The 115343-nt window shown below is 66.7% G+C and carries 112 protein-coding genes, 3 tRNA genes and 1 pseudogene (2 of these 116 cut by a window edge); 50 read left to right on the forward strand and 66 right to left on the reverse strand.

Features of this window, described 5'->3' with window-relative positions; genetic code table 11:
* The 4 genes from G1H11_RS08725 to G1H11_RS08740 all read right to left on the reverse strand — a co-directional run.
* On the reverse strand, positions 1-203 hold the 5' portion of the coding sequence (locus G1H11_RS08725) for a DUF3618 domain-containing protein (protein WP_163818124.1). It extends 22 nt beyond the left edge of the window; the window shows 203 of its 225 coding nt (coding positions 1-203); the start codon lies at positions 201-203; the stop codon falls past the left edge of the window.
* Complete coding sequence (locus G1H11_RS08730; protein WP_163818126.1) at positions 193-600, reverse strand: phage holin family protein; 408 nt, start codon at positions 598-600, stop codon at positions 193-195. Before G1H11_RS08730 ends, G1H11_RS08725 begins: the two co-directional genes overlap by 11 nt.
* A gap of 166 nt (positions 601-766) precedes the next feature.
* The gene (locus G1H11_RS08735) at positions 767-1408 is read right to left on the reverse strand and encodes a hypothetical protein (protein WP_163818128.1); all 642 of its coding nucleotides are present in this window, start codon (positions 1406-1408) and stop codon (positions 767-769) included.
* A 234-nt stretch (positions 1409-1642) separates the two neighbouring features.
* The gene (locus G1H11_RS08740; protein ID WP_163818130.1) at positions 1643-3739 is read right to left on the reverse strand and encodes a S9 family peptidase; all 2097 of its coding nucleotides are present in this window, start codon (positions 3737-3739) and stop codon (positions 1643-1645) included.
* Between the two features lie 107 nt (positions 3740-3846).
* Here G1H11_RS08740 and G1H11_RS08745 point away from each other — a divergent pair, with 107 nt between their 5' ends.
* From G1H11_RS08745 to G1H11_RS08755, 3 genes are read left to right on the forward strand one after another with little or no spacing between them, the layout of a single operon-like run.
* Positions 3847-4200 (forward strand): GntR family transcriptional regulator, encoded by a 354-nt coding sequence (locus G1H11_RS08745; protein WP_163818132.1) that lies wholly within the window; start codon positions 3847-3849, stop codon positions 4198-4200.
* Positions 4197-5201, forward strand: a complete 1005-nt coding sequence (locus tag G1H11_RS08750) for a DUF1648 domain-containing protein (protein ID WP_163818133.1) — start codon at positions 4197-4199, stop codon at positions 5199-5201. The genes G1H11_RS08745 and G1H11_RS08750 overlap by 4 nt, the downstream gene beginning before the upstream one ends.
* A 57-nt stretch (positions 5202-5258) precedes the next feature.
* Positions 5259-5933 carry a GNAT family N-acetyltransferase gene (locus G1H11_RS08755; protein ID WP_216843584.1) on the forward strand — a complete coding sequence of 225 codons (675 nt, stop codon included), beginning with the start codon at positions 5259-5261 and terminating at the stop codon, positions 5931-5933.
* Between the two features lie 165 nt (positions 5934-6098).
* On the opposite strand, the gene G1H11_RS08760 is transcribed toward G1H11_RS08755, so the two are convergent.
* From G1H11_RS08760 to fbaA, 3 genes are all read right to left on the reverse strand, one after another.
* Positions 6099-7385 carry an adenylosuccinate synthase gene (locus G1H11_RS08760; protein WP_163818135.1) on the reverse strand — a complete coding sequence of 429 codons (1287 nt, stop codon included), beginning with the start codon at positions 7383-7385 and terminating at the stop codon, positions 6099-6101.
* Between the two features lie 105 nt (positions 7386-7490).
* On the reverse strand, positions 7491-7904 hold the full coding sequence (locus G1H11_RS08765) for a DUF3151 family protein (RefSeq protein WP_163818435.1): 414 nt from the start codon (positions 7902-7904) through the stop codon (positions 7491-7493).
* The gene (gene fbaA, locus G1H11_RS08770; protein WP_163818137.1) at positions 7901-8923 is read right to left on the reverse strand and encodes a class II fructose-bisphosphate aldolase; all 1023 of its coding nucleotides are present in this window, start codon (positions 8921-8923) and stop codon (positions 7901-7903) included. The genes G1H11_RS08765 and fbaA overlap by 4 nt, the downstream gene beginning before the upstream one ends.
* Positions 8924-9177: 254 nt before the next feature.
* On the opposite strand from fbaA, the gene G1H11_RS08775 reads away from it, so the two are divergent.
* Complete coding sequence (locus G1H11_RS08775; RefSeq protein WP_163818139.1) at positions 9178-9447, forward strand: HPr family phosphocarrier protein; 270 nt, start codon at positions 9178-9180, stop codon at positions 9445-9447.
* A gap of 17 nt (positions 9448-9464) precedes the next feature.
* On the forward strand, positions 9465-10091 hold the full coding sequence (locus tag G1H11_RS08780; RefSeq protein WP_163818141.1) for a nitroreductase family protein: 627 nt from the start codon (positions 9465-9467) through the stop codon (positions 10089-10091).
* 209 nt (positions 10092-10300) lie between these two features.
* Here G1H11_RS08780 and G1H11_RS08785 read toward each other — a convergent pair whose 3' ends face one another.
* Positions 10301-11086 (reverse strand): tyrosine-protein phosphatase, encoded by a 786-nt coding sequence (locus G1H11_RS08785; protein WP_163818143.1) that lies wholly within the window; start codon positions 11084-11086, stop codon positions 10301-10303.
* A 124-nt stretch (positions 11087-11210) separates the two neighbouring features.
* Between G1H11_RS08785 and purD the strand changes: the two genes are divergently transcribed.
* The 5 genes from purD (at position 11211) to G1H11_RS08810 (ending at position 14895) form a co-directional block, all read left to right on the forward strand.
* The gene (gene purD / locus G1H11_RS08790; protein WP_163818145.1) at positions 11211-12485 is read left to right on the forward strand and encodes a phosphoribosylamine--glycine ligase; all 1275 of its coding nucleotides are present in this window, start codon (positions 11211-11213) and stop codon (positions 12483-12485) included.
* Positions 12486-12494: 9 nt separating this feature from the next.
* The gene (gene folP / locus G1H11_RS08795) at positions 12495-13364 is read left to right on the forward strand and encodes a dihydropteroate synthase (RefSeq protein WP_216843586.1); all 870 of its coding nucleotides are present in this window, start codon (positions 12495-12497) and stop codon (positions 13362-13364) included.
* A gap of 98 nt (positions 13365-13462) precedes the next feature.
* Positions 13463-13825 carry a dihydroneopterin aldolase gene (gene folB / locus G1H11_RS08800; protein ID WP_216843587.1) on the forward strand — a complete coding sequence of 121 codons (363 nt, stop codon included), beginning with the start codon at positions 13463-13465 and terminating at the stop codon, positions 13823-13825.
* Entirely contained in the window at positions 13822-14388 is a 567-nt protein-coding gene (folK, locus tag G1H11_RS08805) for a 2-amino-4-hydroxy-6-hydroxymethyldihydropteridine diphosphokinase (RefSeq protein WP_163818148.1), read from the forward strand. Before folB ends, folK begins: the two co-directional genes overlap by 4 nt.
* Before the next feature lie 33 nt (positions 14389-14421).
* The gene (locus G1H11_RS08810; protein ID WP_163818150.1) at positions 14422-14895 is read left to right on the forward strand and encodes a DUF3180 family protein; all 474 of its coding nucleotides are present in this window, start codon (positions 14422-14424) and stop codon (positions 14893-14895) included.
* Between the two features lie 93 nt (positions 14896-14988).
* Here G1H11_RS08810 and G1H11_RS08815 read toward each other — a convergent pair whose 3' ends face one another.
* Positions 14989-15645: a DUF1707 domain-containing protein gene (locus G1H11_RS08815; protein WP_163818152.1), complete on the reverse strand. Its 657-nt coding sequence runs from the start codon at positions 15643-15645 to the stop codon at positions 14989-14991.
* A 41-nt stretch (positions 15646-15686) separates the two neighbouring features.
* The gene (locus tag G1H11_RS08820; RefSeq protein WP_163818154.1) at positions 15687-16127 is read right to left on the reverse strand and encodes a (deoxy)nucleoside triphosphate pyrophosphohydrolase; all 441 of its coding nucleotides are present in this window, start codon (positions 16125-16127) and stop codon (positions 15687-15689) included.
* Between the two features lie 215 nt (positions 16128-16342).
* On the opposite strand from G1H11_RS08820, the gene G1H11_RS08825 reads away from it, so the two are divergent.
* The 4 genes from G1H11_RS08825 (at position 16343) to soxR (ending at position 19928) form a co-directional block, all read left to right on the forward strand.
* Positions 16343-17272 carry a CAP domain-containing protein gene (locus G1H11_RS08825; RefSeq protein ID WP_163818156.1) on the forward strand — a complete coding sequence of 310 codons (930 nt, stop codon included), beginning with the start codon at positions 16343-16345 and terminating at the stop codon, positions 17270-17272.
* Between the two features lie 34 nt (positions 17273-17306).
* Positions 17307-17900 carry a TetR/AcrR family transcriptional regulator gene (locus tag G1H11_RS08830; protein ID WP_163818158.1) on the forward strand — a complete coding sequence of 198 codons (594 nt, stop codon included), beginning with the start codon at positions 17307-17309 and terminating at the stop codon, positions 17898-17900.
* Positions 17901-18079: 179 nt separating this feature from the next.
* Positions 18080-19336: a DUF2786 domain-containing protein gene (locus tag G1H11_RS08835; RefSeq protein ID WP_163818160.1), complete on the forward strand. Its 1257-nt coding sequence runs from the start codon at positions 18080-18082 to the stop codon at positions 19334-19336.
* Positions 19337-19457: 121 nt separating this feature from the next.
* Complete coding sequence (soxR, locus tag G1H11_RS26435) at positions 19458-19928, forward strand: redox-sensitive transcriptional activator SoxR (protein ID WP_425501197.1); 471 nt, start codon at positions 19458-19460, stop codon at positions 19926-19928.
* Between the two features lie 8 nt (positions 19929-19936).
* Here the strand turns inward: soxR and G1H11_RS08845 are convergent, their stop codons facing one another.
* From G1H11_RS08845 to G1H11_RS08875, 7 genes are all read right to left on the reverse strand, one after another.
* Positions 19937-22051, reverse strand: a complete 2115-nt coding sequence (locus G1H11_RS08845) for a glucosidase family protein (protein WP_163818164.1) — start codon at positions 22049-22051, stop codon at positions 19937-19939.
* Positions 22052-22077: 26 nt separating this feature from the next.
* A complete protein-coding gene (locus G1H11_RS08850) occupies positions 22078-23310 on the reverse strand; it encodes an enolase C-terminal domain-like protein (RefSeq protein WP_163818166.1) in 1233 nt (410 codons plus the stop codon).
* Between the two features lie 32 nt (positions 23311-23342).
* Positions 23343-24146, reverse strand: a complete 804-nt coding sequence (locus G1H11_RS08855) for an SDR family NAD(P)-dependent oxidoreductase (RefSeq protein ID WP_163818168.1) — start codon at positions 24144-24146, stop codon at positions 23343-23345.
* A gap of 50 nt (positions 24147-24196) precedes the next feature.
* Positions 24197-25012, reverse strand: a complete 816-nt coding sequence (locus G1H11_RS08860) for a carbohydrate ABC transporter permease (RefSeq protein WP_163818170.1) — start codon at positions 25010-25012, stop codon at positions 24197-24199.
* Between the two features lie 14 nt (positions 25013-25026).
* Positions 25027-25860 (reverse strand): ABC transporter permease subunit, encoded by an 834-nt coding sequence (locus tag G1H11_RS25680; RefSeq protein ID WP_163818437.1) that lies wholly within the window; start codon positions 25858-25860, stop codon positions 25027-25029.
* Between the two features lie 92 nt (positions 25861-25952).
* Complete coding sequence (locus tag G1H11_RS08870) at positions 25953-27260, reverse strand: ABC transporter substrate-binding protein (protein WP_216843589.1); 1308 nt, start codon at positions 27258-27260, stop codon at positions 25953-25955.
* A 106-nt stretch (positions 27261-27366) separates the two neighbouring features.
* A complete protein-coding gene (locus tag G1H11_RS08875; RefSeq protein WP_163818172.1) occupies positions 27367-28086 on the reverse strand; it encodes a FadR/GntR family transcriptional regulator in 720 nt (239 codons plus the stop codon).
* Positions 28087-28449: 363 nt separating this feature from the next.
* Here G1H11_RS08875 and G1H11_RS08880 point away from each other — a divergent pair, with 363 nt between their 5' ends.
* Together G1H11_RS08880 and G1H11_RS08885 are read left to right on the forward strand one after the other, a co-directional pair.
* Positions 28450-29439: an ATP-binding cassette domain-containing protein gene (locus G1H11_RS08880; RefSeq protein WP_163818174.1), complete on the forward strand. Its 990-nt coding sequence runs from the start codon at positions 28450-28452 to the stop codon at positions 29437-29439.
* The gene (locus G1H11_RS08885; protein ID WP_163818176.1) at positions 29436-30287 is read left to right on the forward strand and encodes an ABC transporter permease; all 852 of its coding nucleotides are present in this window, start codon (positions 29436-29438) and stop codon (positions 30285-30287) included. Before G1H11_RS08880 ends, G1H11_RS08885 begins: the two co-directional genes overlap by 4 nt.
* A gap of 137 nt (positions 30288-30424) precedes the next feature.
* Here G1H11_RS08885 and G1H11_RS08890 read toward each other — a convergent pair whose 3' ends face one another.
* From G1H11_RS08890 to G1H11_RS08905, 4 genes are all read right to left on the reverse strand, one after another.
* Positions 30425-31207: an ABC transporter permease gene (locus tag G1H11_RS08890; RefSeq protein ID WP_163818178.1), complete on the reverse strand. Its 783-nt coding sequence runs from the start codon at positions 31205-31207 to the stop codon at positions 30425-30427.
* Entirely contained in the window at positions 31207-32151 is a 945-nt protein-coding gene (locus G1H11_RS08895; RefSeq protein ID WP_163818179.1) for an ABC transporter ATP-binding protein, read from the reverse strand. The genes G1H11_RS08890 and G1H11_RS08895 overlap by 1 nt, the downstream gene beginning before the upstream one ends.
* 66 nt (positions 32152-32217) lie before the next feature.
* Positions 32218-32892 (reverse strand): response regulator, encoded by a 675-nt coding sequence (locus tag G1H11_RS08900; RefSeq protein WP_163818182.1) that lies wholly within the window; start codon positions 32890-32892, stop codon positions 32218-32220.
* On the reverse strand, positions 32889-34046 hold the full coding sequence (locus tag G1H11_RS08905; protein ID WP_163818184.1) for a histidine kinase: 1158 nt from the start codon (positions 34044-34046) through the stop codon (positions 32889-32891). Before G1H11_RS08905 ends, G1H11_RS08900 begins: the two co-directional genes overlap by 4 nt.
* Before the next feature lie 100 nt (positions 34047-34146).
* Between G1H11_RS08905 and G1H11_RS08910 the strand changes: the two genes are divergently transcribed.
* On the forward strand, positions 34147-34620 hold the full coding sequence (locus G1H11_RS08910; protein ID WP_163818185.1) for a DUF1579 family protein: 474 nt from the start codon (positions 34147-34149) through the stop codon (positions 34618-34620).
* Positions 34621-34682: 62 nt separating this feature from the next.
* On the opposite strand, the gene G1H11_RS08915 is transcribed toward G1H11_RS08910, so the two are convergent.
* A tRNA-Leu gene (locus tag G1H11_RS08915) sits at positions 34683-34766 on the reverse strand.
* Between the two features lie 259 nt (positions 34767-35025).
* On the opposite strand from G1H11_RS08915, the gene G1H11_RS08920 reads away from it, so the two are divergent.
* The 6 genes from G1H11_RS08920 to pknB all read left to right on the forward strand — a co-directional run bounded on the left by G1H11_RS08920 (position 35026) and on the right by pknB (position 42497).
* Positions 35026-35733: an FHA domain-containing protein gene (locus G1H11_RS08920; RefSeq protein WP_163818187.1), complete on the forward strand. Its 708-nt coding sequence runs from the start codon at positions 35026-35028 to the stop codon at positions 35731-35733.
* Between the two features lie 3 nt (positions 35734-35736).
* Positions 35737-36204, forward strand: coding sequence for an FHA domain-containing protein FhaB/FipA (locus G1H11_RS08925; protein WP_163818189.1), 468 nt, complete (start codon positions 35737-35739; stop codon positions 36202-36204).
* A 6-nt stretch (positions 36205-36210) separates the two neighbouring features.
* Complete coding sequence (locus tag G1H11_RS08930) at positions 36211-37683, forward strand: protein phosphatase 2C domain-containing protein (protein ID WP_163818191.1); 1473 nt, start codon at positions 36211-36213, stop codon at positions 37681-37683.
* A complete protein-coding gene (locus G1H11_RS08935; RefSeq protein ID WP_163818193.1) occupies positions 37683-39071 on the forward strand; it encodes an FtsW/RodA/SpoVE family cell cycle protein in 1389 nt (462 codons plus the stop codon). Before G1H11_RS08930 ends, G1H11_RS08935 begins: the two co-directional genes overlap by 1 nt.
* On the forward strand, positions 39068-40531 hold the full coding sequence (locus G1H11_RS08940; protein WP_163818195.1) for a peptidoglycan D,D-transpeptidase FtsI family protein: 1464 nt from the start codon (positions 39068-39070) through the stop codon (positions 40529-40531). The genes G1H11_RS08935 and G1H11_RS08940 overlap by 4 nt, the downstream gene beginning before the upstream one ends.
* 109 nt (positions 40532-40640) lie before the next feature.
* Positions 40641-42497 (forward strand): Stk1 family PASTA domain-containing Ser/Thr kinase, encoded by a 1857-nt coding sequence (gene pknB, locus G1H11_RS08945; protein ID WP_163818197.1) that lies wholly within the window; start codon positions 40641-40643, stop codon positions 42495-42497.
* 84 nt (positions 42498-42581) lie between these two features.
* Here the strand turns inward: pknB and G1H11_RS08950 are convergent, their stop codons facing one another.
* Both G1H11_RS08950 and G1H11_RS08955 read right to left on the reverse strand, forming a co-directional pair.
* Positions 42582-43199 carry an aminodeoxychorismate/anthranilate synthase component II gene (locus G1H11_RS08950; RefSeq protein WP_163818199.1) on the reverse strand — a complete coding sequence of 206 codons (618 nt, stop codon included), beginning with the start codon at positions 43197-43199 and terminating at the stop codon, positions 42582-42584.
* Positions 43196-43921, reverse strand: coding sequence for a DUF881 domain-containing protein (locus G1H11_RS08955; RefSeq protein ID WP_163818201.1), 726 nt, complete (start codon positions 43919-43921; stop codon positions 43196-43198). Before G1H11_RS08955 ends, G1H11_RS08950 begins: the two co-directional genes overlap by 4 nt.
* A gap of 113 nt (positions 43922-44034) precedes the next feature.
* On the opposite strand from G1H11_RS08955, the gene G1H11_RS08960 reads away from it, so the two are divergent.
* Positions 44035-44289, forward strand: coding sequence for a cell division protein CrgA (locus G1H11_RS08960; RefSeq protein WP_163818203.1), 255 nt, complete (start codon positions 44035-44037; stop codon positions 44287-44289).
* A 341-nt stretch (positions 44290-44630) separates the two neighbouring features.
* On the opposite strand, the gene G1H11_RS26440 is transcribed toward G1H11_RS08960, so the two are convergent.
* A complete protein-coding gene (locus tag G1H11_RS26440) occupies positions 44631-45539 on the reverse strand; it encodes a rhomboid family intramembrane serine protease (protein ID WP_163818205.1) in 909 nt (302 codons plus the stop codon).
* A 12-nt stretch (positions 45540-45551) separates the two neighbouring features.
* Positions 45552-46076 (reverse strand): peptidylprolyl isomerase, encoded by a 525-nt coding sequence (locus G1H11_RS08970; RefSeq protein WP_163818207.1) that lies wholly within the window; start codon positions 46074-46076, stop codon positions 45552-45554.
* A 242-nt stretch (positions 46077-46318) separates the two neighbouring features.
* On the opposite strand from G1H11_RS08970, the gene G1H11_RS08975 reads away from it, so the two are divergent.
* A complete protein-coding gene (locus tag G1H11_RS08975; RefSeq protein WP_163818209.1) occupies positions 46319-47131 on the forward strand; it encodes a hypothetical protein in 813 nt (270 codons plus the stop codon).
* Between the two features lie 92 nt (positions 47132-47223).
* Here G1H11_RS08975 and G1H11_RS08980 read toward each other — a convergent pair whose 3' ends face one another.
* The 8 genes from G1H11_RS08980 to G1H11_RS09010 all read right to left on the reverse strand — a co-directional run bounded on the left by G1H11_RS08980 (position 47224) and on the right by G1H11_RS09010 (position 53918).
* On the reverse strand, positions 47224-48324 hold the full coding sequence (locus tag G1H11_RS08980; protein WP_163818211.1) for an ATP-binding protein: 1101 nt from the start codon (positions 48322-48324) through the stop codon (positions 47224-47226).
* 252 nt (positions 48325-48576) lie between these two features.
* Complete coding sequence (locus tag G1H11_RS08985; protein ID WP_163818213.1) at positions 48577-50958, reverse strand: ATP-binding cassette domain-containing protein; 2382 nt, start codon at positions 50956-50958, stop codon at positions 48577-48579.
* Between the two features lie 88 nt (positions 50959-51046).
* Positions 51047-51457 (reverse strand): VOC family protein, encoded by a 411-nt coding sequence (locus tag G1H11_RS08990; protein WP_163818215.1) that lies wholly within the window; start codon positions 51455-51457, stop codon positions 51047-51049.
* A 5-nt stretch (positions 51458-51462) separates the two neighbouring features.
* Positions 51463-51912 carry a helix-turn-helix domain-containing protein gene (locus G1H11_RS08995; protein WP_163818217.1) on the reverse strand — a complete coding sequence of 150 codons (450 nt, stop codon included), beginning with the start codon at positions 51910-51912 and terminating at the stop codon, positions 51463-51465.
* 392 nt (positions 51913-52304) lie between these two features.
* Positions 52305-52377 (reverse strand) — tRNA-Ala (locus G1H11_RS09000).
* A 187-nt stretch (positions 52378-52564) separates the two neighbouring features.
* A complete protein-coding gene (locus G1H11_RS26985) occupies positions 52565-53314 on the reverse strand; it encodes a TipAS antibiotic-recognition domain-containing protein (protein ID WP_163818219.1) in 750 nt (249 codons plus the stop codon).
* A gap of 103 nt (positions 53315-53417) precedes the next feature.
* Positions 53418-53558 carry a DLW-39 family protein gene (locus G1H11_RS25690; protein WP_174257505.1) on the reverse strand — a complete coding sequence of 47 codons (141 nt, stop codon included), beginning with the start codon at positions 53556-53558 and terminating at the stop codon, positions 53418-53420.
* 117 nt (positions 53559-53675) lie between these two features.
* Positions 53676-53918 (reverse strand): helix-turn-helix domain-containing protein, encoded by a 243-nt coding sequence (locus G1H11_RS09010; protein WP_163818221.1) that lies wholly within the window; start codon positions 53916-53918, stop codon positions 53676-53678.
* Between the two features lie 84 nt (positions 53919-54002).
* Here G1H11_RS09010 and G1H11_RS09015 point away from each other — a divergent pair, with 84 nt between their 5' ends.
* On the forward strand, positions 54003-54311 hold the full coding sequence (locus tag G1H11_RS09015; protein ID WP_163818223.1) for a thiamine-binding protein: 309 nt from the start codon (positions 54003-54005) through the stop codon (positions 54309-54311).
* A gap of 6 nt (positions 54312-54317) precedes the next feature.
* Here the strand turns inward: G1H11_RS09015 and G1H11_RS09020 are convergent, their stop codons facing one another.
* Complete coding sequence (locus tag G1H11_RS09020; RefSeq protein WP_216843592.1) at positions 54318-54815, reverse strand: YbaK/EbsC family protein; 498 nt, start codon at positions 54813-54815, stop codon at positions 54318-54320.
* Positions 54816-54866: 51 nt separating this feature from the next.
* On the opposite strand from G1H11_RS09020, the gene G1H11_RS09025 reads away from it, so the two are divergent.
* Complete coding sequence (locus tag G1H11_RS09025; RefSeq protein ID WP_163818225.1) at positions 54867-55709, forward strand: phosphoribosylaminoimidazolesuccinocarboxamide synthase; 843 nt, start codon at positions 54867-54869, stop codon at positions 55707-55709.
* 105 nt (positions 55710-55814) lie between these two features.
* Here the strand turns inward: G1H11_RS09025 and G1H11_RS09030 are convergent, their stop codons facing one another.
* From G1H11_RS09030 to G1H11_RS26455, 3 genes are all read right to left on the reverse strand, one after another.
* Positions 55815-56210 carry a DUF3592 domain-containing protein gene (locus G1H11_RS09030; RefSeq protein WP_163818226.1) on the reverse strand — a complete coding sequence of 132 codons (396 nt, stop codon included), beginning with the start codon at positions 56208-56210 and terminating at the stop codon, positions 55815-55817.
* Between the two features lie 116 nt (positions 56211-56326).
* Positions 56327-56400, reverse strand: a tRNA-Ile gene (locus G1H11_RS09035).
* 102 nt (positions 56401-56502) lie between these two features.
* Complete coding sequence (locus G1H11_RS26455) at positions 56503-56970, reverse strand: DUF3566 domain-containing protein (protein ID WP_163818228.1); 468 nt, start codon at positions 56968-56970, stop codon at positions 56503-56505.
* Between the two features lie 236 nt (positions 56971-57206).
* On the opposite strand from G1H11_RS26455, the gene G1H11_RS26460 reads away from it, so the two are divergent.
* Complete coding sequence (locus G1H11_RS26460) at positions 57207-57341, forward strand: hypothetical protein (protein ID WP_281352303.1); 135 nt, start codon at positions 57207-57209, stop codon at positions 57339-57341.
* 28 nt (positions 57342-57369) lie between these two features.
* A pseudogene (locus G1H11_RS27415) lies at positions 57370-57573 on the forward strand (pentapeptide repeat-containing protein); the annotation flags it as partial.
* On the opposite strand, the gene gyrA reads toward G1H11_RS27415, so the two are convergent.
* From gyrA to dnaA, 7 genes are all read right to left on the reverse strand, one after another.
* Positions 57489-60122 (reverse strand): DNA gyrase subunit A, encoded by a 2634-nt coding sequence (gene gyrA, locus G1H11_RS09045; RefSeq protein ID WP_343074835.1) that lies wholly within the window; start codon positions 60120-60122, stop codon positions 57489-57491. The pseudogene G1H11_RS27415 and the gene gyrA sit on opposite strands and share 85 nt — an antisense overlap.
* Before the next feature lie 45 nt (positions 60123-60167).
* Positions 60168-62171, reverse strand: coding sequence for a DNA topoisomerase (ATP-hydrolyzing) subunit B (gyrB, locus tag G1H11_RS09050; RefSeq protein WP_163818230.1), 2004 nt, complete (start codon positions 62169-62171; stop codon positions 60168-60170).
* Between the two features lie 266 nt (positions 62172-62437).
* Entirely contained in the window at positions 62438-63055 is a 618-nt protein-coding gene (locus tag G1H11_RS09055) for a DciA family protein (RefSeq protein ID WP_163818232.1), read from the reverse strand.
* Positions 63052-64230: a DNA replication/repair protein RecF gene (recF, locus tag G1H11_RS09060; RefSeq protein ID WP_163818234.1), complete on the reverse strand. Its 1179-nt coding sequence runs from the start codon at positions 64228-64230 to the stop codon at positions 63052-63054. The genes G1H11_RS09055 and recF overlap by 4 nt, the downstream gene beginning before the upstream one ends.
* Before the next feature lie 6 nt (positions 64231-64236).
* Positions 64237-65160 carry a phosphogluconate dehydrogenase (NAD(+)-dependent, decarboxylating) gene (gnd, locus tag G1H11_RS09065; RefSeq protein ID WP_163818236.1) on the reverse strand — a complete coding sequence of 308 codons (924 nt, stop codon included), beginning with the start codon at positions 65158-65160 and terminating at the stop codon, positions 64237-64239.
* 116 nt (positions 65161-65276) lie between these two features.
* Positions 65277-66410 (reverse strand): DNA polymerase III subunit beta, encoded by a 1134-nt coding sequence (gene dnaN / locus G1H11_RS09070; RefSeq protein WP_163818237.1) that lies wholly within the window; start codon positions 66408-66410, stop codon positions 65277-65279.
* 419 nt (positions 66411-66829) lie between these two features.
* The gene (gene dnaA, locus G1H11_RS09075; RefSeq protein WP_163818238.1) at positions 66830-68368 is read right to left on the reverse strand and encodes a chromosomal replication initiator protein DnaA; all 1539 of its coding nucleotides are present in this window, start codon (positions 68366-68368) and stop codon (positions 66830-66832) included.
* 468 nt (positions 68369-68836) lie between these two features.
* Here dnaA and rpmH point away from each other — a divergent pair, with 468 nt between their 5' ends.
* The 8 genes from rpmH (at position 68837) to G1H11_RS09115 (ending at position 74233) form a co-directional block, all read left to right on the forward strand.
* Positions 68837-68971, forward strand: coding sequence for a 50S ribosomal protein L34 (gene rpmH / locus G1H11_RS09080; RefSeq protein WP_343074836.1), 135 nt, complete (start codon positions 68837-68839; stop codon positions 68969-68971).
* A gap of 28 nt (positions 68972-68999) precedes the next feature.
* Positions 69000-69353 carry a ribonuclease P protein component gene (gene rnpA / locus G1H11_RS09085; protein WP_163818240.1) on the forward strand — a complete coding sequence of 118 codons (354 nt, stop codon included), beginning with the start codon at positions 69000-69002 and terminating at the stop codon, positions 69351-69353.
* Positions 69353-69715, forward strand: coding sequence for a membrane protein insertion efficiency factor YidD (gene yidD, locus G1H11_RS09090; RefSeq protein ID WP_163818241.1), 363 nt, complete (start codon positions 69353-69355; stop codon positions 69713-69715). The genes rnpA and yidD overlap by 1 nt, the downstream gene beginning before the upstream one ends.
* A gap of 14 nt (positions 69716-69729) precedes the next feature.
* Positions 69730-70677, forward strand: a complete 948-nt coding sequence (yidC, locus tag G1H11_RS09095) for a membrane protein insertase YidC (RefSeq protein WP_216843594.1) — start codon at positions 69730-69732, stop codon at positions 70675-70677.
* A gap of 61 nt (positions 70678-70738) precedes the next feature.
* Positions 70739-71242 (forward strand): R3H domain-containing nucleic acid-binding protein, encoded by a 504-nt coding sequence (locus tag G1H11_RS09100; protein WP_163818442.1) that lies wholly within the window; start codon positions 70739-70741, stop codon positions 71240-71242.
* Positions 71239-71949, forward strand: a complete 711-nt coding sequence (gene rsmG / locus G1H11_RS09105; RefSeq protein ID WP_163818242.1) for a 16S rRNA (guanine(527)-N(7))-methyltransferase RsmG — start codon at positions 71239-71241, stop codon at positions 71947-71949. The genes G1H11_RS09100 and rsmG overlap by 4 nt, the downstream gene beginning before the upstream one ends.
* A 323-nt stretch (positions 71950-72272) precedes the next feature.
* Positions 72273-73220 (forward strand): AAA family ATPase, encoded by a 948-nt coding sequence (locus tag G1H11_RS09110; RefSeq protein ID WP_163818443.1) that lies wholly within the window; start codon positions 72273-72275, stop codon positions 73218-73220.
* Positions 73217-74233: a ParB/RepB/Spo0J family partition protein gene (locus G1H11_RS09115; RefSeq protein ID WP_163818243.1), complete on the forward strand. Its 1017-nt coding sequence runs from the start codon at positions 73217-73219 to the stop codon at positions 74231-74233. The genes G1H11_RS09110 and G1H11_RS09115 overlap by 4 nt, the downstream gene beginning before the upstream one ends.
* A 120-nt stretch (positions 74234-74353) precedes the next feature.
* On the opposite strand, the gene G1H11_RS09120 is transcribed toward G1H11_RS09115, so the two are convergent.
* From G1H11_RS09120 to G1H11_RS09160, 9 genes are all read right to left on the reverse strand, one after another.
* Positions 74354-75316, reverse strand: coding sequence for a D-alanine--D-alanine ligase family protein (locus G1H11_RS09120; protein ID WP_163818244.1), 963 nt, complete (start codon positions 75314-75316; stop codon positions 74354-74356).
* 69 nt (positions 75317-75385) lie between these two features.
* Entirely contained in the window at positions 75386-76723 is a 1338-nt protein-coding gene (locus G1H11_RS09125) for an aminotransferase class I/II-fold pyridoxal phosphate-dependent enzyme (RefSeq protein WP_163818245.1), read from the reverse strand.
* A 100-nt stretch (positions 76724-76823) separates the two neighbouring features.
* Positions 76824-77960, reverse strand: a complete 1137-nt coding sequence (locus tag G1H11_RS09130; RefSeq protein ID WP_163818246.1) for an N-acetylmuramoyl-L-alanine amidase — start codon at positions 77958-77960, stop codon at positions 76824-76826.
* 4 nt (positions 77961-77964) lie between these two features.
* The gene (gene trxA / locus G1H11_RS09135) at positions 77965-78288 is read right to left on the reverse strand and encodes a thioredoxin (protein ID WP_163818247.1); all 324 of its coding nucleotides are present in this window, start codon (positions 78286-78288) and stop codon (positions 77965-77967) included.
* A gap of 61 nt (positions 78289-78349) precedes the next feature.
* Complete coding sequence (gene trxB, locus G1H11_RS09140; RefSeq protein WP_163818248.1) at positions 78350-79327, reverse strand: thioredoxin-disulfide reductase; 978 nt, start codon at positions 79325-79327, stop codon at positions 78350-78352.
* Between the two features lie 122 nt (positions 79328-79449).
* A complete protein-coding gene (locus G1H11_RS09145) occupies positions 79450-80307 on the reverse strand; it encodes an anti-sigma factor (protein WP_163818249.1) in 858 nt (285 codons plus the stop codon).
* Positions 80304-80963, reverse strand: coding sequence for an RNA polymerase sigma factor SigM (gene sigM, locus G1H11_RS09150; protein ID WP_163818250.1), 660 nt, complete (start codon positions 80961-80963; stop codon positions 80304-80306). The genes G1H11_RS09145 and sigM overlap by 4 nt, the downstream gene beginning before the upstream one ends.
* The gene (murJ, locus tag G1H11_RS09155) at positions 80964-84557 is read right to left on the reverse strand and encodes a murein biosynthesis integral membrane protein MurJ (protein ID WP_163818251.1); all 3594 of its coding nucleotides are present in this window, start codon (positions 84555-84557) and stop codon (positions 80964-80966) included.
* A complete protein-coding gene (locus G1H11_RS09160; RefSeq protein WP_163818252.1) occupies positions 84554-86701 on the reverse strand; it encodes a DUF6049 family protein in 2148 nt (715 codons plus the stop codon). Before G1H11_RS09160 ends, murJ begins: the two co-directional genes overlap by 4 nt.
* A 140-nt stretch (positions 86702-86841) precedes the next feature.
* Between G1H11_RS09160 and G1H11_RS09165 the strand changes: the two genes are divergently transcribed.
* Entirely contained in the window at positions 86842-88299 is a 1458-nt protein-coding gene (locus G1H11_RS09165) for a CCA tRNA nucleotidyltransferase (protein ID WP_163818253.1), read from the forward strand.
* Positions 88300-88362: 63 nt separating this feature from the next.
* Here G1H11_RS09165 and G1H11_RS09170 read toward each other — a convergent pair whose 3' ends face one another.
* The 7 genes from G1H11_RS09170 to G1H11_RS09200 form a co-directional block, all read right to left on the reverse strand.
* On the reverse strand, positions 88363-89256 hold the full coding sequence (locus G1H11_RS09170; protein ID WP_163818254.1) for a hypothetical protein: 894 nt from the start codon (positions 89254-89256) through the stop codon (positions 88363-88365).
* Positions 89257-89335: 79 nt separating this feature from the next.
* Positions 89336-89935 carry a GTP-binding protein gene (locus G1H11_RS09175; RefSeq protein WP_163818255.1) on the reverse strand — a complete coding sequence of 200 codons (600 nt, stop codon included), beginning with the start codon at positions 89933-89935 and terminating at the stop codon, positions 89336-89338.
* On the reverse strand, positions 89916-90215 hold the full coding sequence (locus tag G1H11_RS09180; RefSeq protein WP_343074837.1) for a DUF742 domain-containing protein: 300 nt from the start codon (positions 90213-90215) through the stop codon (positions 89916-89918). The genes G1H11_RS09175 and G1H11_RS09180 overlap by 20 nt, the downstream gene beginning before the upstream one ends.
* A gap of 130 nt (positions 90216-90345) precedes the next feature.
* Positions 90346-90741, reverse strand: coding sequence for a roadblock/LC7 domain-containing protein (locus G1H11_RS09185; RefSeq protein WP_163818257.1), 396 nt, complete (start codon positions 90739-90741; stop codon positions 90346-90348).
* Positions 90738-93527, reverse strand: a complete 2790-nt coding sequence (locus G1H11_RS09190) for a sensor histidine kinase (RefSeq protein ID WP_163818258.1) — start codon at positions 93525-93527, stop codon at positions 90738-90740. The genes G1H11_RS09185 and G1H11_RS09190 overlap by 4 nt, the downstream gene beginning before the upstream one ends.
* A 440-nt stretch (positions 93528-93967) precedes the next feature.
* On the reverse strand, positions 93968-95047 hold the full coding sequence (locus G1H11_RS09195) for an inositol-3-phosphate synthase (RefSeq protein ID WP_163818259.1): 1080 nt from the start codon (positions 95045-95047) through the stop codon (positions 93968-93970).
* A complete protein-coding gene (locus G1H11_RS09200; RefSeq protein ID WP_163818260.1) occupies positions 95047-95691 on the reverse strand; it encodes a helix-turn-helix transcriptional regulator in 645 nt (214 codons plus the stop codon). Before G1H11_RS09200 ends, G1H11_RS09195 begins: the two co-directional genes overlap by 1 nt.
* A gap of 252 nt (positions 95692-95943) precedes the next feature.
* Here G1H11_RS09200 and G1H11_RS25700 point away from each other — a divergent pair, with 252 nt between their 5' ends.
* The 4 genes from G1H11_RS25700 (at position 95944) to G1H11_RS09220 (ending at position 101608) form a co-directional block, all read left to right on the forward strand.
* Positions 95944-98274: a transglycosylase domain-containing protein gene (locus G1H11_RS25700; RefSeq protein ID WP_163818261.1), complete on the forward strand. Its 2331-nt coding sequence runs from the start codon at positions 95944-95946 to the stop codon at positions 98272-98274.
* A 57-nt stretch (positions 98275-98331) separates the two neighbouring features.
* Positions 98332-99723 (forward strand): glycosyltransferase 87 family protein, encoded by a 1392-nt coding sequence (locus G1H11_RS09210; RefSeq protein WP_163818262.1) that lies wholly within the window; start codon positions 98332-98334, stop codon positions 99721-99723.
* Positions 99724-99812: 89 nt separating this feature from the next.
* On the forward strand, positions 99813-100910 hold the full coding sequence (locus G1H11_RS09215; RefSeq protein ID WP_163818263.1) for a mannosyltransferase family protein: 1098 nt from the start codon (positions 99813-99815) through the stop codon (positions 100908-100910).
* 206 nt (positions 100911-101116) lie between these two features.
* Positions 101117-101608: a YflT domain-containing protein gene (locus G1H11_RS09220; RefSeq protein ID WP_163818264.1), complete on the forward strand. Its 492-nt coding sequence runs from the start codon at positions 101117-101119 to the stop codon at positions 101606-101608.
* Positions 101609-101654: 46 nt separating this feature from the next.
* Here the strand turns inward: G1H11_RS09220 and G1H11_RS09225 are convergent, their stop codons facing one another.
* Genes G1H11_RS09225 through G1H11_RS09235 form a run of 3 tightly spaced genes read right to left on the reverse strand, consistent with a single transcriptional unit; the run spans position 101655 to position 104644 of the window.
* The gene (locus G1H11_RS09225) at positions 101655-102692 is read right to left on the reverse strand and encodes an alanine racemase (RefSeq protein WP_163818265.1); all 1038 of its coding nucleotides are present in this window, start codon (positions 102690-102692) and stop codon (positions 101655-101657) included.
* A gap of 6 nt (positions 102693-102698) precedes the next feature.
* Entirely contained in the window at positions 102699-103838 is a 1140-nt protein-coding gene (locus tag G1H11_RS09230; protein ID WP_163818266.1) for a peptidoglycan bridge formation glycyltransferase FemA/FemB family protein, read from the reverse strand.
* 11 nt (positions 103839-103849) lie between these two features.
* Positions 103850-104644, reverse strand: a complete 795-nt coding sequence (locus tag G1H11_RS09235; RefSeq protein ID WP_163818267.1) for a deoxyribonuclease IV — start codon at positions 104642-104644, stop codon at positions 103850-103852.
* Between the two features lie 203 nt (positions 104645-104847).
* On the opposite strand from G1H11_RS09235, the gene rpsF reads away from it, so the two are divergent.
* The 7 genes from rpsF to G1H11_RS09270 all read left to right on the forward strand — a co-directional run bounded on the left by rpsF (position 104848) and on the right by G1H11_RS09270 (position 109841).
* Positions 104848-105138 (forward strand): 30S ribosomal protein S6, encoded by a 291-nt coding sequence (rpsF, locus tag G1H11_RS09240; protein ID WP_163818268.1) that lies wholly within the window; start codon positions 104848-104850, stop codon positions 105136-105138.
* A gap of 44 nt (positions 105139-105182) precedes the next feature.
* On the forward strand, positions 105183-105707 hold the full coding sequence (locus G1H11_RS09245) for a single-stranded DNA-binding protein (RefSeq protein WP_163818269.1): 525 nt from the start codon (positions 105183-105185) through the stop codon (positions 105705-105707).
* An 84-nt stretch (positions 105708-105791) separates the two neighbouring features.
* Positions 105792-106031: a 30S ribosomal protein S18 gene (rpsR, locus tag G1H11_RS09250; RefSeq protein ID WP_163818270.1), complete on the forward strand. Its 240-nt coding sequence runs from the start codon at positions 105792-105794 to the stop codon at positions 106029-106031.
* 19 nt (positions 106032-106050) lie between these two features.
* Positions 106051-106497: a 50S ribosomal protein L9 gene (gene rplI / locus G1H11_RS09255; RefSeq protein WP_163818271.1), complete on the forward strand. Its 447-nt coding sequence runs from the start codon at positions 106051-106053 to the stop codon at positions 106495-106497.
* A gap of 36 nt (positions 106498-106533) precedes the next feature.
* The gene (locus G1H11_RS09260; protein WP_216843595.1) at positions 106534-107856 is read left to right on the forward strand and encodes a sensor histidine kinase; all 1323 of its coding nucleotides are present in this window, start codon (positions 106534-106536) and stop codon (positions 107854-107856) included.
* Positions 107856-108530: a response regulator gene (locus G1H11_RS09265; RefSeq protein ID WP_163818272.1), complete on the forward strand. Its 675-nt coding sequence runs from the start codon at positions 107856-107858 to the stop codon at positions 108528-108530. The genes G1H11_RS09260 and G1H11_RS09265 overlap by 1 nt, the downstream gene beginning before the upstream one ends.
* A 165-nt stretch (positions 108531-108695) precedes the next feature.
* Positions 108696-109841, forward strand: a complete 1146-nt coding sequence (locus G1H11_RS09270; protein ID WP_163818273.1) for a hypothetical protein — start codon at positions 108696-108698, stop codon at positions 109839-109841.
* Here G1H11_RS09270 and G1H11_RS09275 read toward each other — a convergent pair.
* Positions 109819-111807, reverse strand: a complete 1989-nt coding sequence (locus G1H11_RS09275; protein WP_216843596.1) for an ABC1 kinase family protein — start codon at positions 111805-111807, stop codon at positions 109819-109821. The genes G1H11_RS09270 and G1H11_RS09275 overlap by 23 nt on opposite strands.
* A gap of 141 nt (positions 111808-111948) precedes the next feature.
* Positions 111949-113292, reverse strand: a complete 1344-nt coding sequence (locus tag G1H11_RS09280) for an MATE family efflux transporter (RefSeq protein ID WP_163818274.1) — start codon at positions 113290-113292, stop codon at positions 111949-111951.
* Between the two features lie 420 nt (positions 113293-113712).
* Between G1H11_RS09280 and G1H11_RS09285 the strand changes: the two genes are divergently transcribed.
* Positions 113713-115343, forward strand: the 5' portion of a protein-coding gene (locus G1H11_RS09285) for a replicative DNA helicase (RefSeq protein WP_343074838.1). It continues 1012 nt past the right edge of the window; only the first 1631 of its 2643 coding nucleotides appear in the window; the start codon lies at positions 113713-113715; the stop codon falls past the right edge of the window.

A 115343-nucleotide genomic window follows, 5' to 3' on the forward strand; every position in this document is an offset into this window, starting at 1 on the left:
ACGATGGTTGCCGTGATCGCCACCGCCACCGCGACCAAGGCGCCGGCCATGTACGTGAGTGGACGTGCCTTGGAAGCCAGCCGATGAGTCAGCTCTTCCACGGTCTGGCCCAGCTCTTGCCGGGTGTACTCGAGATCCTTCTCGATTTCACCGACCTTGGCGTTGTTCTGCGGCTCCGGCCGCACGGCTGTCTCATTCGGCATGATTGACCCGCCCCGTCAGTTCATCGACATCGCGCTTGACATTCTCGATTGTCCGCTCTGGCGGCGGCTTGGCCTTGTCGACCTCGCTCTTACCCGTCCAGGCCGCGATCCCGGCCAGCAGAAGCAGCACCGCGGCGACGATCAGCGCGGCTGCCCATGCGGGCACCACCAGATCGAGAGCCAAGACGGCGGCCGCTATCAGCGTGGCCAGTGCGAAGAAGCCGAGAAGCCCCGCAGTGCTGAACAACCCAGCCCCGACCCCCGCGTGCTTGCCCTTCTCTTTCAGCTCTGCAATGCCGAGCCGAACCTCGTCCCGCACCAACCGGGAAGTCTGTTCAGACATCCGGCTGATCAGCTCCTGAGTGGAGGGCTCGTCTCGCCGTGTACCGTCGGTCATCCGTGACTCACCCGTCTCTCATCTCGGATATCGACGCTGTGTCCAATACCCGAGATGCACGGCTGTAATCACCGGGATTTACCGGCAGCTATGTCGTTTCGTCATGACGCCGCCCACAGGCCGCGAAGGCACTGTGGGCGGGTGAGTTGAGCAGCGTGACAGCCAGCTAGCTCGCAGGCGTACCTGGCGGACGCTCCTCGTCGGTTCCGGAGGCGTCGACGTCCTCGGCGGGCGGAGCAGGGGGAGCCGTCTCAGCCGCGGGCGGCGCGACGTCGGCACGCGGCTCACTCACCGGCGCTGCCGCGGGCTCGGGGGTGTCCGCCTTGTTGCCCTGGACCTGGCTCTGCGCCTCCTTCAGCGCGGCCGGCCCGCCTGCGGCCTGGAATGCAAGATAGGCCGCATATCCGAGCGCGAGCGAGAAGACCAGGATCAGGTACGCACCGAATCCAGGGCCCGCACTCACACCGAAGCCGCTGGGAATGCCGCCTCCGTAGGTCAACGCCCGGATGAACTGGATGACGCCGAATAGGGCGATGAGACCGGCCAGAGCCGCGGTGATCAGATCCTGGTTGAACTTGACTTGTGCGGCCTGTCCCAGGACCCGGAGAACCTCCCACGCGATCAGCAGGATGACCAGCAGCCCGGCCAGCGTCCCCAACCCGTTCCAGCCGCTCTCGCTCCCGCTGGGACCGCCGGTGATCGACACCCGCCACCATGGGAGGAACAACGAGATGAACAGCAGCGCTCCGCCGAAGAGTGCTATCTGCCGGTACAACGGCAGAGACTTCACATCGAATGTGCCGGACAACAGCATCTCCCAGGACGTAGTCAGCCAGCCGGTCAGCGGGCGTAGTACATCATTCCGGAAAATCAGACATTGGCAAGGGGGACAGGCCAGTTCCGTCCGAAAATTTGCTCCCCTGTCATTTCGCCTGGTAGCGCGGGCAGAGCTCGTCCGGCTGGCGACGGGCGAGCTCGACGGTCACCTACGCCGTGCCAACCTGAGAATTGTCACTCGCTCGCTGGTGGAGCAGACTCCAGATCACGTGACCGCGTCGATGATGAAGGCAAGCGTGAAGGCCTCGTCCCGCCACGCGTCGTACCGGCCCGACGGCCCCCGGTGTCCAGCGCCCATCTCGGTCTTGAGCACGATCGGCCGGTGGCTCGTCGCGGTGACTCGTAGCCGCGCTACCCACTTCGCGGGCTCGTGATATCCCACGCGCGGGTCGTTGAGGCCCGCCGTGGCGAGGATCGCGGGGTACTCCCCGGCCTCGACGTTCTCGTACGGAGAGTAGGACTTCATGTACGCGTAGACCTCGGCGGACTCAACGGGGTTGCCCCATTCCTCCCACTCGATCACGGTGAGCGGCAGGGACGGATCGAGGATGGTGTTCAGCGCATCCACGAATGGCACCTCGGCCACCAGCGCACCGAATGCTTCCGGCGCAAGATTGGCTACTGCGCCGATCAGGAGGCCACCGGCGCTGCCTCCCCGGGCCACCAGTCGCTCATGCGATGTCCAGCCTGCTTTCACCACGTGCCGGGCGCACGCAACGAAATCCGTGAACGTGTTCCGTTTGGCCAGCATCTTGCCGTCGTCATACCAGGCCCGTCCCATTTCCCCGCCCCCGCGTACATGGGCGATCGCGAATACGAAACCACGGTCGAGCAGGGACAATCGCGGGATGGAGAACCACGGGTCCATTGAGGCCTCGTAGGAGCCGTACCCGTACAGCAAAAGGGGGGCGGTCCCGTCGGCAGGGGTGTCGCGGCGCCTGACCAGGGAGATGGGCACCCGAGTGCCGTCCTCCGCCGTGGCCCACTCCCGGACCGTCTCGTAACGCCCGGGATCGAAGTCACCGAGCACCACCTGCCGTTTGCGCAGGCGGAGTGCGCGGCTGGAGATGTCGTAGTCGTAAATGGAACTCGGTGTACCGAGCGAGGTGTATCCGAGCCGGAAGGTGCCGGTGGAGAACTCCGGATTGCTCCCAGGGGCGACGGTGCGGACCTCCTCGGTGAAGACGATGTCGTGTCCGGACTGCGGCTCGCCCTCGCGCAGCGGCACGACGTGTAGGCCGGTGCTGCCGGACCGACGCACCGGCACCACCAAGTGCTCGGCGAATGCGCTCACGCCGACGATGCGGGTGCCCGGCTCGTGCGGCAGCACCGGCGTCCAATGTTCCCGGGAGGGTGCGTCGACGGGCGTCTTCGCCAGCTCGAAATCAGCCGCGCCGTCGTTGTGGACGACGTAGAAGTACTGACCGGAGTGGTCGATCGAGTACTCGACTCCCTGCCGCCGCGGTTCCAGCACGCGGAACTCGCCCATCGGGTCGTCCGCGGGCAGCACTCGCACCTCACTGGTCATGGTGCTGTCCAGGCCGATGACCAGGAACGCCTCGCTGCGGGTCAGGTCGACGCCGGCGAAGAAGCGCTCGTCGTCCTCCTGGTGCACGATGTGGTCGTCGGCGGCGTCACTGCCGAGGCGGTGCCGCCACACGCGATACGGCCGCATCGCGTCGTCGACCGTCGTATAGAACAGGGTGCTGCCGTCTGCCGACCATGCCGTGCTGTAGTAGGTGTTCGGGATCTCGTCGGCCAGGATGTGTTCCCGCTCCAGGTCCTTCACTCTGAGCGTGTACTTCTCGCCGCCGTCGTAGTCCGTGGAGAAGATCAGCAGGCGGCCGTCCGGGCTGACGTTCAGGGCACCGAGGGCGAAGTACGGGGACTCGCCGGCCAGCTCGTTCTCGTCGATCAGCACCTGCTCGTCGGCGGGCGACCCGATGGGCGCGGTGGGGTCAGCCGGCAGCTCGGGTTCGGTGCGCGACCTGCAGTGGATCGGATACTGCTGCCCTTCGACGGTGCGGGTGTAGTACCACCACCGACCCCTGCGCACTGGAACCGACCGGTCCGTTTCCAGCGTGCGCGCCTTGATCTCCTCGAAGAGCTCGTCCTGCAACGCCTTGGTGTGCGCGGTGACGAGTTCGGTGTACGCATTCTCCGCCTCGAGATAGGCGATGGTGTCGGGGTCGTCCCGATCGATCAGCCAGGCGTACTCGTCGACGACGACGTCGCCGTGGACGTCGCGCGTGTGGGGGACCCGCTTCGCCACCGGCGCCTTCGGAAGCTCGACATCAGCCATGCAAGTGACGCTATCCCAGGGCCCCCTTGGCCCGATCGGGGGATCCGCCGGCCATGGCGCGCGGCCTGAATTTGTTCTATTAGAACTAGAACAATAGACTTTGAGGCATGCTCATCCGACTCGACGCGAACTCTCCGGAGCCGCTGTTCGCGCAGCTTGCCGCGTCTGTGCGTGGCGCCGTCGCGCGCGGAGAACTGCATGCCGGCGAGCGTCTGCCCGGAGCACGTGACCTCGCCGAATCCCTGGGAGTCAACGTGCACACCGTCCTCCGCGGCTACCAGCAGTTGCGGGACGAAGGGCTGGTGGAGCTGCGGCGCGGACGAGGTGCGGTGGTCACCGGGCAAGCCGAAGAAGGGCTTGCGCATCTCCTTGATCTCGTCGGCCAGCTCGTCACGCAGGCTCGCCGCATTGGTTTCACAACGGACGAGCTTGTCACCTTGATCAGAACGGAGTATCGATGAACCAGCCCACAGTAGGCGCCACGTCGTCCCCACGCCCCATCGTCCGGATTGTGCTTGCCGCCGCCGCGCTGCCCATGCTTATCGCACTGGCCGGTGCGTTGCTCGTGTGGAGCTGGCGCGACGAGCTGCCGTCGCCGATGGCAACACACTGGGGGATCGACGGCGAGGCCGACGGGTTTACCAGCGTGGCCACCACGATGGTGCTCATCTTGGCTTTCGGCGCGGGCTTCGCCGTGCTGGGGCTGGTCCTCTCCCTACTCGACCGGACCGACACCATGCTCGCCCGAGTCGGAGCAGGCACCGCTGCGGGAACCACAGGCTTCGTCACCGGGCTCATGGTGCTCGTCGCGGCCGACCAACGCGGTCTTGCCGACGCCGCCGGCGCGACCGCCGACTGGTCCGTCGTCGCCGGCGGATTGGGTCTCGGGGCCGCTGCCGCTGTCATCGCGGTGATCCTCATCCCACGCTGGACGGCAGAAGGTCCCAACATCCCGCACGACGCGCCCCGCGTCCCGGTCGCTGACGGCGAAACGGTCGTGTGGACTCGATCGGTGGCCACCGGCAGCCACGTCGTCGCCCTGCTCGTCGTCATCGTCGGGGTCACCGCGATAATCACGCTCGTCAGCGGCCAGTGGCTGGTGCTCATCTCGACGCTGCTCGTCATCGGTCTCCTCGCGATGATGTTGTCGATCCGGGTCACGGTCGACCAGCGTGGCCTGACCATCACCGGTGTACTCGGATGGCCGAAGTTCCACACGTCGCTGGACGAGATCAGCCACGCCAGTACCACCCACGTGAAGCCGATCCGGCACTTCGGCGGCTACGGGTTCCGAGTCGCCGTCTTCGGCCCGTACAAGGGAGCCAGCGGCTTCGTGATGCGTGGTGGCAACGCCATCCTGCTGGAGCGGACCAGCGGCCGCCGGACGGTCGTCGTCGTCGACGATGCGGTGACCGCAGCCGGATTGCTCAACACGCTGGTCGAGCGCACCAGGAGTACGTAGTCCTCGCGGCGATCGTCACACCTGTCTGACACGCTTGAGCGCGATACCTTGTTTGCGGTGCCGATCGCCGTTGCCGCATCACCTGTGCGCCCGACGATCGCCGCAGCGGGACACGGGAACGGGACGGAGCTGAGCAAGACGATGGACGTGCGGCCATACCGGCGCGGCGACGACGATGACGCTATGTACGAAATCTGCCTCAAGACCGGTCCGGGCGGCGAAGATGCCTTCACCGACCGCAGGCTGCTCGGCGAGCTGTTCGTCGGGCCGTACATCCGGTTCGATCCCGAGTTCGCCTTCGTCGTCGAGGACGATGACGGTGTCTCCGGCTATATCATCGCCGCCCTGAACACGCGATTGTTCGAGCAGCGCTGCGAGGAGGAGTGGTGGCCGCCGCTGCGCCAGCGCTATCCCCTCCACAGCTTCCCGGAGGAGTCGAACGAGACTCGGTTCGTGCGGATGATCCACCAGCCACCGGTGGCCGCCGACGAGATCGTCGTCGAGTACCCGTCACACCTGCATATCGACCTGTTGCCGCGGACGCAGGGGAAGGGCTACGGCGGGGTGTTGATGAACCTGCTGCTGGATGCGCTGCGCGACGCCGGCTCGCCGGGCGTTCACCTCGGTGTGGGTGCCGGAAACACCAACGCGATCGGCTTCTATCACCACGTCGGCTTCACCACGTTGAGCACGTCGGCGACTGGTCGGGCCATGGGCATGAAGATCAGATGACGTCAATGCGTGTTCGTGATGGGTTCGGCCACCTGATCATCTTCTGTCCACATGCTGGAGACGATCAGGTGGCACAACACCGGCTGCACCCGCGTGTGCGTCACCTGATCGCTGGCCGGCGCACCGTTCGGATGACAACGCGACGATCAGGTGACCAACAGCGGGTCAGTTGATCAGGTCGCGGATGGCGATGATCGACTCACGTCCAGGGCCGACGCCCACGGCCGAGATCGGAGCCCCACACATCTCTTCCACTGCTTGCACGTAACGCCGGGCCGCGTCAGGCAGGTCCGACATCTTCCGGGCTCCCGAGATGTCCCCGTCCCAGCCTTCGAAATACTCGTAGATGGGCGTGGCGTGGTGGAAGTCGGTCTGCGTCATGGGCATCTCGTCGTGCCGCACGCCGTCGACGTCGTAGCCCACACATACGGGAACCGGATCCCAGCCGCTCAACACGTCCAGCTTGGTGAGGACGAAATCGGTGGTGCCGTTGATACGGACCGCGTACCGTCCGATCACCGTGTCCAGCCACCCACAGCGCCGTGGCCGGCCGGTAGTGACACCGAACTCGCCACCTTCCTTGCGCAACCGGACGCCATCCTCGTTGGTCAGCTCGGTGGGGAACGGTCCTTCACCCACTCGAGTGGTGTATGCCTTCATCACGGTGATGACCCGGTCGATCCGGCCCGGTGGTATGCCGGAGCCGGTGCATGCGCCGCCGGCGGTCGGATTGGACGACGTCACGAAGGGATACGTCCCGTGGTCGACATCGAGCAAGGTGGCCTGGCCGCCTTCGAGAACGACGTTCTTGCCCTCGTCCAGCGCCTTGGCCAGCATGAGGCTGGAGTCGGCCACCATGGGGCGCAACCGATCGGTGTAGCTCATCAACTCGTCGACGATCTCATCGACGGTGACGGCACGCCGGTTGTAAACCTTCACGAGCAACTGGTTCTTCTGGACCAGCGCGCCCTCGACTTTCTGCCGGAGGATCTTCTCGTCGAACAGATCCTGCACCCTGAGTCCGACCCGCGACATCTTGTCCGCATAAGTCGGCCCGACCCCGCGGCCCGTGGTGCCGATCCGGCGGCTGCCCAGGAATCGCTCGACCACCTTGTCCAGGGTACGGTTGTACGGCGGGAGAAGGTGCGCGTTGGCGCTGACCACGAGACGTGACGTGTCGACGCCGCGGGCCTCGAGCGCGTCGATCTCCTCGAACAGGACGCCGAGGTCGACGACCACGCCGTTGCCGATCACCGGGACGACGCCGGGCGTGAGGATTCCCGAGGGCAAGAGGTGCAGGGCATACGTCTCACCGTCGATGACGACGGTGTGCCCGGCGTTGTTGCCGCCGTTGAACTTCACCACGTAGTCGACCGAACTGCCGATCAGGTCGGTCGCCTTCCCCTTGCCTTCGTCGCCCCATTGGGCTCCGACGAGCACTATCGCGGGCATGGCGGGGTGTTCCCCCTTCTTACATGAACAATGACGGACAGGAGGCTACCGGAAAGTCCGCGCCGTGGCGTTCCGGCCGGCGCCTCCCGCGCGCGCAAAGCGCGCTTAGGACAGTTCTTCGGCAGCGGTCTCGCTGGAGTCGCGGAGGAACTGCGCACACCGCTGGGCCTCGTCGCTTTCGCCGATGGCCTCGGCCGCTCGCCCGAGCGCGTGTAGCGCTCGGAGGAATCCCTGGTTGGGTTGGTGTTCCCAGGGAATCGGGCCGTGCCCCTTCCATCCCGCACGGCGCAGCTGATCCAGCCCGCGGTGGTATCCGGTCCGCGCGAACGCGTAGGACGTGACGGGATCGCCCGCCTCGAAGGCCCGATCGGCGAGCAACGCCCACGCCAGCGACGACGCCGGGTTCGACGCGGCCACCGTGGCCGCGTCGACACCCGACTCCAGCGCCTCTCGAGGAGCCGGCTCGTCCGGAAGCAACGTCTCCGGTGGCCCGCCCAACAGGTTCTCGCCGGCCATCAGCGCATCCTCTGCCCAGCCGAGCGCAGCTGCTGGCACGCCTCGACGACGCGCTCGGCCAGTCCGGCCTCGGCCGCCTTGCCCCACGTCCGGGGGTCGTACATCTTCTTGTTGCCGACCTCGTCGTCGATCTTCAGTACACCGTCGTAATTCTTGAACATGTGCTCGACCACGGGGCGAGTGAAGGCGTACTGGGTGTCGGTGTCGATGTTCATCTTGATGACGCCGTAGTCGACGGCCGCGCTGATCTCTTCGGCCGTAGAACCGGATCCGCCGTGGAACACCAGGTTGAACGGCTTCTCCTTGCCGTACTTCTCGCCCACGGTCTGCTGGATGTCGCGCAGGATCTCCGGACGCAGCTTGACGTTGCCCGGCTTGTACACGCCGTGCACGTTGCCGAACGTCAGCGCCGTGAGGTAGGTGCCCTTCTCGCCGGTGCCGAGGGCCGCCGCGGTGGCCAGTCCGTCTTCGACCGTCGTGTACAGCTTGTCATTGATCTCGTGGGCGACGCCGTCCTCCTCGCCGCCGACGACGCCGACCTCGATCTCGAGGATCGTCTTTGCCTCGGCGGAGAGGGCGAGCAGCTCTTCGGCCAGCTTCAGGTTCTCGTCCAGCGGCACCGCGGAGCCGTCCCACATGTGCGAGCCGAACAGCGGCTCGCCGCCGGCCTTGACCCGCTCCGTGGAGGCGGCCAGAAGCGGCTTGACCCACTTCTCGACGGCGTCCACCGGCGCGTGATCGGTGTGCAGCGCGATCTGAATGTCGTAGCTCTTCGCGACCTCGTGGGCGAACGCGGCGAAGGCGATGGCCCCGCGGACGCGGTCCTTGACCGTGGGGCCCGACAGATATTCGGCACCGCCGGTGGAGACCTGGATGATGCCGTCGCTCTCCGCCTCCGCGAATCCGCGCAGAGCTGCGTTGAGCGTCTGGGAGGAGGTCACGTTGATGGCCGGATAGGCGAAGGCCCCGGACTTGGCGCGGCTGATCATCTCCGCGTAGATCTCTGGCGTGGCGATAGGCATAGGTACTCCGTTTCAATGTGGGGCAGCGACCTGAGTCTCATGGGACGACACTTCGCCGTGCTTGTGGTCCCACTGCGACGGGGGACACACTCCACCTAGCAGTATCGCCTGTTACCCCCATGTTTCGGCAAGCCGGGGGCCACGTCGCAATCATGGCCCACGCTCCCCGGCTGATGAATCGATCCGCCGGAGGGCCGCGGCGCGGAGCCGGGTAGGCTGGTAACCAGATTCCCAGGCCGCCGCAGGGAGGCAATGTGCCCGAGCGCAAAGCAGTCGTAGCCAGCAAGTCGGGCTTGCACGCCCGGCCGGCGGCCGTGTTCGTCAAGGCCGCCGCCGAGCAACCCACCAAGGTCACCATTCGCAAGCCCGACGGCCAACCGGTCGACGCCTCCAGCATCCTGTCCATCATGACGCTCGGCGTCGAGCAGGGCGACGAGGTCATCCTGGCGGCAGAAGGCAAGGATGCGAGCGCAGCCCTGGACGCTCTCGGAAGTCTGCTCGAGAAGGATCTCGACGCCGAGTAACGGCGGACGGGACCAGCATGGAGTTCGCTGACGTCGTCCGCCGCCGGCGGATGGTGCGGAACTACACGACCGAGCCGGTGGACCCGGGTGTCGTCGACCAGATCCTTCAGCACGCCTTGCATGCTCCGAGCGCGGGTTTCAGCCAAGGCTGGGCCTTCCTCCGCCTGGACACCCCCGAGCAGATCCACGTCTTCTGGGACGCCGCCACGCCGCCGGGTGCCGGCGTCGACAGCTGGTCCGAAGGCCTGCGGCGAGCACCGGTCGTCATCGTGCCCATGTCCTGCAAGCGCGCATACCTGGACCGGTACGCGGCTCCGGACAAGGGCTGGACGGATCGCGACGAATCCAGGTGGCCGGTGCCGTACTGGGACATCGACACCGGCATGGCCGCCCTGCTCATGCTGCTGACCGTCGTCGACGAGGGCCTCGGCGCCTGCTTCTTCGGTGTCCCTCCGGAACGAATCCCGGCGTTCCGCGATGCTTTCGGCGTCCCTGAGGACTACACCCCCATCGGCGCCATCACCATCGGCCACCGAGCGCCAGACCGCCGTTCCCCGTCACTCAAGCGAGGCCGACGCGGTCTGGACGACGTCGTCCACCACGGCCACTGGAACAGCTTGCCGAACCTACGAGAAGCACGCTGAGGTTGAGTCTGGCAATTGCCTCTCGGGCACTTTGGAGCCCGCCGTGGCATGCTTCACCGCCACGGTGCGCGACGCCCGAGGGGCAATTGCCAGACTCAACCTCAGCCCACCCACTGCCACGGCGGGCTCCAAAGTGCCCGAGAAACAGTCACCTACCTCACGCACTCGGGTTGGCTAGTCTTCCCGGCGCCGCTCAGCTCAGCCCGGGCTCAGGTCAGCAGGCGGGCTCGCAGCGCGTCGGTGTCCTCCGCCGTCCAGCCGTGGCCCTCCAACCAGTCCATCAGCCCGCCGAACTCCTTCTCCGCCAGGTCGAGGAAACTGTCCATGGCCTCGGGAAGCGCGAAATGGCTGGTCATGGGCCGGGAATCGAGGTCGTCGGCGTATGTGGGGGTGCTTCTCAGCCGCTCGATGATCTTCTCGATCCGGGTGTTGGTCAATGCGTAGTCCTCGACGATGGCGTCGCGCGGCACGCCGACAGCGGTCAGGGTGAGCGCTACCAATACGCCGGTCCGATCCTTGCCGGCTGCGCAGTGAGCCAGCGCCGCGCCGTCGCTGGAGGCCATGACGCGCAGCGCACCCAGGACCGACTCCGGCCGCTCCTTCAGGGTCAGCAGGTAGAACTCGCCCGGTGGAAGCCAGGCCGACCGCTGGTCTCCGTCCTGCTGGGCCCAGGGCAGGACCACTTCGCTGTCGACTCCGGCGTCGTTGCCCGCTTCGGCGAGCATCGAGAAATGATGAATGGTGACATCCGGGATCCGGGTCAGCGGGCCCGGACCTTCCAGCATGATCTCCGCGCCGCTGCGGAGATCGACGACGTCGCGCAAGCCCAGCGTCCCGACCAGGTGGGAGATGTCGTCGTCGGTGAGATCCTGCAGGTTGTCCGCACGGAGTATCCGGCCGAAAGCGGTGGTCGCGCCGTCATGGGTGGGCAGGCCGCCCAGGTCACGGACATTGACGGCGCCTACCAGGTCGATCCATCTGACATCACTGTTCATCATGGACGAGCCTATGTCTTCTGTCCGCCGGAAACACGCCGGCAAGCGCCTGCCGGATCGCAACGCCACCCCAAGTGACGGCCGGGGACCTCGCGTTCGGGCTGAAACGCTAGGCTCGGCCGACGTGAGAGTACTCGTCATCGGCTCCGGCGGTCGGGAGCACGCGCTTGTTCGGGCGCTCCTTCGCGACCCGGAGGTGTCCGAGGTCCACGCCGCACCGGGAAACGCCGGCATCGCCGCAGAAGCGACCATCCATCAGGTGGACCCGCTGCAAGGCGAGGCCGTCGCCGACCTGGCGAGCAGGATCGCCGCTGATCTTGTGATCATCGGCCCGGAAGCACCACTGGTGAGCGGCGTCGCCGATGCGGTCAGAGCCCGCGGAGTGCCATGCTTCGGGCCCTCCGAGCAAGCTTCCCGCCTCGAGGGTTCCAAGGCGTTCGCCAAGGAGATCATGGCGGCCGCGGGTGTGCCCACCGCCATGGCCGTGGTGTGTGAGACCCCCGAGCAGGTCGAGAACGCACTGGACCGGTTCGGTGCCCCCTACGTCGTCAAGGACGACGGGCTCGCCGCGGGCAAGGGCGTGGTGGTCACCGAGGATCGCGACGCGGCGCTCGCCCACGCCAAGGACTGCGGCAAGGTGGTCATCGAGGAGTACCTCGACGGCCCCGAGGTCTCCCTGTTCTGTGTCACCGACGGGGTGACGGTCGTGCCGTTCCCACCGGCCCAGGACTTCAAGCGCGCCCACGACAACGACGCCGGCCCGAATACCGGCGGCATGGGTGCCTACTCTCCGTTGCCGTGGGTTCATGAGAACTTCGTCGACGACGTGCTGAACCGGGTGGTCGTGCCGACAATCACCGAGATGCAGCGCCGGGGCACCCCATTCGTCGGAGCGCTCTACACCGGCCTCGCGGTCAGCTCGCGAGGCATCCGCGTCGTCGAGTTCAACGCCCGGTTCGGCGATCCGGACATCCAGCCCGTCTTCGCCCGGCTGCGATCCGGCCTGGGCGGCCTCTTGCTCGCAGCCGCCACGGGGCGGCTTTCCGAACACCCGGCGCCGTGGTGGGACGACGGCGCGGCCGTGAGCGTCGTGGTCGCGGCAGCGGGCTACCCGGAGTCGCCCCGGAAGGGTGACCCGATCCGCGGGCTGGCCGATGCCGAGGCGCTGCCCGATGTCGATGTCCTGCATGCCGGCACCCGGCTCGACTCGTCGGGCCAGGTCGTCTCGAGCGGCGGTCGCGTGGTGTCCGTCACCGCTACCGGAACGGACCTCGCGCAGGCCAGGGCGAGGGCATACGAAGGTGTGGGGATGATCGAGCTGGACGGCGCACATCATCGCACCGACATCGCGCTGGCCGCGGCACGCGGCGAGATCGTCGTGCCGCGGACCACCCCTTAGCCTGGTGCGGTGAGCACCACACCCGGCCGGCCGGCCGCCTATGTCGCTGGGCTTCCAGCTCCGCAACGCTGCCTGATCATGGGCGTGGTCAACGTCACACCCGATTCGTTCTCCGACGGCGGCTTGTGGTTCGACTCGGAAGCCGCGGTCAATCATGGATTGCGCCTCGCCGCGCAGGGCGCGGACATCGTCGACGTCGGTGGTGAGTCGACCCGGCCCGGCGCCGAACGGCCACCCGTGGACGAGGAACTGCGCCGGGTGGTGCCCGTCATCCAGGAGCTGACCGGGGCCGGCGTCACCGTCTCGGTGGACACCATGCGCGCTGAGGTGGCCGAACAGGCGTTGAACGCGGGCGCGCACCTGGTGAACGACGTCTCGGGCGGCTTGGCCGATCCTGAGCTGCTACGGGTCGTCGCCGACGCGGGCGTGCCGATCATTCTCATGCACTGGCGCGCTCATGCGCGGCACATGCAGGAGCACACCGAATACGCCGACGTCGTCGCTGACGTGATCGCTGAGCTGCTGCCCCGGGTCGACGCCGCCGTCGCGGCCGGAGTTGCGCCGGAACGAATCGTCATCGATCCCGGCCTGGGGTTCGCCAAGACCTGGCAGCACAATTGGACGATCTTGGCCCGACTGGCGGAGATCGTCGGCACTGGGCACCCGGTCCTGGTGGCGGCCTCGCGCAAGACCTTCCTCGGTGAGCTTCTGGCTGATCCGGTTTCCGGGGAACGGCGCGCACCGGCCGGACGCGACGCGGCCACGGCCGCGCTCTCCACGACCATCGCGTTGGATCGCGCCTGGTGCGTGCGAGTGCACGACGTGCCGGCGAGCCTGGACGCGGTCCGCGTGGCCGCGCGGTTGGGAATGGAACGATGACCGGAATCGGTGCCGAAATCCGATCCGTGCGCCTAAATAGAGCCGATTCCACCACCCGGGGGCAGCGCGCGAGAGCCACCTACGACTATGGTCGTCTCGTGCCTGACCGGATCACGTTGCATGGGATCGCCGCGCGCGGACGCCACGGCTGGTTCGCCTATGAGCAAGAACAGGGCCAGCCGTTCGTCGTCGACGTCGACCTCGGCATCGACACCCGTCCGGCAGCAGCAAGTGACGAATTGTCCGATACCGTCGACTACGGCACCCTCGCCGAGGCCGTCGTCGGCATTGTCGAGGGGGAGCCGGTCAAGCTGGTCGAGACCCTTGCCCAGCGGATCGCCGACGTCTGCCTGGATGACACCCGGGTGCACGACGTCGAAGTGACCGTGCACAAGCCGGAGGCGCCAACCACGGTGCCGGTGAGCGATGTGACCGTGACTATTCGAAGGGCCCGCACGTGACCAATGTTCCCAACCCCAATGTGGTCGACGCCGACACGCTGACCGGAGATCTGCGGCCGCTGCGTCGTGCCGCGTTCGCGCTCGGAAGCAATCTGGGTGATCGGCTCGACTTCCTCCAGGGCGCCGTGGACGCCCTGACCGACTCGCCGGAGATCGTCGCGGTCGCCGTCTCGCCGGTCTACGAGACCGAACCCGTGGGCGGACCCGCCGGCCAGCCCAAATTCCTCAACGCGGTCCTCGTAGTGGACACGACGCTGTCGCCGCGGTCGATGCTTGAGCGGGCGATGGCCACGGAGATCGCCTACGGCCGCACCCGGGAAGAGCCCAACGGCTCCCGGACACTCGATGTCGACGTTCTCGCCGTGGGCGACGTCACGGCCGACGACGAAGACCTCAAGGTCCCGCATCCCCGCTTGTCCCAGCGCGCTTTCGTGCTCATGCCCTGGTCCGACGTCGACCCCGAGTTCACGGTGCCGGGACTCGGTAGCGTCATCGAGCTGAGTTCCGCGGTTGACGCCACTGGGGTCCGACGGACCGACGACGTGCTGGAACTGCCGTCCTGAAGCCCGGGCCAGCCGCGGGAGGCCGCGCCTGACATGCAGAAGACAAAGATCCCGACACTGATCTGGGTCGGGCTCATCGCGGCGCCGATCGGCTGGTCGATCAGCCGGCTCCTCCTGGACGCGTCCGGAACGCTCCCGCCGGTGCCGGTGGTCTTGCCGGTCATGGTGTTCCTCCTGGCGGCATTGTTGTTCGCCGCGGCCCGGGAGGTGCGCGGCTGGATCCAGGAGCGTCGCCACGACCGGCATATCGGACCCCTCCGCGTGGCACGGCTGCTCGCGCTCGCGAAAGCCGCCGAGTACTTCGGCGCCGCCGCCGCCGGTGCATACGTCGGGCTGGCCGTCCTGGCCACCGATCACCTCGAGGTGCCGATGGGGCGGGACCGGCTTGTGATGTCCGGCCTGGTCATCGCGTTCGCGACGTTGGCCTCGGGCGCTGCGGTCGCCCTGGAGCGCGCATGCGTGGTGCCGCCCGAGGACGACCAGCCCGGTAGCCCCTTCCCCAAATGATCATGTAAACCATGTTTTCTCGTGCTTCACCATGGCTGCAGGCATGGTGAAGCACGAGAAGGCATGGTTTACATGATCATTTGGGGAAGGGCGCTAGTGCGCGCGCTTGGCGGCCTTTTTGGCTTCCTTCAGCGGAAGGCCCAGCGCGTCGTCCGGCAGCCTCCACACGTCGACGCCGCCCATCAGGCAATAGGCCAGGATCCGGATGCGCGGCGCGCCGGGGCGGGGGCTCCGGCGGCTTCCGAGCTCGTCGGTGCCGCCCATCAGCGAGAATCCGCCTACCTCGACATCGACGGAATCCGGCACGTAGATATCGGTACCGCCCATGACGTTGATGGTGACGATGGTGGTGTCGTCGCTGTCGAGTTCGGCGTCGCGCAGATCGATGTCGTGGCCGCCCATGACGGCTACCGCAGTGACCTGGCGGGACACCCGCCAGCGTCCGCGCTTGCTGCTGCCGCCCATGACCGCCACGATCCACTTCGTGGCCTTCCGGCGACGCACCGGCTCCGCGCCCGGATGGCTGGTGGCGGGCCTGCTGCTGGGGGCGGGGAGGTCAGCCGTCAGCCTTGCCAGCTCGTCGCGCGTCGTGGCTGCGTAAGCCCGGTCGATCCGCTCCTCGAGCTCGGCCAGAGTCAGCCGTCCCGTGGTGGCGTGCTCGGAGAGACGCTCGACGGTTTCGTCACGCTCCTGGTCCGACGCGCGGATCCGCGGCGGCTGGGCTTCGGCTGGCTGATCGGGTAGGGACACGCGCCTTAGCCTAGTTCGCAGAGCGGTTGCGATCTATCCCACTACCGGTGGACGCACGGACCACCGGCGCGGCGAACCATCTCGCTCACCGCTGTTCGGTCGGCGGGAATCCACGCGACGTCCAGCCAGCGGCCCGCCTCAAGCCAGCGGATCTGGTCGTGATCTTGCAGTGGCATGGGTTCTCCGTCCACGATCTCCGCCCACCACAGCCTCAACGTCAGCGCCGAGGCTAGGGGCCAGTGGCCATCCAGTGGACCGGTGATCTGCGCCCCCAGCCGAACCCGCACGCCCAATTCCTCCCTGAGCTCACGCAGGAGCGCGTCGGCTGGAGCCTCGCCGGGTTCGGTCTTGCCGCCCGGCAGTTCCCACTGTCCTGCCAGCGCCGGCGGCGCCGTCCGGCGGGCGGCCAGGAGACGTGCGGGCCGGTCGAGCCGGTCCACAATGGCGGCCGCTACCACGCATGTCTGATGTTTGGGGGACATGTCTCCCTAGGGAGTGAAATACGACGTTCAAGCGATCAACAATGGGACAGTCGGGCCATACTATTTCACCGCGATCTGGAGTATGGTCCCGTTCTTGGAGCTAGTGTTCCGCTGACCAGAGGACTGGCAGCGGTGCAGTAGGTAATGGGGAAGGGTAGGGATCGGTGGAGCCTCGGCAGCCTCGCCACCGTCGGAGTTCACTGGTGGGGGCGCGGGTGCGCCTCGTAGTAGCGGTCATCGTGCCACTGGTCTTCGTCACCAGCACATACGTCGCGCTGCGCGAGTACGAACCGGCACCGAATACGGAATCGTCCATGGGCCGCGCCGCAGGCGGACATCTCCTCGCGGCGGCCGGTCCGGAAGCGCGCGACCACGCGAACGCTCCGGACACGACGCCGAGCCCGGAAGCGACCAGGAACCGCGACGACACGGACGCCGACGACGACACGGAACGGGTGATGTCGGCACAGCCGTCGGCCGCGCGAGACACGACGTCGTCCGCTGATCGTTCAGGTGAGTCCGACGGTCAGGAACCCGGCCGGCCCACCTCGTCGCCCCAGCCGCCGCCAAGCTCACCACCGACGCAGCCGCCGGATGACGCTGAGCCGACGACGAACCCGACTCCTCGTCCGACGGAGCCCACGGCCACGCCGACGACGCACCATCAGCCTCCCAATTACACGCCCAGTGCGCCGCCGCCACCCAGGCCTACGGTTACCGAAAGCCGTTCGCCGCGCCCAGAGCCGACGTCGGAGCCGCCCAGACTCACCCGGGCAGAGCAACGGGCGCTCGACGCCACGAACAACGCGCGGCGTCATGCGGGCTGCCCGGATCTGCGCGTGGACGCCAAGCTGACGGCTGCGGCTCGTCAGCACAGCGCGGATATGCGAGAGCGGGGCTATTACTCCCATATCAGCCCCGATGGCGCCGGCCCGTCCGATCGCGCCAAGGCCGCGGGATACCCCGCACCGGTCGGAGAGAACATCGCCCGCGGGCTGCTGGGTGGAAGGTATGCCGTGAACGCCTGGCTGTCGCGCTCCGAGTCCCGGGCCAAGATCGCCGACTGCGAGTTCGTCTCAGTGGGCTTCGGTGCGGAGACGGGCGTGCTGACGACGTGGTGGACCCAGCTCCTCGGCACACAATGAGTGGGATCGCCGGCCGAGGGTACGCTTTGCTCCGATGAGAGCCCAGCTGAGCCGACGGGAGCGCAAGAAGCTCGACGCGATGCGCCATATTCAGCAGAAGGCGCTCGACCTGTTCGACGCGCACGGCTACGGGCACGTCACCATCGAACGCATCGCGGCCGAGGCGGATGTCTCGCCGAGTTCGGTGTACCGGTACTTCGGTACCAAGGAACAGCTCGTCCTCTACGACGAGTACGACCCGGAGCTCTTGGCGGCCTTCGATGACAAGCTGGCCGTTCATGATCCGGTGACGTCGCTGCGGGAGTCATTGTCCACGGCGTTCCGGAGCATGCTCGACGCCGACGAGGACCTGATCCGCCGGCGCATGCGGTACACGATGAACGAACCATCGGTACGTGCCGAGATGTTCCGGCAGACATCCGAACTCGAGACGGAGCTCGGCCGGCTCATCGCCCGTCACTCGGGCCGAGCCGCCGAGGATCTCGATATCCGCGTCATCGTCGCCGCCATCATGGCGGCATTCCTGGCGGCGCTCATGTACTGGCACGATTCGGACTACCAGGAGCCGCTGGGGACGATCATCGACCGCACACTCGACCGGATCGGCAGCGGACTGACGCTGGACTAGTCTCCTGGAGCCGGAAGCGAGGTTCTCTCTTTGACCTCGGCCGTGGAGCCACGCCCCAGGTTGTCCACAGGCGCACACTCGTCCTCCACGCTCTCCACAATCTCTCCGGACGGGGCCTGGATGAGGGCCTGACGCCGCCATGCTGGGCGGATCACCCACTGATTTCGGAGGCCCCACAGATGTTCCACACGCCCGGCGACGCACACGGCGAAGACTCGCGCCTCAATCCGGCCATCACCGTGATCGAGACCGCGGCGGCGTACCACGCCCGAGGGAACGAGCCCGCAGCCATCGATGCCGTCACATCGCTCACTGCGGCCGGGCCCGCCGCTGAGCCGCGGGTAGACCGCGCCATCGCCGAAGCCCTCAGCACGGCCGTATCGGGCCTGTGGAAACGCGGCTGGCTGCCGGCAGACGTCGAGCAGATGGTCCGCAGGAACCGGTCCGATCTTCTGGCGCGGCTAGCGGTGGACGCCATCGCCGAGCACAGTGCCGGGTTCTCCGAGGCAGCGTTCCATCCACGGTGGCGTCGCCAGCTCGACACGCTCGGGGCGGAACGATGGTGGGATCCTTCCCGGCCACACGTGGCGCAATGGTCGGCTCGGCATGGCCAGTCCCGCCGCGAGACGCTGTGGGCCGTGATCGAGCTGATCGCCTTATTCATGACCATGGGCGCCCTTCCGATCATCATCCCGCCGCCCGGCCACCACCGCCAGGCACCACGCCGCGGTAGCGAAGCCACGGTGGACAGCAAGATCATGGGCAAGGTCCGGGCGCTGCTCGCCAAGGCGGAGTCGACCCCATATGCGCAAGAAGCGGAAGCGCTGTCGGCGAAGGCCCAGGAGCTGATGGCCCGGCACTCGATCGAACGGGTGCTCGCCGACGCGAGCCCGCTGCGGCCGCAGACGGTCGCCTCGGCCAGCCGGATCTGGTTGGACGCCCCGTATATCGGAGCCAAATCACTGCTGGTCGCGGAGGTAGCGGCCGCTAACCGATGCCGAACCGTCAGCTACGAGAAGCTCGGTTTCGTGACGGTGCTGGGAGACGAGGTGGATCTCGACACGGTCGAGATCCTCAGCACGTCGCTCATGGTGCAGGCCACGCGCGCGATGCTGGCCGCAGGGGCGACGATGACCAAGTCCCGGCGGTCTCGTATACGTTCGTTCCGGCATTCGTTTCTCATCGCCTACGCCAGCCGCATCGGTGAGCGGCTGCGTGAGGTCAGCGAACACAGCAAGGCCTCGGCCGGCCGAGAGATCGAGCCGGTCTTGGCTCAGCGCCGTCGCGCCGTGGACGAGCTGTTCGAGACGCTGTTCGGGCGGCGGGTCGTCTCGCGCTCCTTCTCCGTCGGCAATGCCGCCGGTTACGGCGCCGGACGCACAGCCGCCAACCAAGCCGTGCTCAACGGCAGCCGACGAGCCCTGCCCCCACGCTGACCGGCCGGGGCCGGTGCCACCCGGACTCACAGCGGCGTCGCGGGCACCGTTGGCGCCGGCCCCGGCCGAGCCGTTAACCTCAACCTCAAGCGATGTTGAGGTCGAGGGGTGGAAGGTATACGTGAGCGAGGCCGTGGCTGCACCAGCATGGGATCAGAAGGAGCTCACCGTCGGCCAGCTGTCGGAGCGCAGCGGAGCCGCCGTTTCAGCCCTGCATTTCTATGAGCGCAAGGGCCTGATCAGCTCTCGCCGTACCAGTGGCAATCAGCGTCGCTATCCGCGAGGCATGCTGCGCCGGGTGGCCTTGATCCGGATCGGGCAGCGGGTGGGAATCCCGCTCGCCGACATCAAGGCCGCACTTGATCAGTTACCCGACGGCCGGACACCCACGAAGAAGGACTGGGAACGGCTTTCGCGATCCTGGCGGGAGGAGCTTGACGAGCGGATCCGGATGCTGCAGCAGGTCAGGGACGACTTCACGGACTGCATCGGCTGTGGCTGCCTTTCCCTGAATAGGTGCAGCCTAGCCAACCGCCACGATGAGCTCGGCAAACATGGCGAGGGTGCCCGCCGGTTGGTCGAGAGCGCCTGAGCATCGCCTCAGTTCGACGTCCGGGTCACCGTGCCGTCTGCTGCGACGTCGTACGCCACGCCACCCACCACCAAGCCGGTCAGGCGCGCCCCCGGATCCAGTTCTCCCACCAGCGGCTCGGCGGTAACAACGCCATCCAGAGAGACCGAGACCCCGAACACCGACTCGATGATCAACGCTGCCCACGACCCGGCGGACGAGCACGCCCAGTCGATCAGGTACGGGAACTGCGGCGGCGACTTCACCGCGCCACCATTGACGGCAGGCTCGGCCTCCTCGACGAAGTGCGCCTGTCCACAGGGACCCTGGTTGGCGGTGCGGGACAGTCCGGGCAGCCACGACAGCATGACGTCGCCGGCGCCCAGAGCGGCGAGCGCACGCGCAGCGTCTGCCGGCCATGCGGGGTACGCGCCGTTCCACTGGTGGTCCGGCCGCACGCTGTAGGTAGCGTCGGCGTCGAACGGGGACAAGGCCCGCATCCACGAGGGTGTCTGCAGTTCCCGCTGAAAGAACTGGACCATTTCGCTTCGCTGCTCGGCGGTGAGGTCACCGGGCATGGTCAATCCGACGGTCGAGAAGTCGTAACAGTGGCGCACCGGCACCAAGCTGCCGTCGGGGTGCCGGGCGTGGAAGAACCCCTCTCCTTGGACATACAGCTCGTTGACCTGTTGGGCCAGCTCGTCCGCTTCTTCGCGGAGCCGCTTCCCGATCTCGTCGTCGCCGCGCAGGTCCGCCATGTCGGCCGCGACGCGCATGCACCACACATTGGCGCCGTTCAGGCTCGCCACCTCATGCACGTAGGTGCTGACGCACTCGAGCAGGTTGTCGATCTCGCCATAGTCCGCGAGCGCGCTTCCGCGACGCAGTGACTTCCAGGCCTGCGACCAATGCAGAACATGCTCGCTCACCGGCCGGGGCGGTTCCCCGGCAGCGGCAAGGGACCAGTCCAGGAACGGCAGATCACCGGTGAATCGGACATAGTCACGAACGAGGCGGATCATCGCGTAGTCGTTGACCGAATACCAGTTGCCCACCGGCGCACCAGCCTGCCACTCGGTTCCGAAATGGGTATGGATATCGGTGGTCACCCAGTGCTCGAGATGCCGGCGCATCGGCACGGGATCCAGCAGCGCGTGAACCAGCGAGCTCAGGCTGTAGTCCCAGATGAACGTCGTGGTCTGCCAGTAGCGGGGCATGAGCGTGTCATAGGTGCGGCCCATGACACTCGCCGGATTGTCCCGACGGAACCAGATGACGCCGAGCACACCCCACCAGTACAGCCTGCGCAGCTCGTCGGAGCTGGTCTCAAGTATCGGCATACTGCCGGTGAACTCACCCGATCCGGGGGTGAACGCTGCCGTGAGCTGGCGGTTCCATTCCGCCTCCGCCGCGGAGATCACCGCAGGGACGTCCTCGGCCAGCCGATCGAACGCGGCGAGTGCCTCGTCCTCCGTGCCACCTACCGTGTGAATGTAGCCGACGCGACGGGTCTCCCCGGGCGCAAGCCGCAGCGAAGAACGCAGCATCCGCGGGGCTTGAGCGTCAACAGAGCCGGACGTCGTGTTCGGCGCACCCGCTGCGGCCCATCCCTGCACGCTCACGGCGGCCGAACTCCCAGCGCGCCCCAAGATCGCGTCACGTCCGGTCACCCGCTCGAGGGTGTTGCTCTCCCCGGGCGGCGTCGAAGCCAGCCAGGGTCCCCCGGACCGGGTGACGGTCGAGGAGACGGACAACGCCACAGAGACCACTCGCACGGTGTCCCGCCGGTTGGTGATGCTGATATCGACGACGACGCCCGCCGTCCCGGGAGGGCACGCGGTCACCGTCTCGATGAACAACTCGTCGACCTCGGCGCGGCGGACCACGCGGTCCGGGCGCCAGACAACCTCAACCTCACAACCGAAGGAACGGAAGAGGCGGCCGTCGATGTAGAGCGAACCCGTTACGGTGTCGCCGTGGGAGTACGGGGGAAAGTTGACGCTGCGCACGGCCACCACGTCGTGGTCGACCTGTGCCGCGCCGAGGAAGTTTGTCAGTCCAGGCGGGTTGAACATGTCATCGAAGCGGTGCGTGAGGACGTCGCTGGCGAGATCCTCGACGGTGGGGATGTGCGGGCTGGTCATCACGGATGGGCCTCGTTCCATTTCGCTCAGGCGTCGTTCGCGCCGACGCTCGGGTCGGCGAAGTCGGTGTTGGGGAGCAGCGGATACCACCCCGGACGGCCGGGATCCCGGTCGTATGGGTAGTTGCCCAGTTCCCGGTAGAGCTCCGCATACTCCGCCACTTTGTCTGGGTCGAGCCGGACGCCGAGGCCTGGGCTTGTGGGCACAGAGATCGCGCCACCCTCGTACGGCAGCTTCCCGCCTTCGATCACATCGTCGAGGAGGTGGTGATAGTGCGCGTCGGCGGAGAACGTCAGGTTCGGCACCACGGCGCCCATGTGGAGCATCGAAGCTAGCTGGATGCCCAGCTCCCCGGAGGAGTGGACCGCCACACCCAGCTGGAACGTCTCACACACGCCAGCGGCCTTGACGCATGGCCGGATGCCGCCCCAGAAGGTGGTGTCCAGCAGGATCACGTCCACCGCCGGATCACGGACGTTCGTCGCAAGCTGCTCGAAGTTGACCACGACCGTGTTTGTGGCGATCGGCAGGGAGGTGTTCTCCCGGACCCGGCGCAGCCCGTTCAGCCCGAAGGTCGGATCCTCGATGAAATCGTTCGGCAGGTCCTCAATGGCCCGCGCGAACCGGATGGCCTCTTCGACACTCAGCGCACCATTGGGGTCGTAACGGAAGCGATCCTGCGGAAAGGCCTCGGCCAGCGCACGGTAGCAAGCCAGTTCGTAGTCGGGCGGGAACACCCCGCCCTTCAGCTTGTGCACCCGGAAGCCGAACCGCTCGCGCAGTTCGCGCGCGTTCTCGACGAGCTGCTCAGCCGTCCGCACCTCGCCTTGCCCGCTGGGACCGGGGTACCGGAAGAAGAGGTAGCTGGCGAACTCCACCCGGTCTCGCAGCCGGCCGCCGAGCAGGTCGTGCACGGGCGCTCCCAGGTGCTGGCCGAGCAGGTCGAGACAGGCGAACTCCACGGCGGCGAGAAGTTGGGTCCGGTTGTTGTACAGGCTGGCCGTCGGATTAGCGAGCATGAACCGCAGCGCCTCGGTCCGAGCCGGGTCGTGGCCGATCAGATACTCACGCAAGCCGTGGATGGCAGCCTCGGCGCTCTGCCCACCGCCGCCCATCTCGCCGAGGCCGACCAGGCCGTTGTCGGTCTCCACCTCGACCAGAGTCCGCACGAACCGACCCCAGTGCGCGCCGTTGCTGTGCCGAAGCGGCGCGTGCAACGGCACGGTGACGGTGGTGGCCCGGATGTCGGTGATCCGCATGTGTTCTCTCCTTGCCTTCCTGCAGACTCGCGCTACTTCGGCAGCGAGACGTTCAGCGCCGCGGTGAGGCCGCCGTCCACGCGTAGTTCCGTGCCGGTGACGAACCCGGCTTCGGGGCCGGCGAGATAGGCGATCGCCTGAGCGACCTCGGCCGGCGTCGCCACTCTTCCCAGAGGGTGGGAGCGGCCCCACTGGGCCACCATGTCCTCGGCCGGCCGATCCCCGGCGAACCTCGCTGCCGCCCAGCGCAACATCGGGGTGTCGACCGATCCTGGGCAGACAGCGTTTACCCGGATCCCCTCGTGGGCGTGATCGACGGCCATCGCCTTGACCAGCGAGACCAGCGCTCCCTTGCTCGCCGCATAGGCGGCGACGCCCGGCTGAGCGGCGTAGGCCTGCACCGATGCCACAACGACGACGGAGCCGCCCCCGCGAACACGCACAAGCGGCACGAAGTGGTGGCACGCGGCGAACACTCCGCGCACATTGACCGACATGACCTCGTCGTACAGCTCCATGCTGGTCTGATCGACAGTGCCATACCGCTGCACCCCCGCCGCGCACACCACCACGTCGACACCGCCGTGCCGCTCGGCCACCCGTGCCGCGATGGCGGCCAGTTGCGCCTCGTCGGTGACGTCGGCCCGTTCCGCCTCCACCGGCAGTGACTCACCGGCCGCCGTCTGGCGCAGACGCTCCAGGGCGTCGTCGTCTCGGTCGAGTGCCACCACGGTGTCGCCCCGGCGAGCTAGGTGCATGACCGCGGCCTCACCGATGCCGGCTGCGCCTCCGGTCACGACGACCACCCTTCCGGGTGCCGTTGCGGTCTCGCTCATCTGAACTCCACTTCGATCATCGTCATCGAGGTTCGCTGGGATTGGTTGTTCTAGAACTGGCCGAGCGCCAGGCCACGCGAGAAGATGCGCTGCGTCGCAAGGAAGAGCGCGACGGTGGGCAGCGACACGAGCAGCCCTCCGGCCAGGACCACAGGCATCGCCGAGCCGCCGTAGGTGCTCTGCAGGCTGGTGAGCGCGGGCATGATCGGCCGGACGTCGTCGGATTGGCTCAGCGTCAGTCCGAGCAAGAGATCGTTCCAGATGAACGTTGCCTGCAGGATAAAGATCGCCACCAGAGCGCTCTTCGACATCGGCAGGTAGATCCGCCAGAAGATCCGCCATGTGGTGGCACCGTCGACCACCGCCGCCTCGAATACATGGTGGGCGATGCCGCTGAAGAAGTTGCGCATCACGAAAGCGGAGAACGGGACGCTGATCACCGAGTACACGAGGATCAGTCCGAGCCTCGTGTCGTAGAGCCCCGTGTCCGCGTAGCCCACGAACAACGGCATCAGGATCATCTGCAGGGGAAAGACTGTCCCGCCGAAGACGAAGACGAACCACCAGAAGCCGTGCCGCAGCCGCAGGGCGACGATCGCGAAGCCCACACACGCGCCGATGAGCACACCGGTCAGGGGACCCGTGACGCTGTAGATGGCTGTGCTCAGTACCGAGGAGCTGAGATCTGCGCGGTCCCAGACATCTCGCATGTTGTCGAACAAGGCGGTGCCGAACGCCGGCTTCCATACCGTGGACGAGGAGTAGTCGATGGGCAGCTTGGCCGCGTTGGCGATCAGCAAGTACACCGGGGCCAGCCAGAGCAGGCCGAGCACGGTGAGGAACGCCGGTTTGACGACTTTGGTCATGGTCTCCCCACCCCCTACAGCGCCCTGCGCTCGGACAGCTGCCGGCGCAGATAGGCGATGGACGCGGCGAGCGTGACGACGGTGAGGACCACGGACACCGCCCCGCCCTGCCCGTACTCGCTCTGAACGAACGTCTCGCGGTACATGGTGATCGCCAGCGTTTCCGACGAACGGCCTGGTCCGCCTTGCGTCATCACGTAGACGACGTCGAACGTCTTCAAGCTCGCCACGATGGACAGCCCGACAACCACCGTGGTGAGTGGCCTGAGCATCGGCCACAGGATGCTCCGGAACATACGCCAGCCCGACGCGCCGTCCACCTTGGCGGCCTCCACCGGCTCCTTGGGTATCGACTGAAGCCCGATCACGAAGAGCAACGCATTGACGCCGGATGCCTGCCAAGCCGCCGCGCCGATCATCACGAAGGTGTTGAGCGGAGCATCCAGAAGCCATCGGGATTCCGCCCCGGGCAGGCCGAACGCGTCCAGTGCCTGGCTCAGCGCACCATTGCTCTGCAGGATGAAGCTCCAGATCACGCCGACGGCCACCCCGGAGATGGCATACGGAATGAGGAACGGCAACCGGAACCACGCGCCGAAGCGCATGTTGTAGGTCAGCACGGCGATCAGCAGCCCGATCCCCACCGGCACGATGATGGTGCCAGCCACCCAGAGCGCGGTGTTGCGCAAGGACGTCAGCAGCGCCGGGTCGGAGAACATCGCCTGGTAGTTGTCCAGGCCGATCCACTCGGGCGAGCCCAGTCCCCGATAACGGGTGAAGCTCAGGTACGTCGTCCACAGGAACGGCAGGTAAAGCAGCACTGCGACGATGAGCACGCCCGGTGCCATGAATGCTCTGGACGACCACCGGTACTGCTGCGCGCCGCCGCGAGGGCGGCGCGCAGCAGTGGTGTCCGGCTGAAGCTGTTGGAGCGTCGAGATCACTGGGTGGCCCAGTAGGCGTCCGCCTCGGCCTGGATCGTCTCGAGGATCGGCATCGGGTCACCCGGGCTGGTGACGAACGCGCCGAACCCATCCAGCGCCGCGGTGAGCACCGGCTGGGGTGTCGCCTCGAAGTAGCGCTCGACCAACCGGATCTCGTCGGTGCCGGCCTCCTCACCGAGCGCGGCCAGCCGCTCGTCACGGATCTCGGCGTTCGGGTTGAACGAGACGTCTCCGCGGGCGTTCGCCCACTCGGTCTGTGCCTCGGCGCCTACCCACCAGGTGAGATAGTCGAGAGCCTGGTCGCGGTCGTCGGCCTCCTGCGCTGCGCAGAGGGGGCCGGACTCGACGATCAGCGATGTCCGATCCAGGGACGGGTCGACGTTCGGGATCACGAACAGGTCGTAGTCCTCACCGGAGACCATCCCCAGCTCGTTCAATGAGCCGGTAAAGAAGGTGCCGAAGTTCAGCATGGCGACGTCACCGTTGTTGAGCAGCACCTGCGGATCATCGGCCAGTCCGGGATCACTGAAGTATCCCGCTTCGATCATGTCGCCCCACTGCTCCATCACGGCCACGACACCCGGGTCGGTGTAGCTCGCCTCGCCGGTCCCCAGGGCCTCGTACAGGTCAGGATCCGACCCCGCGAGCAGGGTCTGGAACCACACGAACGAGAACAGGATGTTGGTCTGGTAGAAGGCCGGGATGCCTTCCGCCGCCAACGTGTCCGCGATGTGCATCAGGTCGTCCCACGTCTGGGGCGCCTCGAGGCCGTGGTCGGCGAAGACGTGCTTGTTGTAGTACAGCACCCAGTACGCAACATTCAGCGGGACGCAGTACTGCTCGCCGTCATAGGTGTAGTACTGCTCCAGATCCGCCGGGATGTCACCGCTGGCGATCGCCTCCGCCCAGATGTCACTGGTCGGGGCCACCATGCCCTCGTCGACGAGCTCGGCCAGCGCGTCGCCGGTGTGCCAGGTGAAGAGGGTGGGCTTTTCCCTGGTCCGGAAGGACTGCTTGATGAAGGCGGAGTAGGCGTCGGCGTCGGAGTAGCCGGTGAAGTCCAGGTCCCAGCCGACCTGCTCCTCGGAGGCATCGCTGACCCGGTCGAACTGCGGTTCCCACGCCGCTTTGTCGGTGTAGAACTTCAACGTGCCGCTGTCGCGTGCCTCGCCGTTCGAGGTACCGGGCGCGTTCGCATCGCCGTCATCACCGTTGCCGTCATCGCCGCCGCAAGCCGCGAGCAGGAGCGCTCCCGCGGTCAGGCCGGCGAGGGCGAACCTGGTCATCGTGGACCTGTCTGTCATGACACCACCTCGTTGTGTGTTGTGTACTCGGAATCGATGAATGCGCGCCGACCTGCCGCCGACCCTCGTCAGCGTCGAATGCCTCAGACTGCGCAGAGTGTCGGGTTCAGCCGGAGAGCCGCTCCCGGACTATCTGGATGACGTTGTCGAGATGCTCTTCCATCGCGCTGCGAGCTGCTTGCACATCTCCCGCCACGATCAGTTCGGTGATGTGCCGGTGCTCCTCGAAGTCCCGTCTCTCGTCGCCGTGCAGGCGCAGGATCTCCAGCTGTTCCTCGGCATGGATGAACACGATGGAGTCGATCACCTCAGCCAGCACCGTGTTGCCGCCCGCGACCGCGATGGTGCGATGGAAGTTGAGGTTGACGAGCCACAGCTGCTCGTCGGCCTCGGATACACATCGCTCGGCCTCACTCAAGGTGGCGATCATGGATTCCATCCCGTCCGGGTCGCGGACGGTGGCGGCCAGGGCCGCGATCGGCGGCTCGATCTGGCGTCGCGCCTCCAGCAGTTCGACGAGCATCCCCCGGGTCGGCTTCGGATAGAGCGGATTCGGCAGCACCATGCGCCGCACGTTCTCCCCGACGTACACGCCCGACCCGTGCCGCAGGGTCACGCCGCCCATCGCCTCGAGACGCCGAAGCGCCTCACGCATGGTGGGCACGGCAACCTGAAACCGAGCCGCCAGGACTTTCACAGAATCGAGCTGATCACCAGGCTGAAGCGACTCCCGGTGAATCATCGCCGCCACGGCCGATGCCAAGTCGTTCGAAAGATTACGACGCTGAGGTTGGCCGGACTCGTGAGCGGCGCTTGCCGGATACATATAGTGATCTAATCACTTTATGTTTCTTCGGTCTAGGTCCGTGACCAAACCGCAACCCGAGCCTAGTGATCACCAGCGGGATGCCCGATTTTCTACCTCCGATGGGGTTCCACGCTGCACCTTCGTGACCTATATTCCTGTTAGGAATGAGTCGCGAGCGGTGTCACCGCCGAGCTATACGGTGAGGCCGAAGAAAGAATCCGGCCCAGAGGGGCACCGGTGAGTCGCTCAGGGTCCGGTCAGGGCCGGAACGGGCCCCAGCCATCCGATGAGTTCTTGGTCCCTACCAAGTCCTCATAGAGACGACAGCTCACGAGACAACGGCCACCGGCCGCATCGCCGGGGCACGATAGAGGAGGAGAAGTGGCACAATCGCCCATCGGACTAGCCATCGAGGCGTCTGGGCTGGTGAAGCACTTCGGAGACACCAAGGCTGTCGACGGCGTCGATCTCGCGGTCCCGGCCGGAACGGTGTTCGGCGTGCTAGGACCCAATGGCGCGGGCAAGACCACCACAGTCAGGATGCTGGCCACGCTACTTCAGCCCGACGCGGGAGAGGCACGCGTACTCGGCCACGACATCAGCAAAGAGGCCGACGCGGTTCGTAGCCGGGTCAGCCTCACGGGTCAGTTCGCCTCCGTCGACGAAGACCTCACCGGCTTCGAGAACCTGGTACTGCTGTCCCGCCTGCTCGGCTACTCCAAACCACAGTCACGGGCACGAGCTACTGACTTGCTGGACGCGTTCGGCCTCGCCGATGCCGCCGAGAGGCAGGTGAAGAAGTACTCCGGTGGCATGCGCCGCCGTATCGACCTCGCGGCGAGCATCGTCGCCACGCCCGACGTCCTGTTTCTCGACGAGCCCACCACCGGTCTGGATCCGCGTAGCCGGAACCAGGTCTGGGACATCGTCCGCGTCCTCGTGGCCAGCGGGACCACCGTCCTGTTGACCACTCAGTACCTGGATGAAGCGGACCAGCTGGCCGACCGGATCGCGGTCATCGACCACGGCAAGGTCATCGCCGAGGGCACCAGTGGCCAGTTGAAGGCGTCGGTCGGCTCGGGCGCCGTGCACATCCGGCTCCGAGACGCCGGCACGCGGCCGGCGGCGGAACGCCTTCTCGCCCACCGGCTCGGGACCGAGATCTTCCTGGAACATGATCCGGTCGCGCTCACCGCTCGCTCGGCGGACGCAGCTGTCGTCTCGGCCGCGATCACGGAACTTACCGAGGCCGGAATCCCGGTCGCTGAGTTCTCGCTCGGCCAGCCCAGCCTCGACGAGGTTTTCCTCGCCCTGACCGGGCATCCCGCGGAAGAACACACCGACGAGACCACTGAGGAAGAAGCGGCATGACCACCCCCACCACTACCAGCACCGGAGGCACGGCTCCGGTGATCGACCAGAAGCTGCTGGCCGCTCTATCCAGCATCGATCGACCGCCGCGCCCCAATCCGGCGCAGGCGTCGTTCACCTTCGGCTGGAGAGCACTGCTGAAGATCAAGCACGTCCCCGAGCAGCTTTTCGACGTGACCATGTTCCCCATCATGTTCACGCTGATGTTCACCTACCTCTTCGGCGGTGCTTTGGCGGGCTCGCCCCGCGAGTACATCCAAGATCTGCTACCTGGCATCTTGGTCCTCACGGTCGCGATGATCACCATGTACACCGGCCTGGGCATCAACAAGGACATCAACAAGGGCGTCTTCGACCGCTTCCGTTCGCTGCCCATCTGGCGACCGGCCGTGCTCGTGGGAGCACTGTTCGGCGATGTCCTCCGATACACGCTCGCTTCCATCATCGTGATCGGCCTGGGCTTGCTCATCGGCTTCCGCCCGGACGGCGGTGTGTTGGGCGTGGTCGCCGCGGTGGCGTTGCTCCTCGTGTTCGCTTTCAGCCTCTCTTGGATCTGGACCGCGCTCGGCTTCCTCATGCGCACCGAGGAGTCCCTGATGGCGGTCAGCATGATGATCCTGTTCCCCCTGACCTTCATCAGCAATGTCTTCGTCGACCCGGAGACGATGCCCGGCTGGCTCCAGGCTTTCGTGGACGTCAACCCGATCACTCACCTGTCGACGGCGTCGCGTGGGCTGATGCACGGCGACGTGGACATGACCCAGGTCGGCTGGGTTCTCGTCGCTTGTGTGGCACTTGTCGCTGTCTTCGGGCCCCTGACGATGCGTCTGTTCCGCACCAAGCAATGACGCCGCCGGGTGCGGCTGCCGATGCGGTCGCACCCGCACGAGCTCCCTCATGAACAGCTTCTCGATCGGCACCCACAGCGAGAACGCCTGGCGGAAGATCACGACTCGGAGCGACAGGAGCCTGCGCGAGAGCGGGGTCACCGTAGTCGCCGACGCGCCAGCACCGTCAGCACGCCGACGATCAGCAGCCAGGCGAGCAGCGCGGTGAGGTCAGCGCCGATCGAGCTCGTGCCCAGCCAGGACTCACGAATGGCGGCGCTGACCCGGCCCAGCGGAAGCACGTCGGAGACCACCTGCATCGGCTCAGGCATCACCGCGCGCGGCGGGCCGCCGGCACCGAGCAACCACATCGGGAAGAAGGCGAGCAAGCCGAGCGCCTGTGCCGAGCGCGTGGTCCGGGCGAGCATGCCCAGGACAAGCCCGATCCCCAGCATCACCACCGTGCCGAGTGCCAGGCCGACCAGCACCATGCCGGGCCTCTGGATCGCCGGCACGCCGTACACCGGCGCCGCGACCGCGAGCACGGCCGTGGCGCCCAGCACGACCAGCACCACCGTGACCAGTGCTTGCGCGGCGAGCACGACACCGACCGGCACGCCCGCGCTGGCAAAGCGACGGAGCACGCCGCGCTCCCGGTAGCCGGCGACCATGACCGGCAGCCCGATGAGCGCGAGCGCGCCCAGAGGTACGGCAACGTAGTCGGCGACGTAGTAGTCGTCCGGTGTGGCGCCTCCATACTCCTCGGACGGCTCGGTGCCGAACACCCCTGCCAGGATGAGCATCAGCAACACCGGGAAGGCGAACGCGAACACCATCGCAGCCCACTCGCGCGTCATCAGCCGCATCTCGGCGACCGCAAGGATCCAGGTCGCCTGCGGCGCTCTCACCGTGCTCGTCGACGTGCTCAATCGCGTGCTCATCATCGGGCTCCAACCTGGGGCGTCACGGTCTCGGACTCGTTCGCCGGCGGCGTCGTGAGAAGGAGAAACGCCTCGGCCAGGCCGGGTCGGTGGACGTCGTAGTCGTGCGGAGCAAGTCCACGCCGGGCCAGCTCGGCGGCGACCGTCACCGCGGCCACCGCGGAGCCGGTCACCTCCGCCGTGGTCCCGTCGTGGCGGACGGTTGCAACGCCAGGAACCGACTCGATGCCCGAAAGGTCCACCGGCTGCGCTGAGAAGCTGATGCGCACGCCCCCGCAGACGCCCGCGGCCAGCTCCCTGGGTGTTCCCACGGCGCTCACCCGACCCTGATGGAGCAGGACGACGCGGTCGCAGAGTAGATGGGCCTCCTCCATGTCGTGGGTAACGAGGACGACCGTCGCGCCCCGGTCCCTGACCTGTCGTACCAGGCGCCACGTGTCTTGCCGGGCGACAGGATCGAGGCCTTGGGTGAGCTCATCGAGGAACACCACGCGTGGCCGGTTGGCGAGCGCGAGTGCGATGAAGAGGCGCTGGCGCTCGCCGCCGGAGAGTCCGCCGTACGCCGAGCGCCCCAGCTGGGTCAGGCCCCATTGTTCGCGTAGCTCTCGCCAGTCGACGACGTCGCCGGCCAACCGGGTGAAGACTCGCAATGCCTCGTCGACGCGCATGCGGTCCGGTAGCGCACACGACTGAAGCTGGGCACCGACCACTTCCCGGAGCGCTGACCGGTCGTGAGCTGGGTCGTGCCCGGCGACGTCGACCTGGCCGCCGTCGCGGTCGCGCAGACCTTGCACGATCTCGACGGTGGTGGTCTTGCCCATGCCGTTGCGGCCGACGATGCCGAGGATCTCGCCGCGGTACGCCTCAAAGGTGACGTCGTGCAGCACCTGGCGTCCGCCGTAGCGCTTGCTCAGGTTGTGCACGGAGATGAATGGTTGGGTCATGGTTTCGACGCTATGCAGCTCAGCCGGCCTCCGAGTCGGCCGAAGGAGGTGATTTGCCAGGGGCCGCTACGCCGTTGGTGGTACTTCTCCCGGCCGCACCAGCCCGGTCTCATAGGCGTACACCGCTGCCTGTACCCGGCTGGTGAGTTCAAGCTTGCCGAGCACCCGGGAGACGTGGGTCTTGGTGGTCAGCTCGGAGATGTGAAGCAGTGCGGCGATCTCGCGGTTGGACCGGCCTCGCGCAATCAGCTGCAGCACGTCGCGTTCCCGCTCGGTGAGCCGGTCCAGAGCGGGCCCGGACGGGAGCGGGGTCGGCGTACGGCTGGCAACGATGCGGTCGACCAGGCGCCGGGTCGTTGCGGGCGAGATCACGGCTCCGCCGGCGACCGCAGACCGGATCGCGTCCAGCAGCTGGGTGGGCGGCGTGTCCTTGACGAGAAAGCCGACCGCGCCGGCCTCGAGTGCGTCGAAGACGTTGTCGTCGGTGTCGAAGGTGGTCAGGATCAGCACGTGCGGAGCCTCAGACAGTCGCATCAGCCGCCGGGTCGCAGCGATGCCGTCCAAACGCGGCATCCGGATGTCCATCAGGACCACGTCCGGGCGGGTCTGTTCGACCATGTGGATCGCCGTGGCGCCGTCGGCCGCCTCGCCCACGACATCCAGGTCGTCGGTCGCCTCAAGGAGCGCGGTGAAGCCGGCGCGAACCAGCTCTTGGTCGTCGACGACGAGCACTCGGATCATCGCCTGCCCTCCACCGCGGTGTCCGGTGCGATCGGGAAGCTTGCGCGCAGCCGGAAGCCTCCGCCCGTACCGTCGACAGCGAGGGTGCCGTCGTAGAGTGCGACCCGTTCGGCCATGCCCGTGAGCCCTTGTCCGCGCCGTACCTGCGGGTTCCCGGGTCCGTCATCGACCACGTCGATGCTGATGCGGTCACGGGTTCCGGTCAGATGCAACTCGACTCGGCTGTCTTGGGCGTGTTTGGCGGCGTTGGTGAGTGCCTCCTGGATGACGCGATAGACGGCGAGGTCCAAGCCGGTTGGAAGCGTGGGCCACGCCCCTGTGCGTGAGACAACGACCTGAAGGCCGGCGGCACGGGCGTTGTCGACGAGGCCCGGGAGGTCGGCAATGCCCGGCTGCGGTGGATGGGGCCCGGTCGCCGCATCGGGGCGGAGGACGACGAGCATCCGGCGCAGCTCCGCCAAGGCTTCCCGGCCGGTGCGCTCGATGACCGCCAGCGCGTCGGCCGCACGTTGAGGCCGGTCAGCCAGCAGGTGGCCGCCCACCCCGGCCTGGACGGTGATCACGCTCATCGCGTGGGCCACCACATCGTGCAACTCTCGGGCGATCCGGGCACGTTCGTCCGCGAGCTCCTGCTCGGCCAGGGCGCGGCGGGCCTGCTCCAGCTCCCTGGTCCGCGTCTCGAGCTGCTCGGCATAGGCACGCCGCCGGGCATCCACCACCCCGAAGCCCCAGGAGATCACCAGCACCGCGACCACGTAGAAGATTTCGTCGAGCTCGATGCTCCACATACCCACACCGACGGCAAGCAGCATCCAGGCGGGCGTGACCAACCCGAGTGCCCGCAGCCACAGGGAGCGTCTCCATGCACCGGTCGCGTACAGCGCCAGCAGCGTCGGAAGCGACTGGAGGAAGTGTCCTTCCCGGGCCACGCCCCCGAGTGCGCCCAGCCACACGGGATACGCGATCGCGAAGATCAGCACCACGAGCAGCGGGTTCCGTTTGATCAGCAGTAGCGGCACCGTATTGACGGCGATGAGTACTCCCGCGGAGGCGCGGTCAAGCTCGCCGTCCGCCCAGGCCGAGGCAACAAAGATGGCGGCCAGCAGGCCCGTCACCACCAAGAGCCAGCGGCCGCCCAGCAGGTTCAGGTCCACCTCAGCAGGATAGGCCGCACCGGGACGGCGCGTCGTACGCCAAACGGTGCACGACCTCTGGCCGATGACACCGCCGACGCCCGCTGCCTAGCGTCGGTTCATGGATTTCCACACTGCGCACGCACGGATGACTGAGATCGTCGGCCGGTGGAGAACCGAGGGCCACCTCGTCGATGACCCGACGACGCTCATCCGCGGAACCGACACCTACCGACTCCTTGCCGGCGGGCACTTCCTGATCCACGAGGTCGACGTGACGGTGGGCGACGTGCCGGTGATCGCCATCGAGGTGATCGGAGAGTTCGACCCGGCACACGGCAGCTTCGTCGCGCGCGCCTTCGACAACGACGGCGCCGTCACCGTGATGCGGGCCGCCCCGGACGAGCCGAACGTCTGGCGATTCACTGGGGGCGGGGACGTCGCGCCTGCTGCCCAAACGGATGCGACCGAGGCAGTGCGCTCGACACTGCGCATCGCCGAGGACGGACAGAGAATGCACGCACGCTGGGAGCGCTCGAGTGACGGCGATTCGTGGCGGCCGTGGATGGACATCGGCTTCACCAGGTTGCCGTAATGCCCATGTGAGTCAGTCCCGAAACGACGAAGCCCCGGGTCGATGACCCGGGGCTGTCACCGTGCGCGAGGGGGGAGTTGAACCCCCACGTCCTTTCGGACACACGGACCTGAACCGTGCGCGTCTGCCTATTCCGCCACCCGCGCGCGCTGCAGCCGACCTGGAAAGCATGTAAACCGGCTGCGGCACAGAAGTTTAACACGCACGAGGGGTTGGCCGAACCAGCATCGTGGAGGGCGCACAATGGTCCTGTGTGCCAGTAAGGCTGTGCGATGAACGGGCACACAGCTGACTGCGGCGCATTCTCTGGGAAGACGTCCCAGGGACAGCCGCAGCGTTCGCACGCCGATACCATCGGGCAGTCAGATGTGTCTTTCTTGACGCTCGCGAGGGAAGGAGGTGGCCATGGGCGTTCTTCAGCGCTTCGAGCGACGGCTTGAGGGGCTCGTCCAGGGCGCATTCACGAAAGCGTTCCGGTCCGAGGTCCAGCCCGTTGAGATCGCCGCGGCCATCCAGCGCGAGCTGGACAACAACGCGCAGATCGTGACCCGCCAACGCTCGCTGGTCCCCAACACGTTCATCATCGAACTGGGTCCCAACGACCACGACCGGCTGGGACCGTATACGGCCACGCTTTCCACCGAGCTCGTCGACATGGCCAAAGAGCACGCCGACCTGCAGCACTATGCGTTCACCGGCCCGGTTTCGGTGAACTTCGAACGCCACGAGGACCTGCGCACCGGCGATTTCCGTGTGCGCAGCCAAGTACGGGCCGGCGTCGACCGGGCGCCTGAGTACGCGCCCCAGCAAGCCGATCCCCGCACGGTCGGGTACCTGGTGATCAATGGCACGCAGCATCCGGTGGTGCCACCGGGAGCTGTCCTCGGCCGGGGCAGCGAGTGCGACATCCGGATCGACGATCCCGGAATTTCTCGCCGTCATGTCGAGATCCGCGTGTATCAGAGTGGTCAAGACTCACAGCTCGTGGCTGTCGATCTGGGATCCACTAACGGTACCGTGATCGATGGCGTCCGCGTCCCGCAGGCACCGGTGACCGACGGCTCTACCATCATGCTGGGTTCAACAGTCGTCCATGTACACAGACGGAGGTGAGGAGTGTCTGAGCTAACCCTGACGGTGATCAGGCTCGGCTTCCTCGCCGTACTGTGGCTGCTCGTGCTCTCCGTCACGTCGGCGATGCGTGCCGACCTGTTTGGTGTTCGGCCGCCCAAGCCGCCGAAACAGGCCCGCGGAGCCGCGCGTCAGAATGCCAAGGGCAAGAACGGCAAGGGGCTGCCGTCCCGGGTCGTGATCGTCGAAGGACCGGACACCGGACGGTCGGCGCCACTTCAGGGTGCACCGGTCACCTTCGGCCGCGGCGACGATTGCACGCTTCCGCTCGCGGACGAGTACATCTCCACCCAGCACGCGCGGCTGCGCTTCCACGATGGACAGTGGTACGTCGAGGACCTCGGATCGACCAACGGCACCTACGTCGGCAACGAGCGACTCACCCGCAGCATGCCGGTCAATGTCAAGAGCAGGTTCCGCCTTGGCAAGACCGTCGTCGAGCTGCGGAAGTAGGCACTGATGCCGTTGACGCTCCATTACGTTGCCCGCTCGGACGTCGGTCTCATCCGTGAGGGCAATGAAGACTCCGGCTATGCCGGTCCGTACCTGCTGGTGGTCGCAGACGGGATGGGTGGGCACGCCGCCGGCGAGGTGGCCAGCCAGGCCGCCATCGAAGAGCTGGTCCAGGCCGAGCAGGACCTCAGGCACGAGGACCCGCTGGAGGCGCTGGGCTCGGCGATCCAGGCCGCGAACAACCGGATTCGCAGCCTCATCGCCGACGACCCGTCCCGCGAGGGCATGGGCACCACGGTCACGGCGCTCCTGTGGACCGGCAGCACGCTGTGCATGGGACACATCGGAGATTCGCGGGCGTACCTCCTGCGTGAGGGCGTCATCAGGCAGCTGTCCCATGACCACACCTTCGTCCAGTCGCTGGTCGACGAAGGCCGTATCACCCTCGAGGAAGCCGGTGTACATCCCGCCCGCTCACTCATCCTCAAGGCCCTGCAGGGCCAGGGACCCGTCGAGCCGGATCTACTGGCTGTCGACATTCATCCGGGGGACCGCCTTCTCGTGTGCAGCGACGGCCTTTCCGGCGTGGTCTCCGACGACACGCTGGCAGAGACCCTGAGCTCGATCGACGGGCTGGACGACGCGGCGGACGAACTCATTCGCCTTGCTCTGGCGGCTGGTGCGCCGGACAACGTCACGCTGATCGTGGCCGACGTCGTGGAGTCGGCTACCCCTCCGTCCGGCGACGACACCGTCGAGGCCTTTCTCGTGGGAGCCGCCGCCGGCGATCACCCGCCTGCCAAGGAACGGCCACATCGGCGCCGGCCCACCGCGGCGTTGCGTGTACTGCTGGGCGGCGAGGAGAAACCCCCGGACCCCGAGGACCTGGAGGCTCTCCGATACGCACCGCGCCCGCCACGGCGGTACCGCTGGGTGCGTCGCATCGCCCTGCTCGTCGTCCTCGCGCTGGTGGCCTGGGGGGCGCTGAGCCTGGCCAACGGCTGGATCCGCTCGCAGTACTACGTCGGGCACAGCGCCGGCGAGGTCGCCATCTTCCAGGGCCTCAGCCAGGAGGTCGGCCCGATCCGGCTGTCCGAACTGTATGACGTTCCAGGCGGCCTGCCCGTGGATTCGCTGCCGACGCTGTACAAGAACCAGGTGGAGTCCACCATTGCCGCGGACGACGTCGGCGACGCGGAGGAGATTGTCGCGACGCTGCGCCGCCAGGCTTGCCGGGCTGCCGAAGGGAACCGGCCCGATCCGGCACCCGCCGATGAACCCACCACCGACCCGACCGCGGATCCCGAGCCCACGAGCCCACGCGGCACGGTCGAGCCTACGGCCGCCGCCACAGACGCGGCGTCGGCACGCGGCACACGGCCCCGCACCGACGAGACACCCGCGGGTGAACCGGGTAGCGCCGGCGCCGGGGAGTGGGTTTCATCAGCCGCCACCCTGGATTGCACGGGGGAGGGTTGATGAGTCTCGACCAGAGCCGGCATCGGGCCGAGTCCGCGAATGAGATCACCGTCGTCCCCCGCCGAGGTCGCGGCACCGAACTGATCCTCCTCATCTTCGCCGTCGGCATCGCCACGTTCGCGTACGTGAACGTCGACCTGGGCGCACTGGGAGAGGTGCCGCCCAACGCGATGGCCTATCTCGGCGGGTTCTCCGCGGTGGCGGGCGTCGCCCACATCGTCATCCGAATCCGGGCGCCATACGCCGATCCGGTGATCCTGCCGATCGTCGTCACTCTCTGCGGGCTCGGTCTGGCGATGATCCACCGGCTCGATCTCGCGGACGACACGTCCCGGGCCACGGTCCAGCTGACCTGGATGCTCGTCGGGGCGTCGTTGTTCATCGCGGTCTTGTTCCTGCTTCGCGACCATCGAGTCCTGGCCCGCTACCCCTACCTGGCCGGGCTGACCGGACTGATCCTGCTGATCTTGCCGTTGCTACCGGTGATCGGTCACTCGATCCGCGGCGCGCAGATCTGGATCAAGGTGGGCGGGATGACGTTCCAGCCCGGTGAAGCTGCGAAGATCGTTCTGATCATCGCCTTCGCCGGGTTCCTGGTCCAGACACGGGAGGCTCTGGCGCTGGCCGGCCGGCGTTTCCTCGGGGTGGATCTCCCGCGGCCACGCGATCTGGGCCCCATTCTCATCGTGTGGGTGGCCGGACTCGGCATCCTCACCGTGCAGAACGACCTCGGGCCGTCCATCCTGCTCTTCGGCAGCTTCGTGCTGTTGATCTACATCGCCACCGAGCGCATCTCCTGGGTCATCCTGGGCCTGCTGCTCATCGCGGTGGGCGCCTACGCCGCGTACCGGGTGGTCGGGCACGTCCAAACGCGTTTCGACCTCTGGCTCGACCCGTTCATCGATCCGACCGGGCAAATCGCGCAGTCCCTGTTCGGACTCGCTTACGGCGGCACCCTCGGGACGGGACTCGGTCAAGGCCACCCGAACATGATCCCGATCGCGGAGAGCGACTTCATCGGCGCGGCCCTCGGCGAAGAACTCGGCCTGGCCGGGCTGACCGCCATCATCCTCCTCTACGCCCTGCTGGTGTCGCGAGGCCTCCGAGCGGCCCTGGTGATGCGTGATCCATTCGGCAAGCTGCTGGCGGCCGGACTGGCCAGCGCGCTCATGCTCCAGGTCTTCGTCGTCATCGGAGGCGTCACGAAGCTCATCCCGCTGTCCGGGCTCACCACGCCGTTCCTCTCGCTCGGCGGTTCGTCGCTGGTGATGAACTGGGTGCTGGTGGCGCTGCTGATCAAGCTGTCCGACGCCGCCCGGCGGCCTGCGCCCACCGAGGCGCCCTCCTACACCGACGACGCCACCACTCAGGTGGTGAAGCTGCGATGAACTCTCCGATCCGCAGAGTGTCGGCCGGATGCCTGCTTCTGGTTCTGGCCTTGCTGGTGAACGTCACCTATATCCAGGCGTTCTGGGCGGACGACCTCAACTCTCGCCAGGACAATCGTCGCGTCATCATCTCCGAGTACGCGCGCGAGCGAGGCCCCATCCTCGCCGCCGACGACACCCCGATCGCCATCTCCCGCGAGGTGGGCGGCGAGTTCGAATACCTTCGTGAGTATCCCGAGGGACCGCTGTACGCGCCGGTCACGGGGTACTACTCGTACCAGTATCAGCGTTCGGCGATCGAGCGGGCGCAGAACGACATCCTCGCCGGGGACGACGACCGATTGTTCGTCCGGCGCCTGATCGACCTGGTGACCGGCGAGGAGCCGCGGGGCGGCGCCGTCAAGGTCACCATCGACCCGGATGCGCAGCAAGCCGCCTACGACGGGCTGGGCAACTTCAAGGGCGCGGTCGTGGCGATCGACGTGCGCACCGGTGCCATCCTGGCGATGGTCAGCACGCCATCCTACGATCCCAATCCTCTCGCCAGCCACTCCGTCAGCGAGCAGATGGAGCACTGGCAGGAGCTTCGCGACGACGAGGACCGGCCGGACCGCAACCGTGCGATCGCCGAGACGCTCCCGCCCGGTTCGGTGTTCAAACTGGTGACGGCTGCGGCAGCGCTGGAGTCCGGTGAGTACACCGCGGATTCGGTCATTCCAGGGCCTGCAGAGTACGACCTGCCGCTGTCGGAGCGGACCCTGCCGAATCAGAGCGGACAGGCGTGCGGGAGTAACAACGAGACCACACTCACCAATGCGCTGCGCATCTCCTGCAATACCGCGTTCGCCTACCTGGGCGAGGAGCTCGGCGACGAGGCGCTGCGTGATCAGGCGCAGCGATTCGGCTTCAACGCCCAGCCGCTGACCAACAATGACATGAACGCGGCCACCAGCCGGTTCCCGGACGAGCTCGATGCGCCGCAGACGGTGCTGTCAGCCATCGGCCAGTACGACGTCCGCGCCACCCCGTTGCAGATCGCAATGGTTTCCGCGGCAATCGCCAACGACGGCGTGCTCATGGAGCCCTACCTCGTGGACGAGCTTCGCGCTCCAGACCTGGTCTCCACGATCGAGCAGACGGAACCGGAGGAGGCCTCCCGGGCGATCTCCAACGACACCGCCCGGCAGCTTACCGAGATGATGGTCGACGTCGTGGAGAACGGCACCGGCTCCAACGCGCAGATCCCTGGAATGCAGGTCGCCGGCAAGACCGGCACGGCGCAGAGTTCGCCGGACCGGCCCCCTTATGCCTGGTTCACCTCCTTCGCTCCCGCCGACGAGCCGCGCGTGGCCGTCGCCGTCGTGATCGAGGAGGCACCCGATACCGCCCGCAGCGACATCGGCGGTGGCCGGCTGGCCGCACCGATCGCTCGAGCCGTCATGGAGGCGGTGCTGAGCTGATGACCGTACTGTCTCAATTGCCGAACAGATGTCACGGACCCGGCAGCGTCGAGCATGCTATAGCCGGTACCGTTCGCGTGCGCGACGGACACATGAGAAAGGGCCCACGATGAGCGAGCCGCAACTCCTCGGTGATCGCTATGAGCTCGGCGAGGTAATCGGCCGTGGCGGCATGGCCGAGGTACGACGAGGGCGTGACTTGCGCCTCGGTCGTATCGTCGCGCTCAAGATGCTTCGCGTCGATCACGCCGCGGACACCACGTTCCAGGCACGTTTCCGGCGGGAGGCACAGTCGTCGGCATCGCTGAATCACCGCAATATCGTCGCCGTCTACGACACCGGCGAGGATATGGTCGACGGCCACCGCATCCCGTACATCGTCATGGAGTACGTGGAGGGCCAGACGCTGCGCGAGATGATCCGCGACCGGGCCCGGTTCACGCCGGAACGCTCCATCGAGGTAATGGCGGCGATGCTCGACGCGCTGGAGTACAGCCACCGCGCCGGAATCGTGCACCGTGACATCAAGCCGGGCAACATCATGATCACCACCGCCGGCGAGGTGAAGGTGATGGACTTCGGCATCGCCCGGTCCCTCGCCGAGACGGGCATGGCGCTGACGCAGACCGCCGCCGTGGTAGGTACTGCCCAGTACATCTCGCCTGAGCAGGCGCGCGGTGAACAGGCCGACGCGCGCAGCGACCTCTACGCATGCGGCTGCGTCATGTACGAGCTGCTGACCGGACGCCCGCCCTTCATCGGCGAGTCCCTGGTATCGGTGGCGGTGTCCCACGTGCGCGAGCACGCCACACCGCCGTCGGGCCTGGATCCGTCGATTCCGCCGGAGCTGGACGCCATCGTGATGAAGGCGCTGGCGAAGGGGCGAGAGGAGCGCTACCAGAGCGCTTACGAGATGCGGGCCGACCTTCAGCGCGCCGCCGCCGGCCTCCCCGTGGCCGCCTATGCGGATACGTCGGCCGCGACGCAGCTGATGGGCGCGGCCGGTGCTCCCGCCTACGACGACACCCACATGCTCGACGACGACACCCTCACCGGCGACGAGGAGGACGAGGACGACGAGCCGAAGGGGGTCAGCTGGTGGGCCGTGGCCTTGGGGTCGCTCGCCGTCCTGGGCATCGCGGGAATCATCGGCTTCCTGGTATTCAACAGAGACAGTGGCGTCCAGCAGGTCACGGTTCCCACGTTGATGGAGCTCAGTCAGCAGGAGGCCGTCGAGCTACTGGAGAGCCGCAACCTGGTCCCTGATCCACAGACCCGGGAGACCGACAATCCGGACGAGGTCGGCAACGTGGTGAGCCAGAACCCGCCGCCCAACACCCAGGTGGAGGAGGGGTCCGAGGTCACCATCGTCGTAGGCGTCGAGCCGGACATGGTGGCGGTGCCGTCCGTCGTCGGCCGCCCGCAGGAGCAGGCAGAGGAGATGATCGAGGCCGCCGGGCTCAGTCTGGGCAGCCTCGACCGCCGCAACAGCGACGAAGAAGCGGGCATTGTCCTGGAGACAAGCCCTGCGGGCGGTGAGTCGGTCGAGCCCGGTACCACCGTGAACCTGGTGATCTCCACCGGCCAGCAAACCGTCGAGGTGCCCGACCTCGAGGGCATGAGCCGGATCAGCGCCGAGAGCGAGCTGGCGAGGCTGGGCCTCAACGCGGATCCGCGCGGAGAAGTGACGGGCGACATGCCTGCCGACCAGGTCTTCCAGCAGAGCCCGGAGCCGGGCGCCGAGGTCAACGAGGGATTCACGGTCACCTTCTGGTACGCCATCGAGCCGGAGGAAGAGCCCGAAGATCCCGATCCCACCGACAACGAGACCGACGAGCCGACGGACGATCCCACGGATCCGGGCGACGAGGACGGCTGGGATGACGGCAACGACGGTAACGACGGCAATGAAGGCAACGAAGGCAACGAAGGTAACGAGGAGGAGGGCGGCCTTCTCGGCGGCTGACCACGGCCGTACGTGAGACACGAACGGGCGGGATCCGGTCAGCCGGATCCCGCCCGTTGTCCGTTGGTCAGCTTCGCGCAGAGATCACCGCGACACGACCGGAGCAAGGCCCGCCGACCGCTCGACCGCGCCAGAGTCCCCACAGGCGACGAGCCAGTTGGCAAGCATCCGGTGTCCGCTCTCGGTCAGCACCGACTCAGGGTGGAACTGCACACCTTCGACGGGCAGCTCCCGGTGCCTGGCGCCCATGATGACGCCGTTGTCGGTCCACGCCGTCACCTCCAGCTCGCCGGGCATGGTGCTGGGCTCGATGGCGAGGGAGTGGTAGCGCGTGGCGGTGAACGGATCGGTGAGGCCGTCCATGACGCCTGCTCCCGCGTGATGGACTCGGCTGGTCTTGCCGTGCAGCAGCTCCGGCGCACGGTTCACTGTCGCTCCGTACGCGACACTGATCGCCTGGAGTCCTAAGCAGACACCGAAGATGGGGATCTGGCCGGCGTGCTCGCGGATCAGCGGTACACAGACTCCGGCTCGCTCCGGAGTGCCGGGCCCGGGAGAGAGAAGAACGCCGTCGTAGCCGGCGAGCTCGCCGACCTCGTCGTTGCGGCGGACCACACACTCGGCCCCGAGCTGTTGTAGGTACTGGACGAGGTTGAAGACGAAGCTGTCGTAATTGTCGACGACCAGGATGCGCCGGCTCATGACCGCGAGCCCGAGAGCGAGGAGCCTTCGTAGGCCGGCATCGTGATCGTCTCCTTCAGTTCGAGCTCGTAGCCGAGACCGATCTCCTCGGCGGCCGCGCGATACCACTGCACCGACTCCGACGTGTTCAGCGCGGCCTGCATGGCTTCTGCGTCGCCGATGGCGGAGATCTGGTACGGCGGGGAGTACTTCCGACCCTCGAGCAGCAGCACCGAGCCGACACATCGGACGGTGCTACCCGCGCCGATACGCTGGTCCATCACCATCATGGCCTCCGCCCCGCCGGCCCACAGCGCGTTCATGACACCTTCGAGGTCCTGCTGATGCACGATGTAATCCTCGATGTGGGTGTTCGGTGCGAGGTCCTGGCCAGGCCTGGGTGCGTCGTCCAAGGTCACGGTGAGGCCTTGTCCCTCTACCGGGGTCATGCCCACGCTCGGCCGCAAGGACTCGATCTCCTCCTGGATCCCTTTGGTCTCGTGGTCCCCACGACTGGAAGTGAGACTGTCGACGTCGGCCTTGAGGTCTTCGACCTGCGCGGCCAGTTCCTGTACGCGCCGCTCTTCCGCGCGCACGAGGTCCGGCATGCCCAGCAGGTCGCTGCCGCGCAGGTCAGTACCTCCGGACGTCTTGGCGCTGATCACCAGGAGCATGCCACACAACGCCAGGACCAGTGGTGCCGCCACCTTCCAGCCGCGGCCCCGGGCCGCTGGTTCAGACATCGCAGACACCTCCCCGCGGTCGATATACGTGTTGGGCGTACGAACCACTACGCTATCCGAGCGCAATGATGACAGAAAACCGCACCAATACCACTCACAGGAGAGGATCGACCGTGCCGAAGTCGCGCCGCCGCAAGAAGGATGACTCCCCAGCACAGGAGCCACGTGAGGCCCGCGACCCGGGTGTCTCCGGTCGCTGGGTGGTTCCCACCATGCTCACGCTCCTGATCCTGGGGCTGGTGTGGATTGTCGCCTACTACCTGCTCCGTGAAGAGATACCTTTCATGGACTCGATCGGAGGATGGAATCTGGTCATCGGCATGGGGCTGATCACGGGCGGGTTCATCACAGCGACCCAGTGGAAGTGAGACCGGCGCCGCGCGCATCATCAAGCCGCCGGGCGTCCAGCCGAACCCGGTTTCAGCGAGGAGCCGACCTCGCACTCCGGCCAAAGGGCCCGTCACCGACGGTGACGGGCCCTTGCTGTGCGTATCCACAGCATGCAAGCTCATCTGTGGATGAAACGGACAGGCGTCACATGGTTCACACCGGTCCCAGTCAAGATCCACATTTATGCACCTGACCTGCAAGGATGGCTTATCCACAAGCTCCCTACACACCTGTGATTACACGCGTGTAGTTTTCCCCACTGGGGATAGTGCCTGTGGATAACTGTGGACAGGGTGCTCACACGCAGCCACCATGTTGCTCACGCGACCGTCCACGCCACGGTGGCGGCGACGAGTACCGCCACCACGACGCAGCCCGTGATGCTCCACATGGCTCGGCGCCGGCGCGGCGCGTAGGCGAACACGAACGCGAGCATGGCACCCACGACGAGCCCGCCCAAATGGGCTCGCCAGTCGATACCTGGCACGACGAAGCCGATGACCGCGTTGATACCCACGATCACGAGCACCGCGCTGACATCGCGGCCGATCCGCCGCATCACGATGAACAGGGCACCCATGAGGCCGAAGACCGCCCCGGAGGCACCCAAGGACATGGAGTAGGGGCTCGCCCCCAGCAAGGACACCGCAGATCCGCCCAGCGCGGACAGGATGTACAGGGTGATGAACCGCCATCGTCCCAGCACCGGCTCGAGCGCACTGCCGAGAATCCACAGCGCGAACATGTTCAAGCCGATGTGCCAGAACTCCATGTGCACGAATGCCGCCGTGAGCAGGCGGTACCACTCACCTTCAGCGATGCCGATGGGAAGCGGGTCCGGTGCGTACCCCAACACGAGGGCGAAGCGAGCCGGAATCTCCTGCCAGTTCCCGCCGATGGCCCGGATGAAGTCGGACACGTCGCCCTGCCGCACGACCAGCGTCAGCAGCCAGACCACCACATTGATCCCGATGAGGGACTTGGTGATGAGGTCGCCGTTCTCCCGAATCTCGCCACCCAACGCGGTTCGGGGCTGACGCACCGACTTCCGTCCTTCGGCGAGGCACTCCGGACACTGAAAACCGACCGGCGCGGCCGTCATGCATTCCGGGCAGATATGCCGATTGCAGCGAGAACAGCGAATATAGGTCTCGCGATCAGCGTGCCGGTAGCACGTGGGTATGCCCGATCCAGGCTGTCGAGGGGCCTGGTCACCAGATCCAGTCATCAGAGCCGGGAATCAGGAGCGGGTGATGGTGACCGATTCGATGACGACGGGATCGACCGGACGATCCCCCGGGCCGGTCGGCACGTTCGCGATGGCGTCGACAACCTGCCGGCTCTCCGCGTCGGCGACCTCGCCGAAGATCGTGTGTCGCCGGTTCAGATGAGGCTGCGGCCCCACCGTGATGAAGAACTGCGAACCGTTGGTGTTCGGTCCTGCGTTGGCCATCGCGAGCAGGTAAGGACGGTCGAAGACCAGCTCCGGATGGAACTCGTCGGCGAAGTCGTAGCCTGGGCCGCCTCGTCCGGAGCCCAGCGGGTCGCCGCCCTGAATCATGAAGCCCGGGATGATGCGGTGGAAGATGGTGCCGTCGTACAACTTATCGGTGGTCTTCTCACCGGTGGACGGATCGACCCACTCGCGGGAACCTTCCGCGAGTTCGACGAAGTTCTTCACCGTCTTCGGTGCATGGTGAGGCAACAGGTTGAGATTCACGTCACCATGGTTGGTGTGCAGGCGGGCTTGGATCTGGTCTGCCACGGCATACCTTTCAGAATTGGTCAGTCGGATTCGTCCTCATCTTCCCACGGAGACTCCTCATAAGGCATAAGGTCGTGGGGAAGGCATGATCCAGAAAGGTCTGACGGGGTATTGAGGTCACATGACGTGGAAGCCGGGAGACGCATACGGCTCACCTCATGCGCGGGTGAGGCGTGAGTCGGGCGACCCTGACCGCGGCCTCGATCCGGGCCGTGGAGGACAAAAGCACAAGGAGGCCCGTCTTGAGTAAGTTATTCGGCAGGAAACGAAAGAAGCAGACCGAAGATGCGGTCGCCGACGTTCGCGAGGCTGCCGTCCAGGCACGCGACGCAGCGCGCGTAGCCGGACGGCGTGCACGTGACGCGGCCGGACCGGTCGTGCAGTCAGCGCGGGACCGCATGGCCCCGGCAATGGAGTCGGCGCGGGAGCGGATGAGCCCGGCTGTGGAGTCCGCCGTCGAACGCGTGGCTCCTAGGGTCGACGCCGCACGGGCGAAGGTGGCACCGCGAGCCGCCCAAGCCAGAGAGACCTTCGTCAACGACGTCGTCCCGCGGTTCGCCGAGTCGTTCGCCGAAGCCGCCGACAAGTTCTCCGAGAAGGCTCACGATCTCTCCGAGCGTGCGGCCGACATCGCGGAGGAGCCCAAACGGCAGCGGCGCAAGAAGCGGCGCCGCCGCGTGTTCGTGGTACTCGGCGCCTTCGCGGCCGCCGGTGCCGCCGCGGCCGGTGTGCTGAAACGACGCAGCAACGACGAGCAGTGGACCACCTACGACCCCGCGGCGGGTCCGTGGGCACCCGCGCCCGAGCCCAAGGACCAGAACTCCCAGTCGGGCAAGCCCGCGTCGGCGACGTCCGCCACAGCCAGCGAGTCCAGCGACAGTGACGACGGCGACGACTCGTCGAACAACGGTGGGCCGGCCGCGAAGAAGACCGCTGCCAAGAAGGCCACACCCGCGAAGAAGTCGCCGGCCAAGAAGACCGCTGCCAAGAAGACGGCAGCCGGCGAGAAAAGTTCCTCCGGCGAGAGCCAGGGCACACTCGACGGTCAGAGCTGACACACCTGACGCCCTCTTACCTCGGCTGGTCGAGGTAAGAGGGCGTCGTCGCGCAGCGCCCAATCTCGCCTGACCCGTGCGCCTATGCCGGCCTACGTTCGCAGGACCCGGCGGGCCCAGTCCCGCACGCGGCCGAACAGGTGGACCCGGAGTGGCCCTTCTGCGCAGATACCGACCCCGGACGACGCCGGAACGACGGACTCCAGAGTCTCGTCAACGATGATCTTGGCGACGTCGCGAGGCGTTCCGATGTCCGGATAGTGATGGGATCGGATCCCTGGGTAGCTGTTGATCTCCACGATGATGTGATTGTCAGGGCCGGCAGGCTTGGTGAGGTCATGGGCAAGGATGTCGACACCGGCCAGGCCCAAGCCGGGAACGGCGGCCGTCGCCTTCTTCGCAACCTCCGCGAACGACGGGTGGACGTCGTCGGTGATGTCCGCGGTATCCGCGCCGCGGGATGTATTAGATGTCTGGTCCAGCACGACGTCCTCACCTGCTGGGACGACGCTCGCCAGCGTCAGGTCCTTACGCGCGAGCTCCGCAACCAGGGTGTCGTCGAGCACCATCAGGCGGTGGCGCAAATGAGCGTGCTTTGCCCGCTCCGTGTTGCGCTCGTTGATGAGTTGCTCGACCGAGGAGCTTCCGTCTCCGGTCAGCACTGGTGGCCGCTTCTGGGCGACTGCCACGCATCGGCTCCCGACCACCAGGAACCGCCCGGCGTCGCGTCCGGCGAAGTACCGCTCCACCATGACCGACGGTGTGTTCGCCGCCGCGGCCTCCCAAGCCGCCTCCAACTCTGCGCGCGAACTTATGCCGGTGGTGACTCCACGACCTTTCCCCCCACTGGAGGGCTTCAACACCAGGGGGAAGCCCAGTTCCTCGGCGTAGCTGAAAGCCTGGTCGCGGCGGCTGACACCGAAGCCGCGCCCTTCGGCCACGTTGAGCCCGGCACGGTCCAAGAGCAATCTGGTGACATCCTTGCGGGTGGTCGACCGCGCCGCCACAGACGAGGTGAGATTCGTCCGCGTGCACCAGAAGCCGACCATCGTCCCTTTGTACGAAGTCACGAAGTAGGCCCGTGTCAGCCATTCCACGGATAGGTCTCGACGCATCACCTCGAGGGCCAACAACTGCGACGCGTAGTCGTAGTAGCCGAGCTCGACCTCGTCCGCCCGAGGAAATCTCGGCATTCTTCCTCCCCTGACCGCCCGTTGGTCACGCCGTTGGTGGACAGCGCTGAGACCGCCCGGCGGAATTCCGGTGTGGTCGGTTCGTTGGCGATCGAACGTACCGCCGGCTCGGCGTGCCGGGCGCGCTCAGGATGGAGAGGTACGAAACTGTGACCGAACAGTTGCCCGGCCGAGTTCGTCGCCTGCGTCGCCGCACCACCAGATCACGACGTGAGTGCCGTCCGTCATACGGCATGTGCGCGCAAGCCCCGATCAGGCGCCGACGTAGGCCGCCAGGTGCTCACCGGTCAGGGTCGAGCGGGCAGCGACCAGGTCGGCGGGGGTGCCCTCGAACACGATCCGGCCACCGTCATGACCGGCGGACGGGCCCATGTCGATGATCCAGTCCGCGTGCGCCATGACCGCCTGGTGATGCTCGATGACGATGACCGACTTGCCGGCGTCGACGAGCCTGTCGAGGAGGGCGAGCAGCTGCTCGACGTCGGCCAGGTGAAGGCCCGTGGTGGGCTCATCGAGAATGTAGACCCCACCCTTGTCGCCCATGTGGGTGGCCAGCTTCAGCCGCTGTCGCTCGCCGCCGGACAACGTGGTGAGTGGCTGACCGAGGGTGAGGTAACCCAGCCCGACGTCGGCGAGGCGGTCCAGGATCTTATGCGCGGCCGGCGTACGCGCCTCACCCTGCTCGAAGAACTCTTCAGCCTCGGCCACCGACATCGCGAGCACCTCGCTGATGTCACGTCCGCCGAGCTTGTATTCCAGAACCGCGGCCTGGAATCGCTTCCCTTCACATTCCTCACAGGTGGTGGCGATGCTCTCCATGACGCCGAGGTCGGTGTAGATCACGCCTGCGCCGTTACACGTGGGGCATGCGCCTTCGGAATTGGCGCTGAACAGCGCCGGCTTCACGCCGTTGGCCTTCGCGAACGCCTTGCGGATCGGGTCGAGCAGGCCTGTGTAGGTTGCGGGGTTGGAACGGCGAGAGCCCTTGATGGCGGTCTGGTCGACGACGACCACCTCGTCTCGCCCGGCGAGGTTTCCGTGGATCAGCGAACTCTTGCCTGAGCCGGCCACTCCGGTGACGACAGCAAGAACACCGGTCGGCACGTCGATATCGACATCCTGCAGGTTGTTCTGCCGCGCCCCGCGGATCTCCAGGACACCGCTGGGCTTCCGGACGGATTTCTTCAGGCTGGCCCGGTCGTCGAGGTGGCGCCCGGTGAGCGTGTCGCTCACGCGAAGCCCCTCGATCGTGCCCTCGAAGCAGACGGTGCCACCCGCTGTCCCCGCTCCGGGGCCAAGGTCGACGACGTGGTCGGCGATCGCGATCACTTCGGGCTTGTGCTCGACCACCAGGACGGTGTTGCCTTTGTCTCGCAGGCGGAGCAGCAGCTCGTTCATCCGCTGAATGTCGTGCGGGTGCAGACCGATGGTCGGCTCGTCGAAGACGTATGTGACGTCGGTGAGGGCTGACCCGAGGTGACGGATCATCTTGGTGCGCTGCGCCTCTCCACCGGACAACGTGCCCGCCGGCCGGTCGAGGCTGAGGTAGCCGAGCCCGATCTCCACGAACGAGTCGAGGGCCGATCCCAGCGTCGTCAGCAGCGGCGCCGCCGATGGCTCGTCGAGGCCGCGAACCCACTCGGCCAAGTCGCTGATCTGCATCGCACACGCGTCGGCGATGCTGATTCCCTTGATCTTCGACGAGCGCGCCGCTTCGCTGAGCCGGGTGCCGTCACATTCCGGGCACGCGGTGAACGTGACCGCTCGGTCGACGAACGCCCGGATGTGGGGCTGCATCACCTCGCGGTCCTTGGACAGCATCGACTTCTGGATCTTGGGGATCACGCCTTCGTAGGTGAGGTTGACCCCCTCCACCTTGATCTTCTCCGGTTCACCGTAGAGGAGCTTGTGCAGCTGCTTCTCGGTGAACTTCCCGATCGGCTTGTCCATGGGCAAACCGGCGCCGGCGAAGATGCGGCCGTACCATCCGTCCATGCTGTAGCCGGGGATGGTGAGCGCGCCTCCACTGAGCGACTTGGTGTCGTCGTACAGCTGGCTCAGCTCGAAGTCGGTCACCCTTCCCATGCCCTCGCATCTGGGGCACATGCCGCCGGTGATGGAGAACTCGCGACGCTCCTTCACGGTCTTTCCGCCCTGCTCGAAAGTGACCGCTCCAGCTCCACTGATCGACGCGACGTTGAAGGAGAACGCCTGCGGCGAGCCGATGTGCGGCTGTCCGAGCCGGCTGAACAAGATGCGCAGGAGCGCGTTGGCGTCGGTGGCGGTGCCCACGGTGGACCGTGGATTGGCCCCCATGCGTTCCTGATCGACGATGATCGCCGTGGTCAGCCCATCGAGCACATCGACATCCGGTCGTGCCATGGTCGGCATGAAACCCTGAAGGAAGGTGCTGTAGGTCTCGTTGATCATCCGCCGCGACTCCGCGGCGATCGTGGCGAACACCAGGGAACTCTTTCCCGAACCGGACACACCGGTGAACACCGTCAGCCGGCGCTTCGGGATCTCGATGCTGATGTCCTTGAGGTTATTCTCCCGCGCCCCCTGCACGCGGATCAGATCGTGACTGTCAGCGACGTGCAGCGCGGGTGTATCCGAGGTCGTGACCGTGCTCATCTCGTCTCCATATCTGTCCCGCCGTGCAACGTTCGCGGTCTCAATCGGTCCTACGTGGTGATCCGAGAGCCAGTATGCACCCGACGAGTCAGCTGAGTTCTTGTATGCGGACCATGTTGCCGGCTGGATCGCGGAAGGCGCAGTCTCGAGCGCCCCACGGCTGATCGGTCGGCTCTTGGACCACCTCTACGTCGCTGGCCTGCACGCGCTCGAAGGCACCGTCGAGGTCGCGGGTGGCCAGCATGATGCTGGCGTAGGTTCCCTTTGCCATCATCTCGACGATGGTGCGGCGCTCGTCGTCGGTGATTCCGGGGTCGGCTCCCGGCGGGTAGAGGACGATGTTGACTTCCGGCTGGCCGGGAGGGCCAACGGTATTCCAGTGCATGCCACCGTATTCGACCTGGTTGCGGACCTCGAACCCAAGGGCGTCGCGGTAGAAGGCCAGGGATTTCTCCTGGTCGGTGTGGGGGAGGAAGGTGGAGTGAATCGTGATGTCCATGACAGTTAGGCTAGCTGCGGCTCGTCGGCCCTCGCTTCTCGATTCCTGACCGGTCTCGTCACCTTTTTCGCCACGCACGGCGGCATCCCCGCCGTCGCGGTCGGCATCTGCTGACGGTAGGCGCTCGGCGACATGCCGACCAGTTCGGTGAATCGAGTGCTGAACGTGCCCAGCGACGAGCACCCGACCGTGAAGCACACCTCGGTGACGCTGAGGTCGCCGCGGCGCAGCAATGCCATGGCACGCTCGATGCGCCTGGTCATCAGGTACGAGTACGGCGACTCACCGTAGGCGAGCCGGAACTGGCGGCTGAGGTGCCCGGACGACATGTGGACACCGCGAGCCAGCGCATCGACGTCCAGTGGCTGTGCGTACTCGCGGTCGATACGGTCGCGGACGCGACGCAGCCGCGCAAGGTCGTCCAGGCGCTGCGCCGAGATAGATCCACTGGTCACATGGGAATGGTGCCACGTCGCACCGAAGATTGCCCAGCGCCGCGACGCGCCTGCCGATCTCCCAACGCGGTACCGCGCGGGCGTGGACGTCTCGGTGTCCCACCCACGGAAGCCGCGCTACTCAGCGCTTCGAAAGGTCCACACTGAGGTCGGAGTCAACGATCACTGGTTGCAACGCGGTCGCTCCTCGCAGTGTCGTTGAACGTGATTGTGCCAGTAGGAGCGTGACCTTTAAGGCAATGGCGCCGCTTGGCCTCACTATCGCGGATACCTCGATGCCGATCACCGCTGAGCTAACCGTCATTTGCGCTTCTCAACAAGTGCACGGCTCGCACTGCCCCACACTCATGAATCTACGGTACCCACATCGATCTGACCTGCACTCTTGCGAGTGGAGACGAGGGGACTCGAACCCCTAACCCCTGCCTTGCAAAGGCAGTGCTCTGCCAGTTGAGCTACGCCCCCTGGTGCCCGCCAGCTCATACGAGCGGCGAACCGCGATAAGAGTAGCGCGTAGGGCCGCCTGACGCCGAATCGGCGGCGAACTCGCCGGGACGGGAAGCGTCGAGCGAACCGGGAAGATCTGCAGCTCTTCCCGGCACGTCGTGCCTCTTTCATGCCGGTCCGCGTGAGCTCGCACCTGCGCAGGGCACTAGCTCAGGCGCACCTGGGCATAGACCGCCATAGCGTCGCGCAGGTACGCGGCAAGCCCTGGACGAACGGACTCGTAATTCCGAGCGAACCGCTCGTCGTCCACGTACATCTGGCCGAGGCCGGTGTACGAAACCCGGTCGGGCGTCCAGAACACGGTGATGCCCTGGAAGTGCCGCTCGATGACGGCCTGCACTCGAGCGTCCGCCGCGGGCACGCCGTCATCCATCAACGTGGCCAACTCGTCGTTCTGCGCGTTGAACTCGGCCTTGTACTCGGCCCACTGCGCGGGGGTCCAGTCAGCGACGATCGCGTTGCCGCGGTCCACGGCCTCATTGCCCCATCGTTCACGGGCTTCGGCCTCGTACTGCTGGTGATCGAAACCTTGGTAGATCTCGTTCGGATTCATCGTCCCTCCTTTCTCGAGGGTGGCGATGGTGTTCTCCACGGTGGTGACGAGCCGGCCGAAACGCTGTTGTTCGGCGCGTAGCCACTCGCTGTGCTGGCGCAGCACGTCGACGGCACTATGCGAATCCTGCGCCGCGAGCACCTCGCCGATCGCATCGAGTCCGAGGCCGAGTTCGCGCAGCAAGAGGATTCGCTGCAAGCGGAGCAGCTGCTCCTCTTCGTAGAAGCGCCGCCCGCCATGTGCCGTCCACGCCGGCGATAGCAGGCCGATGGCGTCGTAATGACGCAGCGTTCTCGATGTCACGCCGGACATGCGCGCCACATCGTTGATCGACCAGCTCACGCCGGACCTCCGTGTCGTTCACCGGGCCGGTCCCTCCGGCCCGATCAGAACGATACGAGTTGACGTTACGTCAACTTCAACTTCAATAAGCGCAGCTTCGGCGTCAGACCTGGTCGGACGGCGGAACGGAATCCGTTGCCTCAGCCCACAGGTCGCGCTCTTCCTGACCGCTTTGGTAACGCTTGAATCCCAGATAGCCGGCGACAGCGACAAACGCTGTGAACAGTATCTTCTTCTTGGACACGATGGTCCGCCTCCAGGTAGTGGGTTATCTCCCTGTGAGGCTAACTCACCTCTCGCGAGAGCGCCCACCCGCTTGCATCATCCCGTATGTCGACGACCTGAGGTAGTGAGCGGTGTGTCAGCTCTCCACCTCGGTCACGGCCTCATCGCGGGACATGGGATTGTGCTTGACCCACTCCGCGGTCTCCGTGTGGGCACGTTCGATGTACTGCTGAAGGCGCTCAGGATGGACGCGCCACTGACCCCGGCCACCCATCTTCATGGCCGGCAGGTCACCGCTGCGCACCAGGGCATACACCTGCGCGGACGAGGCATTCAACAGCTCGGCAACGTCAGCGAGGGTCAGGAGCTTTTGATCCATGCAGGCCAGCTTAATCCCTCGCGCTGACGGGCTCCCTGCGTCAATCATGGCGGGTCTCGATACCGCGTGTGCGAGCATGAAGACATGCTTGTCGCGTTCTCCGTCGCACCCTCCGGTGCAGGCGAGTCGGTCTCCGGAGCCGTCGCCGATGCCGTGGCCATCGTCCGGGAGTCAGGGCTTCCGAATCACACGGATGCCATGTTCACCACCATCGAGGGTGAATGGGACGAGTGCTTCGATGTGGTCCGACGCGCGTGCGAGGCGGTCGGGCGGCATGGCCACCGGGTGAGCCTCGTCGTCAAAGCAGATATCCGCCCGGGCCACACGGGGGAGCTGACCGGGAAGGTCGAGCGCCTGGAAGAAAAGCTGGCCAACCGCCGGCCATCCGACTGACACGCGTTAAGCGACGACGTCCACCGCTCGGCCACTCGTGATTCGCACCAGCTCGTCGAAGGTGGCCGAGAAGACCGTGTGCGGATGCCCGGCGGCTGCCCACACCTCACCGTGGCGGGCCAGCCAGGTATCGACCAGCGTGGGAATCGGCTCGGGGTGCCCCAGTGGCGCCACCCCGCCGATCGGCTGACCCGTATGCATGCGCACGAACTCCGGTGCCGCACGCCGCGCTGTGCGCACACCCGCGGCCTGGGCCAGAAGCGTGGTGTCCGCCCGGTGAGCACCGCTGGTGAGGACAAGCAGCGGCTGCCCATCGCAGTCGAACACCAGCGAGTTGGCGATCGCACCGACGTCGCATCCGAGCTGTGCCGCCGCGGCTGCGGCGGTCGGTGCCGAGTCCGCAAGGGTCACGACATCACCTGAGCCGCCGGCCGCGCGCAGGGCGTCCTGTACCTTCCGAACGTTCGGATGTGACTGGATCTTCTCCGTTGTTCTTTCACTCACGAGGCGTCAGCTTACTCAAGTGCCCCGCGGACCGTGTGCTAGAACGGGGGCGTGCAGTTACTTCACAGAGGCAAAGTCCGCGACGTCTACTCCGACCGCCCCGGTGAGCTGATCCTGGTGGCCTCAGACCGGGTGTCGGTGTATGACGTGGTACTGCCGACGCCTATCCCGGACAAGGGCAAGATGCTGACAACCCTGTCTCTGTGGTGGTTCGACAAGCTCGCCGACGTCGTGCCGAATCACGTGATCTCCGCCGAAGACGTACCCGGGGAATGGGCCGGCCGGGCGATTCGATGCCGCCAACTCGACGTTGTCCAGGTGGAGTGCATCGCTCGCGGCTACCTTGCCGGGCTCGGCTGGGAGTCTTACGCGTCGTCGGGAACCATCTCAGGCGTGCAGATCCCGGCCGGCCTGGTGGAGGGAGACCGGCTCCCCGAACCCGTGTTCACCCCGACGACGAAGACCGCGCCGGAGGACGGGCACGACGAGCCGATGACGTTCGCGGAAGTGTCCGACGTGGTTGGCGCCGAGCTGGCCGGCAAGCTCCGGGACGCAACTTTGGAGCTCTACCGGAGAGCCGCGGCAATCGCTGAGAAACGCGGCGTGATCCTGGTTGACACCAAGTTCGAATTCGGCGTCACCCCTGACGGTGAGCTGATCCTGGCGGACGAGGCGCTCACGTCCGACTCGTCGCGGTACTGGCGGGCGGAGGACTGGAACCCTGGCGGTCGCCAGGTCGGCTACGACAAGCAGTACGTGCGCGACTGGGCACGTGATCTCGGCACCTGGGACAAGACGCCGCCCGGCCCCGAGATCCCAGCGGAGGTCGTCGAGGAGACTCGTCGTCGTTATGTCGCCATGTACGAGCGGATCACTGGCCTCACCTGGGAGTGACGCGCAGGCGCGGTGGACGCCCACTCGGTGGATAGCGCCTCATCGACCACACATAACGGACGCGACTATGGGTCGGCGAAGCAGTGTCGCGTCAGCCGCCACGGCTCACAACGACCCGTTCGCCACCGATACCACGATCCAGAGTCCCGCGACGAACGCCCCAACCGTCAGAACGAGGAACCCGTACACCCAGCCGATCGAGGATGGCTCGTTGATGTCGGGCGAATGAGGGTCGTAGATGACCGAGAGCGTGCTGTTCTTACGCGGCTTGCGGTACATCCGGTGGTCGACGCCCGAGCGAGTCTGCCCCTGGCGGTCCGTGAACCGGTAGTGCACCACGATCATGCTGGAGTTCTGGCCACCCGACTTGTCCGGGCGCTCCTTCACCTTCGTCACCGTCGCGTCGACGTTGGTCCAGGCGCGACGCCGAACATGGGTGCGTGCAATCACCACGACGTTGGCGATGACCGGCAGCATCAGCAGCAGACCCACAAAGATCACGATGCCCCACCGCTCCCTGTCACAAGCGTTTCCTCATATCCCGCCGCTAGCCCGCCAAGGGCTGAACGACCCGAGCGTGGCCGAGCACGACGTTGCTGAGCCGGAAGGATGGAGTGTGGGCCTAACAGGACTTGAACCTGTGACCTCTTCCTTATCAGGGAAGCGCTCTAACCGTCTGAGCTATAGGCCCGTTGGCGTGAAGACACACCTGCACCCGAAAGCAGGTGCGACCAGCACATTACCCCACGGAGACCGGCCAGCCCAAACCGGCCGGTACCAGGGGGCCGTTCGATCAGTCGTCCTCGGCGAGTGTGAGCTCGAGACCGCCGAGCAGGCTGGCCGAGAGGTTGTAGAGGAAAGCACCCAATGTGGCCAGCGCGGTGATAAGAACCACGTTGACCACGCCGATGAGCGTGGTGAACCCGAGCACACGCGGGAGCGCGACGTACTGGTCGACGTCGATCCCATCACTGGTGCTGGAAGCCGTGAAGTCGGTGACGATGTCGCTGATCGACGTGAAGACGCCCGCCGCGTCGAGCACCGACCACAGAACAGCCACGGCGACGAAGAGTGCTACGCCCAAGGCCACCGACAGCAGGAACGCCGTCTTCATCACCGACCACGGGTCGACCCGGACAAGGCGGAGCCTCGCCTTCCGGACCCGCGGTGGCCGGCGGGAGCTGGTACTGCGCTGCGTGCCACCCGACCGCTCGGCAGTGGGATGAACCTCTTCCCGAACAGGCCGCGCATCACTGCTCACTTGAGTGTCGGCCAGCGGCGGATGCTCAGGCCGGGGCGCAGCCGGAGCGACCGGGGCCGCAGGCGCCGCCATATTCCTGGGTACGGAAGCGCCCTGGGCCGAAGGTGGAGGAACCGGTTCGGGCCTGGGACCTCGAGCCGGGCCCGGAGGCTTGGGAGCAGGCTGGCGCGCACGTGCGTGCGCGGACTCCACGGCCTGCACGACCGCTGGCGGTGTCACGGGAGGAGGGGTGACCGGTGGAGGCGACGAGGCCTGCCGCTGCTGAGCCGCCGACGGTGGCGGCGGGGCGGGCGCTGCTCCGCCTGGCCGAGTCTTACGCCGAGAACTCGTGGCGGACCGCGCTGCTGCCGCGCCGCGTGGGCCGACGGTAGGTCCGTTCGAATCGGGACTCCGCCGCGCTTGCACCGCCGGATCCGGCGCGTTGCCGTTCGGCGATGCACCGGTCGGCGACTCGCTGGGAGTCACGTCCGAGTCACGCGTTCCATCGGCTGTGGGACGTCCGGTCCCGCCGGAACTCGTCACAAGCCATCACCTTCCGCATTGGTCTCGCTGTCCGGAGCCTCGCTGTCCGGGGCCTCGCTGTCCGGGGCCTCGCTGTCCGGGGCCTCGCTGTCCGGGGCCTCGGCCTCCGAAGCCTCGGTCTCTGGAGCCTCGGCGTCCTCGGCCGCATCGTCCTCTTCTTCGGCGTTCCACGCAATCGCGACAACCGCGTCGTTGGCGCCCAGCGAGACATATTTGACACCCATAGTGTCACGGCCCTTGGCTGGGACGTCACTGACCGAGCTCCGCGTCACGCCGCCCGACGCGCGGATTGCCAGCACCTGGTCGGTGTCACCGACCACCAGAGCTCCCACCAGTGATCCTCTGTCCTCGTTGATCTTCATTGCCTTGATTCCGAGTCCGCCACGGCCCTGTACCCGATACTCCTCCACAGCCGTCCGTTTTGCGAACCCACCATCTGTGACGGTGAAGACGTACGATTCGGTTCCATCCCGGACGACAGACATCGACAATAGTTCGTCATTATCGCGGAACTTCATGCCGACGACGCCACCTGTTGCCCGACCCATGGGACGTAGCTGCTCGTCGTTGGCGGTGAACCGGATCGCCTGTGCCTTACGAGACACCAGCAGGATGTCGTCCTCGGCACTGACCAGTTCGGCGCCGATCAGCTCGTCGTCATCGTGCCGGAACATGAGCGCGATGACCCCGCCGGTGCGGTTCGAGTCGTACTCGGACAGCCGGGTCTTCTTCACCATGCCGTGCTTGGTCGCCAGGACGAGGTACGGCGAGTGCTCGTAGTCCCGGAGTGTCATCACCTTGGCGATCTTCTCGTCCGGCTGGAATGCCAGCAGGTTGGCGACGTGCTGTCCCTTGGAGTCCCGGCCCATCTCCGGCAACTCGTACGCCTTCGCCCGGTAGACGCGGCCCCGGTTGGTGAAGAACAGAATCCAGTGATGGGTGGTGGTCACGAAGAACTGGCTGACGACGTCGTCCTCACGCAGCTGAGCACCGCGCACACCCTTGCCGCCGCGTTTCTGCACGCGGTAGAGATCTGCCTTCGTCCGCTTCGCGTACCCGCCGCGGGTGATGGTGACGACCACCGGCTCCTCGGTGATGAGGTCCTCGGCGGTCAGATCGCCCTCGGCCGGAATGATGCGGGTACGACGGTCGTCGCCGTACTTTTCGACGATCTCGGCAAGTTCTTCGCGGATGATCTGGTGCTTGCGGGGCTCGGAGGCCAGGATCTCCTCGAGATCGCTGATGTCCGCCAACAGGGTGTCGTGCTCGTTCTGCAGCTCGTCTCGCGAGAGCGCCGTGAGCCGGCGCAGCTGCATGTCGAGGATGGCCGTGGCCTGGATCTCATCGATCTCGAGCAGCTGCATCAGGCCCGTACGGGCTTCCTCGACGTCCGCCGAACGCCTGATAAGCGCTATGACCTCGTCGATGGCGTCGATCGCCTTGATCAGGCCGCGGACGATGTGCAGCCTTTCCCGCTTCTTGCGCAGCCGGAACTCGGTTCGCCTGCGAATCACCTCGACCTGGTGCGTCACCCAGTGGCGGACGAAGCCGTCGAGAGACAGTGTCCGCGGCACGCCGTCGACCAGGGCCACCATGTTGCAGCCGAATGTGTCCTGCAGCTGCGTGTGCTTGTACAGGTTGTTACGGACGACGGTAGCGACCGCGTCGCGCTTGAGTACGACGACCATCCGCATACCGGTCCGCGACGACGAGTCGTCACGAAGGTCCGCGATACCCGGCACCTTGCCCGAATCCGCCAGTTCGGCGATCTTGCGGGCGAGCGCGTCCGGGTTGACCTGGTAAGGCAGCTCGGAGATGATCAGGCAGGTCCGGCCGCGGCTGTCTTCCTCGACCTCCACGACGGCGCGCATCGTGACCGACCCACGGCCGGTCCGGTACGCCTGCTCGATGCGGCTGTTGCCCACGATCAGGCCGTGCGTCGGGAAGTCGGGGCCCTTGATCCGCTCCAGCAGGGCGTCAAGCAGCTCCTCGTTGCTCGCCTCTGGGTGATCGAGGTACCACTCGACCCCGGCAGCGACCTCGCGCAGATTGTGTGGCGGGATGTTGGTCGCCATCCCCACCGCGATCCCACCGGATCCGTTGACCAGCAGGTTGGGAAAGCGCGACGGGAGGACGACCGGCTCCGCTCCACGACCGTCGTAGTTCGGCGTGAAGTCGACGGTCTCTTCTTCGATGTCGCGGACCATCTCCATGGCCAGCGGCGCCATCCGGCACTCGGTGTACCTCATGGCGGCCTGGCGATCGTCCCCGCGGGAACCGAAGTTTCCCTGGCCCTGCACCAGCTTGTAGCGCATCGACCACCACTGGCCCAGGCGGACAAGAGTGTCGTAGATCGCCGAGTCGCCGTGGGGGTGGTAGTTGCCCATGACGTCGCCGACCACGCGCGAGCATTTGGAGAATCCGCGGTCCGGGAGATAGCGCCCGTCGAACATCGCGTAGAGGACCCGCCGGTGCACTGGCTTCAGTCCATCTCGCACGTCGGGCAGGGCGCGGCCGACGATGACCGTCATCGCGTAGTCGAGATAGCTGCGTTGCATCTCGACCTGAAGGTCGACAGGCTCGATTCGGTTGCCGCCCGAAGCCGCGGCAGTGGTGATGTCGTCAGTCACTGGTGATTCAAATCCTTCGAGTCATCTGGCGGTCAGGGCCGCCGATCAGATGTCCAGGAAGCGGACGTCGCGGGCGTTTCGCTGAATGAACTTCCGGCGGCTCTCGACGTCCTCGCCCATCAGCGTGCTGAACACCTCGTCGGCCTGCGCGGCGTCGTCAAGCGTCACCTGCAGGAGGAGCCGCTGGTCCGGATCCATCGTGGTGTCCCAGAGCTCATCGTCGTTCATCTCACCGAGACCCTTGTACCGCTGCATCCCGTCGTCCTTGGGCAGCCGCTTGCCGGCCGCCTGGCCGGCGGCGATCAGCGCGTCGCGTTCACGGTCCGAGTACGCGTACTCGTGCGGAGTGTCCCGGCCGACCCACTTCAGCTTGTACAGGGGCGGGTGGGCGAGGAAGACGTAGCCTTGCTCGATGACGGGGCGCATGAACCGGAACAGCAGGGTCAGCAAGAGGGTACGGATGTGCTGCCCATCGACGTCGGCATCGGCCATGAGCACGATCTTGTGATAGCGCAGCCGGTTGATGTCGAAGTCTTCGTGGATACCGGTGCCGAGGCCGTTGATGATCGCCTGAACTTCTTGGTTCTGCAGGATCCGGTCGATCCGGGCCTTCTCGACGTTCAGGATCTTGCCGCGGATCGGGAGGATGGCCTGGATCCGTGAATCACGGCCCTGTTTAGCAGGCCCGCCCGCGGAGTCACCCTCGACGATGAAGAGCTCGCACTCTTCCGGATTGGTGGACTGGCAGTCCGCCAGCTTGCCGGGAAGACCAGCACCACCCATCAGGCCCTTGCGGCTGCGGGCGGCGTCACGTGCCTTCCGCGCTGCCACCCGGGCCACCGCCGCACTCTGGGCCTTGCGGGCCACCAGCTTGCCTTCTGCCGGATTCCGCTCGAACCAGGCACCCAGCTGTTCGTGGACGACCCGCTGCACGAAGCTCTTCGCCTCGGTGTTGCCCAGCTTGGTCTTGGTCTGACCTTCGAACTGGGGCTCAGCGAGCTTGATGCTGATGATCGCGGTGAGTCCTTCACGGACATCGTCACCGGTCAGATTGGCGTCCTTCTCCTTCAGCACGCCCCAGTCCCGGGCGAACTTGTTCACCAGAAGGGTCAGGGCCGACCGGAAGCCTTCCTCGTGGGTTCCGCCCTCATGGGTGTTGATCGTGTTGGCGAACGTGTGGACCGACTCGGTGAACTGGTCATTCCACTGCATCGCCATCTCGAGGCTCATGGTCTGGCCGTCGCCATCCTCGGACTCCGCCTCGAAGTCGATGATGGTCCGGTGCACCTCGGTCTTCGTGGCATTCAGGTGCTTGACGTAGTCCACCAGGCCGTCGGCGTAGTTGTAGCGCACCTCGCGGGGCGCGCTGGTCTCTTCCGTCTCGACGTCGTCTTCCGCGCCCTCGTCGCGGCCTTCGGGCCGCTCGTCACGCAGGGCGATGGTCAGGCCCTTGTTCAGGAACGCCATCTCACGGAAACGCGTGGAAAGCGTCTCGAAGTCGTAGGTGGTGCTTTCGAAGATGGTGTCGCTGGCCCAAAACGTGACGGTGGTGCCGTGTCGGTCGGTGGGCTCATGCCGTTGCAGCGGCGCTTCCGGGACGCCCACGACGTACGCCTGTGTCCATCGGTATCCGTCGCGGAAGATCTCCACCTCGAGCCGGCTGGAAAGCGCATTGACCACCGAGACACCCACACCGTGCAGCCCGCCGGAGACCTTGTAGCCGCCACCACCGAACTTGCCACCGGCGTGGAGCTGGGTCAGCACGAGCTCGACGGCCGGCTTCTTCTCGATGGGATGCTCGGCGACCGGAATACCACGGCCGTTGTCGACGACGCGGACGCCGCCGCCGTCGAGAAGGGTGATGTCGATGGTGTCACAGACACCGGCTAGAGCCTCATCGACAGAGTTGTCGACTACCTCGTAGACAAGGTGGTGAAGTCCGCGCTCACCGGTGGAGCCGATATACATACCGGGCCGTTTACGGACGGCCTCGAGACCTTCGAGAACGGTAATATCACTAGCATCGTAGGACGCGACATCGTCCGTCACAGAACGGGACCTTCCTGCCGAGACCGATCACAGGACGCCAGCGCCACCCGAAGGCCGCTGAAGCCCCCAGGAGACCGAGCGGCCTATATGGACGGCCCAAGTCTACCCTGTCACGATGGTGAATGCTGGCTGAGCGGCCCACAATTGCCGTTTTGGCGGCATGGATCGCGTCCCCTTAATCCCCATACTCGCGTGACCCCTCGCGTGACGAGAGTGCGGCGCACACGGCACGACGCGCGGAATGCCGATTTCCGCCGGGGCGACCATCACCCGTACGTGTCACGCGGGCCGCGACCCGGCACACTCCTGCGGCCCTTGGACCAGCTGCGCGCCTGTGGCCCGAGCACGTTCACCTTCGTCACGGTGCCGTGGCCGATCCGCTGGTTGATCTTCTTCACCAGCTCGGAGGCGAGCAGTCTGACCTGTGTAGCCCACGCCGATGAATCGGCGCGTACCGTCAGAACGGACTCGTCGTAGCTCTCCGGCCGCACGTGCGACGCGACCTCCGCGCCCACGAGTTCGTCCCATCGGGCCATCACTCCATGCACGGAGAGGTCCTCTTCCCAACCGTGCTCATCCGCGAGCTTGTCGACCGCCGCCGACAGCGGCTGGGGGTCCCGCTCGTCGCCGCCGGGACCGCTCCACCCGGAGCCCGCGAACGAGCGGGATCGCCCGCCGGACCCACGGCGCCTGGTGGTCCCGCCGCGCCTGCTCCCGGATCTCCCAGCCGCTTTGCCCCGAGCCACGAGAGCCTTCGCGAGGTCGACACCATCCGGATCCCACGTGTCTTGCTCGGCTTCGGCCCGGTTCGCCGCCTCGGCGGGCGGGACGCTCGTGGCCGGGCCCTCGTTCCCCTCTTCCCGGCGCTCCGGCTCGCCGGTCATTCCTCGGCCCTCCGCACCGCGCCCCCGAGCACGTCGACGCGGGCGCCACGCAGCTCAGGCGGCACGTCGTCCGGCACAGCGGCGGTCACGAGCACTTGTTCGGCCGGGCGCACGAGCTCAGCCAGGCGCTGCCGTCGGCCCTCGTCGAGCTCCGCGAAGACGTCGTCGAGCACCAGAACGGGATCGGTTCCCACATTTCGCAACAACTCGTAGGCCGCGAGCCGCAGGGCCAGGGCGAACGACCACGACTCGCCATGACTGGCATAACCCTTGGCCGGCATCGGGCCGAGGCCGAGAAGCAGGTCGTCACGGTGCGGCCCGACCAACGAGACACCCCGTTCGACCTCGTCAGCGCGTAGCCGGCCGATAGCCTCGATCATCGCTTCGGCCAGCGCCTCGCGGTCTGCTACCAGCTCCACGTCGGGTCCGATAGACGACTTGTAGTCCAGCCTGGCATCGACATTGGACAGGCCACTCTCGGTGGTCGCCACCGATTCGTACGCTTTCGCGACGAGCGGGCGAAGCGACTCGACCAGCTCGAGACGGCCGGCCAGCAGTTCGGCGCCCGCGCGAGCCAGGTGGGTATCCCAGACGTCCAGCGTGCCGAGCTGGGGTGGCCCGCCCGACCGTCCGGCCCGGCCCGCCCGCATCGCTGCTCCAGCTGACTTCAGCAGAGCGTTACGTTGCTTGAGGACCCGCTCATAGTCGGCGCGCACGCCGGCGTACCGAGGGGCTCGAGCTGCCAGAAGCTCGTCAAGGTACCGGCGTCGATCCGACGGGTCGCCCTTGACCAGAGCGAGATCCTCGGGTGCGAACAAGACGGTTCGCAGCACGCCGAGAACATCCCGCGCACGGGCGACAGGGGAGCGGTTGAGCCGGGCCCGATTGGCCTTGCCCGGGGTTATCTCGATCTCGATGAGGGACGGCCGGTTCGCGGGCTCGGTGGCTGAGGCCACGCTGGCCCTGACGATGGCCCGCTCCGCTCCCAGGCGGACCAGTGGAGCGTCCTGAGCCACACGGTGACTGCTGAGCGTAGCCAAGTAGCCGACGGCCTCGACGAGATTCGTCTTGCCCTGTCCGTTCGGTCCGATGAAAGCGGTGGCTCCGCCCGTCAGCGGAAGCTCGACCTCCGCGTAGGAACGGAAGTCGACGAGGGACAGATGAGCCACGTACATAGCGCGCTAGAGCGTGCGGTCTGGAGTTCCGGGATCGTCATCGGCCGGCGACGCCGCACGGATGGCATGACCACCGAACTGCTGCCGCAGGGCGGCGACGGCCCGCATGGCCGGGGAGTCGTCCTGGCGGGACGCGAACCGGGCGAACAGCGCGGCGGTGATCACCGGCGCCGGCACCGAGAGGCGGATGGCTTCCTCAACCGTCCACCGGCCTTCGCCCGAATCATCGACATACCCGGTCAGTTTCGACAGTCCTGGGTCGTCCTCGAGGGCATCCACCAGCAGATCGAGCAGCCACGACCGCACGACGGTCCCCTTCGACCATGCTTTGAGCACGCCTTCGACGTCACTCACGACGTCGGAGGCCTCGAGCAACTCGAATCCCTCGGCGTACGCCTGCATCAGGCCGTACTCGATGCCGTTGTGCACCATCTTGGCGTAGTGGCCGGCACCGACGCCGCCGGCGTGGACGAAGCCTTCGTCGCGGTCGCCTTCCGGGCGGAGGGCATCGAAGATCGGTATCAGCCGCTCGACGTCGCTCGCGTCCCCGCCGACCATGAGGCCGTAGCCATTCTCGCGTCCCCAGACGCCGCCTGACACGCCGCAGTCGACATAGCCGATGTTCTTCGCCGCCAGCAGCTCAGCATGCTTCGCGTCGTCGGTGAAACGGGAATTGCCGCCGTCGACGACGACGTCCCCAGGCTCGAGCAGCTCCGCGAGCTCGGCGATGGTGGCCCGGGTCGGCTCGCCGGAGGGAACCATGACCCAGACGGCTCGTGGCGCGGACAGCCGCGAGACGAGCTCGGCGAGCGTGGGGACATCGGTCACGTCAGGGTCGAGTGCGTATCCGACGACGGTATGACCAGCTGCCCGGATGCGCTCGCGCATGTTTCCGCCCATGCGCCCCAGGCCGACAAGACCAAGTTCCACGTTTCCAACTTTCTCACGGCTGTGTGCGGTGCAGGTGTGGGGTTCCTGCCCAGAGGTGTGGCCGGCATCGGGACGAAACGGGCCGCAGGCGGGGATGGGAACCCCCACAACCGTACCTACCCGGAAAGCCGGATCGGCATGGCCAGGTATCGGTAACCCGAGGTGGGCTCCGCCTCGAGGCTCTCGATGCCCTGAATCACCACCGGTTTGAGCGGGGTGTCGGTGAACGACAGATACACGAACGGCGTACCCAGAGCCTGCAGGCCGTCGAGCAAGTATCCCGGGTTGAAGCCCGTGGCGATGGCCGGCCCCTCCACGTGCGCCTGGAGGGCTTCCGAGGCCTGTGCGTCTTCGCCGCTTCCGGCTTCGAGGACCACCTGGCCGTCGTCGAATGCCAGCCGTACAGGGGTGTTCCGCTCGGCCACGAGCGAGACACGCTTCACCGAGTCGATCAACGACGCGATCTCGACCTTGGCGACCGTAGCGATCTCGGCGGGGAAGAGCCTGCGATAGTTGGGCACCCATTCACCGTCGATGAGCCGGCTGGTGGTGTGCCTTCCGCCGGCCGCGATACCGATGAGGCTGTCGTCTGTGTCGCCTCCGAGCGCGAGCGTGATGTCTCCGGCCGAGGCGAGCGTCTTGGTGGCATCCACGAGTGTTCGCGCCGGTACGAGAGCCACGGCGGAGACGTCGGGGCGCCCCGGGTTCCAGGTGAGTTCGCGCACGGCCAGCCGATACCTGTCGGTGGCACCGAGCGTGACGGTCTCGCCCTCGATCTCGATACGAATGCCGGTGAGGGTGGGCAGCATGTCGTCGCGTCCGGCCGCGACGGCGACCTGACCGACGGCCTCGGCGAAGACAGTGCCTTCCACCGTTCCCGATGCTGCCGGGAGCGCAGGCAACTCCGGGTACTCCTCAACGGGGAGGGTCACCAAAGTGAACCGAGCGTTGCCGCAAGTGATGACAACCTTGGATCCATCTGCGGTGAACTCGACCGGCTTCGCCGGCAGTGACCGCGCGATGTCGGCGAGAAGCTTGCCGGAGACCAGCACGGTCCCGGGATCGGCGACCTCGGCCGAGACGGAAACCTTGCCGGACACCTCGTAGTCGAAGGACGAGAAGGCGACCTGCCCGTCTGAGGCGTCGAGCCGCAGGCCGGCGAGGACCGGAACCGTTGGCCGGTTAGGCAGGGTACGAGCCGTCCATGCGACGGCTTCGGCGAGTACGTCGCGTTCGAGCCGGAACTTCACCGGTTTCACCGTCCTCCCCGCGGGACTAGCCCGGCGGATGTTCTGAGAGAGATGTTTGAGCGATCAGCGTTGGTGCGAGTCATCCTTGCACGAGCAGGCGACAGTCGACGTGGACGGTCCGGAGGTTTTTCCACACGAGCTGCCCCAGGTGAGTTGTGTGGTTCTTCATTACCCATAGATAGTCTCGTCTTGGCCATAGCGTCGGTGGAAACTGTGGACAGGGGTCGAAATCCCTGGCAGGTCCCAGTTTTCTCGTCCACCGCGGTTGTGGAGGCGGCGGGGACGAGACGTGGACACATCGGCGTTGTCCACGTGTAAGAGTCAGCTGTCCACCTCCGGTCCACCGAAAGAAGTCTCTGTTCCACAGACTTTTCCACATCCTGTGCGGAGTGGATCATGACGTCCGGGCGCTGCATGTCTCAGGACTGCCGTGCTTGTTGCTTGATGCGGTTAGTCAGCTCGGTGACCTGGTTGAACACGCTGCGGCGTTCGGCCATCAGAGTGCGGATCTTGCGCTGGGCGTGCATGACCGTGGTGTGATCCCGGCCGCCGAAGTGCTGACCGATCTTGGGAAGGGACAGGTCGGTCAGCTCGCGGCACAGGTACATAGCGATCTGCCGTGCTGTCACCAGAACCCGGCTGCGGCTGGTGCCCTGGAGGTCCTCGATCGTGAGGCCGAAATAGCCGGCCGTCTGGGCCATGATGGTTGCCGCGGTGATCTCCGGCCCGGTGTCGTTGCTCACCAGATCACGCAGCACCACCTCAGCGAGATTGCGGTCTACGGGCTGGCGATTGAGACTCGCGAACGCCGTGACACGAATCAGCGCCCCTTCAAGCTCTCGGATGTTGGTGACGACCTTGCTGGCGATGTACTCCAGGACGTCCGGCGGCACGTTGAGACTGTCCTGGGCCGCCTTCTTCGACAGGATGGCGATCCGAGTCTCGAGGTCCGGCGGCTGAACGTCACAGATCAAACCCCATTCGAAGCGGTTGCGCAGCCGGTCCTCGAGCGCCGAGAGCTGCTTCGGCGGGCGATCCGAGGTGATGACGATCTGCTTGCTCGCGTTGTGCAGGGTGTTGAACGTGTGGAAGAACTCTTCCTGCGTCTGGATCTTTCCCTCGAGGAACTGGATGTCGTCGATGAGCAGGACGTCGACATCGCGATAGCGACGCTGAAAGGCTGACGCCTTGTCGTCGCGGATGGAGTTGATGAAGTCGTTGGTGAACTCCTCGGAGCTGACGTATCGAACCCGTGTGCCCGGGTACATGTCCCGGGCGTAATGGCCGATCGCATGCAGCAGATGAGTCTTGCCGAGGCCTGAGTCGCCGTAGACGAGCAGCGGGTTGTAGGCCTTTCCGGGAGCTTCGGCTACGGCGACCGTCGCGGCGTGGGCGAAGCGGTTGCTCGAGCCGATGACGAAGGTGTCGAACGTGTAGCGCGAGTTCAGGTGTGGTGCCTCCACTGGCGCGGCGGTGTTCGGCAGATCGGAGCGATCGCGGCGCGGTGACGGTATGAACTCGCGGTTGTCGGCCGCTTCCGGGGCTCGCTGGGTGATCGGAATGGGCTCTGGCGCGGCATGAGCACCCGCGTCCGGCGTGTCGTGTTCGGTGGGCGACGGCATGGGGTGCGCGTCTCGCGTCGGCGACTGGTCAGGAGGGGCGCTCACGCTGATGGCGAGCGAGACGGGTGTGCCGAGAACGGCGGTGAGGGCGTCGGTGAGCGGCGAGCGCAGCCGCTGTTCGATCTGGGCTCGCGCGAAATCGCTGGGCACAGCGATCACCGCTGTCCCTTCGACCAACGTGACCGGCCGTGCCTGAGCGAGGAAAGCCCGCTGCTGAGGTCCGATGTGCTGGTCTCCGTCCAGCGCATCGAGAGCCTTCGCCCACGCGACGACGAAATCGGTCGCCGGCTGTTCCGTCACTCCGCACTCCAAACTGGCGACATTTCTCCGCGCCATCCCCGTAACACGTTGTCCACACCCTCCTCCACAGGCTGTGGAGAATGCCGCCGCGAGCACACTTTCTGGTAGCCCCCGCCGCTTGACGTGCGTCGATGCCCGTCATGAAGATCGTGTGGCGCTCCGACATCTCGTGCTGTCGGACACGTGACGCTAACAACATGCGGGCCTGCGTTCAACCGATGTCCACAGGTTACGCGGGAAATCGCCGGCGTGTCGCTAAGCTATGGGCTCGGATTCGGATGAGAAGCTGATGTGTTTTCGCGCACTCCCTGAAACGGAGGCACGGCCAGTTTGACCTGAGGTGCCGCGTGCGCGTACCGTTAATCGGTCCGGCGAGGGCCTTCTTCAGCGTGCTCAGGGTGTGTCTGCCCGGGGTTTTTTGCGTGCAGAAGGCGGTGGCCGGATGAATCGACCAAACATGTATCAATGCAGGCAGATGCCTCGACGATCTTCAGGAGCCCGGACGTGAAGCGTACATTCCAGCCGAACAACCGCCGTCGTGCCAGGACCCACGGCTTCCGGCTGCGCATGCGCACCCGGGCCGGCCGGACCATCATGTCCGCTCGCCGCCGTAAGGGCCGCGCCAAGCTGTCCGCTTGAACTCCGACCACCACCCCTGGACGCTTTCGTGCTGAAGGCCGAGCACCGGCTTCGACGGTCTGACGAGTTCTCGTCGGCGGTGCGCCGTGGCGCCGCGGCTCGGCGTGCCTCGGTTGTGGTGCATGTGGCTCCGGGCACAGACGAAGATGGTCCGGCGAAGGTCGGTTTTGTCGTAGGACGAGCAGTGGGAGGCGCCGTGGTTCGTAACGCTGTGCGCCGCAGGTTGCGCCATCTGATGGCCGCCCGTCTCCCCATGCTCCCCTCCGGTGCCACCGTTGTGGTCAGGGCGCTTCCTGGAGCTGGCCTGGCAGCGCGGGCATCATTGGCCGCCGATCTCGACAAGGCCTTGGCCAGCGCCTTGCGCCGCGCTCAGGACCAGTAATGAACGTGCTCACCGCGGCGGTGGCGGCACCGATCAAGCTGTACCGGCTGGTCGTCAGCCCGACCTACGGCCAGACCTGTCGCTATTACCCCAGCTGCTCTGCCTACGCCCTGGCCGCCGTGGAGAACCACGGTGCCGGCCGGGGCGTTTGGCTTGCGCTGCGCCGCCTTGGCCGCTGCCACCCGTGGTGTGAGGGAGGGGTGGATCTGGTGCCGACGACGGAGAACTACCGTTGGTGGGGCCGCGCCGCGGGGACGGACGGCGAGGATCACACCGACGATGCCGTTCGCGGCACCGATACCAACGCCCCGGCCGGCGGCTTCTCTACGCCGGTACTGCCGACTCGACCCACGATCTCTTAGGAGCTTGAGGACCTGTGGATACCGTTCTCGCGCCGCTGCTGTGGCTGGTCAGCTGGATCATGATTGGCTGGCACTGGCTCTTCGCGGAACTCCTGGGCATCGACCACGACGGCGCGAACTGGGCGTTGTCGATCATCGGGCTGGTGATCGTCATCCGTACGCTGTTGATCCCGCTCTTTGTTCGGCAGATCAAGTCCCAGCGCAAGATGCAGCTGTTGCAACCCCAGTTGCGTGAGCTGCAGAAGAAGTACAAGGGCGACCGTGAGCGTCTCCAGCAGGAGATGATGAAGCTCTACAAGAAGACCGGTACCAATCCGTTCGCCTCGTGTCTTCCCATCCTGCTGCAGGCGCCCTTCCTCTTCTCGCTTTTCAGAGTTCTCGACGGAATCGCCCGTGACGCGCCACGTGGCGCCTTTGCGAACGAGAGCAATGAGCATCTGTTCGTCTCGGCTGGGCAGGCGAAGATCTTCGGTGCGGAGCTGGCCGAGTCATTCCTCACCACCGAGGTGACGGCTACCCGGGTCATGGCAGTGATCATGGTCATCGGCATGGTGGTGTCCCAGTTCATCACCCAGCGGCAAATCATGCGCAAGAACATGCCGAAGGAGGCACTGGAAGGTCCCTTCGCGCAGCAGCAGAAGATCCTCCTTTACGTGCTGCCACTGGTCTTCCTCTTCTCCGGTGTCTACTTCCCGCTCGGCACCGTTCTGTACTGGCTGACCTCCAACTTCTGGACCATGGGCCAGCAGCTGTACGTGATCCGCCGGATGCCCGCGCCAGGCAGTGATGCCGAGAAGGCACAGCAGCGTCGGCAGGCGGAGCGTGCCAAGCGCAAGGGACTCACGGTCGCGGAGCCCGAGGCGCCGAAGGTCGAGCCTGGACAGCAGAATGGTGAAGCGCCGGAGCGAAAGCAACCGAAGCGTATGACCCGGGCTGAGCGCAACAAGAAGAAGCGTAAGTAAGCGGTCCCGATCCGGGAAGCTGAGATCTGTGGTTCTTGAGGAGTCAGCGGTGAGTGAAGACGTGAGTACGACGACGACGCCGGACGTGGAGGCAGATGGCTCGCCGGACATACGGCACCTGGAGCACGAGGGTGACGTGGCTGCGGACTACCTCGAAGGGCTGCTCGACATCGCCGATCTGGACGGCGACATCGACATGGACGTCGAGAACGCGCGCGCGATGGTGTCGATCGTCGGCGATGATCTCGAGACGCTGATCGGCGCCGACGGCAAGGTCCTCGAGGCGCTTCAGGAGTTGACCCGCCTCGCCGTGTGGCGGGAGACGGGTGAGCGGACGAGGCTGATGCTCGACATCGGCGGCTTCCGGGCGCGCCGCAAGCGCGAGCTGATCGATCTGGCTACGCGTGCTGTCGAGGCGGTCAAGGCCAGTGGCGAGGCGGAGTCGCTTGGTGCTATGACTCCGTTCGAGCGCAAGGTGGTTCACGACACGGTCGCCGACGCGGGTCTGCGCAGCGAGTCGGAAGGTACCGAGCCGCGTCGTTACGTGGTGGTCTTGCCGACGTGAGAGACGGTCCTGGGTCGTCGGTTTCACGTGAAACAGGAGGAGCGCCCCCCGCCGCCGAGACGGTGTTCGGGGAGCGTCTCCCACTAGCGCGACGGTACGTCTCCTGGCTTACCGGCGCAGGTATCGAGCGCGGACTTATCGGCCCCCGCGAAGTCCCGCGCATCTGGGAGCGCCATGTCTTGAACTGCGCGGTCGTTGCCGAGCTGGTGGGCCGCGGACGGCGCGTGGCGGACATCGGTTCGGGAGCCGGCCTGCCGGGACTGGCCATGGCGATCTCACGGCCGGATCTGACCATGGTGTTGATTGAACCGATGCTCAGGCGGGCTGACTATCTGCAAGAGGTCGTGGAGGATCTCGGCCTCGAGTCGGTAAGCGTGGTGCGAAGTCGGGCGGAGCATTACATGGCCCCGGAGCCGTTCGACGTCGTCACGGCACGGGCCGTGGCGAAGCTCAGTGCCTTGGCGGAATGGTCGATGCCGTTGCTCCGCCCGGGCGGGACACTACTGGCTCTCAAGGGGCAATCTGTACATGAAGAGCTACGTGGCTCGGAAAAGGCGCTGCGTCGCGCAGACGCCGAGAGGTGGTCAGTGGAATCCGCCGGGAGCGATGTGCTGAATCCGGCTACCGTGGTCGCAGTAGTGACCAAACGCGTTCGTCCGGCGGCACACACGCAGAAGGGCGCGGGACGACCCGGAAGGAAGTCCTGAGACTTATGACAGCGGTGGCGCGGGGGCTCGGCTGGCCCAAACGTGAGGTGTCGAGAGCCGGAGAGTTCGGCGGATCCCCAGGGTCCGACGGCCCGGTCGGCTGGCTGGGCCAGCTGGCACCGCCGACCACGTCGGCGTCTGATAAGAACGAGGGGTCCGTTCCGGGGACGCGGGCGCCGAGCGCCCCGGTGGAAGCCCGCGCACAGCCTCATACCGCATCGTCACCGAGTGACGGCGCGAGTCGCCCAGAATCGGCACAACCTCCGAAGGATGAACCGGTGAGCGCTGACGAGCAGATCGTCGACCATGACGTGCCAGCCCCCATGCATACGGCCACGGAGTATGCGCGCCTCGGAGCGCCGGGATCTCTGGCCGACACAGACACGCCGATCGCGCGTGAGGCGGCGGCGGCCCTGATGGCTGTCGGCCGGAGCCGGATTCCGATGCCGAAGCCGGACGCGCCCCGGGTGATGGTGGTGGCCAACCAGAAGGGTGGCGTAGGCAAGACCACGACGGCGGTGAACCTCGCTGCCGCATTGGCGGTGAGCGGTTTGCGGGTGCTCGTGATCGATCTGGATCCGCAGGGCAATGCTTCCACCGCGCTCGGCATCGATCATCACGCGGAGATTCCGAGTATCTATGACGTGATGATCGAAGAGGCGCCGATGGGGACCGTTGTACAGAAGGTCGAGGGATTCGAGACCTTGTGGTGCGTCCCGGCGACGATCGACCTCGCCGGCTCGGAGATCGAGCTCGTGTCGCTCGTCGCGCGTGAAGCCAGGCTGCGTAACGCGATCGAGGCCCATGTGAAGGCCGAGCCGTATCCGTATGACTACGTATTGATCGACTGCCCGCCGTCCCTCGGACTGCTCACGGTGAACGCCTTGGTCGGCGGCGACGAGGTGCTGATACCGATCCAATGTGAGTACTACGCGCTCGAGGGGCTGAGTCAGCTGCTGAAGAACATCGACCTGGTGCGTGCGCATCTGAACCAGGACCTCGCGGTTTCCACCATTCTCCTGACCATGTACGACGCTCGTACGCGCCTTGCAGCGCAGGTTGCGGAAGAGGTGAGAAAGTACTTCGGTGACACGGTTCTCAAGACCACCGTGCCTCGTTCGGTGCGTATCAGTGAGGCGCCGAGCTATGGCCAGACGGTGATGACCTACGATCCTGCTTCAAGCGGTGCGTTGTCCTATCTGGAGGCGGCGCGGGAGATTGCGGAACGTGGTGCTGGTTCCGCACGACGGGGGATAGAGGAGCAGGCATGACTGATCGCCGACGTGGGCTCGGGCGCGGGTTGGGCGCCCTGATCCCGACGGGTCCGGTGAATGAGACGGTGAAGCGGGAATCTCCCGTGGACATCTTCTTCCCGGAGGGCTCGAAAGAACCCGCAGCCGAGGTGCAGGCGCCTGTTTCACGTGAAACAGTGCCCGCCGATGACGGGCTGGTGCCCGTCGACGGCGCCACATTCGCGGAGATCCCGGTCGACTCCATCAGTCCCAACGCCCGTCAGCCGCGACAGGACTTCGACGAGGATGCGCTCGCCGAGCTCGCATACTCCATCAAGGAGATCGGCCTCCTGCAGCCGATTGTGGTCCGCAGGCTGGCTGATGACCGGTACGAGCTGGTCATGGGTGAGCGGCGTTGGCGTGCAAGCCAGCGCGCCGGCCTGGTGACCATCCCGGCGATCGTGCGTTCTACGACAGACGACGACATGCTCCGGGACGCGCTGCTGGAGAACCTGCACCGGAGCCAGCTCAATCCGCTGGAGGAGGCCGCCGCATACCAGCAGCTTCTCGACGACTTCTCGTGCACGCACGACGAACTCGCCGAACGAATCGGACGCAGCCGGCCGCAGATCACCAATACGCTCCGGCTTCTCAAGTTGCCGCCGCTGGTTCAACGGCGGGTTGCCGCAGGTGTGCTGTCCGCAGGACACGCCCGAGCATTGCTCGGACTGGAGGACGGGGCGGCGCAGGAGCGGCTGGCCCAGCGGATCGTGGCCGAAGGCCTCAGCGTGCGCAGCGTAGAGGAGATCGTAGCCATCGGCGATGGTGAGACTCCGGCCCGGAAGTCCAAGCGCACGCCGAAGCCCGTGGCACCTCGGCTGGCCGACATCGCGAGCGCCTTGTCCGAGCGGCTCGACACCCGGGTGAAGGTGGATCTCGGCCGGAGCAAGGGCAAGGTGACCATCGAATTCGCGAGCATCGATGACCTCGAGCGGATCGTGACGGCGATCGACCCCAAGATTCCCACCGAGGACGCCACCGAGCAGCCCTGAGCCCTCCGTCACAACCCCTGGCATGGGTTGTGGTCGCTGGAAACGTACAAATCGGGCGCGATAACGACCTCAACCCATGCCAGGGGTTGTGGCGGGGGTGAACAGAGGCGGCGGAAGAGCCTACTGTGTGGCGCGGTGCCGCTCGATGGCGGCGGAAAGCAGGTCTCGCGCCAGATCGCCGAGCCCGATGCCCGCGGCCCGGGCCGACTGCGGCAGCAACGAAGTCTCCGTCATCCCCGGGGCGACATTGATGTCCAGGAGCCACGGTGTGCCGTCGGCATCGACGATCATGTCCGCCCTGGAGATGTCGCGCAGTCTCAGCGCATGATGCGCCGTCACCGCGGCTTGCGCCACCGCTCGGCCTGTGGGGTCTGGTAGCCGGGCCGGCACGTAATACTCCGTGGTGCCAGCGGTGTACCGGGCGTGATAGTCGTACGTGCCCGGCTCGGCGACAATCTCCACGGAGGGGAGAGCATGGGGGCCGGCGCCGGTGTCCACCACCGGAACGGCTATCTCGGTGCCCTCGATCAATTGTTCGATCATGGCGGCTTCACCATAGGCGAAGCACTCGACCATAGCGGATGGCAAGTCCTCGGCCTTATGCACCACGGAGGTGCCCAGGGCCGAACCACCGCGGGCGGGTTTGACTACGAGCGGCAGACCGAGCCGTTTCACGAGTGAGTCGAGCAGGACCGCGGCACCCAGTTCGCGGAAGGCAGCCTGAGACAGAACGGCGCCTCGTGGCGTTCGCAGGCCTGCTTGCTCGAGGAGGCCCTTGGAGATCGGCTTGTCGAAGGTCTGGCGGCAGCTGATCGGAGGCGAGCCGACGTACGGAAGCTCGGCAAGGGCGAGCACCTCTTGAATCCCGCCGTCCTCACCTTGAGCGCCATGCAGCAGCGGGAAGACCGCGGCGGGTGGGTCGTGGCGCAGGTAAGCGAGCAGATCGGCGTCGGCATCGCGCTGCTCGACGTCCACGTCGACTTCGCGCAGGGCCTCAGCCACCCGGCGTCCCGAACGCAACGAGACATCACGCTCGTGCGACAGCCCACCAGCGATCACCAGGACTCGGCCAAGGTCGCTCATACGTACACCTTTCTCACACACACATGGGCCCAACGTCTAGCGCCATGGGCGTCCCCACGATGGGCATGGTCAGCTCTGGTCTGGGCCGGGTGCATCCAGGCCGGGCCGGCGAGACGTGCCTTCGGCGCCGAAGGCGGCCCGCAGCTCCATCTCCTGCTCGATCACCTGGGCGAGGCGTCGCACACCCTCGCGGATCCGCTCCGGGGTGGGGTAGCAATACGACAATCGCATCGACCGGCTGCCGAAGCCGTCGGCGTAGAAGGCCGTGCCGGGAACGTACGCGACCCTGCTGGTGACCGCACGGGGAAGCATAGCCTTGGTGTCCAGGCCGGGAGGCAGCGTCAGCCATACGTAGAAGCCGCCGTTGGGACGGGTCCAACGGGCACCTTCGGGCATCAGGCCGCTGAGTGCGTCGAGCATGGCGTCCCGGCGTTCGAGGTACAACTCTTGGAACGACTTCACTTGACCACGCCAATCGTGCGCCGCCAGATACTCCGAAACGGCCAGCTGGCTGAACGCCGGCGGGCACAGCACGCTGCTCTCCGCGGCCAAGACCAGCTTCTCCCGGACCGCATGCGGGGCCAAGGCCCAGCCGACCCGGAAACCCGGAGCAAAGGTTTTGGAGAATGATCCCAGGTACACGACGCGCTCGGCGTCGTCGGCGCGCATGGCCCGGGGAACATGCCCGTCGAAACCGAGCAGCCCATAGGGATCGTCCTCGACGATCAGAATGTCGTGGTCCTGGCAGATCCGCAGGATTCGGGCCCGGCGCTCCGCGGTCAACGTGACGCCCGCGGGATTGTGGTAGTTGGGAATCGTGTAGAGGAACTTGATCCGCCGGCCCGCCGCCTTCGTGGTGGCGATGGCGTCGAGTACCCGCTCCGGGATCAGGCCGTCGTCATCCATCTCCATGTGGACCACATCGGCCTGGTAGGAGCGGAATGTACTCAAAGCACCGACGTAGGACGGCGCCTCGGCAAGAATGACATCGCCCGGATCGATGAAGATCCTGGTGATGAGGTCCAGCGCCTGCTGGGAACCGACCGTCACCGTGACGTCGTCAGGGTGGCCGTTGATGCCGGTGGGCTTCATCACTTCGCAGATCTGCTCACGCAGGGTCGGGTCGCCCTGCCCTGAGCCGTACTGCAGGGCGGTCATGCCCCTCTTGCCGATCAGATTGCTGATGAGGGAGCCGACGACGTCCATGGGCAGGCCGGAGATATTCGGCATGCCGCCGGCCAGCGACACCACCTCGGGCCGTGAGGCCACCGAGAACAGTGAGCGCACCTCGGAGGCGGTCATGCCGTGAGTGCGGGTGGCGTAACGGTCTACGTACGAGTCGAGGCGAGACCCGGTGGAGGCTGCTGCGTCAGTGATCCTTCGATTAGCGTCTGGATACTGGCCCATGTCACACCTCCACCTTCGTGTCGAACCCGCGAGCGCGAGCCGTACTCGGCACGCCAGCCTCTAACGATGCCCGAAAAGCCGCCGGTGCGCCACTCGGTACCTACGCCTGCGCCAGGTCACGAAGATGCAGCACCCCGGTCGGAGCGTCCTCACCGGTGGGAAGGTAGACCCGCTGGACCGCGACGACGATCGCCTCAGCGACGACGTCACGGAAATCGGGGTCGGCCAGCCGCGCGGCATCCCGTGGGTTGGTGATGTAGCCAGGCTCGACACGCACAGTGGCCATGGTGGAATGCCGGAGCAGGTCCCACGTCTTCGCATGGCTGCGGCAATCGACGAGATCCGTGCGGGCGACGATCTCACGCTGGATGAGCCCGGCGAACTGCTCACCGATGGCGCTCGTGGTGCCCGGCCGGTCACCGCCGTAGTAATAGGTGGAAACACCCGACGCGTCCGGATTGGTGTGCGCGTCCACGTGCAACGACACCATCAGGTTGGCACCGGTCTCATTGGCGAAGCGTGCCCGGGCGGCCTCGTCCAGCTCGACCTCGGCCCCGCGGCCACGGGTCAAGAACGTCTGGACACCGGTAGCGGCCAGCCTTCCCTCGATCCGCGACGCGAGATCGGCGACGATGGCTGCCTCTTCCAAGCCATGGCCGGTGTGGCCGCGGTCCGAGCCGCCGTGTCCCGGATCGATGACGACGACCTTGCCCGGTAGCCGTTTGCCGGCCCTCCGCAGCACCTCGGACGCCCGGAGACTGTCCGGGCGTCCACCGGTGACCAGAGGCGCGAGCCGGTCCAGCGCCTTGAACGTGCTCGGCCCGCACGTCCCGTCAGCGTTGAGGCCCATGTTGCGCTGCAACTCGCGGACGGCCTCTCCGGTGCGCGGCCCGAAGACGCCGTCCACCTGTCCGACATCGAAGCCCAGCTCGCTGAGGCGGCGCTGCAAGGCCATCACGTCGTCGCCGGATTGCGGATTGGCGACGACATAGGAGAGCAGCCGATCGCCCAGCCGCCACCGCGCTTCGTCGAGAACCCGATAGGTGGTGGCGTCGACGACCCCCGTGACCGTCAGCCCCCGCTCCTGCTGGAAATGCCGGACAGCGTGCTGGACGTCTTCGTCGAACACGCTCGGACCGGGCGCGGTGTCATCCAGCAGGCGCAGAAGCGTCAGCTTGGAGCGGATCTCGGATATCGCCGGACCGGTGTCACCGAGCCGGTAGAGGACGGCCGTCATCCGGTTAACCGACGTACTCGCCGAGCTCGTTGAGGAGGAGCGACTTGGGCTTGGCACCGATGATCTGCTTGACCATCTCACCGCCCGAGTAGACGTGCAGGGCCGGGATGGACGTGACCCGGTTGGCTGCCGCGGTAGCCGGGTTCTCGTCGATGTTGAGCTTGACGATCTCCAGCTTGTCCTGCGAGTTGGCGATCTCCTCCAGAACCGGCGCGATCATCTGGCACGGGCGGCACCATTCCGCCCAGAAGTCCACCAGCACGGGCTTATCGCTCTTGAGGACTTTCTCCTCGAAGTCGGCGTCGGTGACGTGCTGGATGGTTCCCATGGGTAACTCCTCGATATATGGATGGTGCGGTTCAACCGGCACGAGCCGGCGGTTCGGGGTGTCAGGAGGCGACGAGCTGGTCCTCGGTCGTCTGAGCGGTGGACGTGGCATCGACTTCGCTCAGGTACCGCTCGGCGTCGAGTGCGGCCTGGCAGCCGGTGCCGGCCGCCGTGATGGCCTGGCGGTAGATGTGATCGACGAGGTCGCCGGCCGCGAAGACGCCAGGAAGGTTGGTCCGGGTAGTGGGCGCATCGACCAGCACGTAGCCCTCGGCGTCCAGCTCTACCTGGCCCTTCACCAGCTCGGAACGGGGATCGTGACCGATTGCCACGAAGAGTCCCGTGACGTCCAGGGTGCGTTCCTGGCCGGTTCCGGTGTCGCGCAGCCGTAGACCGGAGACGCGGTCGTCACCGAGTACGTCGGCGACCTCGGTGTTCCAGACGAACTCGATCTTCTCATTGGCGAACGCGCGCTCCTGCATGACCTTCGACGCCCGGAGCTGGTCCCGGCGGTGGATCAGATAGACCTTACTGGCGAAGCGGGTCAGGAAGGTCGCCTCCTCGATGGCGGAGTCGCCACCGCCGACGACGGCGATCTCCTGCTCCCGGAAGAAGAAGCCGTCACAGGTGGCGCACCATGACACGCCGTGTCCAGACAGTCGTTTCTCATTCTCCAGGCCGAGCTCTCGGTAGCTGGAACCCATGGCGAGGATCACGGAGTGCGCCCGGTACTCGTTGCCCTCGCCGTCCTTGACCACCTTCACCGGTCCGGAAAGGTCGACGTGGACGACGTCACGGGTGACCATCTGCGCACCGAAGCGCTCTGCCTGGGCACGCATCTCCTCCATCAGAGCCGGGCCCATGATGCCGTCTCGGAAACCGGGGTAGTTTTCCACCTCGGTAGTGTTCATCAGTGCGCCACCCCAGCTGACCTCGCCCTCGATGACGACGGGGTCGAGCCGGGCACGCGCCGCGTACACGGCCGCGGTGTACCCGGACGGGCCGGAGCCGATGATGATCACGTTGCGAATCTCGGTCACCTTCGTGCCTTCCACCGATGCATTGACGAATCCATCTGGCCCAACGGCCGCTGGCCGTCAGGAATTCCCAGCCTAGACCCGGCCGGTCCACGACCGTGACAGACTCTCGGCGCCGGCTGGCATCAGCTGCCAGGAACCGGCGTCTGGACGATCTCCTGCGCGGCGTCCACCCCCGCGCCACAGTCCGGGATCATCCAGCCAGTGAGCAGGTGGCCGTCCACGACCACGGCCAGGATCTCATCCTCGACGTACGCACTTCCCACCAGATCGAGGCCGAGATCGTCGGCCAGCTCCCCGCCGCACCTCGCCTCGATCTCGTCGCCGCTCTCCCAGACGTCGATGACCGCCAGGACCAGGCTGTCCTCGGGTATCTGCAGCCCGCTAGTCCCGACGTCCTGGTCGGTGTCGCCATTGGTGGTGCCGGCATCGTCGGAAGACTCTTCCTCCTCGCGGGCGCCCGCTTCCGGCGCGCTCTCCATCGCCGGCTGGTCGGCCATGACGCCGTCCGTGGCCTCCGCCTCCGCGCTGTCGTCGTTTCCGCCGGCAGAGGAGAAGTCCGGCGGGGACTCGCCGGAGACGAAGGTGTATCCCACGAGTCCGATCACGGCTGCCGACGCGGCGGCCGCCAGTGTCTGGGGCAGCCGGCGGCGGAACCATGCCACCGGGCGGTCGTGGATCGCGGTGACGCTGCCGCCCGCGCCGTCGACCGGCTCGTCTGTGGCTGGGCGAAGGTTGGCAGCTCCGGCCTCGGCGGCCAGGGCCTCGGTGAGGCGGGCGGACACGCCCGGCGGTGTGGGCAACCGTGACGGCAGAGCGTGCAGCAGCTGTTTCACGTCCTCCAGCTGTGTGACGACCGCCTGGCAGGATTCGCATTCTTGCAGGTGCGCGTAGGCAGCAGACAGCTCGTCGTCGACGGGGTCGACCGCTTCGGCCAGCTCGGCCAGGACATGCTCAGGTGGATGCCGGTCCGTGTCACTCACCGAATCTCACCTCCGAACTCACTGGCCGTCGAAGGTCGGACGCGGCGATCCGCGGAACGGTTCCCCTCGACGCGCGACGAGTCTGCATCGGACAACAGGGGAAGCAGCCGGGCCCTGCCTCGTGCGCACCGGCTCTTGACCGTGCCGACGGGTAGGTCGAGCATCTCCGCTACCTCCGCTACCCGGTAGCCCTCGATGTCGACGAGTACCAACGGCACCCGTTGCTCGTCCGGCAGCGTGGCGAGCGCAGCCTCGACGTCGAGGCGAAGTGCGGTGTTCTCTGCGGGGTCGTTTCCGGAGCCGAGCGACGAACGCAGCGCGGGTGACTCCGTGCCGTCGAACGCGACCGGGTCGGCGGGCCTGGCGGCGGAGTGGCGGACCCGGTCGAGGCACGCGTTGACCACGATGCGGTGCAGCCACGTGGTGACTGCGGACTCGGACCGGAAGGAGCCGGCTCGCCGGAAAGCGTTGATGAGCGCGTCCTGGAGTGCGTCGGCGGCGTCGTCCTGGTTGCCCAGGGTTCGCAGGGCCACCGCCCACAATCGGTCCTGATGGCGCTTGACCAGTTCTCCGAACGCCTCGTGGTCGCCCTGGACATGCCACTTCAGCAGGGCGTTGTCGCTGGCGTCTCCGTAACGGGAGGCCTCACCCGACACTTAAGAACCTCCGCTGTCAGCACCCAGGACGCTCACTTCGGCGATGCCGCTCCGGTAGTTGTCTTCGAATACGGGCAGCCGAGTGAACCACACCAGGACGAAGCGGGTCGTGACGGCCTCGTCAAGTGTATGGGTCAGCGAGTCCTCGGTGTCCAGTTCCTCGTGTACGAGGTTCCAGCCGTCCGGGTCGTCCGGAGCCGAACTGGAGCCTTCGGGCGCCAGAAGGAGCTCGACGTCCGCGTCGGTATTGAACAGGGCGACCTGGATCTCGGTGACGGCCCTGTCCTCGCCGAGGTCTACGTACAGGCCCACGCCGTCCTTCTGCTGCTCCAGCGGATCGAAGTAGTTCAGCGTGGTCCAGCTGGTGTCCAAGTCACCGTCGATGGCGTCACCGACCTGGGTCGGGTTCTCCGGTGTGCCGCCGAACGGATCGAAGTAGTCGGCCGCCACGATCTCCAGCGGCGTGGGCTCCGAGTCCGGTTCCGGGTCCGGGGTGCCGGGGTCTTCGGTGGTGCTGGTCTGGGTCGGCGACGGCTCCTCAGAACCCGGATCCTGGGAGTCGAACGCACTAAGCATCAGCTGCAATCCGACGAGCGTGGCGCCGACCAGCAACAGAGCGGCGCCGACGACGCCGAGGAACCGGTTGAGGCGGCTGGTGCGACGCTGATCTCGTCTGCTCCGGCCTGGACCGTTGCGCCCCCCGACGCCGGCCGCGACGGCCGTGTACGGGGGCTGGAGGGCGGCGCCGTTCTCGTCCCTGTCCTCCGGGCCGGCCGACCGGCCGACAATGACGAACTCGTCGGTGCGTGGGCCCGCACCGAGCTCCTGAGCGATCTGCAGCGGAGACCGCAGCGGCGGCGCGTGATGCTTGCGCGCGTTCCCGACCGACCGGTCGGTGACCACATTGAGAGCGGTGGGCACGCCAGGGCGGGCCTGGCGTGCCGAAGCCAGCCTCCCGTCGATGCGGGGTGCCGGCTCCAGGCCCCCGGGCGCCCCCGTGGGCCAGTGCGCCGTCAAGCAGGCGTAGAGGACGCCGCCGACCCCGGCCGCGTCGAGGCCCGCCGGGTCCGTCAGCGGGGCGTCAGTGCCGTCCTGGCATACTTCCGCGGGCCCGTAGAGGACGGCCTCGGTCTCCAGGCCGGCGATCTTGATGGAACCCTCCGCCGTCAGGAACACGAGAGTGGGGCCCAGCTGCCGGTGGAACAACTGCTGGCCGTTGGCAACCGCCATCGCGTCCGCCACCTCGCGCCCGATGGCGCTGGCATGGTCAGTGCTGAACGGACCGTAACTGAGCAGGCCGGCCAGGCTTCGTCCCGGCGTCCACTCCCTGACCATGTACGACACGTCGTCCGAACCGATGTCGAGGACGCGAAGGAAACGCGGGTCCTGGATGGTCGACGCCCGGCGGGCTGCCGTGACGAAGGCCTCTGCCCGGGCGTCGTCGGTGGCGAGGGTCTGGATGAACACGGGACGTTGCAGGACGCTGTCGAATCCGTACCACGAACGCACGCCGGCGGAGTCGTCGAGCAGTTCGTCGACGCGATAACGTCCGGCGAGCGTGCCCGGTCTACCTGCGGTCTGCGTGGCCATGCTGCTCCGCGTGCCCAGTGGGAGCTCGGGTTGGGTGTCGACGTCGAGATGGTGATCTCTCCGGCCGTTTTCCCCGCTCCCATCTGTGAACATGCTAGGCCGAACAGGTGCCGCCGTCGCGCTGGAAACGCTGGGCACGCCGTGCATGGTGGCACCGTGCATCGTCTCGTCGAGGAAGAACTCGACGGTGACGTCGGGGTCGAACGTGGGCCGGAAGATGCTCAGCGTCCCGGTCTCGACGATCGGGCCAGGATGTTCGGCCGTTTCCTCCAGCTGTTCCTCGGTGAGCGCGCCCTGCGTCGTCTGCGCCTCGGCGGTGGTACCGCCACGGACCTTGGCGAGGACCATGCCGACCGCGTGCCGGACCTCGTCGATCCGGAACGCGTAGGCGAGAGCGACGAAAGAGACGACGCCGATGGTCCCGCCCACAGCCAGCTCGACCAGGCGCACCGCCATGGACGGAAGCGCATCGAGCAGGCCCAGCTGCGACCAGCCTTGCCAGACGAACCAGGCGAGAGCCGCCGAGATACCGGTCGGGATGACCAGCCGGACCAGATGCTGGACGATCGGGCCGAACGCGACGCTTCCGATCTCCCGCTGGAGCCGGACGACGCTCACCGCGGCGCCCACCACGTAGGCAGCGCTGTAACCGGCTGCGAGGGTGATGGTGACGACAGCCGGGTGGGGAGAGATCACCGCGAGACCGATGGCCCAGACGACCATCACGGCCGCGATCCAGAGCTGAGTGAAGAACGGCGTGCGGGTGTCCTGCAGCGCGTAAAAACCGCGCAGGCAGAGATAGTGGACGGTGAACGCCAGCAACCCCGGCATCAGCGCGATCAGCGTGCGGGCGAGCATGCCGGTCTGGCCCTGCGCCGAGCCGTAGTCGAAGATCATCGCCGTCAGTGGGAACGCGAGCACGGCCATGAGGGCGCCCAGCGGCAGGATGATCGCAAGGCACACACGTACGGCGGAGACGAGCTTGTCCTTAACCTCGTCCAGATGCCCATCGGCTGCCAGGTCGGACAGCCGGGGCAGGAGCGCCGTGGCCAGGGAGACGGTGATGATGGCATGCGGAACCATCATGATCAGCATGGCGTTGGCGTAGACCGTGTAGCCGGCGCCGTCTCCTCCGGCGCCGGTGGCACTCGCGCTCGTCGCGATGTTGACGAAGAACAGGTAGGCGATCTGGTTGACCACGACGAAGCCGAAGGTCCACAGACCCAGACGGATCGGCTCCGCGAGACCATGACCCCGCCAGTCGGTGCGGAACTTCAGAGAGAACCCGGTCTTGCGCAGGACCGGTATCAAGATCAGCGCCTGCGCCGCGACGCCCGCGGTCGAGCCGAGACCGAGCAGCGCCATCTCCGACATCTCGAACGCCTCGGCAGGCTTCGTTCCGAACACGATCAGGTAGGTGGCGAAGACGCCGATGGCGACGACATTGTTCAGGATCGGCGCCCACATCATCGGGCCGAACCGGCCCTTGGCATTGAGTATCTGGCCGATCAGGACGTACAGGCCGTAGAAGAAGATCTGCGGAAGGCAGAACCTCGCGAACATCACCATGTTGTCGTAGAACGGCCGCATGTCCGGTTCGAGATACCGCGAATCGACGATGGCGCGGATGATCAGGGGAGCGGCCAGTACCGCCACGACCGTGGCGACCAGTAGTACGGTCACCGCGACGCTGTACAGCCGCTGCGAATAGGCAGCCCCGCCGTCGTCGTCGTTCTTGATCGCACGGACCAGCACGGGTACGAGGACCGAGTTGAGTATCCCGCCACCCACCAGGATGTAGAGCATGTTGGGGATGACGTTCGGAACGTTGAAGACGTCGGCCGTGGCGACGGTGAGGCCCAGAGCCGCGGCGATGATCGCGGCGCGGGCGAACCCGGTCAGCCGGGAGACGACCGTGCCGGCCGCCATGACGGCGCTGGAGCCGAGGATGCTGGGTTGCTTGCGCCCGGAAGGGCCGGGGGCGGAGGCGGAGACGCGGCTCATGGGGCGACCCCCGGCGCATGGGCCCGTGGGACATCCCCCGGATCGGGCACATCGGCTTCTTCGCCGCTGGTGGCCGCGTCGGTGTCAGTGTCCTCCGGGCCCGCCCGGCGACGTCGCAGGCTCGTACGGAGGACGGAGGCGCCGAACAGCGCGCCGGCACCGGCGATGATCACCCAGCCGATCGTTCCGTAGTCGGTCGCGTTCACGACGGTCTGCGTCGCCGGACCCAACGGAGACTGGTTCCTGGTCACCAGCTGCACCGTGATCGGCACCCGGCCGTTGGTTGCCGCCTCGGCCTGCACCTCCACGGTTTCCCTGGCGCCCGCCTCGACCCGCTGTTCCTCGAGGTCAGTGACCCGCAGCCGGTCCGGGTTCGCCGCCTCGATGGCGAGCGTGACCGTGACCGGCTCATCGAGGTCGTTCGTCACGGTCAGCGGGAAGATCCCGGTCCGGCTCGACAAGGTGACCGACTCGGGCACAGTGACCCGGACCTCGTCGAGACGTTCCCTGAGCTCATCCGTGATCGACGACGCGTACTCGGTGCCGGCTGCCGGATCGTCTCTCCAGCCGGTGGAGGCCGCCCGGAGCACGGCTCGCCCAAGACCGGTGATCAGCTCCGGTTCGGGCTCGGCCAGAAGGTCGGTGTAATCCCGCGACGCCGCTTGCAGCAGAGCTGTCGCGTCGACGTTCTCGGCGGGCAGAGCGTTGACCGCCTCCGCCGGAATCGTGGTGACGGGCTCCGCCTGATCAGGAGGGCTGATCCCGTCGAGCGTCACCGGCTCGACCCAAGGTATGGATGTCCAGGCGTCCACAATCGCGGAGGCGACCTCGGCGCCCGGTGTCCACCGTGGAGGCGGGGCGACGATCATCGGTGCCGGCTCTATCCCCAATGTCTCCGCTTCGAGCGCCGCCATGGCGGTCTCCGCGGCCCACCGCTGGCGTAGGTCGAGTGCGCCGGCTTCGGGGTTCGGTGCCGTGTACGCGTCGAGCAGGGCTGCGTCGAGTCCGGTGTCGGTGAGGACGGCATCCAGCTCACCCTCAGGTGTGACCAGCTGAGCACGAGGGTGCCTCGGCGCCGGGGTCACACCGGCCTGCGGGAGGATCACGGTGCCGACTCCGGCGCGGGCGAGCATCGAGAGCATGCGCTCGGAGGTCTCGCCGCTGCCGGGCCGGACCACGTCGGCTTGCGCGTCGTCCATGTCCCCGGCGGTCTCGCGGCTGGCCTCGAGAGACCTCGCCATCAGCGTGGCAGCCAGATCTGTGTCCGCGGCCAAAAGCGCCTCCGCATCGGGGCGGGCGTAGGGGAGCAAGGATACCGAGCCGTTGCGGGATTCCTGGTTGAACGCGGACCGCCAGCTCGATGCCAGGTCCGACGATTCCCCTTGTTCCCGGTCCGCCGGATCCGGCCCGGTCTCGTATCCGTCCGTCATCGAGTCGACCGTGTCGAGAACATCCGGATCCACCAGCCACGTCAGCGGGGACGAGTCCGCAGCCTCGACGATGGCACCCAGCGGGCCGTCCGGGGCGAGCCGGTCGGCGAGCGCGTCGTTGCGCAGTGCGCCGTCGGGAAGGAGCGAGGGAGGTGCTTCCACCGGCCAGAGCATGGCCATCGGGACCGGTGGGGGTTCGGTGGGCATCCACGGTATGACGGTGCGCACCGTGTCGAGGGTGACTCTTTCGCCGGTGGAGATGGTGCCGCGGATGTCGACGCCGATCGCGTAGACACCGGCGAGCCCGAATCCGAGCTGATCCACATTGTCGAAACTCAGCTCGAACTCACGGCTCTGGCCGGGTTCCAGTCGCTCCGTCACCACCTCGTACGGGTCGTCGTGCCGCAAGCCCCACCGGATGCTCGGATCGCTGCTCACCCGGCCGATCTCCTCGCGGGTCTCCAGCTGGACATCGCTCCAGCGCGGCAGCACCTGGATGTTTTCCAGCGGCTCGTCGCCGGTGTTCTCCACCACGCCGCCGAGGACGAGCTCGTCGCCGGGAACGATCACGGAGGGACGGACGCTGTGCAGATAACTGGCCACCTCGGTTCCGGTTCCGGGGTCACCGGGACTGTCTGCGGCTGAGGCGGGAGACGTCAAGATCACCGCCACGGCTGTGACCGTCGCGGTGGTCAGGAGAGTCCGGCCGAGCATACGTCCAGGGTAAGGGTCTGGGCGGGCATGACGTGACAGCCTCCTCGGTCGGCAAGCCATTCTCGCCCGGGCACGGCTGTCAGGCAACGCGAGCGCCCCTGGTGCGTCGCCCCGCACGGTCCGACGTAATCTGGTTCGTCGTGACCGAATCGAGTGACCAGAACCGTTCGCTTTCCGAGGCGCAACGCCGCGCCGTCCGCCAGATGCTGCGTATCGCGCCCGTGGCCGACGAGCTGGGCGAGCGCTTCAACAACGCTGGTCACGATCTTGCCTTGGTAGGCGGTTCGGTTCGCGACGCGTTCTTGGACCGGCTGGGCCAGGACCTCGACTTCACCACCTCGGCCCGCCCCGACGAAAGCAAGCGACTGCTCTCCGGCTGGGCCGACCATCTCTGGGACGTGGGTCAGGCCTACGGAACCATCGGTGCCTCGAAGGCCGGCTTCCAGATCGAGGTCACGACATACCGCTCGGACGTCTATGACCGGGCGAGTCGCAAGCCGGCCGTCACATACGGCGACAGCATCGAAGAGGATCTGGTGCGCCGGGACTTCACGGTGAATGCGATGGCGCTCAAGCTTCCCAGCCGCGAGTTCGTCGATCCGCACGCCGGCCTGGCGGATCTGGGCAACAAGATCATCCGTACGCCCGGTACTCCTGAGTCGTCCTTCTCCGACGACCCGTTGCGGATGATGCGCGCGGCGCGCTTCGCCGCCCAGCTCGGGTTCGACGTCGCTCCGGAAGTCGTCAAGGCGATGCGGGACATGGCAGACCGGCTGGACATCATCTCCGCCGAGCGGGTGCGCGACGAGCTCACCAAGATGATCCTCTCCGATCGCCCGCGGACAGGGCTCACCCTCCTGGTCGACACCGGCCTGGCGGATCGCGTCCTGCCGGAGCTGCCCGCTCTACGGCTGGAGATCGACGAACACCACCGGCACAAAGACGTCTACGAGCATTCACTCACGGTCCTTGAGCAGGCCATCGAACTCGAACACCGGCTTCCGGGCGGTAGCCCCGACCTGGTTGCCCGGCTGGCGGCCCTCTTGCACGACATCGGCAAACCGCGGACACGGCGCTTCGAGTCCGGCGGAGGCGTCAGCTTCCATCACCACGACGTCGTCGGCGCCAAGCTGGCGCGCAAGCGGTTGACCAAGCTGCGCTACCCGGCGTCCGTCGTGGACGCCGTGTCGAAGCTGACCGAACTGCACCTGCGCTTTCACGGTTACGGAACTGGCCAGTGGACGGACTCGGCGGTCCGCCGGTACGTCCGCGACGCCGGTGACCTGCTGGAGCAGCTGCACGTTCTCACCCGCTCGGACTGCACCACGCGCAATCCGCGCAAGGCCCAGGCCCTCCAGCGCTCGTACGACGACCTGGAGAATCGCATCGAGCGGCTCCAGGAAGAGGAAGAGCTCGCCAAGATCCGCCCGGACCTCGACGGCAACCAGATCATGTCGATCTTGGGCATCGAACCTGGTCCGCTGGTGGGCAAGGCGTCCAAGCACATGCTCGAGGTCCGCATGGACAAAGGGCCGCTCAGCGAGGACGACGCTCGCGCCGAGCTGCTGAAGTGGTGGGCCGAACAGCAGGAGTCCTGAACGGCGGCTTGCGTCCTGCAGGTCGAGTGCCGGGGGCCTCACCTTGCAGGACGCAACGGCGGATCAGGGGTCGACGGGGGTGAGTGCGGCTGTGACGCGGACTATGCCCTCGCCGTACTGCTCGTCGAGGCGTTGTTGGAGGCCGTCGTCGATCTCGACCTGCAGGGTCACCACGCCGCCCGATGTGTCGACGCCTGCTCCCAGGAATCCTGGTATGTCGACCAGCTCGTCCTGGATGGCGCGTAGCTCCGCCTCGGTGTGCTCGGCCTCGCTGACGCACAGTGCGCCGCCCCAGACCTCGCGCAGTTCCGCTTCGTGCCGTTCGAGATCACCAGTGAACTGGACGTTGAGAACGAGCAGAGACGGATCGTTCATCGCCTCTTCGGCCTCGAGGTCGGACTCGGCTTCTGAGGCCGGATTGATCGACTGATCGACCCAGGCGCCTGCATAGTCGGGCTGTTCCGCCGCGAGCTGGAGCGCTTCCTGCAGGGCGTCGTCGTTGGTCTTCTCCGGGTCGACCACGGCCCACCCGCCGGCCGGTGGCTCGCACGGTGAGCTGAAGTCCGGCTCCTGGTGGTCCACCGGAGGGGGAGTGGTGTACATGGCCGACGATGCCGGTTCGGTCAGCTCGAAGGTCTCGCCGTCGTACCGACCGGTGACCACATAGACACCCCAGGTGGATCCGGACGCCGATTCGTAGGTGTCGGGGTCGACCTCGTCCCACGACCAGTTGGAGATGTCCGGGCCGCCGCACTGCGGCGGGTAGGACTCGGCGACGCCGCCTAGGCACAGCTGCGGGCCAGTCTCGGCGGTCTCCATGACCGTGCCCGTCCCCGTATAGATGGTCTCGGGGTCGGGCGCCGGTGCGTCAGTCACATTCGCCACGGTAGCGTCCTCGGTGCCGCACGCGGCAACGGCGAGGACGGGGGCGAGAAACAGCCACGCGTAACGGCTCATGCCCCTTGGACGCCCCTTGTGGCACGCCGGTTCCGTCCGGCAACCCCGATGCGAGTGGGTCGCGGGCCGCTTCGAGCGGTCAGCCTTGCTGCTGGACCATCGACATGGCGTGCTCCACCAGCGTCACCAAGACATCCTTGACGGAGTCTCGCTGCCGGGCGTCGGTGACGACAAAGGGCACCTCAGGGCCGAGCTGGAGAGCGTCACGGACCTCGTCGACCGGATGCTGTTGCTGGCCGTCGAAGGCGTTCAAGGCGACCAGGAACGGAATGCCGCGCTGCTCGACGTAGTCGACCGCACCGAAGCAGTCGGCGAGGCGGCGCGTGTCCACCAGCACCACAGCGCCGATGGCACCGCGGGTGATGTCGTCCCACATGAACCAGAACCGGTTCTGTCCGGGCGTACCGAACAGATACAGAACAAGGTCCTGGGCCAGGGTGATGCGGCCGAAGTCCATGGCTACCGTGGTGGTGCGCTTCTCCGGGAGCATGGACAGGTCGTCGACACTGGTCGAGGCGTCAGTCATCAGCGCCTCGGTGCGCAGCGGCTCGATCTCGCTGACGGAACCGACGAAGGTCGTCTTGCCGACACCGAAACCTCCGGCGACGACGATCTTCACCGACAGCGCGTCTTGCGACGCGGAGGTCCCGTTAGACACCTCAGAGTCGACGGAGGCCATCCCTCACCCTTTCCAGGACGCTCAAATCGCGAGCCGGCTCTGCCGACCCGTGGAAGGCCGCGTGCGGATCTGCGACGCGGGTGAGGCCTTCGGCCTCGAGGTCAGCGACAAGTACCCTAGCAACGCCCAGCGGGATGGACACCAGCGAGGCGATCTCGGCAACCGACCGGGGAGAATGGCACAAGCGCAGGATCCGGTCCCGTTCCGGCTCCGGGTCGATGCCGTGGTTCTTGCCCGCGTCCGTGGTGGACACGAGGGCTTCGATGGCGATGTTCTGCACGGGTTGCGTTCGGCCGCGCGTAGCGAGGTACGGCCGAATGCGGCCGGAATCAGGTATCGGCATCGTCTTCCCCGTTGTTACTCCCGAACACGCCGGTGGTTCCCAGGCTCGCGTCCATCTGCGTAGAACGTCACCCGACGCGTGCCGCCGGGTTGAGCGTGGCCCCCACACGTTCCACCAGCAGCGCCATCTCGTAGCCGACCTGGCCGAGATCGCACCCCGCTGCCGCCAGGACGGCAAGATGCGCCCCCGAAGCGACCGCCATCACGAGGAGGAAGCCGTCGGACATCTCGACGAGCGTCTGCTGGACCTCCCCGGCGTTGAGGATGAGCGACGCGCCCACGGTCAGGCTGGCCAGACCCGAGACGACAGCGGCAAGCTGTTCGCCTCGGTCCTGCGGCAAGCCCGACGAGCCGGCAAGGTGAAGACCATCAGCCGACACCACGACGGCATGCGCTGCGCCGGTGGTGCGTTGGACGAAACGATCGAGGAGCCAATTGAGCTCATCGTTCGTGGCGTTCGTCACTGCTTGCTCCTCTCGGGGTCGCTGGGCCTCTTGGGCACCCAGCCACCGGTTTCCTGACGTCCGCGACCAACGCCGCGTTGCAAGCTTGCCAGAGTGGATGATACGGAGTCTGCGCTCTTCGTGGGAGGCGCGGGCCTACGCGAGGTCGAAGCGCCGGCAGCTGGATCGCTGATGGAGCCCGGAACGAGCGATGCGCCGCGTCGCCGGACCGGAAGCCCGGAGGCGTTCATGGCCGGGGCCGGTACCTCGGGAGACGTCTGGATCGGTGCGGTATCGATCTCGGTGCGGGGCAGGTCCGAGCCGGCCGGACGGGATGCCCAGCCGGAGCCCGTGCTCGTGGTTCTAGCCCGGCGAGGCGCGCTGTCAGCGGGTCGCTGGGTTCTGCGGGCTGTGGCGGCTTCCTCGGCCGAACGGAGCACCTCGGCGGCGCGCCGCCAGCCCGCGTCTGCCGGGCTGGACCAGTCCGAACTGGTCTCGCCACTGAACCAGGCCGAGCGAACCGACTCGAAGATCGGCGAGTCGTTGTCTGTGGCCGCGGTGGCGAACGTGTTCTCACCGGTGAAATCGGGAAGACGGTCGCGGCTGTACTCAGTGGAGAGCTCCTCCGGCGCCTGCATGGACCACTCCTCCGTCCTCGTGGGCAGGGCGGGCTCAGGCTGCCGGGATTGCGTGGGCGCGGCGTGCCTGCGCGGAGGTTCGGACGGGGTCCACGGGGCCGGAGTGTGGAGCGGGTCTTCGTTGACCGCAGGCGGGGGAACGTCGGCCTGCGAATCCAGTGGCGAGTGAATCAGGTTGGCCGGGATATCGACCTGTGCGACAGTGCCGCCGGCGCTGCCGGGCTCGAGCCTGACGCGGATACCGTGCTTGGCGGAAAGTCTCGCCACGACGTAGAGGCCCAGCGTGCGGGAGGTCGCGACATCGATGTCGCCGACGTCTGCCAGCCTGCTGTTCAATGCTTCCAGCTGGTCGGTGGGAATGCCGAGACCGGCGTCGGCGACTGAGATCCGCAGCCCGCCGCCGAGCAGCGGCTGGCTCGTCACACGCACAGGCGTAGAAGGCGCGGAGAACTCCGTGGCGTTGTCGATCAGCTCGGCCAGCATGTGCGCGATGTCATCGACGGCACCTGCCGTCACCAGGTCAGTCGGCATCACGCCGAACTTGACCCGCGGATACTGCTCGACCTCGCCGACGGCTGTGCGGACCACGTCCAGGACCGGAGCCGACGACGTCTGCTTGCGCATCTCCTGCACACCCGCGAGGACCAGAAGGCTCTCGGCATGGCGGCGGACCCGGGTAGCCATGTGGTCGATACGGAACAGCGTGCTGAGCTGGTCCGGGTCTCGTTCGCGCTGCTCGAGGCCTTCGAGCTCGCCCAGCTGACGATCAACGAGCGACTGGGTCCGCCGCGAGAGGTTCACCACGATGGTGTCCAGGTTCTGCCGCAGAAGAGCCTGGTCACCCGCGATTTGGATGGCCTGCGAATGAACGTCGTTGAACGCGCGCGTCACCGCGCCGATCTCGTCGTTGCCTTCGGGTGTGATGACCTCGGTGGACGCGCGTGCGGCTGCGGGGCCGTCCTTGCGGATCCTCTCCACGAATGCCGGCAGGTCCTTGCTCGCGGTCTGCTCCGCGGCGCCACGCAAGCGGCTCAGCGGCCCCACGATGGACCGGGCGACGACGATGGTGAGGAAGACGGTCAACGCGAGCACAGCGAGAACCGCGACCGCGCTGAGAATGGCCGTGGCGCGGGCGCTGTTCGCCGCGCTGGAAGCATTGTCGACGACGGCTGCCGCGGATTCGGCTTCGATCTCGCGGAGCACATCAAGGCGCTGCGTCGCGGCCTCATACCACTGCTCGTGCGACTGGCTGAGCTCGTCGCCTTCTTGGATCTCCCCGAACGTGGTGGCCGTGAGCTCGTCGGCGGCGGCGATCCGCCCAGAGACGCTCTCCGTCTGCCCCGAGTCGTAGTTGGCAAGGAAACGGTCGATCAGAAGGTCTTGCTCACCACGGTACGAGACCGCACTGGTGGTGAGAGCGGAGGACGTCTCCTCGCCGGGGGTCAGGTGGTAGGTGACCAGGCTACGCTCCATAGACGCGGACTCGACGGCCTGGCTGATGTTGTCGAGGGCCGTGATCAGCCGAGCTGTCTGCCCGTCGTGGACCGCCGTACCCGAGACGATGACGATTCCGCGGACAGCCTCGGCGAGGTCGTGATAAGCCGACGCCCCTCCCGCGTCGAACTCCGGGCTGGCCTCGTCTCGCTCGGCGCGGTAGCGCTCGAGATTCTCGACCTCACGCTCCACGGCGGCGATCGACGCCTCGGTCGACGAGCCGGCGTCCCGAACCGGGTCCAAGCTGCCCATGAACTCCGAGAGCGCGGTGTCCGTGGCGTCGCGAGCACCTGCCACAGCGCCGACCCCGGTGGCCTCCACCTCCGCAAGCGCACTCACATCGCGCTCGTCCTGGATGCGGTGCAGCAGTTCGGTGGCGGTGACTCCGACGCTGGCCAGCTCCTCGACCTCGGCGGCCGCGCCGGCGTCGTCCAGAGCATTCTTGAAGAACAGGGCGCCGAGCACAAGGGTGCCCAGCAAAGGGACGATGACCAGCGCCGCTACGCGAGCGCGGACGCTGCGGTCATGGAGAAGGGTGTGCCAGATCGACGTGCGAGTGCCTTCCCGCGGGCTTGCCTCACCAGACGGATTTCCTTGCTCACGGGCGTCTTGCGCCGCGCGTGCCCGTTTCGGGTTGCCGCTTGCACCGCGGCCTGTTCGCGCGGTCCGCGTCATCGATCGTTCCTCCTTGGTCAGGCGTCCCTGGGAGCCGCGCTCGGGTCGCGCGATCCATCACGGCCGCCGACCAACAGGGCGACAAGACACGGGACAGTAGATGACGCTGGCTGCCCCGCACCCGTTCTGTCAATAGACGACCGATAAGCCGGACAATCGAATGGTAGTCGAGTCGGCCGAATGTTCGATGCCGAAAGAGTGCCGTATGTCCGGGTTGTGACGCAGGCCATTGGGTCGGACTCACCCCGTTCGGGGCCCGACTCACCGACGTCCGGTCACTCGTCACATGATCATGTTCACCAGTCCTCTCTGCCCCATGCGGTAGCCGTATGCGGCAGAGTAAAACTAGTGAACATGATCACTGGCGTCCAGGCCTGACAGCTGGTACAAGTGCGGAGCGCTGCTCGCATGCTCGCGCGACCACCTGCACTGCAGCTCCTTCAGCGCTCTATGTCACCGGCGATGAACTTCTCCACCAGCTCGTGCGCGATGCTGTCGGAGTACTGCTCCGGCGGCGACTTCATGAAGTACGACGACGCCGACAAGATGGGTCCGCCGACGCCACGGTCCTTGGCGATCTTGGCCGCACGGATGGCGTCGATGATGATGCCGGCCGAGTTCGGCGAGTCCCATACCTCGAGCTTGTACTCCAGGTTCACCGGCGCGTCACCGAAGTTGCGGCCCTCAAGCCGGATAAACGCCCACTTGCGGTCGTCCAGCCACGCGACATAGTCGGACGGCCCGATGTGCACATTGCGGGCATCCAGGCCATTCACCAGTTGCGAGGTGACGGACTGCGTCTTGGAGACCTTCTTCGACTCCAGGCGGTCCCGCTCGAGCATGTTCTTGAAGTCCATGTTGCCGCCGACGTTGAGCTGGTACGTGCGGTCCACGGTCACACCGCGGTCCTCGAACAGCTTGGCCAGCACGCGGTGGGTGATGGTGGCGCCGATCTGCGACTTGATGTCGTCGCCCACGATCGGCACGCCCGCGGCGGTGAACTTGTCGGCCCACTCCTTCGTGCCGGCGATGAAGACGGGAAGGGCGTTGACGAACGCGACGCCCGCGTCGATGGCGCACTGGGCGTAGAACTTGGCGGCCTGCTCCGATCCGACCGGCAGGTAGCACACCAGGACATCGGCTCCGGTGGCCCTGAGCGTCTCGACGACGTCCGCGGGGTCGTCGTCCGATTCGGTGATCGTCTCGCGGTAATACTTGCCGAGCCCATCGAGGGTGTGCCCACGCTGGACGGTCACCCCGGTGGGCGGCACGTCACAGATCTTGATGGTGTTGTTCTCGCTCGCGACGATGGCGTCGGCAAGGTCCTGGCCGACCTTCTTGGCATCGACGTCGAACGCCGCCACGAACTCGACGTCGCGGACGTGGTAGTCGCCGAACTGCACGTGCATCAGACCGGGCACCTTCTGGCCCGGGTCCGCGTCACGGTAGTAATGCACGCCTTGAATGAGCGAAGCGGCGCAGTTTCCCACACCGACGATGGCTACACGAAGGGAGCTCATCAGCTCTGATTCCTTTCTTCCTTGCTGGGATCAACCGGCGTGCCGCCGGCGCCCAGGCGGGACCCACTGCCCCGCAGGTGTTCATCTTGTGGCGAATTGCTGCGCTGCTCGGCACTGATGAGCCCGTCAAGCCACTTGACCTCACGCTCGACCGATTCCAGCCCATGACGTTGCAACTCGAGCGTGTACGTGTCGAGCCGCTCGCGGGTACGTGACAGCGCGGAACGGAACTGCTCAAGCCGTTCCTGAAGGCGGGACCGGCGGCCGGTCAGGATGCGCATCCGTGTCTCGGCGTCGGCCCGGCTGAAAAAGGCGAAATGGACGCCGAACTGCTCGTCGTCCCACGACGACGGCCCGGCCTCCCGCAGGAGCTCACTGAAGCGCTCCTTGCCTTCGGGTGTGAGTTTGTACACGATCCGCCCGCGGCGGCCCGCGCGTGCTCCGGCTGGCTCGAGTGGCTGATCCTCGGTCAGGTGACCGTTGCGGACCATCTCCTTGAGCGTCGGGTAGAGCGTCCCATAAGAGAACGCCCGACCCCATCCAAGCAGGGAATTCACCCGTTTACGCAGCTCGTAGCCGTGCATTGGCGCATCATGAAGCAGACCGAGAATGGCCAGCTCCAACGCTTCCGCACGTTTGCCCACGGACGGCGCTCCTCACATAGTGACGGGTGGATGTATCGAACAGATACATCGAGGATACACCTCCCGAGACGGTATCTTGTACCGGCGGGCGATCTGCGAGGAGTCTCTTCGACCATCCGCACCGGGTCGTCCGGTCCGAGGTGTGGAGCGCACCATCTACATGGATCGCGCCGAGGACGTAAGCTCAGCGATGGCCCGCGGTCGCGACGGTGCGCCCGGGACACCCCACAGCATGCGAGGCAGTAGGACGCAGTGACCGACGAGGGACAGCACACCAACCGCCGCGGCGGCGGCTCGCGTCGTCGCTATGCGGCGCACGGTAAGAAGGCCGCGAAGGGCAAGCGCCGCTGGCGCAAGTTCTTCGGCATCAAGGCGTTCTTCCTCTACTTCCTCGGGTTCGCCTTCGCGGGCATTCTCGGCATCGGGATCGTCTACGCGAGGACCGACATCCCGGAACCGAACGACTTCGCGCGCTCGGAGACGACCATCGTCTACTGGAGCGACGGCGAGACGGAGCTCGGGCGATTCAGCGCGGAGAACCGGGAGAGCGTCGACCTCTCGCAGATCCCCCAGCATGTGCGCGACGCCGTCCTGGCCGCGGAGGACCGCAACTTCTACAGCAACCCGGGATTCGACGTGCGGGGTATCGCCCGTGCCGGCCGGAACTTCATCACGTCCGGCGGAAACATCGACGGCGGTGGCTCCACCATCACCCAGCAGTACGTGAAGAACTACTACCTCGTGCAGGATCAGACCTGGAAGCGAAAGATCAGTGAGCTGTTCGTCTCGATCAAGATCGACCAGCAGCTCGAGAAGGACGACATCCTCGCGTCCTACCTCAACACGATCTTCCTCGGGCGCAACGTCTACGGAGTCCAGACGGCGTCGAGGTCTTACTTCGGCAAGCCGGTCAGCGACATGACCTTGGAAGAGGGCGCCGCCCTGGCGGCCATCCTGAACTCGCCGCACCGGCACGACCCCACCCTCGGACCTGAGAACACCAAACGATTCGAGGCTCGCTTCCGGTACGTGCTGGACGGCATGGTCACGATGGGTGTGCTGGACGCCGCGACGGCAGCCGCCGCGGAACCGCCGGAAGTGCTGCCGGAAGCCCGGAACAACAGGTACGGCGGTCCCAACGGCTACCTGCTCAAGCAGGTGGAGCGGGAACTGCTCGCGGCGGGCGTCGACGAAGCGCAGATCAAGACCGGGGGGCTGCGGGTGGTCACGACCTTCGACAAGGACGCGCAGGCGGCCGCCATCAAGGCCGTCGAAGAGGAGCGACCGACCGAGGACGCGGACGGCGTGCGGATAGGCCTGGCCGCCGTGCGGCCGGGAGACGGTGCCGTGGTGGCGATGTACGGCGGGGAGGACGCCGTCGATCAGCCCTTCAACGATGCTGTGGACGGCAAACAGCAGGCGGGTTCCGCGTTCAAGCCGTTCACTCTGGCCGCCGCGCTGGAGGACGGTATCTCGCTGGAGAGCCGGTACGCCGGCAACTCGCCCTTCGATCCGCCGGAGCTCGGCCCGCCGGTGAACAACCAGAACGACGCCGACTACGGCGAGTTCGTGGATCTGCTGGAGTCCACCGAGCGCTCCGTCAACACCGCGTTCGTGGACTTGACCATGCAGATCGGCCCGTCGAAGGTGGTGGACGCGCTGATCCGCGCCGGGGTCCCGGAGAACGCGCAAGACCTGGAGTCCAACGCGCGTGTGACGCTCGGAATCGGTAAGGTCTCCACGGTCGAGATGGCCGAGATCTACGCGACGCTCGCGGCCGGCGGCCGGCAGACCGACTGGTACACGGTCCGCAAGGTCACGGACCGCGGTGGCAACATCCTGCACGAGGCCGAGCCCGACCCGAAGACCGTGTTCAGTGCCGACATCGTCGCCGATGTCACCTACGCGATGACGCAAGTGGTCGATGGAGAGAACGGCACCGGCAAGGCCGCGCGCGATCTCGACCGGCCGTCGGCGGGTAAGACGGGCACGCACGAGGAGCTGACGGCCTGGTACGCGGGATTCACACCACAGCTGGCCACAGCTGTCTCTTTCATCCGGGGCGAGGGAGAGGAAGCCGGCACGAAGTCGCTCAAGGGCGTCGGCGGGCAGAGCAGCTTCCCGGGAGGGGCGTACCCCGCCCGGATCTGGACGGCGTTCATGAAGGCCGCCATGGAGGGCCAGGACGTCGTCGAGTTCCCGCAGCCGGCCGAGGTCGGTGAGCCGGTGAACCCGACGCCGACGCCCACCCCCACGCTGACGCGGACGCCGACCCCCACCCCGACCCCGGACGAGACCGACCCGCCTCGCCCGCCAGACGACGGAGACCCGTCCGGAAACCAGAACGGCAACGAGAACTCCGGAGACGACGGTGGTGACGACGACACCGGTGACACCGACGGCGACGAGGACGGGACGGACTCTGGCGACGGCGACGAATGGGGTGGAAACCAGAACGGGAACCAGAACGGCAACCAGAGTGGTGACGACGACGGCACGGATGCTGGTACGGACGATGGCGCCGATAGCGGAACTGACGACGGCACCGATGAGGGTGACGACGAGAGCGGCGACTGGGGCTAGTCCCCTGCACTAGGGCCTGCATCACCCCGCCGCGCGTGAGTGCGGCACGATAGCCCGGTGACGTCCACAGCGTTCCCCAGCCGGGACGATCCGGTCGCCGCTGCCGCCAGCGAATGGATCGGCGGGCCGGCCGGCAGGCACGCGATGCCGGGCGGCGGCTGGTGGTCGCCGCTGCGGATCGCGCTCGCCGTAGCTTGTGTGGTTCTCGCCCTGGGAGTCATCAGCAAGCAGCCGTGTCACGAACGGTCGTGGGAGACTCGCGACGATCGCACGGTGTGGACGTCCCTGTGTTACAGCGACGTGCCGTTTCTCTACCAAGAACGTGGCTTCGCCGACGGAGCCGTCGCCTACCTGGACCGCACCGATCTTGAGTACCCCGTGGTGACCGGTGCCGTCATGCAGATCTCGGCGTACGGCGCCCAGGCGGTGCAATCGGTCCTGGGGTCCGAAGCGGAGAACGTCACCCTGGCGGAATCGGTGCGGTTCTACGAGATCACCGCCTTGCTGATGGCGGTATCCGCTCTCGTGGCCGTGGTGGCAACGGCCCGGACCGTGCCGAGGCGGCCATGGGACGGCCTTCTCGTCGCGGCGTCGCCGGTTCTGCTTCTCAGCGCCACCATCAACTGGGATCTGCTCGCTGTGGCCGCCACCAGTGTCGCGATCCTCGCGTGGACTCGGGAGCGGCCGGGGTGGGCGGGCGTGCTCATCGGAGTCGGCGCCGCGGCGAAGCTCTACCCCGTGCTGCTCCTTGGTGCGATGCTGCTCGTCGTCATGCGGGCTCCTGATCGCCGCACCGCGTTCCGCGGATTCGGACGAACGACGGCCGGCACGGCCGCCGCATGGGTGGCGCTGAACGCGCCGGTCGCCGCGCTCAGCTGGGATGGCTGGGCCGCGTTCTTCAGGTTCAACGCCGAGCGGGGCGCCGACTTCGGGTCGGCGTGGTACGCGATCGGGATCCTCGCCCCGGATCTCCTGCGAGACGACATCGACCGCCTGGTGGTCGGCGCGGGCCTGATCATGCTGGGCCTGATCGTCGTCCTGGCCATGGTCGCACCGGAGCCACCGCGGCTTGCGCAGCTCGCGTTCCTGGCGGTGGCGGCGTTCTTGCTGGTCAACAAGGTATGGTCGCCGCAGTACACGCTGTGGCTGCTTCCTCTTGCCGTGCTGGCACGTCCCCGATGGAGGGAACTGCTGGTGTGGCAGGTAGCCGAGGTCGCCTACTTCATCTCCATCTGGTTCTACCTCGCTGGCTTCTTCGATCCCGAGCATCCGATGATCTCCTCCGAGGTCTACGCCTGGTCGGTACTGCTGCGCGTCGCAGCGCTGCTGTGGTTGTGCGGCGTGGTGATCCGCGACATTCTGCGGCCGGAGAACGACCCCGTCCGGCCCTATGCCGAGATGGAGAGTCATGACCACTCACGTGGTGCGAAGGGCGCGATTCCAGCGTGAACGGCTCTGACCACCGCGAGGCCCCGGCAGCGGCGACGGTGCCGACCCGCCGGCCGCCCCCCACACAGCCTGTCCGCTCGTGGCGAGCAATGACCGATCTCGACCTGGACGCGCTGGCGATCTGGATCCTCAGCAGGCTCTCGCTGTGGGTCGTGGCGGCCGCCGCGGGGTGGCTGCTGGTCAGTCACGGACAGGACGTCATCCCATGGGTGGAGCGCTGGATCCGATGGGACTTCGTCCACTACCGGGGCATCGCCGAGTTCGGCTACGGAGGCGAACCCACGGGCGTGCCGAACGAGGCCTTCTTCCCGGGCTTGCCGGTTCTCCTCTGGGCCGGCCATCAGGTGGGCGTCTCGCATGTGGTCGTGGGCCTGGTGATCTCTCTGGTCGCCGGTGCGGTAGCGGCGGTGGCGCTGGGCCGGCTCGGGGCGATCGAAGGCGGCCGTGAGGTCGGCCGCCTCGCGGTGCTGGTCTGGGTGTGCGCGCCGCCTGCGGTCTTCCTCGCCGCGCCGTACACGGAGGCGCTGTTCTTAGCCTGCGCCCTGCCGGCGTGGCTGGCCGCGCGACGCGGACACTGGCTTGCCGCCGGGGTGCTGGCGTCGCTGGCGTGCACGGTGCGCGTGAGCGGCATCTTCCTGGCCGTCGCCTTGGGAGTCCACTGGCTCGTCACCCGCCGGGAGGAACGCTCCTGGTCAGGGTTTGCATGGTTGTTCCTTCCCTTGGCGCCGCTCGTTGCCTGGATGGCTTACCTGCGGCAGGTGACCGGAAGCTGGCTGGCCTGGCTGGACGCACAGGCACAGGAATGGAACCGTGAATTCACCTGGCCGTGGGATGCGTGGGTGAACACCTGGCGGGCGGCCTTCGGAGGTACTCAAACACCGGGTTTCGCCTGGATGTTCGGCGTAGAGCTGCTGGCGACAGTGCTGGGCGTGGTGCTGACGGTGGCTCTGCTCTGGTGGAGGCGTTGGGGCGAAGCCACCTGGGTGGGGCTGCAAGTGGCCGCCTTCGCTACGTCCTACTGGTTCTTCTCGGTTCCGCGGGCGATGCTGCTGTGGTGGCCGCTGTGGATCGCTTTGGCTGTCGTCGCGGCCCGCCGCCGGTACGTGCTCTGGCTTTACCTGGCTGTCTCAGTGCCGCTGATGGTGGTGTGGGCTGCCACCTTCCTCACCGGCCGATGGGCAGGCTGAGGGCCGTAGAGCCGTCCAGAGTGTTTTGCCACCTGTGAATTCATGCGCTCGAAACAGGTCGGCCACAATGCTCACGGCCTTTTGGAGCATCAGAATTCTGTGAATCGAGATTGAAGGCCGAGATCTTAGGGAATTCACAGGGAGTGCACAGCTGCGGTTAACGATGTGACGCCAAGATGGTCAGTGTCCTCGGAGAGGAGAATCCCATGACACCCGCGGACCTGCCTGACTACGACCCCATCAAAGCAGCCTGGAACACGGTAGCGACATATGAGACATACGACGACGCGCAAGCAGCGGTCACAAGTCTCTCGAACGATGGATTCCCGATCGAGAACATCGACATCGTCGGTTCCGATGTACGCCTTCTCGAGCGAGTCACCGCGCGGATGACAAGGCGCCGCTCTCTTGGAAACAGCGCGCTGAACGGCATTGTTCTGGGCGTCCTGATTGGACTGCTCATGGGCCTGTTCGCGCCTGGCTTCGCCTGGCTGGGCATGGCCGCCGCCGGCGCGCTCATCGGCGCGACGTGGGGGGCAGCGTTCGGGCTGGCCGCACACGGCTTGAGCGATGCGGAGCGCGGGTTCGCATCCGCTCGACGACTCGTCGCATCGCGTTACGACCTCGTCGTGCGCAATGGCCTGGCCGAGCAGGCGCGGAACACGCTGGCTCACGCAGGCCTTCTACCCGCTTCCTGACCTGGGTCGAATCCCGGTCACGCCCTCCCGTCTCCGCGGCTGGGCGTCACGCCCAGCTGATGTGATCGAACGTCGTGGTGGTGAATCGGACGTCCAGGTCGAGTTCGTCGCCGGGCGCGGGCGGCGTGATGTCGTCCGGCAGCCAGATCATCGAGCACTGCATGTGTGGCGGCTCGGCGAACCAGCGTTGCCGTCCCGCGAACTGGAACGGGGAAAGCACCTGGCCGGCGGCCTCCAGTCCACCCTTGGCCACCGCTACGGCCCGTTGCCGCGTTCCGGTGACCGGCGACGGCGCCTCAAGAGCGACGCCGTGTGCGGTACCCCCGGAGACGATCACCAGCGAGCCTGGGCGGCGTGCCCGTCGCTGCCGATACCCGACGCGGTCTCCGCGGCGTACGGGGTGAACGTCCAGCACCGTGCCCCGCGCGCGCAGGGCACCACGCTCGCCCAGCCACAGGGCGGATCCCACCCGCAGCCGGATCTCGGCGTCGTGATGTTTCGCCAGGGAACCCGCGGCCGCTGCTGACAGGTGACTGACCCAGAGTGTCCGGGGAGAAGCGGGCACGGTGTCGAACGCCTGCCGGCTCAAGCGATCTGCTTCAGCGAGGTGGTCGCCGACCAGGGGCAGGTGCAGAGCGAAACCTTCGAAGCTGACGTGCTGCAGGGCGTCAGCCACGGCCGTGAGGTGCGCGGGGTCGATGCCATGGCGCCGCATGCTGGTCAGCACCTCGATGACGACCCGAGGACGGCCTCCGCCCCGCTCGATCAGAGTGTGCAGGTCGGTGACCCGGGAGATGGTGTGGACGACGCGCTCGTCGTCCACGGCGAACTCGTGCCACGGCCGCCATGGTGACAGGACCAGCAGATCGCCGGGGAACTCCTTCTGTACGTCCGAGATTTCCTCATACGTGCCGACCGCCAGAGTGCCCGCTCCAAGAGCCGCCGCCTCAGCGGCGAGTGTGGCGTTGCCGAAGCCGTACCCGTTGCCCTTAGTGACCGGAACGATCGTGGTGCCGGCGGGTTCCATGAACCGGCGAAGGTGCGAACGCCAGCGCCCGGAATCGACATACAGGTGCAGAGACATCGCGGGTCAGCTCCGGCGCTTCAGGTAGAGGTCGAACGCGCCGTAAAGGATTCGGGAGATGGGCAGGTCCCACTCGCCCAGATACTCCACGGCGTGCCCGCCGGTGCCGAGCTTGAAGCGGATCAGTCCGGCATGCGGGTCGGACTCGTCCAGCGTGTCGGTGATGCCGCGGAGGTCGTAGATTTCGCAACCGTCAGCGATGGCGTCCTTGATCATCTGCCACTGCACGGCATTGGAGCCACGGACCTCACGCTTGCTGGTGGACGAGGCGCCGTATGAGTACCAGGCATGGACACCGACTCGCAGCATGGTGGTGGCGGCGACGAGGTGGTCCTCGTGGTGCGCGAGATACAGCCGGATCCGCTCGGGCGCCTCCGCCGTCATGGCCTCCCACATGCCCTCGAAGTACCCCAGCGGCCGCGGGGTGAACCCGTCCCGCTCCGCTGTCTCCGCGTAGAGCGCATGGAACGCCGGCAGGTCCGCTGCGGTCCCGTGAGTCACGGAGACACCGGCCTTGTCGGCCTTCTTGATGTTCCGCCGCCACAGCTGGTTGAAACCGCGGAGAACGTCATCGGGACTACGACCGTGCAGGGGAAGCTGGAAGACGTGTTGGGGCTGACCGGCCGCGAAACCTTCGCTCTCCGGAGGCGGCCGCCAGCCGGCGGCTTCGAGCTGACGGGCGATCGAGCGCCCGGTCTCAGTGGTCTCGTCCGCCGGGACGTCGCGCAAGCGGGTGACGCCCTCGTCCGCGAGGGCTGCTTTCAGAGTCGCGTTCTCCCAGATCCGGGTGACCACCAGCGGACCGAGCCGCAAGCCGAAGGCACCCTGGGACTTGACGTGGCTGACCAGCGGATCGATCCATCTGGCGAGATCACCGGCCTTGGCGGCCGATTCCCAGTCGATGGCAGGTCCCTCGGGCAGGTATGCGAGATATCGACGGATCTTCGGTGCCTGCCGATAGAGCACGAGCCCGACGCCGACGAGTGCGTCGTGGTCGAACCACCCGATTGATTCCGCCCTCCAATCCTTCTTGACCTGACCCCAGGCAGGGGTCTGCAAGGCACTGACCGACGGGCGTGCGGCGATCGCGGCCAGGTGCTCCTCGCGGGAGATCGGCCGGACGGAGAGAGCGGGACTGTGTGTCACGGGCGTTCAGGCTACCCGCCGCTGAGCCTGTCCCGCAGCACAGCGAGGTCGTCGGCCTCTCCGGTCTTGGCCCCGGGCGTCTCCAAGATCACCGGCGCGCCGGCGCGCCGGATGACCTCGGCGATCGGATCGAGCCCGATGGTCCCGTCGCCGATGTTGGCGTGCCGATCAGCTCCGGAGCCGAACGGGTCGCGGCTGTCATTGGCATGCACCAGGTCGATCCGGCCGGTGATGGCCATGACGTCGTCCACGACGGTGGCAAGATCGATCCCGGCAGCGAACGCATGACAGGTGTCCAGGCAGAATCCGAGCCCGAACTCCGCGACGGCGTCCCAGACACGCGCCAGCCGCTCGAGCGTGCGGGCCATGGCGAGGTCTCCGCCCGCGGTGTTCTCGATGAGCACCGGCACCTTCGGGTCGAGCCGCTGCGCGCATTTGCGCCAGTTCTCCACGCCGGCGTCGGGATCGTCACCCTTGCTCACGTGGCCACCGTGGATGACCAGAGCGCTGGCGCCTACCTCCGCCGCCAGGTCCACCTGCTGCTGCAGGAGCTTCCGGCTCGGGATGCGGATGCGGTTGTTGGTGGTGGCGACGTTCAGCACGTACGGCGCGTGCACGAAGAGCTGGACATCCGCCGCGGCGGCGGCCTTGCGCAGGGCTTCCGCGCCGCCCCCGTACGAGACCGTGGGAGTCTTCCAGCCCTGTGGGTCACCGAGGAAGAACTGGGCGGCGTTGGCCGCGCGACTCTGCGCGCCAGCCACTGGATCGTCCTGTCCGACGTGGGCACCGATGCGAAGCTCGACCATGGAACGACGCTATCGCGTCCGGCTGACAAGATCGGTGTCAGACTCCTGTGGACGAACGAGTCGGCAATCCCTCAATCCGCTGGTACGCTTGCACGCGGCCCGGTTGACATGCGGAACAGCCGTATGTGTTCCAGGCTGCTGACGTGATAGCCCTCCTGCCGCGGAGAGACCGCGGCCGTGAAGACCACAGGAGGTGACCCGGCATGCGTCATTATGAGGTCATGGTGATCCTGGACCCAGAGTCCGAGGAGCGCACCGTTGCCCCCACCCTCGAGCAGTACCTCGGGGTTGTGCGCGAGTCCGGTGGCTCGGTCGAGAAAGTCGACATCTGGGGCCGCCGTAAGCTCGCCTACGAGATCGACAAGAAGAGCGAGGGCATCTACGCGGTGCTCGACGTGACCTGCGAGCCCGACACGGTGGCAGAACTCGACCGCCAGCTCGGACTCTCCGAATCGGTGCTGCGGACCAAGGTGGTCCGGCCCGAGGCGCAGTAGGCGTCGGGTAGACCGCACGGCATTCCCGAGCTGAGGGAGTATTTATGGCAGGCGAGACCGTCATCACCATCGTCGGCAATCTGACCGATGACCCGGAACTCCGGTTCACCCCGAGCGGGGCGGCGGTAGCGAACTTCACCGTCGCGTCGACGCCGCGTACGTTCAACCGGCAGACCAGCGCGTGGGAGGACGGCGAGACTCTGTTCATGCGCTGCTCCGTCTGGCGCCAGGTGGCCGAGAACGCCGCGGAGTCCCTGCAGCGGGGAATGCGGGTCATCGTCTCCGGACGGCTCAGGCAGCGTTCCTTCGACACCCGTGAGGGCGAGAAGCGCACGGTGATTGAGCTCGACGTCGACGAGATCGGCCCCAGCCTGCGCTACGCCACCGCGAAGGTCACCCGGACTCAGCGTCAGGGCGGCGGCTTCGGCGGTGGGGGAGCCCCTCAGGGCGGGAACGACCCCTGGGCCACCCAGTCCGGCGGCGGGGCGCCTGCTCCGGCCGGACAGCCCGCGTCCAACGACCCGTGGGCCGGCGGCGGAGCGTCCGCTCCGGAAGAACCGCCGTTCTAGGGCACTCTCAACCACCATCCATTCATCAACCATTCCGGTCCGCCCTTGCGAGGTGACCGGGCTCTTCAGAGGAGGAGCACCACGATGGCCAATCCCACGGTGCGCAAGCCGCAGAAGAAGCGGATATGCACCTTCTGCAAGGATGACGTCACCTACGTCGACTACAAGGACACGGCGCTGCTGCGGAAGTACATCTCCGACCGCGGCAAGATCCGTGCCCGCCGCGTATCCGGCAACTGCACGCGACACCAGCGCAACGTTGCCACCGCGATCAAGAATGCCCGCGAGGTGGCACTGCTGCCGTACACTTCGACGGCTCGCTGAGGAAAGGGTGTAAGAAGACATGAAACTCATCCTCACTCAGGAGGTCCGCGGTCTCGGTGCCGCTGGTGACGTCGTCGAGGTGAAAGATGGCTACGGCCGCAACTACCTGGTCCCACGTGGCTACGCCATCGCGTGGACCAAGGGCGGCCAGCGTCAGATCGACGACATTCAGCGGGCTCGGTCCAGTCGCGAGATCGCCGATCTCGACACGGCGCGGAACATGAAGGCCGAACTGGAGAAGTCGCCGGTCCGGCTCTCCGCGAAGGCGGGCGACACCGGGCGGCTGTTCGGTGCCATCACGCCGGGCGACATCGTCTCCGCGGTCAGCGCCGCGGGTGGACCGTCCGTCGACAAGCGCCGTATCGAGGTGGGTAACCCCATCAAGACTCTCGGCGAGCACACCGTCTCGGTCCGGCTCCACCCAGAGGTCGCCGCGAACGTACGGTTGAACATCGTCGCCTCCTGACATCGGATCCGTTCACAGTGCGGGAGAATCGCACCTGTGAACGTCAGTGGGCTTCTGACGCCGCTGGTCAGCAGGACTACCCCCCGCAGGGGTGTGTTCCTGCTGCTCGGCGGCGTCGTTCTCATTCCGTACCTGTTGCTGGCCTTCGGGTTCGCGCAGATGTTCGCGGATCCGGCTGTGCCTGTCCTGCCGGTCTCCGTCCTCGTGGCGGTCACGGTGGCGATCGGCACCATTCCCCCGTTCCTCCCGGCCATCCGGAGCTTGGAGATCGCCGCCGCCCGAGGCTTGCTGGACGCTTCGCTGGCAGAGCCGGAGGAGGCGCCGCCCTGGGAAGCGCGATGGCGTGCCGCGACCTGGTATGTCGTGCACCTGACCTGCGGTGGCGCTGTCATGGCGATGCTCCTGTTCGCGGTGCCGATGTTCATCGTGGCGATCGGCCGAGTTACCGGTTCGGAGTCCGGATGGCTCACCGACACCAACGTGTGGCCGTTCTCCGAGCTGACGGGTGTCTGGTCGGCAGTGGTGGGTGTCGTGCTGCTGCTGGGGGTCGTCTACCTCGTCGCGGGGATCGGATATGGACTTTCGAGGCTGGCTCCGGTGCTGCTGGGACCGTCGTCGGCCGAGCGCATCCGGCAACTCGAAGCCGCCTCCAGGAAGCTGAGCGAACGCAATCGGCTCGCCCGTGAGCTGCACGATTCGGTGGGTCACGCGTTGACCATTACGACTCTGCAAGCGGCGGCCGCCCGGCAGGCGTTCGACTCGGACCCGGCGTTCGCTCGCCAGGCGATGGCCGCTATCGAGGATGCTGGCCGCGCCGCGATGGCCGACCTCGATCACGTGATCGGCCTTCTCCGGCAAGACGACGAGCAGCGGGCTATAGACCGGACCGTTGCCAGTGACGCAGGACAGAGCGGGAACACCGCCGCGCCCCAGCGCGATCTCCGGCAGATCGATGCGCTGATCGGCGACAGCCGGCGCGCCGGCCTGGTCGTGGACGCCGTCGTCGACGTCGATGCGGCGCGGATTCCCGGCGCTGCCTCCAGGGAGGCGTATCGGATCCTGCAGGAAGGGCTGACGAACGTGCTCCGCCACGCCGGCCAGGTACGCGTGGAGTTGCGCGTGAGTGCCGGCACTGATGGGCTCCTCGTCGAACTGGCCAATCCGGTCCCACCCGAAGGCGTGGCGGCAAGCGAGGCTGGAGACGGCACCGGCCGCGGCCGGTCCGGAGGCGGCCATGGCCTGGATGGGATGCGGGAACGGGTCGCGGTGCTACGTGGAAGCCTGGAAGCCGGCCGCCGCGATGACCTGTGGGTTGTCCGTGCGTCGCTACCAACGGCGACGACCGAGCGGGGTGCGTGATGACGGCGCAGGTGTCGGTTCTCCTCGTCGACGACGAACCGCTGGTGCGCGCCGGGCTCCGAGTGATCATCGATGCCCAGCCCGACCTGAGTGTGGTCGGGGAGGCGTCCGACGGCGCGGAGGTCATGCCGCTGGTGTCACAGCTGCGCCCGGACGTCGTCGTGATGGACGTACGGATGCCGGCCGTGGACGGCATCCAGGCCACTCGGACGTTGTTGTCCCGGGACGATCCGCCCAGGATCCTCGTCGTCACGACGTTCGAGAACGACGACTACGTGTATGACGCGCTCCGAGCCGGCGCTCACGGCTTCATGTTGAAACGTACGCCTCCCGAACAGATTGTGCAGGCCGTACGCACGGTCGCTCGGGGCGAATCGTTGCTCTTCCCGGAAGCCATCAGGCGTCTCGCCGCCGCGTACGCCGAAGGTGCGGGCAGCGACGCGCCCGGCCGGCTGGCCGACGCGGGTCTGACCGAGCGTGAGGCGGAGGTTCTGCGGATGATGGCCGCGGGGCTGTCCAACCCCGAAATCGCCGGTCAGCTGTACCTGGGCGTCGAGACGGTGAAGACGCACGTGGGCAATGTCCTGGCCAAGCTCGGCGTGCGCGACCGCACGCAGGCCGTGATCGCCGCCTACGAGTCCGGCTTCGTCAGCCCGGCTAGCCCTCCCAAATGATCATGTAAACCATGTCTTCTCGTGCTTCACCATGCCTGCAGCCATGGTGAAGCACGAGAAAACATGGTTTACATGATCATTTGGCAAGAGGTTCACTCGTGTGGGGGAGGCGAGTCACCGTCGCAGGGGATCCGGCGGGCAATGGGCCGGGCGCATGGTGGACACATGACGCAGCTTGCGACGACGACGATCCACGCACGACAGCCGGCCCACCCCTCCAGGTGGCCGCGGCGGCTCCCGTACCTGGCAGCGGCCTGGTCTCTCGCCTACGGTGCCGTCGCACTCGCATGGACGATGTCCGGGCGGGGCTTCCCACTCGGTGAGAACGATCCCGAAGCGGCGATGTCCTTGCTGCAGGGCCTTCCTGCCGACACGGGAGCGCCCCTGTTCGCCGCTGTGGCGCTCGCTGGCGCCGGCGTGGGGCTGCTCATGGCACGCGTACGGCACGTCCCGGCGACGGGACGGTACGCGGCACTCGGGTTCGGTGCGGCGACAGCATTCGCCTGGCTGTTGCTCGTCCCCGACACGAGGGTCCTCGCGCTCGTCGGCTACCTGCCGATGGCAATCGCCGTGGCACCGTTCGACGCTGAGCTCAGGGACTCCTTCGCGGACGCCATCGACGGAGTGATTCTCAACCATGCCGCCGTGCTCGTGGGCGGCTTCCTCTGGGCGGCGACGACGGTCGTGTTCGCCCGCCGCACCGCCGGAGCCTGTGAGCACTGCGGCCGCGGCGCCGGTACGCCGGGATGGATGACCAGGACGTCTGCCCGACGCTGGGGTCGCTCGGCGGTGGGCGTCGCCGTGGCTGTCCCGGCCCTCTACGCGTTGACGCGCTGGGTGTGGGTCGCCGGCATCCCCATGGGCATCGACGAGAGCCTTCACGAGGACGGCATGGCCAGCGGTGACCTGTGGGCTGGTGCCTGGCTGGGGACCTTCGGTCTGGTAGGTGGCGTCCTCACCCTTGGCCTTGTGCAGCGGTGGGGTGAGGTCTTCCCGGCCTGGATGCTCGGGCTGAGGGGCCGGCGGGTGCCCGTCAAGCTGGCCGTCGTCCCCGCGGCGTTCGTCGCCGTCATTGTCACGTCCGGTGGGATCGGGCTGGTCAAGGCTGGCCTCAGCGACGGTGCGATACGGCTGAACTGGACGGAATGGGCCGCCATCGGACCGGCATTGCTCTGGCCGCTGTGGGGCGTAGCGCTCGCCGTCGCCACGTATGCCTACTACGTCCGGCGCCGCGGTCAATGCACGGCATGCGGGAAGGACGACGAGCCGCTTTCGCCTCCGCAGGCCGTCACGACCGGCGAAAGACCTTGACCAGAACCCGAAGCCCAAGGATCGCGCTGATGGCAAGCAGGTGGTAGCCGATCAGCTGATAGAGGCCGACGGTGTCGGTAACCGTCGGCCCTCCCTCGATGCCGAGCAGCAGGACCGCGATGATTCCGGTGGTCGCCGCAAGAAAGGCCACCAGCACTTCGTGGAGCAGGTCGGTGATGACCGCCCGGTCCCGCTCGTCGGCGAGCAGCCGCACGTTCATGTTGAGCCGGCCGTTCTCCGCGGCGCTGGCGATGCGCTCCACCCGCCTCGGCAGCCGGCGGAGGACGGGAAGCAACGCGGCCAGCTCGTCCGTCACCGATTGCTTGATCTGCTCCGGGCCGAGTTGTTCCGCCATATAGCCGCCAGCGAGGGCGCGGGTCTCGGTGATGAGGTTGAAGTCGGGCGCAAGGGCGGTGAGCGTGCCTTCTGCGGTGCCGAGCGTGCGGAAGACTGCCGCCACCTCCGGCGGAATGGCCAGACCGTGGTCGGCGACGATGCGGAACAGGTCGCCGAACATCCGGACGCCCACCACGTTGCCGCCGAGGACGTGGCGGGCCATGAACCGGCCGAGATCACGCTCGAGGCGCTGCTGATCTATCTCGTCGGGGCGCGGAACGAGCTCGAGTAGGGCGTCGCTCACCGCCAGTGGGTCGCCCTGGTCGATGCCGAGCAGGAGTCGCTGCAACGCCTCGCGGAGCGCGCCGTCCAAGCGGCCTACCGAGCCGAAGTCGAGCAGCCCGATCTGGCCGTCGTCGAGAATGAGGATGTTGCCGCCGTGCGGGTCGGCGTGGAACACGCCAGAGGTGATGATCTGGTGGAACAGCACGCCGAGAAGTGAGCGGGCTATCTGGGCACGGTCCAGCTCGAGGCGGGCGATGATGTCGCCGGCATCGCGCAAGGCGCGCCCGTGCAGGCGCTCCATGACGAGCACCCGCTCGGTGCACAGCTGCTGGTGAACCCGGGGCAGCCGGACCGGTGACCCAGGTGGATGGGCGTGGGCTACCGCCGCGATGTTGTCCGCCTCTACCCGGTAGTCCAGTTCCTCCCTGATGGCTTCCGCCAGGCCGACGGCCAGGGCCGACAGCCCCATGCCACGCGCCCACCTGGTGCCGCCCTCGAGTCGCGCGGCCAGCCGCGCCGCGATGTCCAGATCCCGCTCGACGACGGGCCGGATGCCCGGACGCTGCACCTTGACGACGACGTCGTCGCCGGTGTGCAGGCGGGCGACGTGGACTTGGCCGACTGATGCGGCCGCGAGCGGCACGGGATCGATCTCGGCGAAGACCTCGCTGATCGGGGCACCCAGTTCGGCGCGGAGCACCGCCTCCACGTCCTGCCACGGCACGGGCGCGGCGTCGTCTTGAAGACGTGCCAACTCCGCGGTGACCTCGGCCGGCAGCAGGTCTTTGCGAGTGGCCAGGATCTGGCCCATCTTGACGAACGTGACGCCACCCTGGTTCAGCGTGGCCGCGAGTGACCGGCCGAACTGGGCTCGCCCACTGGGTACGGCGAGCGCGCGGTCTCGTCCTCCCCGGATGTAGGGTGCCAGTCCGTGCCGGACAGAGATGCCGATGATCTGCCAGTATCGGCGTCCGCGTTTGAACCGGCCGCGAAGGCCGCGGCCCCAGACCAGCGCGGGTGGAATGGACCCGAGGGGCGCGAACGCCTCGACGACCACGATGAAGACCATGGAGGCGAGGACGGTGCAGACGATCGCCAGCAGGGCGAACCAGAAGTAGACGCCGTCGGCGTGGGCGAGGTCCTCGGACTCACCGGCGGGCAGCCCGAACGGGCGCAGCATCGCCAGCATGATCAACGGGCCGACAGCGACGGCGAAGACCCCTGTGGCCAGCAGGCGAAGCAGGCCGAGGCGGATGCCGAGGAGGCGTTGGGCGGCCAGGCCGATGACGAACGCCACCAGGAGGCTGAAGCCCACGATGACGGGAAAAGTGAGGATGTCGATCACGTTCGCTGCCCCGATCAGCCTGAATCTGACATGACGACGCGGTCGGTGCTTTCAGCAACCTCGTCGGGCGACATCTTCCCAGGCGAACACCTGCCGGTGCCTCACGACATGCGCGTGACACCGGCGATCCGCGAGACGGAGTCAACGGATCGCGCCGGTGACGGCCCAGGTGCCGCGCCGATGCCGGACTTCGAGGGTGATCAGTCTGGCCAGGGTCCACAGGCCGATGGCGCCCCAGAGGGCGGCGATGCCGCTGGTCCCGGAGAGATTCAGGAGCATGACGGCGAAGGCCGCAGGCAGAAAGATGATCACAGAGACGACGGAGGCCCACGCCAGGTACCGTCCGTCGCCGGCACCGATGAGCACGCCGTCCAGGACGAAGACCCATCCGGCGAGTGGCTGTAGCGCCGCCGCCACGACGAGAGCGGTGATCAGGATAGTGCGGACCTCTGGATCCTCGGTGAATATGCGAGCGTAGACCGATCCCACGGCGAGAACGACGGCGGTCAGAGCGAGGCCGCTCAACACCCCCCATTGGATCATCCTGCGGGTGATCGAGCGGGCCGCCTGGGCGTCGCCGGACCCCAGAGCCTTGCCGACCAGTGCCTGGGCAGCGATGGCCACGGCGTCGAGGATCAGCGCCAGCAGCGTCCAGGTGGTGAACGCGACCTGGTGCGCCGCGAGCTCGGCGGTGCCGAGATCGGTGGCGACGACGGTGGTGATGATCAGCGCGACGCGCATCGCCGCGGTGCGGACTATCAGGGGAACTCCGGCACCGAAGGACCGGCCGACACCAGGCCAGTGTGGCCACAGCGACACCTCATGGCGACGGGCGGCACGGGCGACGACGGTGATGAAGGCGGTGGCCATCGCTGTCTGTGCGACGACGGTCCCGATGGCCGAGCCGGCAATGCCGAGGCCGAGTCCATGAACGAGCACGACGTTGAGGAAGACGTTGCTGATGGCGCCGCCCGCCGCGACATACAACGGCGTGCGCGTGTCCTGCAGTCCGCGCAGCACGCCGGTGGCGGCGAGGACCAGGAGCATCGGCGGAATGCCGAGAAGACTGATCTGCAAGTAGGTCTGCGCGTGCTCGGCCACGTCGGCAGCGGGCCCGAACCGGGCGACGATCCACGGGGTGAGTGGCCACCCGACCGCCAGCGTGCCGAGCCCGATGAGGATGGCCAGCCAGCAGCCGTCGATGCCCGAGCGCAAGGCGCCGGCCAGATTGTTGGCACCCAGCATGCGCGCGACCGCGGCCGTGGTCCCGTAGGCCAGGAAGATCGAGACGTTCACCAATGTGGACAGCACCGCGGCCGCGACTCCCAGGCCGGCCAGCTCCGGCGTGCCGAGCCGGCCGACGATAGCGGAATCAGCGATCAGGAAGAGCGGTTCGGCGACCAGCGCGCCCAACGCCGGGAGCGCGAGGCGCAAGATCTCGCGGTCGGCAGGATGCCGGCGTAACGCCGCGGGGCGAGGAGACATGGCAGCAGCGACTATAGGTGTTGGTACTGACGCGGCCACGGAACGTCTCGGATCATGAGAATCCCCTTGCCAAAGTTTCTATCCACATCCGGTGGATGATTGTTAGCCCTGTTCATGGCCGTATTCCTCGTACGCAGGCTGGGCTGCGCAGAGCGTTGTCCCCAGTGTTATCCACACCTGGGGATGATCGTTTCACCAGCGACCTGCACGACGCCAAGTTCGTCCACAGGAGGTGTACAAGCGTTGTGCGTGGCGAAGTTGTGATCGGTGCCTGCGGGCCCTACCGTCAACGACAGTCGGCAGGGGTGGGCGGGTCGCGGACTGCTGGCTACCAGTGCTTCGCGGCTGCCTGGGCGACCAGACGTGTCAGTGGTGAATGCTAGAACGTGTGTATGAAGAGTCGTGGGTGGAGGAGATCGGGTGAGCGTCGCTGAGCTGCCGAACCGGGACGACGCACCGGCGAGCGGCTACGGCCTGACTCCGCCCCAGGACGTCGCCGCCGAACAGTCGGTGCTGGGCGGCATGATGCTGTCCAAGGATGCGATCGCTGACGTCGTCGAGGTGCTGCGCGGCCACGATTTCTACCGTCCGGCTCACGAACTGATCTACGAGGCCGTCCTCGACCTTTACGGGCGTGGCGAGCCCGCGGACGCGGTCACCGTCGCAGCTGTTCTGCAGAAGCAGGGTGACCTCGGTCGCATCGGTGGCGCACCGTATCTGCACACCCTCGTCTCCTCGGTGCCCTCCGCCGCGAACGCGGGGTACTACGCGAACATCGTGCGTGAGCGGGCCATCCTGCGTCGCCTGGTGGAGGCCGGCACCCGGATCACACAGATGGGCTACGGCGGTGACGGCGAAGCCGACGACATCGTCGACCGTGCCCAAGCCGAGGTGTACGCGGTTACCGAGCGCCGCGCCTCGGAAGACTACCTCCCACTGGGCGAGATCATGGAGGGTGCGCTCGACGAGATCGAGGCGATTGGATCCCGGGCAGGTGAAATGGTGGGAGTGCCCACCGGCTTCGCCGACCTCGACTCGTTGACCAACGGCTTGCACCCGGGCCAGATGATCATCCTGGCCGCCCGGCCGGCCGTCGGGAAATCGACGCTGGGACTGGATATTGCTCGAGCGGCCTCCATCAAGCATCAGCTCACATCGGTCATCTTTTCTCTGGAGATGAGCCGCAACGAGATCACGATGCGTCTGCTGTCGGCTGAAGCCAAGGTCCCGTTGCATCACATGCGTTCCGGGCAGATGACCGACGACGACTGGAACCGCATCGCCCGCAGCACGGGTGAAGTGTCGAGCGCCCCGTTGTTCATCGACGATTCTCCCAATATGACCATGATGGAGATCCGGGCCAAGTGCCGGCGGCTCAAGCAACGCCACGACCTGCGCGTCGTCATTGTGGACTATTTGCAGCTGATGACCAGTGGCAAGAAGGTAGAAAGCCGGCAGCAGGAAGTCTCGGAGTTCTCCCGTTCCCTCAAGCTTCTGGCCAAGGAGATCGAAGTCCCGGTCATCGCCATCTGCCAGCTGAACCGTGGGCCGGAACAGCGGACTGACAAGAAGCCAATGCTCTCTGACCTTCGCGAGTCCGGGTGCGTGCCAGCATCCACCAGGATTTTGCGGGCCGATACGGGGGCAGAAGTCACCATCGGCCAGCTTGTGGCCACCGGCGCTCGTGATATTCCGGTATGGAGTCTCGACGACAGCCTGCGGTATGTCCCGCGCACGATGACGCACGCATTTCCGAGCGGCCGGAAGGAAACGTTCCGGGTGCGGCTGGCTTCCGGCAAAGAAGTTGATGCCACCGCCAACCATCCGTTCCTGACGTACGAGGGCTGGAAGCCGCTGGGCCAACTAAGAGCAGGGAGCCGGGTGGCTGTGCCCCGCCATGTTCCAGCCCCGCTCGTCACGGTTCCCTGGGCCGACCCAGAAGTCATCATGCTGGGGCATCTGATCGGCGACGGTTCGTTCGTGCGTCGTCAGCCGATCCGCTACGCCTCGGTAGACGAGGAGAATCTGCGTGTGGTGACCGAATCCGCGAA

Origin of the sequence: Phytoactinopolyspora alkaliphila, assembly GCF_010550695.1 — a bacterium.
GTDB classification, from domain to species: Bacteria; Actinomycetota; Actinomycetes; order Jiangellales; family Jiangellaceae; genus Phytoactinopolyspora; species Phytoactinopolyspora alkaliphila.

Coding starts and splice junctions, on each gene's coding strand:
- G1H11_RS08730 (WP_163818126.1), bottom strand. CDS start 600: ATGACCGACGGTACACGGCGAGACGAGCCCTCCACTCAGGAGCTGATC.
- G1H11_RS08740 (WP_163818130.1), bottom strand. CDS start 3,739: ATGGCTGATGTCGAGCTTCCGAAGGCGCCGGTGGCGAAGCGGGTCCCC.
- G1H11_RS08745 (WP_163818132.1), top strand. CDS start 3,847: ATGCTCATCCGACTCGACGCGAACTCTCCGGAGCCGCTGTTCGCGCAG.
- G1H11_RS08750 (WP_163818133.1), top strand. CDS start 4,197: ATGAACCAGCCCACAGTAGGCGCCACGTCGTCCCCACGCCCCATCGTC.
- G1H11_RS08760 (WP_163818135.1), bottom strand. CDS start 7,385: ATGCCCGCGATAGTGCTCGTCGGAGCCCAATGGGGCGACGAAGGCAAG.
- fbaA (WP_163818137.1), bottom strand. CDS start 8,923: ATGCCTATCGCCACGCCAGAGATCTACGCGGAGATGATCAGCCGCGCC.
- G1H11_RS08780 (WP_163818141.1), top strand. CDS start 9,465: ATGGAGTTCGCTGACGTCGTCCGCCGCCGGCGGATGGTGCGGAACTAC.
- G1H11_RS08785 (WP_163818143.1), bottom strand. CDS start 11,086: ATGAACAGTGATGTCAGATGGATCGACCTGGTAGGCGCCGTCAATGTC.
- G1H11_RS08810 (WP_163818150.1), top strand. CDS start 14,422: ATGCAGAAGACAAAGATCCCGACACTGATCTGGGTCGGGCTCATCGCG.
- G1H11_RS08820 (WP_163818154.1), bottom strand. CDS start 16,127: ATGTCCCCCAAACATCAGACATGCGTGGTAGCGGCCGCCATTGTGGAC.
- G1H11_RS08830 (WP_163818158.1), top strand. CDS start 17,307: ATGAGAGCCCAGCTGAGCCGACGGGAGCGCAAGAAGCTCGACGCGATG.
- G1H11_RS08835 (WP_163818160.1), top strand. CDS start 18,080: ATGTTCCACACGCCCGGCGACGCACACGGCGAAGACTCGCGCCTCAAT.
- G1H11_RS08845 (WP_163818164.1), bottom strand. CDS start 22,051: ATGACCAGCCCGCACATCCCCACCGTCGAGGATCTCGCCAGCGACGTC.
- G1H11_RS08850 (WP_163818166.1), bottom strand. CDS start 23,310: ATGCGGATCACCGACATCCGGGCCACCACCGTCACCGTGCCGTTGCAC.
- G1H11_RS08855 (WP_163818168.1), bottom strand. CDS start 24,146: ATGAGCGAGACCGCAACGGCACCCGGAAGGGTGGTCGTCGTGACCGGA.
- G1H11_RS08860 (WP_163818170.1), bottom strand. CDS start 25,012: ATGACCAAAGTCGTCAAACCGGCGTTCCTCACCGTGCTCGGCCTGCTC.
- G1H11_RS25680 (WP_163818437.1), bottom strand. CDS start 25,860: ATGGCACCGGGCGTGCTCATCGTCGCAGTGCTGCTTTACCTGCCGTTC.
- G1H11_RS08870 (WP_216843589.1), bottom strand. CDS start 27,260: ATGACAGACAGGTCCACGATGACCAGGTTCGCCCTCGCCGGCCTGACC.
- G1H11_RS08875 (WP_163818172.1), bottom strand. CDS start 28,086: ATGTATCCGGCAAGCGCCGCTCACGAGTCCGGCCAACCTCAGCGTCGT.
- G1H11_RS08885 (WP_163818176.1), top strand. CDS start 29,436: ATGACCACCCCCACCACTACCAGCACCGGAGGCACGGCTCCGGTGATC.
- G1H11_RS08890 (WP_163818178.1), bottom strand. CDS start 31,207: ATGAGCACGCGATTGAGCACGTCGACGAGCACGGTGAGAGCGCCGCAG.
- G1H11_RS08895 (WP_163818179.1), bottom strand. CDS start 32,151: ATGACCCAACCATTCATCTCCGTGCACAACCTGAGCAAGCGCTACGGC.
- G1H11_RS08900 (WP_163818182.1), bottom strand. CDS start 32,892: ATGATCCGAGTGCTCGTCGTCGACGACCAAGAGCTGGTTCGCGCCGGC.
- G1H11_RS08910 (WP_163818185.1), top strand. CDS start 34,147: ATGGATTTCCACACTGCGCACGCACGGATGACTGAGATCGTCGGCCGG.
- G1H11_RS08920 (WP_163818187.1), top strand. CDS start 35,026: ATGGGCGTTCTTCAGCGCTTCGAGCGACGGCTTGAGGGGCTCGTCCAG.
- G1H11_RS08930 (WP_163818191.1), top strand. CDS start 36,211: ATGCCGTTGACGCTCCATTACGTTGCCCGCTCGGACGTCGGTCTCATC.
- G1H11_RS08935 (WP_163818193.1), top strand. CDS start 37,683: ATGAGTCTCGACCAGAGCCGGCATCGGGCCGAGTCCGCGAATGAGATC.
- G1H11_RS08940 (WP_163818195.1), top strand. CDS start 39,068: ATGAACTCTCCGATCCGCAGAGTGTCGGCCGGATGCCTGCTTCTGGTT.
- pknB (WP_163818197.1), top strand. CDS start 40,641: ATGAGCGAGCCGCAACTCCTCGGTGATCGCTATGAGCTCGGCGAGGTA.
- G1H11_RS08950 (WP_163818199.1), bottom strand. CDS start 43,199: ATGAGCCGGCGCATCCTGGTCGTCGACAATTACGACAGCTTCGTCTTC.
- G1H11_RS08955 (WP_163818201.1), bottom strand. CDS start 43,921: ATGTCTGAACCAGCGGCCCGGGGCCGCGGCTGGAAGGTGGCGGCACCA.
- G1H11_RS26440 (WP_163818205.1), bottom strand. CDS start 45,539: ATGACTGGATCTGGTGACCAGGCCCCTCGACAGCCTGGATCGGGCATA.
- G1H11_RS08980 (WP_163818211.1), bottom strand. CDS start 48,324: ATGCCGAGATTTCCTCGGGCGGACGAGGTCGAGCTCGGCTACTACGAC.
- G1H11_RS08985 (WP_163818213.1), bottom strand. CDS start 50,958: ATGAGCACGGTCACGACCTCGGATACACCCGCGCTGCACGTCGCTGAC.
- G1H11_RS08990 (WP_163818215.1), bottom strand. CDS start 51,457: ATGGACATCACGATTCACTCCACCTTCCTCCCCCACACCGACCAGGAG.
- G1H11_RS09010 (WP_163818221.1), bottom strand. CDS start 53,918: ATGGATCAAAAGCTCCTGACCCTCGCTGACGTTGCCGAGCTGTTGAAT.
- G1H11_RS09015 (WP_163818223.1), top strand. CDS start 54,003: ATGCTTGTCGCGTTCTCCGTCGCACCCTCCGGTGCAGGCGAGTCGGTC.
- G1H11_RS09055 (WP_163818232.1), bottom strand. CDS start 63,055: ATGACCGGCGAGCCGGAGCGCCGGGAAGAGGGGAACGAGGGCCCGGCC.
- recF (WP_163818234.1), bottom strand. CDS start 64,230: ATGTACGTGGCTCATCTGTCCCTCGTCGACTTCCGTTCCTACGCGGAG.
- dnaA (WP_163818238.1), bottom strand. CDS start 68,368: ATGGCGCGGAGAAATGTCGCCAGTTTGGAGTGCGGAGTGACGGAACAG.
- yidD (WP_163818241.1), top strand. CDS start 69,353: ATGAACGTGCTCACCGCGGCGGTGGCGGCACCGATCAAGCTGTACCGG.
- G1H11_RS09110 (WP_163818443.1), top strand. CDS start 72,273: ATGCATACGGCCACGGAGTATGCGCGCCTCGGAGCGCCGGGATCTCTG.
- G1H11_RS09115 (WP_163818243.1), top strand. CDS start 73,217: ATGACTGATCGCCGACGTGGGCTCGGGCGCGGGTTGGGCGCCCTGATC.
- G1H11_RS09120 (WP_163818244.1), bottom strand. CDS start 75,316: ATGAGCGACCTTGGCCGAGTCCTGGTGATCGCTGGTGGGCTGTCGCAC.
- G1H11_RS09125 (WP_163818245.1), bottom strand. CDS start 76,723: ATGGGCCAGTATCCAGACGCTAATCGAAGGATCACTGACGCAGCAGCC.
- G1H11_RS09130 (WP_163818246.1), bottom strand. CDS start 77,960: ATGACGGCCGTCCTCTACCGGCTCGGTGACACCGGTCCGGCGATATCC.
- trxA (WP_163818247.1), bottom strand. CDS start 78,288: ATGGGAACCATCCAGCACGTCACCGACGCCGACTTCGAGGAGAAAGTC.
- murJ (WP_163818251.1), bottom strand. CDS start 84,557: ATGAGCCGCGTCTCCGCCTCCGCCCCCGGCCCTTCCGGGCGCAAGCAA.
- G1H11_RS09160 (WP_163818252.1), bottom strand. CDS start 86,701: ATGCTCGGCCGGACTCTCCTGACCACCGCGACGGTCACAGCCGTGGCG.
- G1H11_RS09170 (WP_163818254.1), bottom strand. CDS start 89,256: ATGAGCCGTTACGCGTGGCTGTTTCTCGCCCCCGTCCTCGCCGTTGCC.
- G1H11_RS09175 (WP_163818255.1), bottom strand. CDS start 89,935: ATGGCCTCCGTCGACTCTGAGGTGTCTAACGGGACCTCCGCGTCGCAA.
- G1H11_RS09190 (WP_163818258.1), bottom strand. CDS start 93,527: ATGACGCGGACCGCGCGAACAGGCCGCGGTGCAAGCGGCAACCCGAAA.
- G1H11_RS09195 (WP_163818259.1), bottom strand. CDS start 95,047: ATGAGCTCCCTTCGTGTAGCCATCGTCGGTGTGGGAAACTGCGCCGCT.
- G1H11_RS09215 (WP_163818263.1), top strand. CDS start 99,813: ATGACCGATCTCGACCTGGACGCGCTGGCGATCTGGATCCTCAGCAGG.
- G1H11_RS09220 (WP_163818264.1), top strand. CDS start 101,117: ATGACACCCGCGGACCTGCCTGACTACGACCCCATCAAAGCAGCCTGG.
- G1H11_RS09225 (WP_163818265.1), bottom strand. CDS start 102,692: ATGTCTCTGCACCTGTATGTCGATTCCGGGCGCTGGCGTTCGCACCTT.
- G1H11_RS09235 (WP_163818267.1), bottom strand. CDS start 104,644: ATGGTCGAGCTTCGCATCGGTGCCCACGTCGGACAGGACGATCCAGTG.
- rpsF (WP_163818268.1), top strand. CDS start 104,848: ATGCGTCATTATGAGGTCATGGTGATCCTGGACCCAGAGTCCGAGGAG.
- G1H11_RS09245 (WP_163818269.1), top strand. CDS start 105,183: ATGGCAGGCGAGACCGTCATCACCATCGTCGGCAATCTGACCGATGAC.
- rpsR (WP_163818270.1), top strand. CDS start 105,792: ATGGCCAATCCCACGGTGCGCAAGCCGCAGAAGAAGCGGATATGCACC.
- rplI (WP_163818271.1), top strand. CDS start 106,051: ATGAAACTCATCCTCACTCAGGAGGTCCGCGGTCTCGGTGCCGCTGGT.
- G1H11_RS09265 (WP_163818272.1), top strand. CDS start 107,856: ATGACGGCGCAGGTGTCGGTTCTCCTCGTCGACGACGAACCGCTGGTG.
- G1H11_RS09270 (WP_163818273.1), top strand. CDS start 108,696: ATGACGCAGCTTGCGACGACGACGATCCACGCACGACAGCCGGCCCAC.
- G1H11_RS09280 (WP_163818274.1), bottom strand. CDS start 113,292: ATGTCTCCTCGCCCCGCGGCGTTACGCCGGCATCCTGCCGACCGCGAG.